The organism is Herbidospora sp. RD11066 (assembly GCF_054661255.1).
Map to the genome: position 1 here is coordinate 54162 of NZ_BAAGDO010000003.1, position 111229 is coordinate 165390.

Annotated in this window: 114 protein-coding genes, 1 tRNA gene and 1 pseudogene (2 of these 116 only partly in view); 45 read left to right on the forward strand and 71 right to left on the reverse strand. The window is 69.2% G+C overall.

Annotated features, from left to right (window positions below; all coding sequences use genetic code 11):
• The 8 genes from ACYQ78_RS11680 to ACYQ78_RS11715 all read right to left on the reverse strand — a co-directional run.
• On the reverse strand, nt 1–437 hold the 5' portion of the coding sequence (locus ACYQ78_RS11680) for a LysR family transcriptional regulator (protein WP_459800810.1). It extends 484 nt beyond the left edge of the window; only the first 437 of its 921 coding nucleotides appear in the window; its start codon is at nt 435–437; its stop codon lies off the left edge, out of view.
• A gap of 185 nt (nt 438–622) precedes the next feature.
• Nucleotides 623–1915 (reverse strand): glutamate-1-semialdehyde 2,1-aminomutase, encoded by a 1293-nt coding sequence (gene hemL, locus ACYQ78_RS11685; protein ID WP_459800811.1) that lies wholly within the window; start codon nt 1913–1915, stop codon nt 623–625.
• An 11-nt stretch (nt 1916–1926) separates the two neighbouring features.
• Nucleotides 1927–2550 carry a bifunctional DNA primase/polymerase gene (locus ACYQ78_RS11690; protein WP_459800812.1) on the reverse strand — a complete coding sequence of 208 codons (624 nt, stop codon included), beginning with the start codon at nt 2548–2550 and terminating at the stop codon, nt 1927–1929.
• A 91-nt stretch (nt 2551–2641) separates the two neighbouring features.
• Nucleotides 2642–3628 (reverse strand): porphobilinogen synthase, encoded by a 987-nt coding sequence (gene hemB / locus ACYQ78_RS11695; RefSeq protein WP_459800813.1) that lies wholly within the window; start codon nt 3626–3628, stop codon nt 2642–2644.
• 22 nt (nt 3629–3650) lie between these two features.
• Entirely contained in the window at nt 3651–5231 is a 1581-nt protein-coding gene (locus ACYQ78_RS11700) for a bifunctional uroporphyrinogen-III C-methyltransferase/uroporphyrinogen-III synthase (protein ID WP_459800814.1), read from the reverse strand.
• Nucleotides 5228–6133 (reverse strand): hydroxymethylbilane synthase, encoded by a 906-nt coding sequence (hemC, locus tag ACYQ78_RS11705; protein ID WP_459800815.1) that lies wholly within the window; start codon nt 6131–6133, stop codon nt 5228–5230. The genes ACYQ78_RS11700 and hemC overlap by 4 nt, the downstream gene beginning before the upstream one ends.
• A complete protein-coding gene (locus tag ACYQ78_RS11710) occupies nt 6130–7410 on the reverse strand; it encodes a glutamyl-tRNA reductase (RefSeq protein ID WP_459800816.1) in 1281 nt (426 codons plus the stop codon). Before ACYQ78_RS11710 ends, hemC begins: the two co-directional genes overlap by 4 nt.
• On the reverse strand, nt 7407–8105 hold the full coding sequence (locus ACYQ78_RS11715; RefSeq protein WP_030456151.1) for a redox-sensing transcriptional repressor Rex: 699 nt from the start codon (nt 8103–8105) through the stop codon (nt 7407–7409). The genes ACYQ78_RS11710 and ACYQ78_RS11715 overlap by 4 nt, the downstream gene beginning before the upstream one ends.
• Nucleotides 8106–8262: 157 nt before the next feature.
• Here ACYQ78_RS11715 and ACYQ78_RS11720 point away from each other — a divergent pair, with 157 nt between their 5' ends.
• Nucleotides 8263–8502 carry a glutaredoxin family protein gene (locus tag ACYQ78_RS11720; protein ID WP_459800817.1) on the forward strand — a complete coding sequence of 80 codons (240 nt, stop codon included), beginning with the start codon at nt 8263–8265 and terminating at the stop codon, nt 8500–8502.
• Here ACYQ78_RS11720 and ACYQ78_RS11725 read toward each other — a convergent pair.
• A complete protein-coding gene (locus tag ACYQ78_RS11725) occupies nt 8492–10120 on the reverse strand; it encodes a putative quinol monooxygenase (protein ID WP_459800818.1) in 1629 nt (542 codons plus the stop codon). The genes ACYQ78_RS11720 and ACYQ78_RS11725 overlap by 11 nt on opposite strands.
• Before the next feature lie 166 nt (nt 10121–10286).
• Between ACYQ78_RS11725 and ACYQ78_RS11730 the strand changes: the two genes are divergently transcribed.
• The 3 genes from ACYQ78_RS11730 (at nt 10287) to ACYQ78_RS11740 (ending at nt 12618) form a co-directional block, all read left to right on the forward strand.
• On the forward strand, nt 10287–10922 hold the full coding sequence (locus tag ACYQ78_RS11730) for a sigma-70 family RNA polymerase sigma factor (RefSeq protein ID WP_459800819.1): 636 nt from the start codon (nt 10287–10289) through the stop codon (nt 10920–10922).
• Between the two features lie 81 nt (nt 10923–11003).
• On the forward strand, nt 11004–11693 hold the full coding sequence (locus ACYQ78_RS11735) for a DUF5667 domain-containing protein (protein WP_459800820.1): 690 nt from the start codon (nt 11004–11006) through the stop codon (nt 11691–11693).
• Nucleotides 11694–11751: 58 nt separating this feature from the next.
• Nucleotides 11752–12618, forward strand: a complete 867-nt coding sequence (locus tag ACYQ78_RS11740; protein WP_459800821.1) for an HAD family hydrolase — start codon at nt 11752–11754, stop codon at nt 12616–12618.
• Nucleotides 12619–12711: 93 nt separating this feature from the next.
• On the opposite strand, the gene ACYQ78_RS11745 is transcribed toward ACYQ78_RS11740, so the two are convergent.
• The 13 genes from ACYQ78_RS11745 to ACYQ78_RS11805 all read right to left on the reverse strand — a co-directional run bounded on the left by ACYQ78_RS11745 (nt 12712) and on the right by ACYQ78_RS11805 (nt 24089).
• Nucleotides 12712–13533, reverse strand: coding sequence for a lysophospholipid acyltransferase family protein (locus tag ACYQ78_RS11745; RefSeq protein ID WP_459800822.1), 822 nt, complete (start codon nt 13531–13533; stop codon nt 12712–12714).
• A 37-nt stretch (nt 13534–13570) separates the two neighbouring features.
• Nucleotides 13571–14557, reverse strand: coding sequence for an NAD-dependent epimerase/dehydratase family protein (locus ACYQ78_RS11750; protein WP_459801764.1), 987 nt, complete (start codon nt 14555–14557; stop codon nt 13571–13573).
• Nucleotides 14558–14596: 39 nt separating this feature from the next.
• On the reverse strand, nt 14597–14695 hold the full coding sequence (locus ACYQ78_RS11755; RefSeq protein WP_018654693.1) for a 30S ribosomal protein bS22: 99 nt from the start codon (nt 14693–14695) through the stop codon (nt 14597–14599).
• 139 nt (nt 14696–14834) lie between these two features.
• Complete coding sequence (locus ACYQ78_RS11760) at nt 14835–15038, reverse strand: helix-turn-helix domain-containing protein (protein ID WP_030456159.1); 204 nt, start codon at nt 15036–15038, stop codon at nt 14835–14837.
• A 303-nt stretch (nt 15039–15341) separates the two neighbouring features.
• Nucleotides 15342–16112: a phosphatase gene (locus ACYQ78_RS11765; protein ID WP_459800823.1), complete on the reverse strand. Its 771-nt coding sequence runs from the start codon at nt 16110–16112 to the stop codon at nt 15342–15344.
• Entirely contained in the window at nt 16109–17293 is a 1185-nt protein-coding gene (locus ACYQ78_RS11770; protein WP_459800824.1) for an acetoin utilization protein AcuC, read from the reverse strand. The genes ACYQ78_RS11765 and ACYQ78_RS11770 overlap by 4 nt, the downstream gene beginning before the upstream one ends.
• Nucleotides 17294–17383: 90 nt before the next feature.
• Nucleotides 17384–18568 carry an ABC transporter permease gene (locus tag ACYQ78_RS11775; RefSeq protein ID WP_459800825.1) on the reverse strand — a complete coding sequence of 395 codons (1185 nt, stop codon included), beginning with the start codon at nt 18566–18568 and terminating at the stop codon, nt 17384–17386.
• Nucleotides 18565–19245: an ABC transporter ATP-binding protein gene (locus tag ACYQ78_RS11780; protein WP_459800826.1), complete on the reverse strand. Its 681-nt coding sequence runs from the start codon at nt 19243–19245 to the stop codon at nt 18565–18567. The genes ACYQ78_RS11775 and ACYQ78_RS11780 overlap by 4 nt, the downstream gene beginning before the upstream one ends.
• Nucleotides 19242–20507 (reverse strand): efflux RND transporter periplasmic adaptor subunit, encoded by a 1266-nt coding sequence (locus ACYQ78_RS11785; RefSeq protein WP_459800827.1) that lies wholly within the window; start codon nt 20505–20507, stop codon nt 19242–19244. The genes ACYQ78_RS11780 and ACYQ78_RS11785 overlap by 4 nt, the downstream gene beginning before the upstream one ends.
• 86 nt (nt 20508–20593) lie before the next feature.
• On the reverse strand, nt 20594–21787 hold the full coding sequence (locus ACYQ78_RS11790; RefSeq protein WP_459800828.1) for an MFS transporter: 1194 nt from the start codon (nt 21785–21787) through the stop codon (nt 20594–20596).
• A 40-nt stretch (nt 21788–21827) separates the two neighbouring features.
• Nucleotides 21828–22628, reverse strand: coding sequence for a pyrroline-5-carboxylate reductase (gene proC, locus ACYQ78_RS11795; RefSeq protein WP_459800829.1), 801 nt, complete (start codon nt 22626–22628; stop codon nt 21828–21830).
• Between the two features lie 10 nt (nt 22629–22638).
• Nucleotides 22639–23364: an ABC transporter permease gene (locus ACYQ78_RS11800; protein ID WP_459800830.1), complete on the reverse strand. Its 726-nt coding sequence runs from the start codon at nt 23362–23364 to the stop codon at nt 22639–22641.
• Nucleotides 23361–24089: an ABC transporter ATP-binding protein gene (locus ACYQ78_RS11805; RefSeq protein ID WP_459800831.1), complete on the reverse strand. Its 729-nt coding sequence runs from the start codon at nt 24087–24089 to the stop codon at nt 23361–23363. The genes ACYQ78_RS11800 and ACYQ78_RS11805 overlap by 4 nt, the downstream gene beginning before the upstream one ends.
• Before the next feature lie 78 nt (nt 24090–24167).
• Here ACYQ78_RS11805 and ACYQ78_RS11810 point away from each other — a divergent pair, with 78 nt between their 5' ends.
• The 8 genes and pseudogenes from ACYQ78_RS11810 (at nt 24168) to ACYQ78_RS11845 (ending at nt 32580) form a co-directional block, all read left to right on the forward strand.
• Nucleotides 24168–24608 (forward strand): hypothetical protein, encoded by a 441-nt coding sequence (locus tag ACYQ78_RS11810; RefSeq protein ID WP_459800832.1) that lies wholly within the window; start codon nt 24168–24170, stop codon nt 24606–24608.
• Nucleotides 24605–24985, forward strand: a complete 381-nt coding sequence (locus ACYQ78_RS11815; RefSeq protein WP_459800833.1) for a hypothetical protein — start codon at nt 24605–24607, stop codon at nt 24983–24985. The genes ACYQ78_RS11810 and ACYQ78_RS11815 overlap by 4 nt, the downstream gene beginning before the upstream one ends.
• Nucleotides 24986–25147: 162 nt before the next feature.
• Nucleotides 25148–27019 (forward strand): molecular chaperone DnaK, encoded by a 1872-nt coding sequence (gene dnaK, locus ACYQ78_RS11820; RefSeq protein WP_459800834.1) that lies wholly within the window; start codon nt 25148–25150, stop codon nt 27017–27019.
• Complete coding sequence (gene grpE, locus ACYQ78_RS11825) at nt 27016–27615, forward strand: nucleotide exchange factor GrpE (RefSeq protein ID WP_459800835.1); 600 nt, start codon at nt 27016–27018, stop codon at nt 27613–27615. The genes dnaK and grpE overlap by 4 nt, the downstream gene beginning before the upstream one ends.
• 79 nt (nt 27616–27694) lie before the next feature.
• Entirely contained in the window at nt 27695–28864 is a 1170-nt protein-coding gene (dnaJ, locus tag ACYQ78_RS11830; RefSeq protein ID WP_459800836.1) for a molecular chaperone DnaJ, read from the forward strand.
• Nucleotides 28865–28867: 3 nt separating this feature from the next.
• A pseudogene (locus tag ACYQ78_RS11835) lies at nt 28868–29126 on the forward strand (heat shock protein transcriptional repressor HspR); the annotation flags it as partial.
• A 106-nt stretch (nt 29127–29232) separates the two neighbouring features.
• Nucleotides 29233–31812 carry an ATP-dependent chaperone ClpB gene (gene clpB / locus ACYQ78_RS11840; RefSeq protein ID WP_459800837.1) on the forward strand — a complete coding sequence of 860 codons (2580 nt, stop codon included), beginning with the start codon at nt 29233–29235 and terminating at the stop codon, nt 31810–31812.
• 105 nt (nt 31813–31917) lie between these two features.
• On the forward strand, nt 31918–32580 hold the full coding sequence (locus tag ACYQ78_RS11845; protein WP_459800838.1) for a hypothetical protein: 663 nt from the start codon (nt 31918–31920) through the stop codon (nt 32578–32580).
• A 177-nt stretch (nt 32581–32757) separates the two neighbouring features.
• Here ACYQ78_RS11845 and ACYQ78_RS11850 read toward each other — a convergent pair whose 3' ends face one another.
• Nucleotides 32758–33288: a tetratricopeptide repeat protein gene (locus ACYQ78_RS11850; RefSeq protein ID WP_459800839.1), complete on the reverse strand. Its 531-nt coding sequence runs from the start codon at nt 33286–33288 to the stop codon at nt 32758–32760.
• Nucleotides 33289–33446: 158 nt separating this feature from the next.
• On the opposite strand from ACYQ78_RS11850, the gene ACYQ78_RS11855 reads away from it, so the two are divergent.
• Nucleotides 33447–33827 carry a hypothetical protein gene (locus ACYQ78_RS11855; RefSeq protein ID WP_459800840.1) on the forward strand — a complete coding sequence of 127 codons (381 nt, stop codon included), beginning with the start codon at nt 33447–33449 and terminating at the stop codon, nt 33825–33827.
• On the opposite strand, the gene ACYQ78_RS11860 is transcribed toward ACYQ78_RS11855, so the two are convergent.
• The 3 genes from ACYQ78_RS11860 to ACYQ78_RS11870 are packed head-to-tail and all read right to left on the reverse strand — an operon-like array spanning nt 33778 to nt 36824.
• Nucleotides 33778–34473: a TetR family transcriptional regulator gene (locus ACYQ78_RS11860; protein ID WP_459800841.1), complete on the reverse strand. Its 696-nt coding sequence runs from the start codon at nt 34471–34473 to the stop codon at nt 33778–33780. The genes ACYQ78_RS11855 and ACYQ78_RS11860 overlap by 50 nt on opposite strands.
• Before the next feature lie 22 nt (nt 34474–34495).
• The gene (locus tag ACYQ78_RS11865) at nt 34496–35791 is read right to left on the reverse strand and encodes a DUF2252 domain-containing protein (RefSeq protein WP_459800842.1); all 1296 of its coding nucleotides are present in this window, start codon (nt 35789–35791) and stop codon (nt 34496–34498) included.
• Between the two features lie 37 nt (nt 35792–35828).
• Nucleotides 35829–36824 carry a CapA family protein gene (locus tag ACYQ78_RS11870; protein ID WP_459800843.1) on the reverse strand — a complete coding sequence of 332 codons (996 nt, stop codon included), beginning with the start codon at nt 36822–36824 and terminating at the stop codon, nt 35829–35831.
• A 224-nt stretch (nt 36825–37048) separates the two neighbouring features.
• Between ACYQ78_RS11870 and ACYQ78_RS11875 the strand changes: the two genes are divergently transcribed.
• Entirely contained in the window at nt 37049–38497 is a 1449-nt protein-coding gene (locus ACYQ78_RS11875; protein ID WP_459800844.1) for a catalase, read from the forward strand.
• 66 nt (nt 38498–38563) lie between these two features.
• Here the strand turns inward: ACYQ78_RS11875 and ACYQ78_RS11880 are convergent, their stop codons facing one another.
• The 3 genes from ACYQ78_RS11880 to ACYQ78_RS11890 are packed head-to-tail and all read right to left on the reverse strand — an operon-like array spanning nt 38564 to nt 39994.
• Nucleotides 38564–38875: a DUF397 domain-containing protein gene (locus ACYQ78_RS11880; RefSeq protein WP_459800845.1), complete on the reverse strand. Its 312-nt coding sequence runs from the start codon at nt 38873–38875 to the stop codon at nt 38564–38566.
• Between the two features lie 27 nt (nt 38876–38902).
• On the reverse strand, nt 38903–39085 hold the full coding sequence (locus ACYQ78_RS11885) for a DUF397 domain-containing protein (protein ID WP_459800846.1): 183 nt from the start codon (nt 39083–39085) through the stop codon (nt 38903–38905).
• Nucleotides 39086–39112: 27 nt separating this feature from the next.
• Nucleotides 39113–39994 (reverse strand): helix-turn-helix domain-containing protein, encoded by an 882-nt coding sequence (locus ACYQ78_RS11890; protein WP_459800847.1) that lies wholly within the window; start codon nt 39992–39994, stop codon nt 39113–39115.
• A gap of 673 nt (nt 39995–40667) precedes the next feature.
• Here ACYQ78_RS11890 and ACYQ78_RS11895 point away from each other — a divergent pair.
• Genes ACYQ78_RS11895 through ACYQ78_RS11905 form a run of 3 tightly spaced genes read left to right on the forward strand, consistent with a single transcriptional unit; the run spans nt 40668 to nt 44359 of the window.
• Nucleotides 40668–42776, forward strand: a complete 2109-nt coding sequence (locus ACYQ78_RS11895) for a molybdopterin oxidoreductase family protein (RefSeq protein WP_459800848.1) — start codon at nt 40668–40670, stop codon at nt 42774–42776.
• Between the two features lie 23 nt (nt 42777–42799).
• A complete protein-coding gene (locus ACYQ78_RS11900) occupies nt 42800–43402 on the forward strand; it encodes an HD domain-containing protein (RefSeq protein ID WP_459800849.1) in 603 nt (200 codons plus the stop codon).
• Between the two features lie 48 nt (nt 43403–43450).
• On the forward strand, nt 43451–44359 hold the full coding sequence (locus tag ACYQ78_RS11905) for a Rieske (2Fe-2S) protein (protein WP_459800850.1): 909 nt from the start codon (nt 43451–43453) through the stop codon (nt 44357–44359).
• Here ACYQ78_RS11905 and ACYQ78_RS11910 read toward each other — a convergent pair.
• The 4 genes from ACYQ78_RS11910 to ACYQ78_RS11925 all read right to left on the reverse strand — a co-directional run bounded on the left by ACYQ78_RS11910 (nt 44343) and on the right by ACYQ78_RS11925 (nt 47276).
• Complete coding sequence (locus ACYQ78_RS11910; protein WP_030456190.1) at nt 44343–44570, reverse strand: hypothetical protein; 228 nt, start codon at nt 44568–44570, stop codon at nt 44343–44345. The two genes, ACYQ78_RS11905 and ACYQ78_RS11910, sit on opposite strands and share 17 nt — an antisense overlap.
• A 41-nt stretch (nt 44571–44611) precedes the next feature.
• On the reverse strand, nt 44612–45358 hold the full coding sequence (locus tag ACYQ78_RS11915) for a sulfite exporter TauE/SafE family protein (RefSeq protein WP_459800851.1): 747 nt from the start codon (nt 45356–45358) through the stop codon (nt 44612–44614).
• A 114-nt stretch (nt 45359–45472) separates the two neighbouring features.
• Nucleotides 45473–46414 carry an SPFH domain-containing protein gene (locus tag ACYQ78_RS11920; protein ID WP_459800852.1) on the reverse strand — a complete coding sequence of 314 codons (942 nt, stop codon included), beginning with the start codon at nt 46412–46414 and terminating at the stop codon, nt 45473–45475.
• A gap of 73 nt (nt 46415–46487) precedes the next feature.
• Complete coding sequence (locus tag ACYQ78_RS11925; protein ID WP_459801765.1) at nt 46488–47276, reverse strand: ABC transporter ATP-binding protein; 789 nt, start codon at nt 47274–47276, stop codon at nt 46488–46490.
• 60 nt (nt 47277–47336) lie between these two features.
• Here ACYQ78_RS11925 and ACYQ78_RS11930 point away from each other — a divergent pair, with 60 nt between their 5' ends.
• A complete protein-coding gene (locus ACYQ78_RS11930) occupies nt 47337–48062 on the forward strand; it encodes a hypothetical protein (protein WP_459800853.1) in 726 nt (241 codons plus the stop codon).
• Here ACYQ78_RS11930 and ACYQ78_RS11935 read toward each other — a convergent pair.
• Nucleotides 48059–50686: a WD40 repeat domain-containing serine/threonine protein kinase gene (locus tag ACYQ78_RS11935; protein WP_459800854.1), complete on the reverse strand. Its 2628-nt coding sequence runs from the start codon at nt 50684–50686 to the stop codon at nt 48059–48061. The two genes, ACYQ78_RS11930 and ACYQ78_RS11935, sit on opposite strands and share 4 nt — an antisense overlap.
• A 121-nt stretch (nt 50687–50807) precedes the next feature.
• On the opposite strand from ACYQ78_RS11935, the gene ACYQ78_RS11940 reads away from it, so the two are divergent.
• On the forward strand, nt 50808–51455 hold the full coding sequence (locus ACYQ78_RS11940) for a hypothetical protein (RefSeq protein WP_459800855.1): 648 nt from the start codon (nt 50808–50810) through the stop codon (nt 51453–51455).
• A 1-nt stretch (nt 51456) separates the two neighbouring features.
• Here the strand turns inward: ACYQ78_RS11940 and ACYQ78_RS11945 are convergent, their stop codons facing one another.
• Both ACYQ78_RS11945 and ACYQ78_RS11950 read right to left on the reverse strand, forming a co-directional pair.
• Nucleotides 51457–52059 (reverse strand): response regulator, encoded by a 603-nt coding sequence (locus ACYQ78_RS11945; protein ID WP_459800856.1) that lies wholly within the window; start codon nt 52057–52059, stop codon nt 51457–51459.
• Nucleotides 52056–53168 (reverse strand): GAF domain-containing sensor histidine kinase, encoded by a 1113-nt coding sequence (locus tag ACYQ78_RS11950; RefSeq protein ID WP_459800857.1) that lies wholly within the window; start codon nt 53166–53168, stop codon nt 52056–52058. The genes ACYQ78_RS11945 and ACYQ78_RS11950 overlap by 4 nt, the downstream gene beginning before the upstream one ends.
• Nucleotides 53169–53259: 91 nt before the next feature.
• On the opposite strand from ACYQ78_RS11950, the gene ACYQ78_RS11955 reads away from it, so the two are divergent.
• The 3 genes from ACYQ78_RS11955 (at nt 53260) to ACYQ78_RS11965 (ending at nt 55573) form a co-directional block, all read left to right on the forward strand.
• Entirely contained in the window at nt 53260–53922 is a 663-nt protein-coding gene (locus tag ACYQ78_RS11955) for an SDR family NAD(P)-dependent oxidoreductase (protein WP_459800858.1), read from the forward strand.
• Nucleotides 53919–54884, forward strand: coding sequence for an S-adenosylmethionine:tRNA ribosyltransferase-isomerase (locus ACYQ78_RS11960; RefSeq protein ID WP_459800859.1), 966 nt, complete (start codon nt 53919–53921; stop codon nt 54882–54884). The genes ACYQ78_RS11955 and ACYQ78_RS11960 overlap by 4 nt, the downstream gene beginning before the upstream one ends.
• Before the next feature lie 113 nt (nt 54885–54997).
• Entirely contained in the window at nt 54998–55573 is a 576-nt protein-coding gene (locus ACYQ78_RS11965) for a hypothetical protein (RefSeq protein ID WP_459800860.1), read from the forward strand.
• A gap of 51 nt (nt 55574–55624) precedes the next feature.
• Here the strand turns inward: ACYQ78_RS11965 and ACYQ78_RS11970 are convergent, their stop codons facing one another.
• From ACYQ78_RS11970 to ACYQ78_RS11985, 4 genes are read right to left on the reverse strand one after another with little or no spacing between them, the layout of a single operon-like run.
• On the reverse strand, nt 55625–56671 hold the full coding sequence (locus ACYQ78_RS11970) for an ABC transporter permease (RefSeq protein ID WP_459800861.1): 1047 nt from the start codon (nt 56669–56671) through the stop codon (nt 55625–55627).
• Nucleotides 56668–57573: an ABC transporter ATP-binding protein gene (locus ACYQ78_RS11975; RefSeq protein WP_459800862.1), complete on the reverse strand. Its 906-nt coding sequence runs from the start codon at nt 57571–57573 to the stop codon at nt 56668–56670. The genes ACYQ78_RS11970 and ACYQ78_RS11975 overlap by 4 nt, the downstream gene beginning before the upstream one ends.
• 14 nt (nt 57574–57587) lie before the next feature.
• Entirely contained in the window at nt 57588–58469 is an 882-nt protein-coding gene (locus ACYQ78_RS11980) for a lysophospholipid acyltransferase family protein (RefSeq protein ID WP_459800863.1), read from the reverse strand.
• On the reverse strand, nt 58466–59194 hold the full coding sequence (locus ACYQ78_RS11985) for a GNAT family N-acetyltransferase (RefSeq protein ID WP_459800864.1): 729 nt from the start codon (nt 59192–59194) through the stop codon (nt 58466–58468). Before ACYQ78_RS11985 ends, ACYQ78_RS11980 begins: the two co-directional genes overlap by 4 nt.
• A 144-nt stretch (nt 59195–59338) precedes the next feature.
• Between ACYQ78_RS11985 and serB the strand changes: the two genes are divergently transcribed.
• The gene (serB, locus tag ACYQ78_RS11990; protein ID WP_459800865.1) at nt 59339–60559 is read left to right on the forward strand and encodes a phosphoserine phosphatase SerB; all 1221 of its coding nucleotides are present in this window, start codon (nt 59339–59341) and stop codon (nt 60557–60559) included.
• Here the strand turns inward: serB and ACYQ78_RS11995 are convergent.
• From ACYQ78_RS11995 to ACYQ78_RS12015, 5 genes are all read right to left on the reverse strand, one after another.
• Nucleotides 60543–62618, reverse strand: coding sequence for an FUSC family protein (locus ACYQ78_RS11995; RefSeq protein ID WP_459800866.1), 2076 nt, complete (start codon nt 62616–62618; stop codon nt 60543–60545). The genes serB and ACYQ78_RS11995 overlap by 17 nt on opposite strands.
• Entirely contained in the window at nt 62602–63060 is a 459-nt protein-coding gene (locus tag ACYQ78_RS12000; protein ID WP_459800867.1) for a SixA phosphatase family protein, read from the reverse strand. Before ACYQ78_RS12000 ends, ACYQ78_RS11995 begins: the two co-directional genes overlap by 17 nt.
• A 193-nt stretch (nt 63061–63253) precedes the next feature.
• Entirely contained in the window at nt 63254–65554 is a 2301-nt protein-coding gene (locus ACYQ78_RS12005; protein WP_459800868.1) for a sodium-translocating pyrophosphatase, read from the reverse strand.
• A 449-nt stretch (nt 65555–66003) separates the two neighbouring features.
• Nucleotides 66004–66459 (reverse strand): ATP-binding protein, encoded by a 456-nt coding sequence (locus ACYQ78_RS12010; protein ID WP_062340505.1) that lies wholly within the window; start codon nt 66457–66459, stop codon nt 66004–66006.
• A 2-nt stretch (nt 66460–66461) separates the two neighbouring features.
• On the reverse strand, nt 66462–66812 hold the full coding sequence (locus tag ACYQ78_RS12015; protein WP_030456213.1) for an STAS domain-containing protein: 351 nt from the start codon (nt 66810–66812) through the stop codon (nt 66462–66464).
• A gap of 158 nt (nt 66813–66970) precedes the next feature.
• On the opposite strand from ACYQ78_RS12015, the gene ACYQ78_RS12020 reads away from it, so the two are divergent.
• Nucleotides 66971–69295 carry a DEAD/DEAH box helicase gene (locus ACYQ78_RS12020; RefSeq protein ID WP_459800869.1) on the forward strand — a complete coding sequence of 775 codons (2325 nt, stop codon included), beginning with the start codon at nt 66971–66973 and terminating at the stop codon, nt 69293–69295.
• Nucleotides 69296–69361: 66 nt separating this feature from the next.
• On the opposite strand, the gene ACYQ78_RS12025 is transcribed toward ACYQ78_RS12020, so the two are convergent.
• From ACYQ78_RS12025 to ACYQ78_RS12060, 8 genes are all read right to left on the reverse strand, one after another.
• Complete coding sequence (locus ACYQ78_RS12025) at nt 69362–69739, reverse strand: Rv3654c family TadE-like protein (protein WP_459800870.1); 378 nt, start codon at nt 69737–69739, stop codon at nt 69362–69364.
• A 33-nt stretch (nt 69740–69772) separates the two neighbouring features.
• Nucleotides 69773–70129, reverse strand: coding sequence for a TadE family type IV pilus minor pilin (locus tag ACYQ78_RS12030; RefSeq protein WP_459800871.1), 357 nt, complete (start codon nt 70127–70129; stop codon nt 69773–69775).
• Nucleotides 70126–70428, reverse strand: a complete 303-nt coding sequence (locus ACYQ78_RS12035) for a DUF4244 domain-containing protein (protein ID WP_459800872.1) — start codon at nt 70426–70428, stop codon at nt 70126–70128. The genes ACYQ78_RS12030 and ACYQ78_RS12035 overlap by 4 nt, the downstream gene beginning before the upstream one ends.
• 804 nt (nt 70429–71232) lie before the next feature.
• The gene (locus ACYQ78_RS12040; RefSeq protein WP_459800873.1) at nt 71233–71787 is read right to left on the reverse strand and encodes a type II secretion system F family protein; all 555 of its coding nucleotides are present in this window, start codon (nt 71785–71787) and stop codon (nt 71233–71235) included.
• A 428-nt stretch (nt 71788–72215) separates the two neighbouring features.
• Nucleotides 72216–72782, reverse strand: coding sequence for a type II secretion system F family protein (locus tag ACYQ78_RS12045; RefSeq protein ID WP_459800874.1), 567 nt, complete (start codon nt 72780–72782; stop codon nt 72216–72218).
• Nucleotides 72783–73191: 409 nt separating this feature from the next.
• Entirely contained in the window at nt 73192–74343 is a 1152-nt protein-coding gene (locus ACYQ78_RS12050) for a TadA family conjugal transfer-associated ATPase (RefSeq protein WP_459800875.1), read from the reverse strand.
• A gap of 798 nt (nt 74344–75141) precedes the next feature.
• On the reverse strand, nt 75142–76173 hold the full coding sequence (ssd, locus tag ACYQ78_RS12055; protein WP_459800876.1) for a septum site-determining protein Ssd: 1032 nt from the start codon (nt 76171–76173) through the stop codon (nt 75142–75144).
• Nucleotides 76174–76889: 716 nt separating this feature from the next.
• Nucleotides 76890–77654, reverse strand: coding sequence for a Fic family protein (locus ACYQ78_RS12060; protein ID WP_459800877.1), 765 nt, complete (start codon nt 77652–77654; stop codon nt 76890–76892).
• Between the two features lie 270 nt (nt 77655–77924).
• Between ACYQ78_RS12060 and acs the strand changes: the two genes are divergently transcribed.
• From acs to ACYQ78_RS12085, 5 genes are all read left to right on the forward strand, one after another.
• Nucleotides 77925–79883 (forward strand): acetate--CoA ligase, encoded by a 1959-nt coding sequence (gene acs, locus ACYQ78_RS12065; RefSeq protein ID WP_459800878.1) that lies wholly within the window; start codon nt 77925–77927, stop codon nt 79881–79883.
• Between the two features lie 163 nt (nt 79884–80046).
• Nucleotides 80047–81207 carry a Na+/H+ antiporter NhaA gene (gene nhaA, locus ACYQ78_RS12070; RefSeq protein ID WP_459800879.1) on the forward strand — a complete coding sequence of 387 codons (1161 nt, stop codon included), beginning with the start codon at nt 80047–80049 and terminating at the stop codon, nt 81205–81207.
• A 25-nt stretch (nt 81208–81232) separates the two neighbouring features.
• On the forward strand, nt 81233–81670 hold the full coding sequence (locus ACYQ78_RS12075) for a phage holin family protein (protein ID WP_459800880.1): 438 nt from the start codon (nt 81233–81235) through the stop codon (nt 81668–81670).
• Nucleotides 81667–82593 carry an alpha/beta fold hydrolase gene (locus ACYQ78_RS12080; protein WP_459800881.1) on the forward strand — a complete coding sequence of 309 codons (927 nt, stop codon included), beginning with the start codon at nt 81667–81669 and terminating at the stop codon, nt 82591–82593. The genes ACYQ78_RS12075 and ACYQ78_RS12080 overlap by 4 nt, the downstream gene beginning before the upstream one ends.
• A complete protein-coding gene (locus tag ACYQ78_RS12085; protein WP_459800882.1) occupies nt 82590–83033 on the forward strand; it encodes a DUF309 domain-containing protein in 444 nt (147 codons plus the stop codon). Before ACYQ78_RS12080 ends, ACYQ78_RS12085 begins: the two co-directional genes overlap by 4 nt.
• Before the next feature lie 177 nt (nt 83034–83210).
• Here ACYQ78_RS12085 and ACYQ78_RS12090 read toward each other — a convergent pair whose 3' ends face one another.
• The gene (locus ACYQ78_RS12090; RefSeq protein ID WP_459800883.1) at nt 83211–84323 is read right to left on the reverse strand and encodes an MFS transporter; all 1113 of its coding nucleotides are present in this window, start codon (nt 84321–84323) and stop codon (nt 83211–83213) included.
• Nucleotides 84324–84618: 295 nt separating this feature from the next.
• Here ACYQ78_RS12090 and ACYQ78_RS12095 point away from each other — a divergent pair, with 295 nt between their 5' ends.
• Complete coding sequence (locus ACYQ78_RS12095; protein WP_459800884.1) at nt 84619–85620, forward strand: ArsR family transcriptional regulator; 1002 nt, start codon at nt 84619–84621, stop codon at nt 85618–85620.
• On the opposite strand, the gene ACYQ78_RS12100 is transcribed toward ACYQ78_RS12095, so the two are convergent.
• On the reverse strand, nt 85617–86807 hold the full coding sequence (locus tag ACYQ78_RS12100; RefSeq protein WP_459800885.1) for a MarP family serine protease: 1191 nt from the start codon (nt 86805–86807) through the stop codon (nt 85617–85619). The two genes, ACYQ78_RS12095 and ACYQ78_RS12100, sit on opposite strands and share 4 nt — an antisense overlap.
• A gap of 111 nt (nt 86808–86918) precedes the next feature.
• Here ACYQ78_RS12100 and ACYQ78_RS12105 point away from each other — a divergent pair, with 111 nt between their 5' ends.
• Complete coding sequence (locus tag ACYQ78_RS12105; RefSeq protein ID WP_459800886.1) at nt 86919–87464, forward strand: HEAT repeat domain-containing protein; 546 nt, start codon at nt 86919–86921, stop codon at nt 87462–87464.
• On the opposite strand, the gene ACYQ78_RS12110 is transcribed toward ACYQ78_RS12105, so the two are convergent.
• Together ACYQ78_RS12110 and nth are read right to left on the reverse strand one after the other, a co-directional pair.
• Complete coding sequence (locus ACYQ78_RS12110; RefSeq protein ID WP_459800887.1) at nt 87414–88058, reverse strand: NUDIX hydrolase; 645 nt, start codon at nt 88056–88058, stop codon at nt 87414–87416. The two genes, ACYQ78_RS12105 and ACYQ78_RS12110, sit on opposite strands and share 51 nt — an antisense overlap.
• A gap of 37 nt (nt 88059–88095) precedes the next feature.
• A complete protein-coding gene (nth, locus tag ACYQ78_RS12115; protein ID WP_459800888.1) occupies nt 88096–88800 on the reverse strand; it encodes an endonuclease III in 705 nt (234 codons plus the stop codon).
• Between the two features lie 129 nt (nt 88801–88929).
• Between nth and ACYQ78_RS12120 the strand changes: the two genes are divergently transcribed.
• From ACYQ78_RS12120 to ACYQ78_RS12130, 3 genes are all read left to right on the forward strand, one after another.
• Entirely contained in the window at nt 88930–89532 is a 603-nt protein-coding gene (locus ACYQ78_RS12120; protein ID WP_459800889.1) for a hypothetical protein, read from the forward strand.
• 147 nt (nt 89533–89679) lie between these two features.
• Entirely contained in the window at nt 89680–90171 is a 492-nt protein-coding gene (locus ACYQ78_RS12125; RefSeq protein ID WP_459800890.1) for an RNA polymerase sigma factor, read from the forward strand.
• Nucleotides 90168–91070: a hypothetical protein gene (locus ACYQ78_RS12130; protein WP_459800891.1), complete on the forward strand. Its 903-nt coding sequence runs from the start codon at nt 90168–90170 to the stop codon at nt 91068–91070. Before ACYQ78_RS12125 ends, ACYQ78_RS12130 begins: the two co-directional genes overlap by 4 nt.
• On the opposite strand, the gene ACYQ78_RS12135 is transcribed toward ACYQ78_RS12130, so the two are convergent.
• Nucleotides 91067–92257, reverse strand: a complete 1191-nt coding sequence (locus ACYQ78_RS12135) for an NAD(P)-binding domain-containing protein (protein ID WP_459800892.1) — start codon at nt 92255–92257, stop codon at nt 91067–91069. The two genes, ACYQ78_RS12130 and ACYQ78_RS12135, sit on opposite strands and share 4 nt — an antisense overlap.
• Before the next feature lie 2 nt (nt 92258–92259).
• The gene (locus tag ACYQ78_RS12140; protein WP_459800893.1) at nt 92260–92796 is read right to left on the reverse strand and encodes an OsmC family protein; all 537 of its coding nucleotides are present in this window, start codon (nt 92794–92796) and stop codon (nt 92260–92262) included.
• A gap of 46 nt (nt 92797–92842) precedes the next feature.
• On the opposite strand from ACYQ78_RS12140, the gene metX reads away from it, so the two are divergent.
• Genes metX through ACYQ78_RS12155 form a run of 3 tightly spaced genes read left to right on the forward strand, consistent with a single transcriptional unit; the run spans nt 92843 to nt 95804 of the window.
• Nucleotides 92843–94027, forward strand: a complete 1185-nt coding sequence (metX, locus tag ACYQ78_RS12145) for a homoserine O-acetyltransferase MetX (protein WP_459800894.1) — start codon at nt 92843–92845, stop codon at nt 94025–94027.
• Complete coding sequence (locus tag ACYQ78_RS12150; protein WP_459800895.1) at nt 94024–95337, forward strand: O-acetylhomoserine aminocarboxypropyltransferase/cysteine synthase family protein; 1314 nt, start codon at nt 94024–94026, stop codon at nt 95335–95337. Before metX ends, ACYQ78_RS12150 begins: the two co-directional genes overlap by 4 nt.
• Entirely contained in the window at nt 95334–95804 is a 471-nt protein-coding gene (locus ACYQ78_RS12155) for a CoA-binding protein (RefSeq protein WP_459800896.1), read from the forward strand. Before ACYQ78_RS12150 ends, ACYQ78_RS12155 begins: the two co-directional genes overlap by 4 nt.
• A gap of 3 nt (nt 95805–95807) precedes the next feature.
• On the opposite strand, the gene ACYQ78_RS12160 is transcribed toward ACYQ78_RS12155, so the two are convergent.
• Together ACYQ78_RS12160 and ACYQ78_RS12165 are read right to left on the reverse strand one after the other, a co-directional pair.
• Nucleotides 95808–96740 carry a polyprenyl synthetase family protein gene (locus tag ACYQ78_RS12160; protein ID WP_459800897.1) on the reverse strand — a complete coding sequence of 311 codons (933 nt, stop codon included), beginning with the start codon at nt 96738–96740 and terminating at the stop codon, nt 95808–95810.
• Nucleotides 96741–96764: 24 nt separating this feature from the next.
• Nucleotides 96765–97655: an SDR family NAD(P)-dependent oxidoreductase gene (locus ACYQ78_RS12165; RefSeq protein WP_459800898.1), complete on the reverse strand. Its 891-nt coding sequence runs from the start codon at nt 97653–97655 to the stop codon at nt 96765–96767.
• Nucleotides 97656–97746: 91 nt separating this feature from the next.
• Here ACYQ78_RS12165 and ACYQ78_RS12170 point away from each other — a divergent pair, with 91 nt between their 5' ends.
• From ACYQ78_RS12170 to ACYQ78_RS12180, 3 genes are read left to right on the forward strand one after another with little or no spacing between them, the layout of a single operon-like run.
• Nucleotides 97747–98337 carry a TetR family transcriptional regulator gene (locus ACYQ78_RS12170; protein ID WP_459800899.1) on the forward strand — a complete coding sequence of 197 codons (591 nt, stop codon included), beginning with the start codon at nt 97747–97749 and terminating at the stop codon, nt 98335–98337.
• A gap of 41 nt (nt 98338–98378) precedes the next feature.
• The gene (locus ACYQ78_RS12175; protein ID WP_066360764.1) at nt 98379–99059 is read left to right on the forward strand and encodes a Crp/Fnr family transcriptional regulator; all 681 of its coding nucleotides are present in this window, start codon (nt 98379–98381) and stop codon (nt 99057–99059) included.
• A complete protein-coding gene (locus ACYQ78_RS12180; RefSeq protein ID WP_459800900.1) occupies nt 99059–99856 on the forward strand; it encodes a class I SAM-dependent methyltransferase in 798 nt (265 codons plus the stop codon). Before ACYQ78_RS12175 ends, ACYQ78_RS12180 begins: the two co-directional genes overlap by 1 nt.
• Here the strand turns inward: ACYQ78_RS12180 and ACYQ78_RS12185 are convergent.
• Genes ACYQ78_RS12185 through ACYQ78_RS12200 form a run of 4 tightly spaced genes read right to left on the reverse strand, consistent with a single transcriptional unit; the run spans nt 99834 to nt 102021 of the window.
• Nucleotides 99834–100616, reverse strand: a complete 783-nt coding sequence (locus tag ACYQ78_RS12185; RefSeq protein WP_459800901.1) for an MBL fold metallo-hydrolase — start codon at nt 100614–100616, stop codon at nt 99834–99836. The two genes, ACYQ78_RS12180 and ACYQ78_RS12185, sit on opposite strands and share 23 nt — an antisense overlap.
• Nucleotides 100616–101398, reverse strand: a complete 783-nt coding sequence (locus ACYQ78_RS12190) for an NUDIX hydrolase (protein WP_459800902.1) — start codon at nt 101396–101398, stop codon at nt 100616–100618. The genes ACYQ78_RS12185 and ACYQ78_RS12190 overlap by 1 nt, the downstream gene beginning before the upstream one ends.
• A 15-nt stretch (nt 101399–101413) precedes the next feature.
• On the reverse strand, nt 101414–101869 hold the full coding sequence (locus ACYQ78_RS12195; protein ID WP_459800903.1) for a RidA family protein: 456 nt from the start codon (nt 101867–101869) through the stop codon (nt 101414–101416).
• Entirely contained in the window at nt 101866–102021 is a 156-nt protein-coding gene (locus ACYQ78_RS12200) for a DUF4177 domain-containing protein (RefSeq protein WP_459800904.1), read from the reverse strand. Before ACYQ78_RS12200 ends, ACYQ78_RS12195 begins: the two co-directional genes overlap by 4 nt.
• Nucleotides 102022–102090: 69 nt before the next feature.
• Here ACYQ78_RS12200 and ACYQ78_RS12205 point away from each other — a divergent pair, with 69 nt between their 5' ends.
• Together ACYQ78_RS12205 and ACYQ78_RS12210 are read left to right on the forward strand one after the other, a co-directional pair.
• Nucleotides 102091–103071 carry an ArsA-related P-loop ATPase gene (locus ACYQ78_RS12205; RefSeq protein WP_459800905.1) on the forward strand — a complete coding sequence of 327 codons (981 nt, stop codon included), beginning with the start codon at nt 102091–102093 and terminating at the stop codon, nt 103069–103071.
• Nucleotides 103068–104186, forward strand: a complete 1119-nt coding sequence (locus ACYQ78_RS12210; RefSeq protein WP_459800906.1) for an ArsA family ATPase — start codon at nt 103068–103070, stop codon at nt 104184–104186. The genes ACYQ78_RS12205 and ACYQ78_RS12210 overlap by 4 nt, the downstream gene beginning before the upstream one ends.
• A 3-nt stretch (nt 104187–104189) precedes the next feature.
• Here ACYQ78_RS12210 and ACYQ78_RS12215 read toward each other — a convergent pair whose 3' ends face one another.
• Nucleotides 104190–104486 carry a WhiB family transcriptional regulator gene (locus tag ACYQ78_RS12215; RefSeq protein WP_061296783.1) on the reverse strand — a complete coding sequence of 99 codons (297 nt, stop codon included), beginning with the start codon at nt 104484–104486 and terminating at the stop codon, nt 104190–104192.
• Between the two features lie 287 nt (nt 104487–104773).
• Between ACYQ78_RS12215 and ACYQ78_RS12220 the strand changes: the two genes are divergently transcribed.
• The gene (locus tag ACYQ78_RS12220; RefSeq protein ID WP_459800907.1) at nt 104774–106993 is read left to right on the forward strand and encodes a transglycosylase domain-containing protein; all 2220 of its coding nucleotides are present in this window, start codon (nt 104774–104776) and stop codon (nt 106991–106993) included.
• A gap of 64 nt (nt 106994–107057) precedes the next feature.
• Here the strand turns inward: ACYQ78_RS12220 and ACYQ78_RS12225 are convergent, their stop codons facing one another.
• On the reverse strand, nt 107058–107513 hold the full coding sequence (locus ACYQ78_RS12225) for a GatB/YqeY domain-containing protein (RefSeq protein WP_459800908.1): 456 nt from the start codon (nt 107511–107513) through the stop codon (nt 107058–107060).
• A gap of 81 nt (nt 107514–107594) precedes the next feature.
• On the opposite strand from ACYQ78_RS12225, the gene ACYQ78_RS12230 reads away from it, so the two are divergent.
• Nucleotides 107595–108497, forward strand: coding sequence for a metallophosphoesterase (locus ACYQ78_RS12230; RefSeq protein ID WP_459800909.1), 903 nt, complete (start codon nt 107595–107597; stop codon nt 108495–108497).
• A gap of 46 nt (nt 108498–108543) precedes the next feature.
• Nucleotides 108544–108617 (forward strand) — tRNA-Pro (locus ACYQ78_RS12235).
• Nucleotides 108618–108719: 102 nt separating this feature from the next.
• On the opposite strand, the gene ACYQ78_RS12240 is transcribed toward ACYQ78_RS12235, so the two are convergent.
• The 4 genes from ACYQ78_RS12240 to ACYQ78_RS12255 form a co-directional block, all read right to left on the reverse strand.
• The gene (locus tag ACYQ78_RS12240; RefSeq protein ID WP_459800910.1) at nt 108720–109901 is read right to left on the reverse strand and encodes a tyrosine-type recombinase/integrase; all 1182 of its coding nucleotides are present in this window, start codon (nt 109899–109901) and stop codon (nt 108720–108722) included.
• Nucleotides 109902–109905: 4 nt separating this feature from the next.
• The gene (locus ACYQ78_RS12245; RefSeq protein WP_083957866.1) at nt 109906–110058 is read right to left on the reverse strand and encodes a CopG family ribbon-helix-helix protein; all 153 of its coding nucleotides are present in this window, start codon (nt 110056–110058) and stop codon (nt 109906–109908) included.
• Nucleotides 110059–110124: 66 nt separating this feature from the next.
• Nucleotides 110125–110301, reverse strand: coding sequence for a helix-turn-helix domain-containing protein (locus ACYQ78_RS12250; RefSeq protein WP_083957864.1), 177 nt, complete (start codon nt 110299–110301; stop codon nt 110125–110127).
• A 126-nt stretch (nt 110302–110427) separates the two neighbouring features.
• Nucleotides 110428–111229: the final stretch of an FtsK/SpoIIIE domain-containing protein gene (locus ACYQ78_RS12255; protein WP_459800911.1), read on the reverse strand. The gene runs 947 nt beyond the window's last position; 802 of the gene's 1749 nt are visible here — the last part of the coding sequence; the start codon falls outside the window, past its right edge; its stop codon occupies nt 110428–110430.

Below are 111229 nucleotides of genomic sequence, written 5' to 3' on the forward strand. Positions count from 1 at the left end.
ACGGCCAGGTCGATCTCGCCGCGCGTGACCTCGCGGATCTGACGCTCGGGCTCGCGCTCGGAGAACATCAGCCCGAGGTCGGGGTGCTGCTCGTTGAGCATCTTCAGCGCCTTGGGGAAGATGCCGCGCGCGGCCGTCGGGAAGGCCGCGATCGACAGGCGGCCGACCACCGCGCCGCGCAGCGCCTCGAAGTCGGCCTCGGCCGTCTCGACCAGGGCGAGGATCCGCTCGGCGTGCTCGGCGAGCAGGCCGGCCGCGTCGGTCAGCTTGACGCCGCGGCCGTTGCGCTCGACCAGCACCGCGCCGGTCTCCTTCTCCAGCTTCGCGAGCTGCTGGGAGATCGCCGACGGGGTGACCATCAACGCTTCGGCCGCCGCGCCGACGGAGCCGTAGGTGGCGACGGCGTGCAGGGCCTTGAGCCGGTGCAAGTCCAACATGTAGTCAGTCTAAAGCGTCCACCCAAGAAAATCTCGCTTGTCCTCAACTATTAAGCGTTGCAAGATGAAGACATGCGAATCATCAACAACCTCTTCACGAAGCAGTCGCCCGCCGCCCGCATCTCGTACCTGGAGACGCTGGCCACCAACGCTCGTCAGTCGCGCGCCAAGAACCGCGCCCAGGGCTAAGAGAACGCCTGGGCCGCGGCCTTGGCCGCGATCGGGAGAGCATCGACGACCTTCGACAGCGCCTCGTCGTCATGGGATGACGACAGGAACCAGGCCTCGAAGGCCGACGGGGGAAGATAGACACCCTGGTCGAGCATCGCGTGGAAGAACGCGGTGAACGCGGCCGTGTTCTGAGCCTTCGCCGACGCGAAATCGGTCACCGGACCGTCGGCGAAGAAGACGGAGAACAGGTTTCCGGCCCGCTGCAGCCGATGGGGGACACCGGCGGCGGCCAGCGCGCCGGAAACGGCGTCACCCACGGCGAGAGCGGCGGCGTCGACCCGAGCGTAGACCTCGGCGTCGGCGGCCCGCAGCGTCGCCAGCCCGGCGGCGCACGCCAGCGGGTTACCCGAGAGGGTGCCCGCCTGGTAGACCGGGCCCTCCGGGGCCAGCCGGGCCATCACGTCGGCCCGGCCGCCGAACGCGGCGGCCGGCAGACCACCACCCATGACCTTGCCGAACGTCATCAGGTCGGCGTCGACCGGATCGAGGCCGTACCAACCGGCGGCCGAGACCCGGAAGCCGGTCAGCACCTCGTCGACGATGAGCAGCGCGCCGTTGGCGGCGCACAGTTCCTTGAGCCGGCGGTTGAACCCCTCGGCGGGCGGCACCACGCCCATGTTCGACGGGCACGCCTCGGTGATCACCGCGGCGATTTCGTGGAGCGCGAACGCCTCTTCGACCGCCGTCAGGTCGTTGTAGGACAGCACGATCGTGTCGGCCGCGGACGCCCCGGTCACTCCCGGGGTGTCGGGCAGGCCGAAGGTCACCACGCCGGAACCGGCCGAGGCCAGCAGCGCGTCGACGTGGCCGTGGTAGCACCCGGCGAACTTGACGATCTTCGAGCGGCCGGTGAAGCCGCGCGCCAGGCGTACCGCGGTCATGGTCGCCTCGGTGCCCGAGCTGACCAGGCGCAGCTTCTCGACCGGCGCCACCCGGGAGACGATCTCCTCGGCCAGCAGCACCTCGCCCTCGGTCGCGGTGCCGTAGGAGAACCCGCCGGACATCGCCCTGGTGACCGCCTCCACCACCGCCGGGTGACGGTGGCCGAGGATCATCGGCCCCCACGAGCAGACCAGGTCGACGTAGGTGTTGCCGTCGACGTCGGTGATGTAGGGCCCCTGCCCGGACGTCATGAACCTGGGCGTGCCGCCCACGGCGCCGAACGCCCGGACCGGCGAGTTGACCCCGCCAGGGACGATCTCCTTGGCCCGCGCGAACAGGGCCGCTGAATTGTCGGTACGACTCACGCCGACCGAGCCTAGTCGGCGAGCACGTCCAGCACGCGCAGCGGATCGGGCAGCGGACGCCCGTCGGGCGGCCGGACCCAGCTCACCGAACCCCCGCCGACCAGCGACGACGGCGGCGCCAGGACGTAGGAGTCACGGCAGTGCCAGCGCAGCCCCGGGTTCGACTCGATCGTCTCGGGAGCGTGGTCGATCGACGACGTCCACCATTCGTCCTCGTCCTCCGGGTTGCCGCGGGTGGCGACGAAAAAAAGAACCCGGTCGCCATTGGCGGCGACCGGGCCTGAGGACTCCAGAGCGGTGAGGGCGGACATTCCGAGCTCCGCCGGCACGTCGAACACGTCGAATACGCGTCCGGTGGGCAGGACCACGTTGGCCTCGGGCTCCTGCTCCCACCACCGGGTCAGCTGGGCCGTGTCGGTCGTGGCCTGCATGCGCCAGGCAGGCGACAGGGGGTGGGCGCCCGGGTCGGGACAGCCCACACGATCACATGAACACGCCCGCTGCCCCTCGCGCAGCGGATGTGCCCCCAAGCAGCTCGCCCAGCCCAGCCGGGCGTAGTCGACCACCGCCTCTAGCCGGTGCGGTATTCGGTGCGCGCGGCGTTTCGAACGGCGAGCGAGCGGGACCCCGACCATCTGATGCTGTTCCTCCCCCACAGAGAAAAAACGGGCTGTTGCCCCCGATAATGCCCGGACTCACCGGATCTTCGCAGCGCGACCCCCGGTTTCAGGCCAATCGCCGGGCTACTTCGGTGGCCCAGTAGGTGAGGATCATGTCGGCCCCGGCACGCTTGATCGCGACCAGCGACTCCATGATCACGCGCTCGCGGTCGATCCAGCCGTTGGCGGCGGCGGCCTCGACCATGGAGTACTCCCCCGACACCTGGTAGGCCGCGACCGGGACGTCCACCAGCTCTCTGATCTGGTGGATCACGTCGAGGTAGGCCAGCGCGGGCTTGACCATGACGGCGTCGGCGCCCTCGGCCAGGTCGAGCCTGACCTCGCGCAGGGCCTCGCCGATCGGGCCCGCCGGATCCTGCTGGTAGGCGCTGCGGTCGCCGAACTGGGGGGCGCACTCGGCGGCGTCGCGGAACGGGCCGTAGAACGCGGAGGCGTACTTGACCGAGTAGCCCAGGATCGGGATCTCGGCGTGGCCGTCGGCGTCGAGGGCCGCGCGGATCGCGCCGACCTGGCCGTCCATCATGCCGCTGGGCGCGATCACCTGGGCGCCGGCGCGGGCTTGGGCGACCGCGGCGGCGGCGTAACGTTCCAGGGTCAGGTCGTTGTCGACCTCGCCAGTCTCGGTCAGGATGCCGCAGTGGCCGTGGTCGGTGTATTCGTCGAGGCAGGTGTCGGCCATCACGACCAGGGCGTCGCCGACCTCGCTCTGAAGGTCCTTGAGCGCGAGCTGGACGATCCCGGAAGGGTCGTCGGCGCCGGAGCCCCGGCCGTCTTTGAACGCCGGGATGCCGAACAGGATGACCCCGCCCACACCCGCCTCGGCGGCCTCGTGGGCCGCCTTCCGCAGGCTCTCACGCGTGTGCTGGACGACCCCCGGCATCGACCCCACCGGAGCGGGCTCGCCGATGCCCTCTTTGACGAACATCGGCAGGATCAGCTCGGCCGGGTGGAGCCGGGTCCCGGCCACCATCCGGCGCAACGGAGAGGTCCGGCGCAGCCGTCGTGGGCGGGCGACCGGGAACTCGGCACTCATGCGAAAACCACCTTCGTGGGGGTCACTTGGGACGTCGTCGCGCACCCCTGCGAGTCTGCGAGGGGCGGCGCGGGATCTCGCCGGCGGAGACGGCCGCCTGGCGCTGCTTGGCACCATACTCCGCCAGTGCGGCGGCCAGTGCGGAAGCCGACGGCTTGTCGGCCATCACGTCGACCCGCAGGTTGAACTCTTCGGCCGTCTTGGCGGTCTGCGGCCCGATGACCGCGATCACCGTGACGTTGTGGGGCTTGCCGGCGATGCCGACGAGGTTGCGCACCGTCGAGGACGAGGTGAACAGGACCGCGTCGAACCCACCGGTCTTGATCGCGTTGCGGATCTCCTCGTGGGGCGGCGCGGCGCGGACGGTCCGGTAGGCCGTCACGTCGTCGCACTCCCAGCCGAGCTCGGTCAGGCCCGCCACCAGCGTGTCGGTGGCGATGTCGGCCCTCGGGAGCAGCACCCGGTTGATCGGGTCGAGCATCGAGTCGTAGGGCGGCCACTCGTCGAGCAGGCCCTCGGACGACTGCTCGCCCGTCGGCATGAGATCGGGCTTGACCCCGAACTCGACCAGCGCCCTGGCCGTGGCGTCGCCGACGGCGGCCACCTTCAGCCCGGCGAAGGCACGGGCGTCGAGGCCGTATTCGTCGAACTTCTCCTTGACCGCCTTCACCGCGTTGGCGCTGGTGAAGGCCACCCACTCGTAGCGTCCGGTGACCAGGCCCTTGATGGCGCGGTCCATCTGCTGGGGTGTGCGCGGCGGCTCGACGGAGATCGTCGGCACCTCTTCTGGCACCGCGCCGTAGCTGCGCAGCTGCTCGGACAGGCCCGCGGCCTGCTCTTTGGTACGGGGCACGAGAACGCGCCAGCCGAACAGCGGCTTGGTCTCGAACCACGAGTGCTTCTCACGCTGGCCCACGGCGTCGCCGACCACGATGAGCGCCGGTTCGGTCATCCCGGCGTGCTTCAGGTCGGGCCCGAGACGGCCCAGCGAGGAGACCACGGTGTACTGCTCGGTGGTGGTGCCGTCGCTGGTCACCGCCACCGGCGTGTAGTCGGGCAGCCCGGCGGCGATCAGCGCCTTGCCGATCGCGGGCGCCTCGGAGACCCCGTTGTAGATCACCAGGGTGCCGTCGACCGAGGCGTGCCTCGACCAGTCGTCGATCTGGGCGGCGTCGACGATCCGGAACTCCGGCCCCGACGACGCCGGCGGGATGCCCGCGTAGGTCAGCACGGCGGTCGCCGGCGGCACCCCGGGCACGATCTCGAAGTCGACCTCGCCCTGGGAACAGGCCGCGACCTCGTCGGACACCGAGGAGAAGAACGACGGGTCACCCGGGCACACCCGGACGACCAGCTTGCCGTTCTTCGCCTCGGACACGCTTCCGGCCAGGGCGTCGGGGTCGGCCACGACGTCGCGCACGTCGACCGCCGGACGGCAGTGCCGCAGCAACGGGCCGTACGACTCCCGGTCGACCACCACGACGTCGGCCTTGGACAGAAGGTCGGCGCCCCGGAGTGTCAGCAGGTTCTCGTCACCGGGACCGGCGCCCACGAAGGCGACGAAGCCCCCGATGCCGGACTCGTGATGCTGTGATGCGGTCAATGGGCCTGCTCTCCCATCAATTGCCCGGCCCCCTCCGCGATCATGGTGGCCGCGAGCTCATGCCCGAGTTCCATGGCCGCTGAGCGGGGTCCGGTGGTGGACTTGCGCACCGCCGCGGTGCCGTCGAGGGACACCACGGTGGCGGTCAGGGTGAGCACATGGCCGTCATCGACGGCATAGGCGCCGACGGGGGCGGAACAACCCGCCTCCAGCGCGGCGAGCACGGCACGCTCGGCGGTCACGGCGTCGCGGGTGCGCACGTCGTCGAGCGTGCTCAGAAGTTCGATCAGCTCGGGCCGGTCGGCCCGGCACTCCACCGCGAGCGCGCCCTGGCCGGGGGCGGGCAGCATCTCGTCGGTGTCGAAGAAGTTGGCGATCTCGTCGTCGCGCCGCAGGCGGGTCAGCCCGGCGGCGGCCAGCACGACGCCGTCGAGCTCACCGGAGGTCACCTTGCCGATCCGGGTGTCGGCGTTGCCGCGGATCGGGACGTACTCGAGATCGGGGCGGAGCTGCCGCAGCTGCGCGATGCGGCGCGGCGAACCGGTGCCGACGCGGGCACCCCGGGCGAGATCGGCGAGCTTCAGCGAGCCGACCAGGGCGTCGCGGGGGTCGTCGCGCCGCAGGATCGCGGCCAGCGTGAGCCGCGAGTCGGGCGCGGTCGGAAGATCCTTCAGCGAGTGGACGGCGAAGTCGATCTCGTCGGCGGCCAGCTTCTCGCGCAGCTCGCTGACGAAGACCCCGGTGCCGCCGAGCTGGGAGAGCTGGGCCTTGGTGATGTCGCCGAAGGTGGTGATCCCGACGAGTTCGACGCCACGGCCGGTGAGCTCGGTCAGCCGGTCCGCCACCTGCTGCGACTGCGTGGTCGCCATCAGGCTCTTGCGGGTGCCCAGCCTCAGGTTCACTGCTCGATCTCCATCCGGGAAACGGCGTCTGGCGCCTTCGGGTCCAGGTTGAACAGCTCGCGCAGCGCCTCGGCATAATGATCGCCTGCCGGGGACGCCGCGAGCTGCTTGACACGCACAGTCGGCTCGTGGAGCAGTTTGTCTACCACCCGGCGGACCGCCTGCGCCACTTCGTCTCGCTGACGGCCGTCGAGCTCGGGCATACGTGCGTGAAGACGGCCGAGTTCGGCCTCGACCACCTGGGCCGCGCGACTGCGCAGCGCCACCACGGTAGGGGTCACCTTGGCCGCGCGGGCGGAATTCAGATAGGCCGCGACCTCGTCGGTCACGATGCGGCGCACGGCCGCGATGTCGGCGGCCCGGCCGCCGTCGGATCCGGCGCCCGACTGCTGCATGTCCTCAAGATCGACCAGCGTGACCTGGGGCAGCGCGCGGACGGCGGTGTCGACGTCGTGGGGCAGCGCGAGGTCGAGCAGGAACAGCGGCACGCGCCGGGCCGGGATCATCTCGGGCGTGATCACGCGGGTGCCCGCGCCGACGCAGGAGACCACGAGGTCGGCGCCTTCGAGCTCGGCGGCGATCTCCGAGAGGGGCACGGCCCGCCCGCCGACGGTGTCGGCGAGGCGCTCGGCGCGTTCGAAGGTGCGGTTGGCGATGACGATGTCGGTCACCCCGGCCCGCGCGAGGGTCGCGGCGGTCAGCGCGCTCATCGAGCCCGCCCCGACGACCAGCGCCCGGCAGCCCTCGATGGGCCCGAGCACGGTCTCGGCCATCGTGATGCCGACGCCGATGAGGGAGGCGCCCGCGCGGTCGATGCCGGTCTCGCTGTGGGAGCGCTTGCCGACCCGCAGGGCGTGCTGCACGAGCTCGTTGAGGATCGAGCCGACCGCGTCCTCCTGCTGGGCCAGCCGCAGCGCGGCCCTGATCTGCCCGAGGATCTGACCCTCGCCGACCACCATCGAGTCGAGCCCGGAGGCCACCGACATCAGGTGGTGTACGGCCTGGTCTTCATAGTGGACGTAAAGGTGCGGGGCGAGATCGGCCCCCGCGTGCCGGTCGAGCAGCGTGGTGATCGCCGACACCCCGCCGTGGAACCTGTCGACCTCGGCGTAGACCTCGACCCGGTTGCACGTGGAGACCACCATCGCCTCGGCGACGTGGGCGTCCTGCCGCACGTCGTGGAGGAGTTTCACCAGGGCGTCGCCGGAGATCGTCACCCGTTCGAGCACCGAGACGGGTGCGCTCCGGTGGCTCAGCCCCACGATCAGCAGACTCATGAGACCTCCCCCGCCCATTCCTCGCCCATCACGGGCCCCCCATTCACCTTGCGCTGCTCATGGAACGCGAGGATCTGCAGTTCGATGGACAGATCGACCTTGCGGACGTCGACGCCTGCAGGGACGGTGAGCACGACGGGGGCGAAGTTCAAGATACTCGTCACACCGGACGCGATGACCCGGTCGCAGACCGCCTGCGCGGCGGTCGCCGGAGTCGCGATGACCACGATCGACACCCCCCGCTTGGCGATCACGGATTCCAGTTCGTCGCTGTGTTCCACGACGAGCCCGGCGATGTGGTCGCCCACGACCTCCGGGTCGGCGTCGAGCAGCCCGGCCACCCGGAACCCCCGGGAGACGAACCCCCCGTAGTTGGCGAGGGCGCGGCCGAGGTTTCCGACCCCGACGATCGCGACCGCCCAGTCTTGGGTCAGGCCGAGTTCGCGGGATATCTGGTAGATGAGGTACTGAACGTCGTAGCCGACGCCCCGTGTTCCATAAGATCCCAGATGAGACAGATCTTTGCGGAGTTTGGCGGAATTGACCCCCGCCGCCACCGCGAGATCCTCGGAACTGACTGTGGCTACGGCCCGCTCGGCCAAACCGTTCAACGCGCGCAGGTAGAGCGGCAGCCGGGCGACGGTCGCGTCGGGGATGCCACGTTCACGCGGTTGTTGCGGGGTTCGGCGGATCACAGGCCGGCACTCCTGAGGGGGAATCGGTTTCGGGGCCGTCTTCCAGGTTAGTGCCTTTGTGAAGTGATGCACAAAGTCGGACGACCCCGTTGTCGTGCTCACTCCCAGGGTGTCAGGGATGTCCGCCGGTCCCGAATCCGGCCCGTACGGTAGGCGCATGGCTCACCGCATCACCCTGCTCGGCAAACCCGGCTGCCACCTGTGTGACGACGCCCGCGCGGTCATCGAACGCGTCGCGGCCGACCTCGGCGTCGAATGGACCGAGCGCGACATCACACAGGACCCCGCTGACCTGGAGAAATACTGGGAGATGATCCCGGTCACCCTGGTCGACGGAGTCCAGCACGACTATTGGCGGGTCGACGAGAACCGGCTGCGCGCGGCCCTCACAGCGTGAACGTCGTCGGCAGCGGCACGACCTTGGCCGCGTTGACCGTGAGTTCGATCACATTCGTGGCCAGCACCAGCGGCTGACGCTCGGTGGCGAACCGCTCCATGTGGGCCTGCCGCTGGTGGTCGTGGAAGGCGGTCTGGTCGCGGTAGAGCTCGTAGACGAGCCGCTGGAGCGGGGCCGACTTCACGCCGTGGCAGACGAACAGGAGCGTGTCGGGCTCGTTGCGGAGCACCTGCTCGACCGTGTCCTCCGCGAGTTTGTCGAAGGCGTCGCCGGCGCCGTCCATCAGCGTGAAGACGGTCAGCATGCCGTAGATGGTCGGTGAGGGCCTGACCGAGCCGGTCGCCCCGGCGGGGGCCGGGACCTGGGGTGCCGGGGGCATCGGGGCGGGCGGCATCTGGGCGGCGGCCTGCACCTGGCCCGGGTAGAGCACACCGGTGTTCGGCATCGCGAACTCGGTGGAGGCCGTCGGCGGCGGCACCGGCATGCCGTATTCGGGGACCTGCTGGTTGTAGGCGTCGGCGGCCATCAGAGTGCCGGTCGCCGGGCCGCCGAAGTCGCGCGGCGGCGGCTGCTGCGGTGGCTGCTGGGACGGCGGCTGCATGCGGGCGCCGTAGTCGAACCCGCCCTGCTGCTCGCCCGCGCGGTATTCGGCGACGAGATCGCCGAGCCCGGAACGGGTGGCGCCGGGCGGGATCGCCGGCTGCGGCCCGGTCGTGGGCATCGGGGGGCTGCCCATCGGGCTCCCCATGGGACCGGCCATCGGACTGGCCATCGGCCCGCTCATGGGATTCGGGTTGCCCATCGGGCTCGGGCCGCCCATGGGCTGCTGCATCCCGGCCACGCGGCGGCCGAGGCTCTGCTCCTGCCACATCGGCTGCTGCGGCTGCACCGGCATCGGACCGCTGGGCGGCCCCTGCTGCTGCTGGGCCGCCGCCGGTTCCCCGTCGTCGTCATAAGGAGCGAGTGGACGGTTCACGGCGTACCAGATGCCTCCGGGGATGGCGGCCAGCAGGGTCGCGACGAACACGCCCTGGACCGTGAAGAGCTGGGAACCGACCACGGCCATGCCGATCGGGGCCAGCACGACGGTGGCGTTCATGTTGTCGGCGTCGTAGTCGTCGCCCGACCGCATCCGCACCAGCGCCACGATCAGCGCGACGAACAGGATCACCAGATCGAGGCCGTGGACGCCGCGCAGCAGCCACTCGGGCCAGATGTCCCAGTGGGTGGAGCCGATCGGGAGCGTCTTGGTGAAGCCGCTCAGCACCGGGTCGAGGGTCATGATGACCGAGCCGACGAAGCTGAGACCGCCGACCAGGAGCCAGCCGCCCAGCCGGGCGGACCGCGACTCGGCGAGCAGCTGGATCAGTCCACTGGCCAGCCACAGTGGCGCCAGCAGCGCACCGCCGACCTGGAACACGCGGAAGGTCAGGGGGCCGAACCCGAGAAGGGTGCCGATGGCGATCGCACCGAGCCCGAGGCACACCGCGACCGTGGTGATCGCCCACGCGACGAGCCAGCCGGAGGACTCCTCACGGATCCGCCCGACCAGGACGCCTGTGGTGACCGCGGCGAGGATCGCCCCCGCGAACGCGATGACTGCGACAACGAGTTCCATGACGGACCAACTCTATGGCCTGTCCCTGTCCCCACGCCCAGCCAGCGAAGGTCGTCGGAAGCGTCCGTTACGGAAGGGATTACAGAGACAGCCCTCATTGTGTAATTTATGGGAGATTTCTAGAGTGGCGAGCACGCCGACTTCCCCTCTCCCATGGGATATCCGGATGCTGAACAGTTGGTCGTTAGCCGGGCTGGCCCCTGCGGTCACCGCTGGAGCGTTGCAGCCCGCACCCGAGGCGGTCTCGCCTGAGTTCGACGAGATGCGCACCCTCGTGCTGCGCGCCAAGACGGGCGACACAGAGGCGTTCGGGCAGCTTTACGACCGGTACGTCGACCTCGTCTACCGGTACGTCTACTTCCGCGTGGGCTCCCACCCCCTCGCCGAAGACCTGACGAGCGACACCTTCCTGCGCGCGCTGCGCAACATCTCCGACTTCACCTGGCAGGGCCGCGACTTCGGCGCCTGGCTCGTGACGATCGCGCGCAACCTCATCACCGACCACTTCAAGTCGGGCCGCAGCCGTCTTGAGGTGACCACCGCCGAGATCCTCGACACCCCGCTCGACGGCCCCCACATCCCCGAGAACGCCGCGATCACCAACATGGTGAACGAGCACGTCATGCGGGCCGTCCAGCAGCTCGGCCCGGAACAGCAGGAGTGCGTGATCATGCGTTTCCTGTACGGGATGTCGCTCGCCGAGACCGCCGCGGCGATGGGCAAGAAGAGTGGAGCGATCAAAGCCCTCCAGTTCCGCGCCATCAAGGCGCTGGCCAGGAGCCTGCCGAAAGATCTCAGTTGAGACACGCCCCGTAACCCCTCCGACGCATCGTCGTTGGTCCATTCGCAGGGGTGGGTGGATCTTCGAGCGGGAGCTCTGGCGATGGGGTGGTGGCGTCTTTCGCGTGCCCGGCGTGCCGCGCGTGTCGCCGCCAGGCTGGAAGAGCTCGCCCGTCGCGGGGACGACCAGGCCGGAAACGGCCCCAGGGCCGAGTTCCGTGAGGGCCTGCGGGCCGAGTTGCTCCGTACACACCAGGAAGAACGCGCGGCCGCCCCGAGGCGGCCCGGACCGGCCCACGCCAAGCCGCGCATCCGGCGGATCCCGCTGCTGGTGCGCATCCGCCCGTGGCTGGCGCTCGGCGGGATGGTCACGGCGACCGTGTCGATGGCCCTGCTGACCTACTCCACCGTGCCCGGTGAGCTGCTCTATCCGCTGAAGCGGGCGGCCGAGTCGACGCTGCTGACGCTCACCACGAGCGACGCCGAGCGCACCGACCGGCAGCTGATCGTGGCCCGTTCGCGCGCCTCGGAGGCGGCCGAGTTACTGAAGGCCGCCACGCCCGACAACGAGGAACTGCTCGAACAGACCCTGGAGGACATGGAGACCACCACGCGGGCCGCGCTGGAGAAGGTGAAACAGCCCACCAAGCCGCCCGCGAAGGTCCGCAGGTTCGCCCGCGACCAGAAGAAGGTCGTCGAGAAGATGGTCCCGAAGCTCGACGCCGAGAACCGCGAGATCGCCACCCAGTACCTCTCGCTCATCTCCGGCTACGCCGGAGCGGCGGGCAACTAGCGGGTGTTCACGCGCGGGCAACCGGTCGAGGGAGGCCCAGCGGTTAAGCTCGGAGGCTATGAAGCGGCTACTGAAAAGGCGGGAAGCGGCGGAACTCGCGGGTGAGGTGGCGGCCGCGGCGGCGCTTCCGGCCCCGAGCGCCGAACCCGATCCGACCGCCGCCGCATTCTTCGACGTCGACAACACGATGGTCCGCGGGGCCTCGATCTACCACTTCGCCCGGGGCCTGGCCGCGCGCGGCCTGTTCACCACCGGCGACCTGGTCAAGTTCGCGGTCGGCCAGGCGATGTTCCGCGTGCGCGGCAACGAGAACCCCGACCACGTCGCCAAGGCCAAGGAGATGGCGCTGGCGTTCGTCGCCGGGCTGAAGGTCGACGAGGTCGTCCTGCTCGGCGAGGAGATCTACGACGAGGTGATGGCCGACCGCATCTGGTCGGGCACCCGCGCGCTGGCCCAGGCCCACCTCGACGCAGGTCAGCGGGTGTGGCTGGTCACCGCGACCCCGGTGGAGCTCGCCCACGTCATCGCCCGCCGCCTTGGCCTGACCGGCGCCCTCGGCACGGTCTCGGAGACCAAAGACGGCGCCTACACCGGCCGTCTGGTGGGCGATTTACTGCACGGCCCGGCCAAGGCGGAGGCCGTGCGGGCACTGGCCCGGCGCGAGGGTCTCGACCTCACCCGCTGCTCGGCCTACAGCGACTCGGCCAACGACCTGCCCATGCTGTCGCTGGTCGGCCACCCTTACGCCATCAACCCCGACACGGAGCTGCGCGAACACGCGCGGCAACGCGGCTGGCAGGTCCGCGACTTCCGCACCGGCCGCAAGGCCACCATGGTCGGCCTCCCGATCGCCGCCACAGCGGGCGCGCTCGCGGGCGGCGTGGCAGCGGGCCTGGCCCTGCGCCGCCTGTACAAAAAAGGCTGACCCGCACAAGCGGGCCGTCGCCGATTCGGCGCCGGTGCGGCGAGGTGCGTCACCTGCGTGGGCGGCGCATCGCAACGGCGATCTGCCTGGCGTCTAGAGGAAGAACGCCGGGCCGCGTCGCAGTCGCAGGGCGTTGAGGGAGCGCTGGATCGTCTCGCGGACCTGGTCGGTGAGCTCGAAGACGACCATCGGGTCGTCTGCCTCTTCGGGGTCGACCTCGTCGGCCCTGATCGGCTCGCCGAACTCGATCAGCCATTTCGACGGCAGCGGCACCAGCCCGAGCGGCCCGAACCAGGGGAAAAGCGGCGTGATCGGCAGATAGGGCAGGCCGAGCAGGCGGGCCAGCAGCGGCAACTCGCCGATCTTCGGATAGATCTCCTCGGCCCCGACGATCGAACACGGCACGATCGGCACCCCGGCCCTGATCGCCGAGGCGACGAACCCGCCCCGCCCGAACCGCTGGAGCTTGTAGCGCTCGGACCAGGGCTTGCCGATGCCCTTGAACCCCTCGGGGAAGACCCCGACGAGCTCGCCCTTGCGCAGCAGCCGGTCGGCGTCGTCTTTGCAGGCCAGGGTGTGGCCGGTCTTGCGGGACAGGTGGCCCAGCATCGGTAGCCGGTAGACCAGGTCGGCGCCGAGCAGCCGGACCGCCCGCCCGGCCTCGTCGTGGAGGGCGACCTGGAGCATCAGGGCGTCGATCGGGAGGGTGCCCGAGTGGTTGGCGACCACGAGGGCGCCGTCGGGCGGAAGATTGTGGAGACCGATGGTCTCGACCCGGAACCAGTGCCGGTAGAGCGGCCGCAGCAGTTCGAGCAGGACCTTGTCGTTGAGCTCGGCGTCGTAGCCGAATTCGTCGACCTCGTAGCGGCCCGACATCCGGCGGGCGGCGAAGGTGAGGATCTCCTCGGCGGTCACGACGCGCTCCCGATCGGTATTGCGGCAGACAGGTGGATCACCGGACCGGCCGGCCGCGTCGGGCCTGAAGGAAGTCGTCGAACGCCGACGCCGTGGTGAATTTCGGGGCCCAGCCGAGCTCGTGGGCCAGCTTGGAGGAGTCGACCACCCGCCCGTGGCTCATCAGCGCGAGCTGCTCGGGCGTGAAGTCCATGCGGCCGAGGGCGCGGGCGCCCTCACCGAGGAAGCGGAAGGCCGGAGCCGGCACCGGCAGCCAGAACCGCCCGGCCCGCCGAAGGCACTGCGACAGCAGGAGCACCCCATCGCCGGCGACGTTGAAGACGCCGGGATGGTCGTCGAGTGCGACCCGCCGGAGCAGTTCGACCCCGTCGTCCTCGTGGATGAACTGGAGCCGGGGGTCGAAGCCGAGCACGGTCGGCAGGATCGGCGCCTGGAAGTAGCGCGTCAGCGGGGAGTCGACCCTGGGCCCGATGAAGTTGGCGAACCGCAGCGTCGTCGTCACCACATCGGGCCTTCGCCGGGCGTAGCCGCGGACGTAGCCCTCGACCTCGGACGCGTCCTTGCCGTAACCGGTGTGGGGGACCTCTACCGGCTCGCTGTCTTCGGTGAAGACGGCGGGGTCGGTGGGCGAGGAGCCGTAGACGGCCGTGGTGGAACGCACGACGACCCTGCGGACGGTCTCGGAGCGCTGGCAGGCGGCGAGCAGTTGCATCGTGCCGATGACGTTGTGCTCTTTCATCGCCGGACGACTGCCGGCCGGCCCGCTCATCAGGCTCATGTGGACGACCGTGTCGATGTCGGCCGCCGCGATGACCTGGGCGATGTCGGGACTGCGCAGGTCGACGCGGACGAACTCCACCCGGTCGAGGGGACCGAGTTGGGCGCCGCCATCTCGCGTGAGCGACGTCGGCGGCACCGTGTCCACTCCGATGACCCGGCTGACCGCCGGGTCGGCTGCGAGGACGCTCGCCAGCCGAGCGCCGATGTGCCGGGATATCCCGGTGACCAGGACTGTCCGGGTCACGGGACTCATAGACTCTTCCTCGCAGGGACCGCGGGTGGGCTACTTCTTGTTACGCCGCTGGATGCGGGTCTTCTTGAGCAGCTTGCGGTGCTTCTTCTTGGCCATGCGCTTGCGGCGCTTCTTGATCACAGAGCCCACGGGACCCCCAGGTGAAGGTTGCAGTCGTACCGGTGCGCGAGCGCACACCGGCACAACAGCCTACCGGCGATCCATGGTCGATCGTTCCCCCTGGGGGGCCCGCGTGGCCCTTGGTGTTGCTAATCGCTAGTGGTCAACTTCATCCAGCCTCGATGAAAGCGTCCCTCAGATAGTCGTGCACCGCCTGTTCGGGCACTCTGAAGGACCGGCCTACCCTGATGGCCGGCAACTCGCCCGAGTGCACGAGCCGGTACACCGTCATCTTGGACACCCGCATGACGGTGGCCACTTCTGCCACCGTCAGGAACTTCACCTCGCTGAGAGGTCTTTCGCCTGCACCCATCGGACGCCTCTTCCGCACGTGTATCCGGGTTATCCCCACTGGTGCCATTGCTCACGCACGTGTACTGCTGTCAGCGTAAGTCGGGACTTCTCAGAGGCAAACCCCCCATTTCATCAGCCTTCCGGGAAGCTTGCCCACGAAACCACGAAAAACGCTGGCCAGCAGCCGGACCGTGCCCCTCGCCTTGATCTTGGAACGGACCAACTTCTCTCACATTAGAGTCGCCCAGGATCAGGAAAAAGTTGTCAACCGGTCGACACACTGGTTCAAATGTGGGCGCGTAACCCCACAAAAGGGATGACCTTAAAGGCCCGCAGCCACCCGGCGGAGCAAGTGGTCGGTCAACGGTCCGTAATACCTGGGGAGCACATTGTCATCCAAGGGGACCGTCACCGCGATCTTTCCCTCGGCTTCTCCCACGAAAAGGGCCGGATCGTTGCAGTCGGCGAACCCGACCGTCTCGACGCCGGCCTCCCCGGCCGCGCCCGCCCACCCGTGGTCGGCGATGACGAAATCCGGTCTCTGCTCATCGAGCATGGCGCGCATCGGAGCGGAGTCGTGCGTGTGCACAAGGGCACCGCCGTCGTCGAGCAGCGCGACGTCGTCGATGTAGCGGATCTTGCGGCGGCGGCCGAACGAAGCGGGAAGGTACGTCCATCCTTCCGCCGGAGTAAGGAGAGTAGCCCCCTGAGTCACGACGAAACGAGCGATAGCCATGTGAACGACCATCAGGCCCGTCGGGTGGCCGGTGGCGATGATCATCGTGGGGTTCGGGCGGCGCAGCGCCGCCGCGATCCGGTCGGCCATCGCGTCGAGGGCGGCCACCGTCCGCACGGGGTCGATCGTGTCCTGCCCCGCGCGGTGCTCGGGGTCGGCCACCACGCCCGCCGATTTGGCCATCAGGTCGAGCACGTCGCGGTAGGCCCAGGCGCCCTCGAAGCTCAGCCCGAACATGTAGTGGGGGTCGCGCACCGCGAGCGACCGGTAGTGGTCGAGGTTGTTCTCGCGGCTCGTGGCGACGTCACCGGCGATGCGGGTGCGGACGAGGTGGTCGATGAGCTCTTCGCGCGTCATGGCAGGGGATCCAGACCGTGGTAGGGGAAGACCGCGTTCCGGGTGGCCATAATCGCGCGGTCGATCGGATCGGCCGGGTCGTAACCCTCCGAGATGGGCCGGAACTCGGGGGTGCGGCCGTCGGTCATCGTGAGCGGCGGCAGGTCGCCGGTCCGCTCGCGGACGTAGTCGCGCCAGGCCTCGGGCGTCGCGGTCTCCGGCGCCACGGGCGCTCCCGCGGCCTCGGCGATCAGGTGGGTCCAGGCCCTCGGCACGACCTGGACGAGCTCATATCCCCCGCCGCCGGTGGCGAGCCACCGCCCACCGGCCGTCTCGTGGGCCAGTTTGTGCAGTTCTCTGTACGCCGTCCGCTGCCCGTCCAGAGACAGCATGAGGTGGGCCAGCGGGTCGAGAGCATGGGAGTCGCACCCGTGCTGGGTGACCAGGAAGTCGGGCGCGAACTCGCGCAGCAGCGGCGGCACCACCGCGTGGAAGGCCCGCAGCCAGCCCGAGTCGCCACACCCGGCCGGAAGCGGCACGTTCACCGCCGTACCCTCGGCCCCCGTCTCCTCGGCGAACCCGGTGCCCGGGAAGAGCGTGCGCGGCGACTCGTGGAGGCTGATCGTCAGCACCCGGGGGTCGTCGAAGAACATGGCCTGCACGCCGTCGCCATGGTGGACGTCGACGTCGACGTAGGCGACCTTCTCCACCCCCTGGGCGAGCAGCCAGGCGATGGCGATCGCCGGGTCGTTGTAGACACAGAACCCGCTGGCCGTCGCGGGCATGGCGTGGTGCAGCCCCCCGGCGACGTTGAGGGCGTGCATCGCCCCGCCGAGGTGAACCTGCTTCACCGCCTCCAGCGTCGCCCCCGCGATCAGCGCGGACGCCTCGTGGACCCCGGCGAAGGCGGGATTGTCGCTGGTCCCGAGCCCCGCCCGCAGATCGGGCCGCCCGTTCTCCGACACCCGCTTGACGGCCTCGACGTAGTCCCGCTTGTGGACGAGCGCGAGGTCGTCGTCCCCCGCAGGCGCGCACGGCACGATCTCGACGGTGTCGAGCACCCCGAGCTCCCGCGCCAGCACCATGGTCAGCTCGACCCGCACCGGCGCGAGGGGATGATGTGGACCGAAGTCGTACGACGTCAGGGCGTCGTCCCAGACGACCCGCACGGGTCCGCAGGCGCCACGCGCGATGTCGCTCATAGCCAGCAAATTATCACCAGGTCACGAAGCGCCGACCCCCCGAACCCCCCGCTGCGAAGGGGCTGACGCCCCCTCGCCCTGACCTAAGGGTCATTCGGATCGGAGGGCCACCACCGGGTCGAGGCGGCCGGCGCGGCGGGCCGGGGCGACGCCGAAGAAGACGCCGACGACGGCCGAGACGCCGAAGGCCAGCAGGATCGACCACAACGTGATCGAGGCGGGGACCGGGGAGAGGGCCTCGATCAGCAACGAGCCGCCGACGCCCAGGGCGATGCCGATCAGGCCGCCGATCGTGGTGAGCAGCACCGCCTCGATGAGGAACTGGCCGAGGACGTCGCGCTGGCGGGCGCCCAGCGCCTTGCGCAGGCCGATCTCCTTGGTTCGCTCCCGCACGCTGACCAGCATGATGTTCGAGACGCCCACCCCGCCGACCAGTAGAGAGATACCCGCGATGGCGGCCAGGACGCCGGTCAGCATGCTCAGGACGGTGCCGATCGTGCCGAGGAGCTGGGTCTGGGTGACGGCGGAGAACTTCTCGTCGGGGTAGCGGGCCAGCAGGGCGTCGACGACCTTCTGACCCAGGGCGTCGATCGCGTCGGGGCCGGGGGCGCCGATCGCGATGCCGTTGACGCGCTGGACTCCCAAGAGTCGCTGGGCCGTGGTGACCGGGATGTGGACCTCACGGTCGCGCGCGACTCCGAAGGTGGCGCCGACCTTTTCGTACACGCCGACGACCCGGAAGCGGACCCCGGCGATCGTGGCCTGTCTGCCCACCGGGTCGAGGTCGCCGAAGAGCTGTCCGGCGACCTCCGAGCCCAGGACCGCGACGCGGCGCCTCGTGTCGATGTCGGTCTCGGTGAGGTAGCGGCCTCGCTTCAGCGGGCGTTCGAAGACGTGGGGGATGTTCTCGTCGGTGCCGACGATGGTGACGAACGCCTCGTTGCGGCCGACCCGCATGTTCTCGCCCGACTGGACCGAGACGGTGACCCTGCTGGGGTCGCCGACGACCCGGCGGACGTAGGCGACGTCGGCCAGGTCGAGGCGGCTCTGGGTGGGGGCGGCCTGGAAGTTGAGCTGGCCGGGGACGACCAGGATGATGTTGGAGCCGAGGCCGGAGATCTCGTCTTCGATGGCGTCCTTGGCGCCGGTGCCGATGGCGACCAGGATCACCACGGCCGACACTCCGATGATCACGCCGAGCATGGTGAGGGCGCTGCGCAGCCGGTTGACCCGCAGGGCTTCGAGGGCCATCCGGAACGCCTCGGCGGTCCTCACGCGACGTCCCGTTCGATCAGGCCGTCGCGCACGTGGATCTGCCTGCGGGCCCGGCCCGCGACCTCGGGTTCGTGGGTGACCAGCACGATCGCCACGCCCTGGTCGGCGTTGAGGCGTTCGAGCAGGCTCATCACCTCGTCGCCGTTGCGGGTGTCGAGGTTGCCGGTCGGTTCGTCGGCCAGGACCACCTGGGGGTCGCCGACGAGCGCGCGGGCGATCGCGACCCGCTGCTGCTCGCCGCCGGACATCTGCGAGGGACGGTGGTCGAGCCGGTGGGCCAGGCCGACGGCGGTCAGCGCCTCGCGGGCCCGCGCGCGCCGCTCGGCCTTCCCGACGCCCCGGTAGACGAGCGGGAGCGCCACGTTGTCGAGCGCCGAGGTGCGGGCGAGCAGGTGGAACGACTGGAAGACGAAGCCGATCATCCGGTTGCGGAGTTCGGCCAGGTGAGTGTCGTCGAGGGTGGCGATGTCGACGCCGCCGACCTTCAGCACGCCGGAGGTCGGCCGGTCGAGGCAGCCGAGCAGGTGCATCAGGGTCGACTTCCCCGACCCGCTCGGGCCGATGATCGCGGCGAACTCGCCGTCGCCGATGGTCAGGTCGACGCCGCGCAGGGCGTCGACGGTCACGCCTTCGAGGTGGTACGACCTCGTCAGCCCGGCCGCCTCGAAGGCGGTCACGGGATCTCCTGCCCTTCGCGCACCTGGTCGGCCCCTCGCGTGATGACCCGGTCGCCCACGTTGACCCCGTCGACGACCTCGACGAACGCGTCTCCTTCCGCGCCGAGCCGGACGGTCCGGCGTTCGGCCTTCCCGCCGACGACGGCCCACACGACGGTGTCGCGCCCGCTGGTCACCACGGCGGCGGCCGGCACGGCGACGGCCTCGGGCGACTCTTTGACGATCATGCGGACCACGGCGCTCATGCCGGGCTTGGGGTCGGGGGCATCGGAGCCGTCGTCGAATCGGCCGGGGGCGAGCTGGAGACGTACCGGATAACTGACGCCGCCCGTCGCGCCCTCCTGGGGCGTGACCCCCACACCGGTGACCTCGGCGTCGTAGACCGCGCCCGGGACGGCGTCGAACTCGACCTCGGCCCGGGTGCCCTTCTCCACGAGCAGCACGTCGGTCTCGTCGACGTCGGCGCGCAGGGTGAGCTCCGAGACGTCGGTGACGGTCAGCAGCGCCTCCCCCTGGGAGACCGGGACGCCCTCGGCGATCGTCCCCGCCGAACTGCCGGTCGACTGGGCCGGGACGCCGCCGCCCGAGACCAGATCGGACAGATCGGGCAGGGACGGCGTGGCCGCGCCACCGCCGCCGAGCGTGACGACCCCGCTGAACGGCGCCTTGACGGTGAGCCCGTCGACCGTGTCCTCGGCCGCCTTCACCGCCGCCCGGGTCTGACTGCGCGAGGCCGCCTGGAGCGAGGTCATCGACGACGACAGCCCGCTCATGCCCGCCCCGAGCTGCCCGGTGAACGAGCTCAGGCTCCGGTTGAGCCCGCCCACGATCCCGCTCAGCGCCTTCTGCTGCGACCGGTGCTGCTCCTCGGCCAGCTCGATCGCCGCCAGCAGCTGCTTGCGGATCGCCTTGTCCGCGACCTCGCGGGCCGCCGCACGGGCTTTGGAGAAGGATTTCCGTACGTGTACGTCGAGCCCCGAAGGCAGGGACAGCGACGGCACCTGAGGCGCTCCCCCGAACGAGACGGGCTTGGCGGCCTGCTTGTCGGCCTTCCTGGCCTCTTTCAGCCGGTCCTTGGCCTGCGGCGCACTGATGCGGACGAGGATCTCGCCCTTCTTCACGGTGTCGCCGTCGGAGACGTAGAGCTTGGCGACCGTCCCGGCCGCCGGGGAGGTCAGGCTCGCGGTGGCCCGTGCCCCGACGGTCGCCGGGGCCTCCACCACCTCGCTGACGGGCGCCCGCGCCACGGCCGCGGTCTGCACAACGGGGGCCTCCTCAGCCGTGCACGCGGCTAAGAGGAGAAGCGCCAACAGGGGGATACCACGCCGGATCACCACAAGTGACCATGCTAGATCCGCCGCAGGTTCCGGACGGGGCGGATGGCCAGCAGGGCTCCGATTCCGGCGATTCCCACGAAGAAGCCCGCCAGGAGCACGTTCCTGGCCCCGACCGCCTCGCCGACGATCGGGCCGAGCGCCTGCCCGATCGGGATGCTCAGCACCGACCCCGCCACCTCGTAGGCGGTCACCCGGTTGAGCACCTCCCCCGGCACCTGCGTCTGGACGCTGGTCGCCCACATCACCGACCAGAAGGCCCAAGCGGCGCCGGCGAGGGTGAACCCGAAGACGATCACCGGCACGGGGGCGGCGAGCGCCACCACCAGCGGCATCGCCATGAACGCGATCATGGCCAGCGCCCCGGAGAACAGCGGCCTGGACGGCCGGTAACGCATGGCCACCAGCCCGCCGAGGATGCTCCCGAGCCCCTCGCCGGTGATGGCCACGACATAGGCCGTCGAGTCGTGCGACTCGGAGATCACCTGCGCCCCGACCGGCCACATCGGGCCGAACAGGACGATCCCGTAGACCGACCAGACGAGGATCACCGACCACATCCACGTGCGCGACCGGAACTCGGCCCAGCCCTCCCGCAGATCGCTGACCAGCGAGGTCGGCTCGGTCCTGGTCAGCCTGACCCGCATGGCCACCAGGCACAGGGCGCTGATCAGGAACGTTCCCGCGTTGATGGCGTACACGACCCCCGGACCGCCGAGCAGGACGATGGCCCCCGCGATGCCGGGCCCGATCAGCCTGGCCACGGCGTCGGCGACCCGCAGGGTGGCGTTGGCGCGCTGGGGGTCGGCGGCGATCTGCGGGATCATGCTGTTGACGCCGGGCTGGAACAGCGCGGCCCCGAGCCCGCTCAGGAACGACATGGTGACCAGCAGCCAGAGCGCGGGCTGCCCGACGAAGAAGGTCACCGCGATGACCGACTGGGTGCCGACGCGCAGGACGTCCGCGAAGATCATCATCTTCCGCGCGGTGAACCAGTCGGCCAGCACCCCGCCGAACAGCACGAGGCCGCCGAAGGCCGCCATCCAGGCGGCGAGGACGATGCCGACCCCGACCGGGCCGTAGATACCGAGGACGCCGAGCGTCACCGCCACCGGCAGCATCGCGTCGCCCATGAGGGCGACAGCCCGGCCGACGAAGTAGAGGGAGAAGTCACGCGTCCACAGACGCGCCGGGGAGAGTACGACCACTCACCCCAGCCTATAAGGAAAGCTTCCTAACAATTAATGGTTATTTGTGCCCGCCGCCCAGCTCACGGCTGCGGTCGCGGGCCGCCTCGATCGCGTCGAGGAAGGCGGCGCGCACGCGATTGCGCTCCAGCTCGGCGATGGCGGCGATGGTGGTGCCGCCGGGCGAGGTGACCGCCTCGCGGAGGATCACGGGGTGTTCGCCCGAGTCGCGGAGCATGATGGCCGCGCCCACGATCGACTGCTTGACCATGTCGAGCGCCGCCGCCCTCGGCATGCCGAGCAGGATTCCGGCGTCGACCATGGCCTCGACCAGGTAGAAGAAGTAGGCCGGGCCCGAGCCGCTCAGCGCGGTCGCGCCGTCTTGCTGCGATTCGGGGATGCGCAGCACCTTGCCGACCGGCTTGAGCAGGTCTTCGGTGAGCCTGAGGTGCTCCTCGGTGGCGTGGGCGCCGGCCGAGATGACGCTCATCGCCTCGTCGACCAGCACCGGCGTGTTCGACATGACCCGAACGACCGGGATCGGGCCGCCCAGCCGGGCCTGCACGAAGTCGGTGGTGATGCCCGCCGCGACCGAGATGACCAGCCGGTCGGACGGGACGACCGGCGCGATCTCCTTCAGCAGAGTGCCCATGTCCTGGGGCTTGACCGCCAGGATCAGCGCGTCGGCCTGCTCGGCCGCCTCGACGTTGGTCACGACCCTGACGCCGTAGGTGTCGGTGAGCGCCTTGGCCCGGTCGGGCCGGCGGGTGGTGACCATGATCTGGTCAGCCGCCCGCCCTGCCCTGACCAGGCCGGAGAGCAGTGCCTCACCCATCTTGCCGGTGCCCAGGATCGCGATCATGGGTGGCAGTTTACGGCGTGCGCCTCTTCAGCGTCGCGGCGCCCAGAACCAGAGCCAGCAGCACGCACCCGGCCACCACCGCGACGTCGCGCCAGAAGTCGCCGCCCAGGTCGCCGCCGATCACGGCCAGCTTCATGGCCTCCAGGGCGTAGGACATCGGCAGCACGTTGGAGATCCACTCCAGCACGGTCGCCATCTGCTCGCGCGGCACGATGACCCCGCCGAGGAGGATCTGGGGCACCATCACCAGCGGCATGAACTGCACCGCCTGGAACTCCGACCGCGCGAACGCGCTGCACAGCAGCCCGAGGGCGGTGCCCAGCAGGGCGTTGAGCAGGGCGACCAGGACCAGCGCCCAGAGCTCCCCCCTCGGGTCGTAGCCAAGCCAGGTCAGCGAGACGGCCAGGGCCACCGTCACCTGGAGGACGGCGGCGACGCCGAAGGCCAGGCCGTAGCCGAGCAGGAGGTCGATCTGGCGCAGCGGGGAGGCCATCAGCCGCTCCAGCGTGCCCGACGTGCGCTCGCGAAGAGTCGAGATGGACGTGACCAGGAACATCACCAGGAAAGGGAAGATCGACAGCAGCACGGGGGCCCACTGCGCGAACGCCTGCTCGTTGTCGATCACGTAGTAGAGCAGGATCATGATCAGCGTCGGCACCAGGACCATCAGGGCGATGGTGCGGGGGTCGTTGCGGAGCTGGCCGCCGATCCTTCTGGCGGTGGCAAGGGTGATCATGCCGCTTGCCTCTCTTCGATGAGGCGCAGGAAGGCCTGCTCCAGGTCTGCGGTGTCGGTGCGGGCGCGCAGGCCCGAGGGGCTGTCGTCGGCGAGGATGTCGCCGTCGCGCAGCATGATCAGGCGCTGGCAGCGGGCGGCCTCGTCCATGACGTGGCTGGAGACCAGGATCGTGACGCCCCGGGCGGCCAGGCCGTCGAAGAGTTCCCACAGTTCCTTGCGGAGCACCGGGTCGAGGCCGACCGTGGGCTCGTCAAGCACCAGCAACTGCGGCGACCCGAGCAGCGAGACCGCGAGGCTGGCCCGGCTGAGCTGGCCGCCCGACAGGGTGCCGCCGAGCTGGCGGGCGTATTTCTCCATGCCGACCTCTTCGAGCACCCGGGCCGGGTCGGTCTTCGGGGCGCCGAGCACGGCGGCGAAGTAGCGCAGGTTCTCCAGCACCGACAGATCGCGGTAGATCGCCGGATTCTGGGTGGAGTAGCCGATCAGCCGGCGCAGCTCGGGCGACCCGGCCGGACGCCCCAGCACGGTCACCTCGCCCCCGGCGACCACCTGCACGCCCACGATCGACCGGATCAGCGTGGTCTTGCCGCAGCCGCTCGGCCCGAGCAGACCGGTGATCTGCCCCTTCGGCACCTCGAACGACAGCCCGTGGAGCACCTCGCGGGCCCCCCGGACGACCCGCAGCCCGGTGACGGCTATCGCGGGTTCTTCAGAACTCATCATGTGATGAATTTAAACCGAGGGTCATACCGGAGTCAACGGGTCGATGAACCCCTTCGAAGTGACACCCGTCATAGGGGCATGAGAAGGATCTGGCTCGTCACCGCGGCCATGATCACGACCGTGATCATGGCCGCAGCCTGCGGAAAGGGAGAAGCCGTGGACAGCGGTTCGCCGATCGGCCCCGACCAGCCCGCCACCCCGCCGGCCTCGGCCATGCCGAGTCCCGGGCCGACGCTGGTGCAGCCCAAGGGCGGCACGGTGGAACCCCGGAAGGTGCCCTGGACCCGCGCCACCCCCGCGGGCGACGGCGTGATGATTTCCTGGAGTTCGGGGGTGGAGCCCTGCTACACCCTCGATCGCGTCGAGGTGAAGGAGACCGCCGCCGAGGTCACGGTGACCCTCTGGGAGGGCACCACCGACCCCGAGGCGGCCTGCATCCAGATCGCGATCGAGAAGGAGACGTTCGTCAAACTGGCCGAGCCGCTGGCCGGCCGCGAAGTCGTGGATGGTGCACTGTGACATTCAGAAGCGCGAAGCTCTTAGTGATCGGCGCGGCCGTCGCCGCCCTGCTGGCGCCCGCCACCCCCGCCCAAGCCGCTCCCGGGCCGAAGGTCGTCAAGGTCCAGAAGGGCGCGCTCAACCCCAAGAAGGTCAGGTGGCTGAGCGCCAAGCCCCACATGCGCGGCGTGCGCGTCGTGTGGTGGTCGGGCGTCGAACCGTGCACCGTGCTCACCAAGGTCGTGGTCAAGGAGACGAAGAAGACCGTCCGGATCACCCTGTACGACGGCTCGGTCAAGGACGCCGGGATGTGCGTGGCCATGGCGATCCAGAAGGCCACGTATGTGAGGCTCAAGAACCCGGTCGGGAAGCGGGTGATCCTCGACGGATCCAGGTAACCCCTAAGGGTCGAATCAGGGATATCTGGGGAACATTCCGCTCGCGCCGAGAGTTGAGCCCACTAGACTCAAGACCGTTGACAGGACAGCGTTTGACAAGCGCTTCCGTACTCACCGAGTATTGAGTTCCATCGACTCAACTTTGACTACAAGGACGTACTCATGGCACGTGCGGTAGGTATCGACCTGGGGACGACCAACTCCGTCGTCTCGATCCTCGAAGGTGGTGAGCCCACCGTCATCGCCAACGCGCAGGGCTCCCGCACCACCCCGTCGGTGGTGGCCTTCGCGAAGAACGGAGAGGTCCTCGTCGGCGAGGTCGCCAAGCGTCAGGCCGTGACCAACGTCGACCGGACCATCCGCTCCGTCAAGCGTGAGATCGGCACCAACTGGTCGGTCGAGATCGACGGCAAGAAGTTCACCCCGCAGCAGATCAGCGCCTTCGTCCTGCAGAAGCTCAAGCAGGACGCCGAGGCCTACCTGGGCGAGAAGATCACCGACGCGGTGATCACCGTCCCGGCCTACTTCAACGACGCGCAGCGCCAGGCCACCAAGGAGGCCGGCACGATCGCGGGCCTCAACGTGCTCCGCATCATCAACGAGCCGACCTCCGCGGCGCTGGCCTACGGCCTCGACAAGGACAAAGACCAGACCATCCTGGTCTTCGACCTCGGCGGCGGCACCTTCGACGTGTCCCTGCTCGACGTCGGCCAGGAAGACGGCCACAGCTTCGTCGAGGTCAAGGCCACCTCCGGTGACAACCACCTGGGCGGCGACGACTGGGACCAGCGCGTCGTCGACGAGCTCGTCACCCGGTTCAAGAACGCCCACGGGGTCGACCTGTCGAAAGACAAGATGGCCCTCCAGCGTCTGCGCGAGGCGGCCGAGAAGGCCAAGATCGAGCTCTCGGCCCAGACCGAGACCACGATCAACCTCCCCTACATCACCGCCTCCGCCGAGGGTCCCCTCCACCTTGAGGAGAAGCTGACCCGCTCGGAGTTCCAGCGCATCACGGCCGACCTGCTCGACCGCTGCAAGGGCCCGTTCCACCAGGTCATCAAAGACGCCGGCATCAAGGTCTCCGACATCGCCCACGTGGTGCTCGTCGGCGGCTCGACCCGCATGCCCGCGGTGACCGAGCTGGTCAAGGAGCTCACCGGCGGCCAGGAGCCCAACAAGGGCGTCAACCCCGACGAGGTCGTGGCCATCGGCGCCGCGCTCCAGGCCGGTGTGCTCAAGGGTGAGGTCAAGGACGTCCTGCTGCTCGACGTGACCCCGCTGTCGCTGGGCATCGAGACCAAGGGCGGCATCTTCACCAAGATCATCGAGCGCAACACCACGATCCCGACCAAGCGCTCCGAGGTCTTCACCACGGCGGAGGACAACCAGCCGTCGGTGCAGATCCAGGTCTACCAGGGCGAGCGCGAGATCGCCGCGCGCAACAAGAAGCTGGCGACCTTCGAGCTCACCGGCATCGCCCCGGCCCCGCGCGGCATCCCGCAGATCGAGGTCACCTTCGACATCGACGCCAACGGCATCGTCAACGTCGGCGCGAAGGACCTGGGCACCGGGAAGGAGCAGTCGATGACCATCACCGGCGGTTCCTCCCTGGGCAAGGACGACATCGACCGCATGGTCCGCGAGGCGGAGTCCTACGCCGAGGAAGACAAGCAGCGTCGCGACGAGGCCGAGGTCCGCAACAACGCCGACTCGCTGGCCTACCAGACCGACAAGTTCCTGCGTGAGAACGACGACAAGGTCCCGGCCGACATCAAGGCCGAGGTCTCCGAGGCGCTCGCCGAGCTGAAGAAGGAGCTCGAGGGCACCGACGTCGCCGCGATCCGGGCCTCCGCCGACAAGCTCGCGACCGTCAGCCAGAAGATGGGCTCGGCGATCTACGCCAACTCCCAGGGCCAGGCCGGCGAAGGCGCTCCCGCCGCCGATCAGGACGACGCGGCCAAGGCCGCCGACGACGACGTCGTCGAGGCCGAGATCGTCGACGACGAGCCGAAGCGGGAGGGCGGCGCCAAGTGACCGCGCGCGAGAACGGCTCCGAGCAGGAGCCGGTGATCCGCGACAACCGCAAGATCGACCCCGAGACGCTGGCGGCCCGTGAGACCGCGCCGGCGCCCGACGAGACCGCGGCCGACGCCTCGCCCCTGGGCGGGGCGGCCGCGGAGCTCCTCGCCGAGCGGACGGCCGACCTCCAGCGCCTCCAGGCGGAGTACTCCAACTACCGCAAGCGGGTCGAGCGCGACCGGATCACCGTCCGTGAACAGGCCGTCGCCGGAGTGATCAACGAGCTCCTGCCGGTGCTCGACGACATCGGCCGGGCGCGTGACCACGGGGAGCTGACCGGTGGTTTCGCCAAGGTGAGCGAGTCGCTCGAATCGGCTGTCGGCAAGCTGGGCCTGACGACCTACGGCACGAAGGGCGACCCCTTCGACCCGACCGTCCACGAGGCCCTGATGCACAGCTACTCGGCCGAGGTCACCGAAGCGACCTGCGTCGAGATCCTGCAGCCCGGCTACCGTCTCGGCGAGCGCATCCTGCGTCCCGCGCGGGTCGCGGTGGCCGAGCCGGAAATCGGTGGTGGCGACGTCCTCGACGACGAGCCCACCGGCGCCTGATTCTCTGAGGGAGCCCCCTCCCGCGACAGCGGGAGGGGCCCCCATCACATATGTGTATTTCACGCGGAGGAAGCGTTAGATGAGCACCAAGGACTACCTGGAGAAGGACTACTACGGCGTCCTCGGTGTGCCCAAGACCGCGACTCCCGACGAGATCAAGAAGGCCTACCGCAAGCTGGCCAGGCAGTACCACCCTGATGCGAACAAGGGCAACAAGGAGACCGAGGAGAAGTTCAAGGCGGTCTCCGAGGCCTACGACACCCTCAGCGACGCCAAGCGCCGCAAGGAATACGACGAGGCCAGAAGCCTGTTCGGCGGCGGCCTCGGCGGTTACAACCGCGCCGGGCGTCCCGGCGCGGGCCAGCAGGGCTTCGACTTCGGCGACCTGTTCGGCGGCACCAACCAGGCGGGCGACCGCATCGGCGACCTGTTCGGCGGCCTGTTCAACCGGGGTGGCGGCCCGAAGGCCAACACCACCGGCCGGGCCCGCCGCGGCCAGGACATCGAGTCCGAGGTCACCCTGTCGTTCGCCGAGTCGATCGACGGCGCGACCGTCTCGCTGCGGCTGACCAGTTCCTCCGCGTGCCCGGCCTGCTCCGGCACCGGCGCCAAGGCCGGCACCACGCCCCGGGTCTGCCCGACCTGTGACGGCACCGGCGCGGCCAGCCGCAACCTGGGCAACTTCGCCTTCTCCGAGCCCTGCCGCGACTGCCGGGGCCGGGGCCTGCTGGTCGACGACCCGTGCCCCGTGTGTGAGGGCAGCGGCCGTGGCCGCAGCACCCGCACCATCCAGGCCCGCATCCCGGCGGGCGTCAGCGACGGCGGCCGGGTCAAGCTGAAGGCCAAGGGCGCCCCCGGCGAGAACGGCGGCCCCGCGGGCGACCTCTACGTCCTGGTGCACGTCCAGCCGCACCCCGTGTTCGGGCGCAGCGGCGAGAACCTGACGGTCACCGTGCCCGTGACGTTCCCCGAGGCCGCGCTGGGCGCGGAGATCAAGGTGCCGGTGCTGCGCGGCATGCCGGTCACGCTCCGCATCCCCGAGGGCACGCCGAACGGCCGCACCTTCCGGGTGCGCGGCCGCGGCGCCCCGCGCAAAGACGGCACCAAGGGCGACATGCTCGCGACCGTGCAGGTCGTGGTGCCCGAACACCTCGACGACAAGGCGAGGGCGGCGCTGGAGCAGTTCCGCGACGTGACCGACGGACCCGACCTTCGCGAGGAACTGATCAAGCAGGCCAGAAGCGAGTAGCGCATGGACGCCAATTTCTTCGACCTGTCCGACGAGACGCCCGTCTATGTGATCTCCGTGGCGGCCCAGCTTTCCGGCCTCCACCCCCAGACCCTGCGGCAGTATGACCGCCTCGGCCTGGTCAGCCCCGGCCGCACCGCCGGCCGGGGCCGCCTCTACTCGACCCGCGACATCGTGCTCCTGCGCGAGGTCCAGCGGTTGTCGCAGGAAGAGGGCATCAACCTGGCGGGCATCAAACGCATCCTCGAACTCGAGACCGAGAATCTCCGGCTTCGCGACGAACTGTCCCGCATCGCCACGGAACTCAAGTTGATCCGGGCCCTGGTCCGCTACGAACTACCGCCTTCTTAGCTCGGGGGTATGCACCAATGGACTACAAACTCACTCAGAAAAGCCAGGAGGCGCTCGCGGGGGCGGTGCGCCGGGCTGCGGCCGAAGGCCACCCCGAAGTGGCGCCGGCCCACCTGCTGACCACCCTGCTGGCCCAGACCGGCGGCACGGCCGTGCCGCTGCTGGAGGCCGTCGGGGCCGACTGGAAGAGCCTGCGCACCCGCGCGGAGGAGATGCTCGCGGCGCTGCCGAAGGCGCAGGGCGCCACGGTGAGCGCGCCGTCGACCTCGCGCCAGCTGCTGACCGTGCTGCACACCGCCGCCCAGCGCGCCGCGCAGCTCGAAGACGACTACGTTTCCACGGAACACCTGCTGGTCGGGCTGGCCACCGACGGCGGCCCGGTCGCCGACCTGCTGAAGGGCCAGGGCGCGAGCCCGCAGGCGCTGCTCGACGCCTTCGAGAAGGTACGCGGCCACACCCGCATCACCAGCGAGAACCCCGAAGACACCTACCGGTCGCTGGAGAAGTACGGCGTCGACCTCACCGAGCGGGCCCGTCACGGCAAGCTCGACCCGGTCATCGGCCGCGACTCCGAGATCCGCCGTGTGGTGCAGGTGCTCTCGCGCCGGACCAAGAACAACCCGGTCCTCATCGGTGAGCCCGGCGTCGGCAAGACCGCCGTGGTCGAGGGCCTGGCCCAGCGGGTGGTCGCGGGAGACGTACCGGAGAGCTTGCGGAACAAGCGGCTCGTGGCGCTGGACCTCGGCGCGATGGTCGCGGGGGCCAAATACCGGGGCGAGTTCGAAGAGCGCCTGAAGGCCGTGCTCAACGAGATCAAGGAGAGCGACGGCCAGGTCATCACGTTCATCGACGAGCTCCACACGATGGTCGGCGCGGGCGCCGCCGAGGGCGCGATGGACGCCGGCAACATGCTCAAGCCCATGCTGGCCCGCGGCGAGCTGCGCATGATCGGCGCCACCACCCTCGACGAGTACCGCGAGCGCATCGAGAAGGACCCGGCGCTGGAGCGCCGTTTCCAGCAGGTGTACGTCGGTGAGCCCACCGTCGAGGACACGATCGCGATCCTGCGCGGTCTGAAGGGCCGCTACGAGGCCCACCACCAGGTCCAGATCGCCGACGGCGCCCTCGTGGCGGCCGCGACCCTGTCCGACCGCTACATCACCGCCCGGTTCCTGCCCGACAAGGCCATCGACCTGGTCGACGAGGCCGCCTCGCGCCTGCGCATGGAGATCGACTCGCGCCCGGTGCAGATCGACGAGCTCCAGCGCATCGTCGACCGGCTCAAGATGGAGGAGCTGGCCCTGGCCAAGGAGACCGACGAGGCGAGCGTCGCCCGCCTCGGACGCCTCCGCGAAGAACTGGCCAACCGCCAAGAAGAGCTCAACGGCCTGGTCGGCCGCTGGGAGGCCGAGAAGGCCGGCCTCAACCGGGTCGGCGACCTGAAGATGCGCCTCGACGAGACCCGCAGCCAGGCCGAGCGGGCCCAGCGCGACGGCAACTTCGAAGAGGCCGCCAAGCTGATGTACGGCGAGGTCCCGCGCCTGGAGAAGGAGCTCGCCGACGCCATCCAGGCCAGCCAGCGCGAGCAGACCATGGTCAAAGAGGAGGTCGGCCCCGACGACATCGCCGAGGTCATCTCCGCCTGGACGGGCATCCCGTCGGGCCGCCTGCTCGAAGGCGAGACGGCCAAGCTGCTGCGCATGGAAGACGAGCTCGGCAGGCGCCTGATCGGCCAGAAGGCCGCCGTCCAGGCGGTCAGCGACGCCGTGCGGCGGGCGCGGGCGGGGGTGGCCGACCCCGATCGGCCGACCGGCTCGTTCCTGTTCCTCGGCCCGACCGGCGTCGGCAAGACCGAGCTGGCCAAGGCGCTGGCCGACTTCCTGTTCGACGACGAGCGGGCGATGACCCGCATCGACATGAGCGAATACGGCGAGAAGCACAGCGTGGCCCGCCTGGTCGGCGCCCCGCCCGGCTACGTCGGCTACGAGGAGGGCGGCCAGCTCACCGAGGCCGTGCGGCGCCGTCCCTACACCGTCGTTCTCCTCGACGAGGTCGAGAAGGCCCATCCCGAGGTCTTCGACGTCCTGCTCCAGGTCCTCGACGACGGGCGGCTGACCGACGGACAGGGCCGCACGGTCGACTTCAGGAACACGATCCTGATCCTGACGTCCAACATCGGTTCGCAGTTCCTCGTCGACCCGAACCTCGAATCCTCCGCCAAGCGCGACGCGGTGCTGGCGGCGGTGCGGAAGTCGTTCAAGCCCGAGTTCCTCAACCGGCTCGACGACGTGATCCTGTTCGACGCGCTCGGTTCCGAGGAGCTCGCGCAGATCGTCGACCTCCAGGTCGAACACCTGGCCAAGCGGCTGTCCGACCGGCGGCTGACGCTGACGGTCACCCCGGCGGCGCGCGAGTGGCTGACCCTGACCGGCTACGACCCGCTCTACGGCGCCCGGCCGCTGCGCCGCCTGGTGCAGTCGGCCATCGGCGACAAACTGGCCCGCGCGCTGCTGTCCGGGGAGATCCGCGACGGCGACGAGGTGGTCGTCGACCTCGACGAGGCCGGCGACACGCTGAGCGTCCGGCCCGGCGTGTAATCAGTTCTCCACGACTGGGACAAGCGGCTCCCGGCTGCGAAAACCCCGCTGCTACGTTCGGCACTCACCGAACCACCGCAAGCGAACAGGGGGACGTCGATGTCGATGACATCACGTAGCATCCGGGGGCGGCTCGTCGCTCTGGCGGTCGTCACCGCCGGAGTGAGCTGGTTGTCCGCCGCCGGCCACCAGGCGCATGCCGACGACGGTCTGTGCGTTGCCGGTTACCGGGCCGCCGCCAAGACCGGCGCGGTCGCCGCCTCGGTCGTCAAGGGCGCCGCCGACGTCGCCAGGTCCGCGGGGGCGGCCCAGCGTACGGTCCGCGACCTGACCCGCACCGGCGGTTCCGCCGCGATCACCATGGCCCAGGCCGGCCGTCTGGCCGGGGCGCCCTGCGGGCGGGTGGCGCCCGGTGACGAGGTGTCCCGCACGGTCCAGCGGGCCGCGGCCATGCTCGGGCTGGGGGGCCTGGCACGGGCCGACGGGGTGCTGGGCATCGCGTCGGGGTCGGCGCTGCCGGGCGTGCCCAACGTGATTCCCGATCTTTCCGTCCTGCCCGACCTGCCGGGGGTGCCGCCGGTTCCCCAGGTGTCGCGGATGCTGCCGAAGGTGCCGAAGGTCGGTGTCGTCCCCGGCGGCATCACCGACTCGGTGGGCGGCGTCGTGGAGGGCGTACAGCCCCGGAGGACCCCCGCCAAGAGCGGCCCCGACCTGAGCATCCTCACCGGGCTCACCGGCAATCTCCTCGGCGGCGCGCTCCTCAACTGAGACGGCGCCCGCCCCTACTGATCTTCTTCCCCGCAGTTCCCTTCGCCTCCGGCCAGCGCTCCCACGCGTGCGGGCCGTCGACATAGAGAGAACGGACCGCGAGTGCTTTTCTCGCGGGTCCTTCTTTGAAAACGGAAGGCCGCGAGTGTGCGTACACTCGCGGCCTTTTCTACGTTGTCAGGAGGCCAATGCGTCGAGGTCGTCTTCGGGGAGGCCCAGGTCGATGCGGATGCGGTAGCGGGTGCGCAGCAGCGACTCGCGGAGGGAGTTGCCCGGGGGGCAGGCGGTGACGCCCTCGGTGGCCCACTCGTGGGCACCCGTCAGGTCGCCGTAGGCCGCCAGGGTCTCGGCGACGTTGAGCACGGTCGCCGGGGAGCAGGGGGCGGCGCGGAGGGTCTCGATCATCTCGCGCGCTTCGTCGGGGCGGTCGAGTTCGAAGAGGGTGTCGGCGATGCCGGCCCTCGGGTCGACGTTGACGTCTCCCCCGTCGCCGTCGGCCGCCTGCTGGTAGCGGTCGAGGGCCGTGTCGGGGTGACCCGCCTGCCGCCACTCTTCGGCCGCCAGCGCCAGGATGTAGGCCCGGGAGACTTCACCTGTTTCATACCCTTTTGCCAGTTCGTCAAGGCGCCGGGCCAGGGCACCGTGGTCGTCGGACAGCAGGGTCTGTTCGAGCAGACGATCAAGCTGCTCCCGCGTCACATGTGCCACAGGGATGAGGCTATCGAGAGCGGCGGGTCTTTGCCCGGACAACCGCAGGCATTCCTCTGGCAACGATTCGCACCGATTCACCTACAGAGCGTGTGTCGCTCCAGCTCAAGGGCATATTTGACGGGACCTGAGCTCCATATGGAGGTGACGGGACTGCGATGGGCGTTGGAAAGCAGACGACCTTCACAGTGGCCTGCGCGCTCACGGCAGCGGCGGTACTGCCCGGTTTGGCGGGTTATGTCGCAGCGCGTTTCGAGGCCCACGACCAAGCCGTCAGAGAAGTGCTCCGGCTGAGGGCGCAGTTGCACGACATCCGATCGGCCCGGGGCGACGACATGCGCACCCTCGAACTGCGCGACGCCGAGTTGCGCGCCGCGCAGGTTCGCTACCAACAGGCGCAGCGCGAGCCGTGCCGGCCCGAACTCCAGCACATCACCCTCGTGGTGCCGCGCGAGCCGATGCCCGACCCCGCGGCGGTCGAGGCGATCATCAGGAGCCAGATCGAGCGGCAGGCGCCGCCCGGGTGGCCGACGCGTTGAACTCGCGCAGCTGACGCGACAGATAGCTACGCACCAGGGTCTTGGCCTCCGCGATGATCTCGCGGTCGCCGTCGGGATCGCGGCGGAAGGCCAGTTTCATCACCGCGTCGCCGGCCTCCACGGCCACGATCATCGCGGTGTCGAGCCGTTCGCTGTCGGCCATGCCGAACTCCTTCAGCAGGAGCCCGCGCAGGCGGCCGGCGATCACGGTGTTGTTGTCGGTGGCGGCGTCGAGCAGGTTGAGGTCGACCGCGTCGCCGAACCTGAGCGACCTGAAGCCGGGGACGGTGCGGTGCATCTCGACGTATTCGTCGATGATGGCGTCGACGGCGTCCCACCATCCGGCGTATTCCTCGCGGATGAAGCGGCGGCCCACCCTGGCCACGAACAGCTCGACGTTGCGCCTGGTCAGCGCCTGGCTGATGGCCCGTTTGTCGGGGAAGAACTGGTAGACGGAGCCGATCGCCACGTCGGCGCGCTCGGCGATCCTGGTGGTCGAGAGGCCGTCGTAGCCGAGTTCGTCCAGCAGTTCCGCGCAGGCGTCGAGCATCCGCTCGACGCGGCGCGCGCTGCGGCGCTGCGTCGGCTGGCGGCGAAGGGAGGAGTTTCCGGCGTCGTCACAGTAGTCAAGGGGCTGGCTGGACACTCTCCCTATCTTGCCCGCAGAACTACAGACCGCGGAATCGGCCGTTTCGGAACAGATCGACGAAGAGCTGGTGGTCCTGGCGGGCGCGGGCGCCGTAGTGGTGGGCGAAGTCGACCAGCAGGCCGGTGAACTCGGCCTCCTTGCCGCCGATCACCGCGACGATCGCCTCTTCGGTGGAGAAGTCGACCAGGTCGTGGCTCGACTCGTCGTCGGCCACCGAGTGCATGCGGGCGACCGCGCGGCCCAGGTCGGTGATCACCGAGGCGATCTCGGCGGGCTCGTTGACGTCGCTCCAGTCGAGGTCGGCCGAGTAGGGCGAGACCTCGGCGACGAGCTGGCCGACGCCGTTGAGGCTGGCGTAGCCGAGCCAGGAGTCGGCGTAGGCCTGGAGGGCGCGCTGCGACTCGGCGGTGCGGTGGCCCTGGTGCTTGAAGTAGCCGTGCACCTTCTCGTCGGTGATGTAGCGGGCGACGGCGGGGACCTGGGCCTGCTTCATGTAGAGGATGACGTCGTTCTCCAGCGCCTGCGTGTGCCCTTCGAGCAGCAGGTTGTACGACGGCAGCCCCGCCGACCCGATGCCGATGCCGTGGCGGAGCACGACGTCCTTGACGTGGTGTTCGACCGGGTTGAGCGGCAGCGGCAGCGTGGCCAGGTACTCCTCGTAGGCGGCGAGCACGGCGTCGCGGGTGGCGTCGTCGACCGGGTTGCGGTTGTCGGCGACGGCGAAGCGGCGCTCGAAGTTCTCGATCGTGGTCTCCTCGTCGAGCAGCGAGACCCGCGTGTTCAGCCGCGCGGTCTGCAGCACCCGGTGGAGCACCCCGGTGGTCGTCTCGAGCGTGAGCGACCCTATGGCGTCGTCGCCGCCGTGGGCGATGGCGGTGAGCTCGTGGAGGTAGGACTCGGCGAACTCGCGGACGAGCTCGGAGATCACCTCGTCGGACAGCGCCTTGGCGTAACCGATGAGGGCGACACTGGCCACGAACCGCTTCAGGTCCCAGATGTACGGCCCCACATAGGCCTCGTCGAAGTCGTTGACGTTGAAGACCAGGCGGCCGGAGGAGTTCATGTAGGTGCCGAAGTTCTCGGCGTGCAGGTCGCCGTGGATCCAGACGCGGCGGGTCAGGTCGTCGAGGAACGCGTCTTCGGCCAGTTCACCTGACAGGTCGGCGTAGAACAGGCAGGCGCTGCCCCGGTAGAAGGCGAACGGCGAGGCCGCCATCTTGCGGAACTTCGCCCGGAACGCTCCCGGCTCACGGCCGATGGAGTCACCGAATTCGCCCATCAGGACGTCAAGAATGAACTGGGACCGCTGTGTCATGAGGCGACGCTAGTACCGCCGGGGTGGTGGGCGCCATTTAGGGTTTGGCCGAAAGCCCGCTGCACCCGCGCAGCGACTTCCAGTAGGCGGTCTCCTGCCGACCGGCCGACCCGGTGACGGGGATCGGGATGCCGCCGTTGATGCGGGCGGGCGTCCAGGTGTCCTTCATGACCTTGCGGCCGTTGATGGTGAGGGTCAGCACTCCGGTACGGCCGGTGTCGGGACCCCAGTTGTAGAAGACGAAGTTGCCCAGGCCGTAGCTGACGTAGGCGTTGTCGAGGTAGCCGGCGCCGAGCAGGATGTGGGCGTGCCCGCCGACCACGACGTCGGCGCCCGCCTCGACCAGCTTGGGGGCCAGCGAGAGCTGCGCCTCGTTGGGGCACTTCTGGAGCTCGGTCCCCCAGTGCAGGTGGACGATCACGGTGTCGTTGTTCTTCCGGGCGTTCCGCACGGCCTGGAGGAGTCTGGCCTCCTCCTTGGCGGAGGCGAGGCCGCCCTGGGAGCCGGTGGCCGTCCAGGCGGAGATGAACTCGGCGTCGAGGACCTGGGTCGCGCCGATGATCGCGACCTTGTTGCCGTTGACGACCGTGCGCCAGGGCCGGTAGGCCTCGGTGGCGTTCTTACCGATGCCGACCACGGGGAACTTCGACTTCCTGATGGCGGCGAGGGAGTCGTCCAGGCCGCTTTGCATGTAGTCCATGCCGTGGTTGTTGGCCATCGACACGACGTCGACCCCGGCGGCCTTCAGCGCGGTGAACGCGGTGGCCGGGGCGCGGAAGGTGTACTGCTTGCCCGGCGCGGGGGTGCCCGCCTCGGTGATGGCGGTCTCCAGGTTGACCATCGCGAGGTCGGCCTTCGACAGCACTTTGGCGATCGGCCCGAGCGCGCTCCTGGGGTTGGCGTTCAGCCGCGTGCGCAGCATGCCCTCGAAGTGCACGTCACCGCCGAACGCGATGGTGAACGGCTTCTTGACCGGTTTGGGAGACGCGCTCGCCCGAGCGGGCGCCTGCTCGGGAGCTTTGACACGCTCCACGCCGGGATCGTCCTCGGCGGCGGCACATCCGACACTTAGGACAGCAGCGGCGAACATCGCAATTGCACGTCTCACGGTGCAGAGCATGCCATCTCATGAAGGTTCGCGCCTTATGGAGACTCCTGACGGTCAAACTGGGACAACTCCTTTACTTGAGTCTTTCAAGTTAAGAGTCGTACGGTGGGGAAAGTGGTGGTAGACCAGACCGTTCTGGAGGACACCCGATGACTGACAGGCCACGTACGACGACGGATTCCGGCACACCGGCCCCGAGCGACGAGTTCTCGCTCTCCGTCGGCCCGAACGGCCCGCTTCTGCTGCAGGACCACTATCTGATCCAGAAGATGGCCCAGTTCAACCGGGAGCGCGTGCCCGAGCGCGTCGTCCACGCGAAGGGCGGCGGCGCCCACGGGTTCATGGAGATCACCGAGGACGTCAGCCAGTTCACCAAGGCCGGGCTGTTCCAGAAGGGCGCCCGCACCGACCTGTTCCTGCGCTTCTCGACCGTCGCCGGCGAACTCGGCAGCGCCGACACCCAGCGCGACCCGCGCGGGTTCGCGATCAAGTTCTACACGGACGAGGGCAACTACGACCTCGTCGGCAACAACACCCCGATCTTCTTCGTCCGGGACCCGTCGAAGTTCCAGGACTTCATCCACAGCCAGAAGCGCCGCGCCGACAACCACATGCGCGACCACAACATGCAGTGGGACTTCTGGACGCTGTCACCCGAGTCGGCCCACCAGGTGACGTTCCTGATGAGCGACCGCGGGACTCCCGCGTCGTGGCGGCACATGCACGGCTTCGGCTCGCACACGTTCCTCTGGTACAACGAGGCCGGCGAGAAGTTCTGGATCAAATACCACCTGCGCACCGAGCAGGGCATCAAGAACTTCACCGACGCCGAGGCCACCGCGATGATCGGCGAGGACGCCGACTTCCACATCCGTGATCTGTACGACGCCATCAAGCGTGGCGACCACCCGTCGTGGACGGTGAACGTGCAGGTCATGCCGTTCGAAGAGGCGGCCGATTATCGGTTCAACCCGTTCGACCTGACGAAGGTCTGGCCGCACGGCGACTACCCGGAGATCACCATCGGGCGCTTCACCCTGAACCGGAACCCGGAGAACTACTTCGCGGAGGTCGAGCAGGCGGGGTTCGAGCCGTCGAACTTCGTCCCGGGGATCGGGCCGTCGCCGGACAAGATGCTGCAGGGGCGGTTGTTCTCGTACCCGGACACGCACCGCTACCGGATCGGGCCGAACTACCAGCAGCTGCCGATCAACGCGCCTCGGGTGCCCGTCCACAGCTACAACAAGGACGGCGCGATGCGGTACGCGAACATGCCCGATCCCGTGTACGCGCCCAACAGCATGAACGGGCCGGTGGCGGCGACCGATCCCTACGCGGACGACTCTTACGGCGTCACCGGGGAGATCATGCGCAGCGCCTATCGGCCGCACGCGGAGGACGACGACTTCGTGCAGCCTCGGGCGCTGTGGGAGAACGTCCTGAGCGACGAGGACCGGGCGAACCTGAAGGACAACATCGTCGGGCACGCGTCGGCGCCGGAGATGACACCCGAGGTGCAGAAGCGCGTGGTGGAGTACTGGACCAACGTCCACAAGGACCTGGGCCAGGGGGTGGCCCGGGGTCTGGGCATCGACTAGACCCATGACATGCGTACGGCCCGCCTCCTCCCCACCGAGGAGTGCGGGCCGATGCCACGTCAGGCCTCAGTCGAACTCTCCAACCGCCAAACCCTGGAGGAAGGCGTTCCACTCGGCTTCAGTGAACACCAGTACGGGCCCATCGGGGTCCCGGCTGTTACGTAGTGCGGTGTAGCTTCCTGCCAATCGAGCGACCTCAACACAGTTCCCGTTCGTGCTGAAGCTGCTCCTGTGCCAGACGGCATCAGGCATGTCGACATTCGACACGGCCCACCCCTTTTCGTCTTGGTCATCATAAGAATGACCAAAACGGGTGATCCTGCCCAATATCGTGAAGGTGACGGTGAGGTCCGGCCATGCCAACCAGTTGCGACTCATGACCGGACCTGCTGGGCGACCTGCAGATCAGAGGTCGAATTCCCCGTTCTTCACACCGCCGATGAAGGCTTGCCACTCTCCGGCGGTGAAGACCAGCGTCGAGCCGTTGCGGTCTTTGCTGTCGCGAACGCCGAGGTTGCCATCATCGAACTGCGCCACTTCGACACAGTTCGACTGGCCGCTCAGCGAACTCTTCTTCCAGACCGCCACAGTCGTTTCCATTTAGCCGGTTTTTTCCTATTCCACTTTCGACGTTCGCTCGCGCCAGAACGCCGCTGCATCCTTGATCGCCAATCGCGACTCAGTCGTATCGAGCGCCACTCCAGTCAAGACAGTAAAAGCTCTCTCATAGTGGAAGACCTCTTTTGCATCTTCCACAAAACGGGCACCAGTGAGATCTTCCAGGTACACGGTCTCTGGGAAGTCGGAGAAGCTGAAATGCACGAAAGGCCCGGTGATCACCGGGAGTAAGGTGGATGCGGTGATGAGCCTGATTTCGACATGATCGAGCTCGGAGAGCCTGACCAGGTGTTGGAGCTGATCCTTCATCAACGCCGTTCCGCCAACGTTCCGGCGGAGCACCGACTCTTCGAACACGACTTGCAGTCTCAGCGGATTTGGCCCGAGCAGGCGCTCCGCCTGACGACGCAACCGCACTTCAACTCGATCACGCAGCCACGCTTTTGGAATCTGCGCGATCGGCTGCATGTGGTTGCAGATCAGAGCGGAGGCGTAGTCCTCGGTCTGCAGGAGCCCTGGAAGCACTGTCGGCTCCCAGTTCCGCATGACCTCGGCTTCCGCCTCTAGGCCCAAGAACGCGACGAACCCCTGCGGGAGAGACTCGTCATACTGCTCCCACCAGCCCTTTTGGGTGGCATCCTGGCGAAGCTTCAACACCTGCCCCAGCGCGGGCTCATCGGCACCATACGCAGTGATGAGTGCGGTGATGTCGTCCTCGCTTGGCAGGGTCTGGGCGGTCTCAATACGGCTGACCTTCGCGGCGGACCAGCCCAGAGGTTCTGCCACTTGGGCACCGGTCTTGCCGGAGGCCTCGCGGAGCCTGCGAAGTTGCTGACCGAGCCGTCGGCGGTGAGGCGCGACAGTGTCCTTCTCTGCCATGCCCGTCCCCTCCGTCTCACAGACGCTGGACTGGTGCCCTCATCTGGAGGGCCACCCTGCATCGTATGCAATTTGCATCGACAGTTGCATGCATTCCAGAGAAATTTTTTCGTGACGTCTTGCCGACAATTCTCATCTGATGGAACATCAGAGACAGAAAGGTCCACAGAAGATCGCAACGGGACACTCCACGCACTGCGACCTTCCGGCAAGGAAAAAAGGCCGGGCCGAAGGCTGCCACCTACGACCCGACCCGAGAGCTCCACTCGAAGCCACCGATAAGGAGTCTCCTATGCCCTTCCACCGTACCAACGCACTCTTGCTATGCAAGGCCCGACTCATACTGCTCCGAGATGGAGCGGATCGGCATCTGTGCTCCGCGCAGGACCGATGGGCCTATGAGCTGGAGTGGACCACCACACGTAAAGGCTTCGGGAGTCGCGTCTACCGCGACCCCCGCTTCGACGTCGTCCGTGTCATAGAGGAGGCGGGCAGGCTCGTCCTGGCGGGAGCGAGCTAGCCGCAGAGCTGGGCCGTGCCCACCGGGCGCCGGGCGCGGCCCAGGAGGAGGCCCGGACGGTCCGCGGGGGCGTCTGGGCGAGGCGGAAGCCCTAGAATTTTGTTCCGTTCTAGGGCTTCCGCCCCCTCCCGTTCACGGCGCACGATGAGATTCATGACGACCGTCCACCGCACCTGCCCGCTCTGCGAGGCCGTCTGCGGTCTCACGATCACCCTCGACGGAGACCACGTCACCAGGGTGACCGGGGACCGGGACGATCCCTTCTCCAAGGGCTACATCTGCCCCAAGGGGGCCTCGCTGGGGCGGCTCGACGAGGACCCCGACCGGCTCTCCGCTCCATTGGTTCGCGAGGGTGACCAGTGGCGCGAGGTGAGCTGGGAAGAGGCCTTCGCGGCCGTCTCGCAGGGCCTGAAGGACATCTCGGGACCCGAGCGGGCGGTCTACCTGGGCAATCCGAGCGCCCACAGCATGGCGGGGGCGCTCTACGGCTCGGCGCTCATCCGGGCGCTGGGGACCCGCAACGTCTTCTCGGCGAGCACGGCCGACCAGATGCCCAAGCACGTCGCCTCGGGGCTGATGTTCGGGCATCCGATGACGATCGCCGTCCCCGATCTCGACCGGACCGACTTCCTGCTCATGCTCGGGGCCAATCCGCTGGAGTCGAACGGCTCGCTCTGCACGGCGCCCGACTTCCCGGGCCGTCTCAAGGCCCTCCGGAAACGCGGGGGCCGGTTGACGGTGGTGGATCCGCGCCGGACGCGGACCGCCGACCTGGCCGACGAGCACGTCTTCATCAGGCCGGGGACCGACGCGTTCCTGCTGGCCGGCATCGCGCACACGCTCTTCGCCGAGGATCTGGTGAAGGTCGCGCTGCCGGTCGAGGGGCTCGCGGAGGTCGAGGCGGTCGTGAAGGACTTCCCGCCGCACGTGGTGGAGGCCGCCTGCGGCGTCCCTGCCGAGGTCTGTGTACGACTTGCGCGCGACCTCGCCACCGCCCCCACCGCCGCCGTGTACGGCCGCATCGGGACCTGCACCGCCGAATTCGGCACGGTGACCCAGTGGCTGGTCGACGTGCTGAACGTGCTCACCGGCAACCTCGACCGCCCCGGTGGGGCCATGTTCGCCACTCCTGCCACCGAGGGGCCGCGCAGGCGCAGGCCGTACAGGACCGGGAGATGGACGAGCCGGGTGCGCGGACTGAAAGAGACCAACGGCGAGTTCCCCGTCGCGACCCTGGCCGACGAGATCGAGGCCCCGGGCGAAGGCCGGGTGAGAGCGCTGATCACCGTGGCCGGCAATCCGGCCAGCTCCGCGCCCAACGCGACCCGCCTGGCCAAGGCGCTGGAGAAGCTCGACTTCATGGTCAGCGTCGACATCTACCTCAACGAGACGACGCGGCATGCCAACGTCATCCTGCCGCCGCCCCGGCTCCTGGCCACCGGCCACTACGACTTCGCCCTGCTCAACTTCGCGGTGCGCAACTACGCCCGCTACTCCCCGCCGATCCTGGCGGCCGACGGGCCCTCCGAGGCGGAGATCCTCTCCAGACTCGTCACGATCGCCTCGGGCATCTCCGGCATCGACGATCTGATCATCGACCAGATGATCGGCGACCAGATGATCGGCGACCACGACAAGAGCGAGCTCGACGGGACAGAGCCCCGGCTCGATGCCATGCTCCGGTTGGGGCCGTACGGGAAATGGAACGGCGGCGACCTCACGCTGCGCAAGCTCCGCGACGAGCACCCGCACGGCCTCGACCTGGGCCCGCTCCAGCCCAGGCTCCCGGAGATCCTCACCACCGCCTCGGGCAGGGTCGAACTCGCCCCGCCGGAGATCATCGAGGACGTCTCCCGGCTGCGGGCCCGCCTCGACGAGGTCCATCCCGAGTTCGTGCTCATCGGGCGCCGCCACCTGAGGTCCAACAACTCGTGGCTGCACAACATCGGCCCGCTCGTCGGCGGCACGAACCGGTGCACGCTCCAGATCAACCCCGAGGACGTCGCCCGGCTCGGGCTGGGCGACCATGCCGTGGTCAGATCGAGCGCGGGCGAACTCACGGTCCCCCTCGAACCGACCGACAAGATCATGCCGGGGGTGGTCAGCCTGCCGCACGGCTGGGGACACGACGGAGTGAGACAACAGGTGGCGTCCGAGAACGCCGGAGTGAACGTCAACGTGCTGACGGATGAAAAAATCATCGACCCGCTGTCCGGGAATGCCGTGTTCAACGGTGTTCCGGTGATCCTGTGCCGCGTTTGATCACCAGAGAATAGGGTGGCGCGGTGACCATCGCGCAGCACCGGGATCGCCTCGACGCTCAGCTCGCCTTCGTGGTGGAGATCGACAAGCTCAAGCGCGTCATCCGCCGCAACACCCTCATCGACGGATCCCGCCGCGAGAACTCCGGCGAGCACTCGTGGCAGCTCGGGGTCTGGGCGCTCGTGATGGCCGAGCACGCCCCGGCGGGCACCGACATCGACCGGGTGGTGCGCATGCTGCTCGTCCACGACATCGTCGAGATCGACGCCGGTGACACGTTCATCTACGACCGGGTGGCGGTCGAGGAGCAGGAGGCGGCCGAACGGGCCGCCGCCGACCGGATCTTCGGGTTACTCCCCGCCGACCAGGCCGGGCCCCTGCGGGAGCTGTGGGACGAGTTCGAGGCCCGGCTGACCCCCGAGTCGCGCTACGCCAAGGCCCTCGACCGGCTCGCGCCGATCATGGCCAACCACCACAACGACGGCGGCACCTGGGCGCTCTACAAGGTCACCGCCTCGCAGGTGCTCGCCAACGTCGCGATCATCGAAGAAGGCTCGGCCACGCTGGGCGCCTACGCCCATGACCTCGTGGAGACCTCCGTGCTCCGAGGTCACCTCGCGCGATGATGTTCGGCTCCTGACAAGCCGGGTACGTCGTGTCAGGGGGTGACATCGATGGACAGATCCACCGAGAAGTCCGCGAAGCCACGCAAAAATGGCAATGGCGGCGGTGACCTGCTCGACCGGCTCGAACATGCGACGACGCTCGACAAGCCGATCAGAGGGCTCGCCAAGGCCGTCAGGTCGCGCATCGGGCCCGGCTGGGTGCGCGACGCGCTGCACGGCGTGCCGATCGGCCATCCGGTGCACCCGCCGCTGGCGACCGTGGCCGTGGGCTGTTTCGTGGCCACCGCGATCCTCGACGCCGCCAAGGCCGACCCCATGGCCGCACGCACCGTCCTCGCCGCCGGGGTGGCGACCGCGCTGCCGACCGCCGCGGCCGGCATCACCGACTGGTCGACCCTCCACCGTGAGCAGCAGCGCGTCGGGTTCGTGCACGCCCTCACCAACGCCGCCGCCGTCGGCCTCTACGCCGGATCACTGGCCTTCCGCATGGCGGGCAAGGAGCGGGCGGGCCGGGCCTTCGCGACGGCCGGGCTGATGGCCGCGAGCGTGGGCGCCTATCTGGGCGGTCATCTGGCCTACCGGCTCGCCGCCGGGGCCAACCACGCCGAGCAGGTCAGCCATCTGGTGCCGACCGGCTGGCACGACCTCGGCCCGATCAGCGACCTGCCCAACGGGCGCCCGGTGGCGCGCAGGCTGGGCTACATCGACCTGTTCGTGCTGCGCCTGGGCGAGGGCGTGACGGTCTTGGCCGACGGGTGTTCCCATCTGGCCGGGCCGCTGCACCAGGGCCGTGTGACGGTCGAGAACGGCGAGCCGTGCGTGGTGTGCCCGTGGCACGGCAGCGTGTTCAGGATCGCCGACGGCGCGGTGATCCACGGCCCGGCGACGGCGAAGCAGCCCTCGTTCGAGACGAGGGTGCGCCGCGACGGCGTGGTTCAGGTCAGGCCGGCTCATTAGCGTCGATCGGGTGCTCCACGAGAGCGAGCACCCGGCTCTGCATGAACCGGGCGGTGCGGACCGGAGTTCCGTTCCGAGTGACCTCGGAGACCTCCACGACGCCCCGGCCGGTGGTCACCTCGACCCGGCGGCCGGCCTTCGTCGCGATGACTTCGTAGGTTCGGGGGGTTCCTCCGGCGTCGATGACGATTTCTACGCGATCGCCTTTCACGTGGGTTTTCATACCCGTTTTCGATAATTTGTACGCATAAATCAAGCCAGCAACTTCACGATCGCCACGATCCCCACCACGACGATCACCCCCCGCAGGATCGGCGAGGGAATGCGCCGCCCGACCCGGGCCCCGACCCACCCGCCGAGCGCCGAACCGACCGCGATCAGCGCCACCACGAGCCAGTCGACCTCGGCGATCGCGATGAACAGCAGGGCAGCGGTGAAGTTGACCAGCAGCGCCAGCAGGTTCTTGGCCGCGTTGAGACGCTGGAGCTCCTCGTTGAGGAACAGGCCCATCAGCCCGATGAGCACGACCCCCTGGGCGGCCCCGAAATAGCCGCCGTACATGCCGCCGCCGAAGACCCCGAGCCACAGCCACGGCCCGCCGTGGCCCGTGTGGGGGCGGGTGGAGATCCATCCGGCCATCTTGGGCTGGATGACGACCAGCACCAGCGCGACGGCGATCAGCACCGGCACGATCACCTGGAAGGCCTCGGCCGGGAGCCGCAGCAGCAGGAACGCCCCGACCAGCGACCCGAGCACCGAGGCGACGCCGAGCCGCGTCAGCCGCGACCGCTGGCCCTTGAGCTCCTCGCGGTAGCCGAGCACCCCGGTGACCCCGCCGGGCACCAGCCCGATGTTGTTGGAGACGTTGGCGACGATCGGCGGATAGCCCAGCGCGAGCAGCGTCGGGAAGGTGATCAGCGAACCGGAGCCGACGACGGCGTTGATGCCGCCCGCCCCGACACCGGCCGCGAACACCGCGACCGCTTCCCACGGTGTCACAGACCCTCATCTCGTACCGGCTGACCGAATCCTAGGCGGCGGCGATACGAGATCATGACGCGGGTCGGAACTTCCGGTCAGAACGCGGTGGCTTGACGCGCGGGCCGATATCCGTCAGGACGCTGGCGGCTTGGCCGGGAGATCAGGGGTCTTGTTCGCGGGCGGCTGGAACAGGCCGCCCAGGTTCTCCAGTGCTCGGCCCATTTCGGACGGCACGATCCACAGTTTGTTCGCGTCGCCCTTGGCGATCTCGGGCAGCGTCTGGAGGTACTGGTAGGCCAGCAGCTTCTCGTCGGGGTCGCCGTCGTGGATGGCCTTGAAGACCATGCCGATCGCGTCGGCCTCGCCCTTCGCGCGCATCGCGCGGGCCTCGGCGTCGGCCTGGGCCCGGAGTACCACGGCCTCGGCCTCGCCTCGCGCCTTCAGGACGGCGGCCTCGCGCTCGCCCTGGGCGGTGAGGATGGCCGCCTGCTTGCTGCCCTCGGCGGTGAGGATGGCGGCGCGCTTGTCGCGGTCGGCGCGCATCTGCTTCTCCATCGAGTCCTGGATGGAGGCGGGCGGGTCGATGGCCTTCAGCTCGACCCGGTTGACCCGGATGCCCCAGCGGCCGGTCGCGTCGTCGAGCACCCCGCGCAGCTCGGTGTTGATCTCCTCGCGGGAGGTCAGGGTGCGTTCGAGGTCCATGCCGCCGACCACGTTGCGCAGGGTCGTCACGGTCAGCTGCTCGACCGCGACGATGAAACTCGCGATCTCGTACGTCGCCGCCTTCGGATCGGTCACCTGGAAATAGATCACCGTGTCGATGGAGACGACCAGGTTGTCGGAGGTGATGACCGGCTGCGGAGGGAACGTCACGACCTGTTCGCGCAGGTCGACCTCGACCTTGATGCGGTCGATGAAGGGGACGACGATGTTCAGCCCCGCGTTGAGCGTGCGGTGATATCGACCGAAACGTTCAACGATTCTCGCGGTCGCCTGCGGCACGATCCGAATCGTCCGGGCCAGCGCGAAAGCGGCGACGAAGACGACGACGAGGGTGATGACGAGCTGAGTCATGCGTCCACTCCAGTCTGTAACTGGAGTTAATGATATTTGGGCGCCGCTTTACAAGAGGAAAAAGAACGAAATATCAGAATGGCCGGGCGTACCAGCGTCCCGTCGAGTTCCGCTCCAGATTCAGCGGCACCCCGAACGTCTTCGACAGGTTGTCGCCCGTCATGACGTAGTCGATCGGCCCCTGGGCGACGATCGAACCATGGCGCAGCATGATCGCGTGGGTGAACCCGACGGGAATCTCCTCGACGTGGTGGGTGACGAGCACCATCGTGGGCGCCTTCGGGTCTTGCGCGAGCTGGGAGAGGCGGCGGACGAGGTCTTCGCGGGCGGCGACGTCGAGCCCGGCGGCCGGTTCGTCGAGCAGCAGCAGCTCGGGGTCGGGCATGAGGGCACGGGCGATCTGGACGCGCTTGCGCTCGCCCTCGGACAGGGTGCCGAAGCGGCGGCGGATCAGGTGGGCGCAGCCGAGCTGGTCGATCAGCTCGACGGCGCGGGTGACGTCGTGGGAGTCGTACTCCTCGGTCCAGCGGCCGAGGATGGCGTAGGAGGCGGTCAGGACGAGGTCGATGACCTTCTCCTCCGGCGGGACCTTCTCGGCCAGCGCGGAGCTGGCCAGGCCGATGCGGGGACGCAGCTCGAACACGTCGGTCTGGCCCAGGCGCTCGCCCAGGATGTCGACGAAGCCGTCGGTGGGGAACAGCAGCGCGGCGGCGATCTGGAGCAGCGTGGTCTTGCCGGCGCCGTTGGGACCGATCACCACCCAGCGTTCGTCTTCCGCCACCGCCCAGTCGATGTCGCGCACCAGGACCGCGCCGTCGCGCCGGATGGCGACGCCACGCATGTTGAGCACCTGACCGCCCACAGCGATCCCCCTCACGTCCGAATCCGTCCGCGTAAAATCTATTGCCTTATCGTGGTTGGGGTGCGCACCGATTCACCGATCTCCGCGGCCCTGGTCTCCTGGGGGAACGCCTGGCTGACCGGCCACACCGGTCTCGACGACGCCGTCGACGCGCTTGAGCGGGCCTCCGGCCCCCAGATCGTGACGGATATCACTGGCGAGTCGCCTTTGCGGGTCTTTCTCGCGCAGCTGCGGGCGACCGGGCTGACGTCCTTCAGGCTCGCGCTTCCCATTCCGGGAGATCTTTTGGGGCTGACCGGTCCGCCGGTCTTCAACGGCGCCGCGCTGGAGGCCGGGCAGGCCGTCATCGCGGTGCTCGGCACCCGCCGGTTCGGGCTGGTGCCCTCGCCCGACCGGCGCGGCTCGTCGTATTCGGGCATCCGCTGGACCGTCCACGACGCCCACGCCGCCGACGCCGACGTGCCACAGCTCGCCGACGCCGAGCGGGCGCTGTCGGCCGCGATGCGGTCGGCGACCGACGCGCTGACCTCGGTCGACGGGCCGATGCAGGGCTTCCCCGCGCTCGACCACGTCGACGGCGCGCTGGCGCCCGGCTATCCCGGGCGCGCCCACCGCGTGGGCCACCTCGCGGCCCGCCTCGCGCTCGCGCTGCGGCTGGCCGAGGAGCGCGGGCTGACCTCCGGTCAGGTCAACGCGCGCCGCGAGGCGCTCAAGGCGCTCGACCACGCCGTCCGGCGCGCGCGGGTCGCCGCCCACCACGCGATCCTCGAACAGCTCAGCGCCTAGCCGGCCAGGTCCTCCAGCTTCCAGAACCTGATGCGCTTGTCCTCACCGGCCGAGACGACCTGCGTCTCGCCGTCGATCTCGGCGAAGGCGACCGAGTAGACGTTCTTGCCGTCGTGGGCCTTCACCGCGTCGCCGACCTGCTTCTCCTGCTCCAGGTCCCACATGCGGAGCGTGTTGTCGGTGGAGCCCGAGACGGCCATCGGGTGGCCGTCGATCTCGCGGAAGGCGATCGAGTAGACGTTGTCCTTGTGGCCGGTCAGCGATTTGCCGATCTGTTCGCCGGTCTTCAGGTCCCAGACGCGCAGCTTCTCGTCCTTGCCGCCCGAGATGGCCACGGCCGTGCCGTCGAGCTCGCCGGTGGCAACCGAGTAGACGGGCTGCTTGTGGCCCTTGAAGGTCTTGCCGTACTGCTTCCTGGACGAGGCGTCCCAGACCTTGAGCGTCTCGTCGTCGCTGGCCGAGACGATGATCGTCCTGTCGCCGGCCTGACCGAAGGCGAGCCAGTTGATGCCCTTGCCGTGGGCTCTGATGGCGCCGCCGATGGGCTGGCGGGTCTTCAGGTCCCACAGGCGGATGTTGCCGTCGGCGCCGCCGGAGGCGGCCACCCACTTGCTGCCGACCTTGCCGATGGCGACCGTGTAGACGGAGTCTCCGTGGCCCCACAGGCCGCCGCCGATGGCTTTGCGCTTCTCGACGTCCCAGACGCGCACCGAGCCGTCCCGGCTGCCGGTGACGGCCAGCGGGCGGCCGTTGACCTCGGCGGTGGCGACGGCGTACACCCAGTCGCCGTGGGCGTAGATCGGCTTGCCGAGCGCCTTGTGCGACTCGGCGTTCCACATCCGCACCGACCGGTCGACGCTCGCGGAGACGACGACCGGCTTGTCCTTGTCGCCGCCGACGGCGATGGAGTAGACCGAGCTCTGGTGACCGGCCAGGGAACTGCCGTCCTGCTCGCCCAGCACCGGCACCGGGGCGACCGTCGGAGTCGGTGAGGGCGACGGAGACGGGCTCGGGGTGGGCGCCGGGGACAGCGACGCCGCAGCCGGTGACGGGGCCGAGGCGGCGGGCGTGGTGGTCGGGAGGTCGACCACCGGCTGCTGGGTGATCCCGCCCTGGGCGGCCGCGGGGACCGGTGCCGGTTCGTCCTCGCTCTTGAAGAGGTTCGGTACGAGGAACAGCGCGGTCGCCGCCACCGCGAGCACGCCGACGAGGACTCCGGTGACCAGGCCCGCCCTGCTCTTCGTGGGGGGCGCCTCACCCAGCCAGCCGCCGGTGGGATCGGGGCGGGGGTGGAAGGTGGTCGCGTCGGAGTCGGCGAGCGGCGGCGCCTCCTCGGGCTTCGCCTTGGGTTTCGCCTTCGGCTTGCCCTTGACGGGCGCGGTCGGCGGGAGGCTCTGGTTCGGACCGGGCTGCGGCTGGTAGCCGGGAGGCGGAAAGCTCTGGCCGGGCTGAGAGGGGTAGCCGGGAGGCGGAAAACTCTGGCCCGGCTGAGGGAGGTAGCCGGGCGGGGGCACGCTCTGGCCGGGCCCCTGCGGATAGCCCTGCGGCGGCGGATAGTTCTGGTATCCGGGCGGCGGGTAGCCCTGGTATCCCGGCGGTGGATAACTCTGGCCCGGGGGCCGGAGGTGGGGCGCCTGGGGATCGGGGGGCGCGAAGCCGGGGGGCGGGGGTGGTGGCGTACCGGAGTCTGCGGGTTTTTCCGGGGCCGGCGGCGGGACGGGGACGAACGGGCGCGCGGGTGGCGCGGCGTCCTTCTTGCCGTTTTTGCCGTTGCGGGAGGCGGCGTTCAGGCCGGCCAGGAGGGACTTGTCGAGGTCGTCGTCGACCTGGTGGTCGAGGAGGGCGAACAGGGCCTCACTCGCGGTCGGGCGGTTGTCGGCCTGCTTGTCGAGGCTGGCCTCGACGATGGGGCGGATCAGGTCGGGCAGGGTCGAGATGTCGGGGGTCTCGTTCATGACCCGGTAGAGCACGGCGGGCAGGCTGTCGTGGCCGAACGCGGGCCGCCCCGTCGACGCGTAGAACATCGTCACGGCCCAGCTGAACATGTCCGACGGCGGCCCCACCCGCTTGGCCTCGATCTGCTCGGGCGACATGTAGGCGGGCGTCCCCACGACCCCGCTCGACAGGGTCGACGACGAGTCGAGCGCCCGCGCGATGCCGAAGTCGATCACGCGCGGCCCGTCTTGGGCCAGCAGCACGTTCGAGGGCTTGAAGTCGCGGTGCACGATGCCGGCCCGGTGGATCGCGGCCAGCGCGGTGATGGTGCCGACCGCGAGGCGGTGGAGGTTGCCGCCGGTGCGGGGGCCCTCCTGCTGGACGACCTTCTGGAGCGAGATCCCGTCGACGAGCTCGGACACGATGTAGGGGCGGTCGCCGTCCATGTGGGCGCCGAGGACCTGGGCGGTGCAGAACTGGGCGACACGTCGGGCCGCGGACACTTCACGGAGGAACGAATCTGCGTCGATTGCGTCCGTAACTCGCAACAGTTTGATGGCGACCGGGGTACCGTCCGGTGCCGTGGCGGCGTACACGACACCCTGGGCGCCTTCCCCAAGGCGCCCGGTGATGCGGTAAACCCCCAGCTCAGTCGGCTCGCCAGGCCGTAATGGCGATGTAGGCGGCACTGCGGTTCTCCCCCGTACAAAATGATCAAGTCTACGCGAAGTCTAGTAGTGCTTTACCGTTCCAAAGTGATATTGGTCTAGACATACGGGGATTGCCATGTCTTGTCCAACGGAGATTTTCATGCGCAGAACTTCCGGCATCGCCGCCGGACTCATGCTCTTAGCGCCGCTCGTGGTGGGCGTTCCCGCGAACGCCGCCGCCGCGAAGGACCCCTTCGCGAACTTCCGGATTCACGACGTCGTCTATCCGAAGTCGGTGAAGGCCGGGGCCAAGATCACCTACTACTTCGAGGCCACCAACACCGGTCCGCACAGCGCCGACTACTTCTGGGTCGGGGGCTACCTGCCCAAGGGCATCGTCAGCACCCTGAAGTGGAACGGCCCGAAGGGCACCTCCTGCACGTGGGAGGGCAACGAGTTCTGGTGCTGGACGCCGGACATCCTCTACCCCAACCCGGAAGAGGACTGGCAGACCGACTCGACCTGGCTGACCATCCAGGTCACGCTCAACAAGAAGACCCGCGGCACCGCCACCGCCAAGCTCGGCGCCATGACCTTCGACGTGCCCTCGGGCGCCGGCGACCTCGACGAGCGGCGCCTGCGCGAACTCGGCATCAAGGGCTGGATCTTCTCCAAGACCGTGAAGACGAAGATCGTCGCCCCCACGGTGAAGAAAAAGAAGAGCACCAAGCCGGTCTACGTGCCGCCGCCCCCGCCCCCGCCGAAGCCCGAGCGCGCCCCGACGCGCAACCGCAAGAAGGGCACGTGACCTAAGCGAGCCCGTGCCTGACGGCGTACAGGGCGGCCTGAGTGCGGTCCTGTACGCCCAGCTTCATCAGCACGTTGGACACGTGGGTCTTGACGGTCTTCTCGGCGACGTCGAGCGCGCGGGCGATCTCCCGGTTCGACCGGCCACCGGCGATCAGCGCCAGCACCTCACGCTCCCGGTCGGTCAGCGCCACCGTCTCGGCCGACGGCTTCAGCATCGCCTCGGCCGCCTCGGGCGCCAGCGCGACCTGCCCACCGTGGACGGCCCGGATGGCCGACACCAGCGCCGACGGGTCGACGTCCTTGTAGAGGAACCCGGCCGCCCCGGCCCGCATCGCGGGCGCGACGTCACCGCGATCGGTCATCGAGGTCAGCACGATCGTCTTCGCGACCCCGCCGAGCTCGGCCAGCGCCCCCAGCCCGTCGAGGACCGGCATCTTCAGGTCGAGCAGCACCACATCGGGTGAGAGCGCGCGGGCCAGCTTGACGGCCTCGGCGCCGTCACCGGCCTCCCCCACGACCTCGATGTCGCCCTGCACCTCAAGGAACGTGCGCAAGCCCTGGCGCACGATCGGATGGTCGTCGGCGATCAGTACCCGGATCATGTCGGCACCACCATCCTCACCGTCGTCCCGGCCCCCGGCCGGGAGATCACCTCCAGCCTGCCACCCACCCCGGCCGCCCGATCCCGCATCGACTCCAGCCCGAGCCCCCGCGTGGGCTCGCCGTCGAAGCCGCAGCCGTCGTCGGCGACCTCCAGCAGCAGCCCCTCACGGTCGGGGGCGAGCCGTATGCGCAGCTCGGAGCAGCCCGAGTGACGCAGCGCGTTGTGCCCGGCCTCCTGGGCGACCCGCAGCACCGCCACCTCGACGGCGGCCGGAAGTTCGCCCTCGAAGTGGCCGTCGAAGGTGATCGAGGCGCTGTGCAGCCGGTCGAGCAGCCGGACGTTCTTGCGCAGCGTCTCGACGAGCCCGTGACTGTCGAGCTCGGCCGGACGCAGCTCGACGATGATCTCCCTGAGCTCGGCCAGCGCCTCTCCGGCCATCCGCTGCACGCTGTCGAGCTCCCGCGCGGCCCGCTCGGGATCGGTGGCCAGCAGGGCCGACGCGGCCTGCGCGGTGAGCCGCAGCGAGAAGAGCTTCTGGGTCACGGCGTCGTGGAGCTCGCGCGCCATCCGCTGCCGCTCCTCGATGACGGTGAGCTCCCGGCCGCGCTCGTAGAGGCGCGAGTTGGTCAGCGCGATTGCGGCATGGGCCGCGAAGAGGGTGAGCACGTCCTGGTCTTCGGCGGTGAAAGGACCGCACGCCTTGTTGGCCAGGAAGATGATGCCGAGCACCTGGTCGCCGTCGTGGATCGGGACCCCGAGGAAGTCCTTCAGCACGGGGTGGGCCTTCGGCCAGCCGTCGAACCTGGGGTCGCGCCGCACGTCGCCGAGCCGGACCGGGGTGCCCTCCCTGAGCATCGCGCCCAGCAGACCGTGTTGACGGGGGGTCGGGCCGATGGCCGTCCACTGCTCGGGGGTGATGCCGTCGGCGACGAACTCGGCGAAACTGCCGTCGTCGTCGGGCACGCCCAGCGCGGCGTAGCGGGCGTCGAGCAGTTCCCTGGCCGAGCGCACGATGACCTGGAGCACCTCCCTCGGGGAGAGGTGCCGGGTGACCGCGAGGACGGCGGAGCTGACGGCGTGGAGCAGGGCGTCCTGACTAACTCCCATCCGGCCACCATAAGTCCTAGCCCGGAAGGCCTAGGACCGGCCCGCCTCGGGCCCGATGTGCGGAAACGCGCCGGTTTCTAGCGTTGAGCCCATGAAGAACGCACTGATCACCGGCGCCTCCCGGGGACTCGGCCTGGCGCTGGCCACCGAACTCGCCAAGGACGGCTGGAACCTCACTCTCACCGCCAGGGGCGCCGATGACCTGGCCGAGGTGGCCCACCGGCTGGGCGCCGCCGCGATTCCGGGGGACGTGGCCGACGCCGCGCACCGCCAGAGGCTGGCGGAGGCCGTACAGGACCTGGATCTGCTGGTGAACAACGCCAGCGGGCTGGGCGCGGTGCCGCTGCCGGCGCTGGCCGACTATCCCGTGCCCGTGCTGCGGGAGCTGCTGGAGACCAATGTGCTGGCGCCGCTGGCGCTGACCCAGGCGGTGCTGCCCGCGCTGCGCAGGAGCGGGGGCGCGGTGCTCAACGTCTCCTCCGACGCCGCCGTCGAGGCGTATGAGGGGTGGGGCGGGTACGGCGCCACCAAGGCCGCGCTGGAGCAGATCTCCCACGTGCTCGCCGCCGAGGAGAAGGACCTGGCCGTCTGGTGGCTCGACCCCGGCGAGATGCGCACCCGGATGCTGGCCGACGCGATCGGGCCGCAGGAGGCGGGCGAGGCGCCGCTGCCCGAAGAGGTCGCGCCGCTGGTCGTCAAGCTGATCACCGAGCGCCGCGCGAGCGGCCGGTACACCCGCGGGAGCCTGGCATGAGCATCGACTTCGCGCTGACCTCGGTCAACGAGGCGCACCAGCCGCCCGAGGCCCGGGACTCGGTCAAACTCATGGTCTCCCGGCGCGACTCCGGTGAGATCACCCACCACGCCTTCACCGATCTGCCGGAGTTGCTCGATCCCGGTGACCTCGTCGTGGTCAACAACTCGCGCACCCTTCCGGCCGCGGTGAAGCTCGACCGGCTCTGGGTGCACTTCTCGACCGAGCTGCCCTGGGGCGAGTGGCTGGTCGAGCTCCGGTGTCCCGGCGGCACCACGTACAAGGGCGGGGCCCCGGGTGAGTGGCTGCCGCTGCCCGGCGGGGCCACGCTGCGGCTGGTCGAGCGCTTCACGCCGCGCCTGTGGAAGGCGCGGCTCGACACCGACGTGATCGGCTATCTCCAGCGGTACGGCACCCCGATCCGCTACTCCTACGTCGACCGCGACTGGCCGATCGACGACTACCAGACCGTCTTCGGCCAGGTGCCGGGCAGCGCCGAGATGCCCAGCGCCGGACGGCCGTTCACCACCCGCCTGGTCACCGACCTGGTCGCCCGGGGGATCACGATCGCGCCGATCACGCTGCACACGGGGGTGGCCTCACCGGAGAAGGACGAGCCGCCGTACGCGGAAAGGTTCACCGTCCCGGCCTCCACCCGGCGGCTGGTCACGATGACCAAGGAGAACGGCGGACGCGTCATCGCCGTCGGCACGACGGTGGTGCGGGCGCTGGAGACCGGCCACGACGAGGGCTGGACGTCGCGGATCATCTCGCCGGAGGCCCCGGCCGAGGTCGTCGACGGCCTGCTGACCGGGCTGCACGAACCCCGCTCGACCCACCTCATGATGCTGTCGGCCATCGGGGGCGCCGACCTCGTCATGCGGTCGTACGAGGCCGCGCTCGACCACGGCTACCTGTGGCACGAGTTCGGGGACGTCCACCTCATCCTGGGCGTGCACTGAATCTATACATAAAAGATCTATGGAAGTTTGCTCCAGGAATGGTAAAAACTCCCATCGAGTATCACGGGGGTTCTTTCTCTCTCCCCGTCTGTTCCCTGGGAGACATCCAACTCATGCGCACTGTCACGCGCGCGATCGCGGGGGTCGCCGTACTCGCGGCGGCGGCGTTAATCGCCCCGGCCTCCGCTTCGGCCACCACCGCTTCCACCTCCGCCACCGCGACGAAGGCCGCCGACCCCTGGTCGGTGTTCAAGATCTCGTCGCTGTCGTACACCAAGAAGGCGAAGCCGGGTGGCTACGTCACCTACCGCTTCAGGGTCACCAACACCGGCCCGTACAAGGCCGACATCTTCGAGCTCGGCGGTGTGCTGCCCAAGGACACCGACCTGAAGAAGAAGATCGGTTACTCCACCGACAACCGGGACATGCGCTGCTACATCGACGGACGGCAGTTCTTCTGCCCGAACGTCAGCATCCTGGAGGTCGGCGACGAGGCGTACATGACCCTCCGCTTCCAGCTGAAGAAGACCGCCAAGGGCACCCAGGCGGGCAAGGTCGGCGCGTGGGTGTACGACATCCCCGCCGGTGCGGAGAACCTCGACCGGGCCCGGCTGCGCGAGCAGAACCTCAAGGGCTGGGAAATGATGCGCCCGACCAAGACCACGGTCGTCAAGCCCAAGAAGAAGTAGTCCCGCATCGATGACCCGCCGTCGTGGCCGCGACGGCGGGTTCTTCGTTTCTCAGATGGAGTCCCACCGGAAGATCTTGACCGCGATCGCGCCGATGACCAGCCCGAACGCCAGCACGATGCCCAGCTCGGGCAGCACCGACACCGCGCTCTGACCGCGCACCATCACGTCGATCATGCCCTGGTTGAGGTGCTTGAGCGGGAAGACGTTCGAGATCGTCTGGAGCCAGCCGGGCGCCGAGTCGAGCGGGATGAACGACCCCGACAGGAACGCCATCGGCAGCACGATCAGGTTGGAGATGCCCGCCGCGGCCTCCGCCGACTTGGCCAGCCCGCCCGCCACCATGCCGATCGCCATGAACGTCAGCGTCCCGGCGATGATCAGCGGGATCGCCATCCACCACGCGTCCGACAGCTGCAGGCCGAAGAACGGCAGCGAGGCGACCGTGAGGAAGATCGCCATCTGGATGAGCGCGATCACGACGCTCACCAGGACGCGCGCGCCGACGACCGAGGCGGTGCTGACCGGCGCCAGCCGCAGCCGCCGCAGGATGCGCTTCTCCCGCCACGTCACCAGGGTGGCCGCCGCCCCGAAGGCGGCGCCCATCGCGATCGCCCAGCTCAGCAGGCCGGGGGTGACGTACTGGATGGCCGCGAGGGAGTCGTCCTCCGCCTGTTGGGTGGCCAGCGTGTACTTCTGCGGCACGCCCACGCTGTTGGCCTGCGTGACGATCTGCCGGAACACGCCCTGGACGGTCCCGGCGCGCACCTGGTCGGCGGCCGAGAAGTAGAGGTTCAGCGCGTCGCCCTGCTGGGTGACGACCGCGACCGAGTCGCCCTTCTTCACCTCGTCCTGCGCGGCGGCCAGGTCGGTGCTCTTCTTGATCTCCAGTACGGAACCGAGCTCGCCCGCCGCCTGATCGAGGATCGGCACCGGGCCGACCTGGATGATCTGCGACTTGGAGACCCCGTTGCCGGTGAAGATGCCGCCGAACAGGACCAGGAACATCAGCGGGAACAGGATCGAGAAGAACAGCGCCGACTTGTCGCGCAGGTAGCCGAACAGCATGGCCCGGGAGAGGGAACGGAAGGCGGTCACGCGCGGTACTCCCGGCCGGTGAGGTTGAGGAAGACGTCTTCGAGGGTCGCGCCCCTGACCTGGAGGCCGGTCAGGAGCTGCCGCTCGGCCAGGGCGGTCAGCACGGTCGCCGGGCTCCTGGTCGCGATGGTGAGCGAGACGCCGTCGTCGTCGACCACGTCGTCGGGCCCGGCCAGCTCCACGGCCCCGGCCACGCTGAGCGTGCCGGTCTCCAGGCTGATGCGGGTGACGGCGTCGAGGTTGCGGACCAGCGAGGCCGGGGGCCCGAGTTCGAGGATGCGACCCTGGTCCATGATGGCGACCCGGTCGCAGAGCGACTCGGCCTCGTCCATGTAGTGGGTGGTGAGCACGACCGTCCGGCCGCCCTCGTTGAGGCTCCGGAGCAGGTCCCAGAGGTTGCGGCGGGCCTGGGGGTCGAGGGCGGCGCTGGGTTCGTCCAGGAAGACGATGTCGGGGTCGTGGACGAGCGCGCAGGCGATCGACAGGCGCTGGGCCTGGCCGCCCGACAGCTTCTCGGCGGGGGTGTCGGCCTTGTCCTCCAGCCCGACCGTGGCCAGCATGGCGTCGGCCTTCTTGGCGTCGGTGCCGTACAGGGACGCGAAGGTCCTGATCTGCTCGCGGGCGGTGAGCCGCTCGAAGAACGACGTCGCCTGCAGCTGCACCCCGATGCGGGTCAGCAGCTTGTGGTTGCGGGGCCAGGGGCGTTCGCCGAGAACCTCGACGGTGCCGGAGTCGGCCTCCCGGAGACCTTCGATGATCTCCAGGGTGGTCGTTTTTCCGGCGCCGTTCGGGCCGAGGATCCCGAAGAACTCACCCTGTTCGACGGAGAACGAGACGCCGTCGACGGCGTGTACCTGACCGTAGTGTTTGCGCAGATCACTGACGATGATCGTCTGCCCCATGGGGCGAAGACTACCTACGAATGAAGACCGATGGGCGTTTTGCCCAGACCGGTCCTGACTTGTGCCTCGGCCACCCCGGCGAGCGACCGACGCGTCTGCCCGGTGCCCGCGACCGGCGGGAACATGACGACCTCGACCGTCATGTGCTTGGTCGAGGCCACCCGGGTGATCGAGCCCACCAGGGAGTCGCCGCCGACGTAACTGGGCCTGGCGGAGGTGGCATCGTCCTCCAGGTAGCGGATCGTCGCCGGGCGCACGGCCGCGCCCGCGTCGATGGCGGCCTGGAACATCGCCGGGCGGAACCCGCCCATGCCCTGCCCGCACCAGGTCGTGCCCTCGGGGAAGGCGACGACGGTGTCGCCCGCGCGCAGGGCCCCGGTGACCTCGCCGACCGTGCCCGGCAGGAGGCTGAGCCGTTCGCGGTCGATGAAGATGGCGCCCGAGCCCGCGACGAGGGTGCTGATGACGGGCCAGTGGGCGATCTCGCTCTTGGCCAGCAGGCGCGAGGGCATCACCGCCGCCATCACGAGCGGGTCGAGCCAGGAGATGTGGTTGGCCACCATCAGGACGCCCGACCGCTCGGAGACCGCCCCGGCCGGGACGGCCGCGCCACCGACGAAGGAGAACCCGCGCGACACCGAGACCTTGACCCCGAGGGCCCGCAGCAGCAGCCGCGACCAGGCCATGGTCACCTTGGCCAGGGTGTCCGGCCGCAGGTACCGGACGACGAGGGCCAGGACCACCCCGGCCAGCAGCACGAGAACCGCACCGGTCAGCCGGGCCGCCTGCCGGACGACCCCCGCCGGCAGGTGGGCGGGCGCCACACACGTGATCGGCTCACAGGGAGCCAGCGGCAGCCAGGGCGTGAGCGCCCTGACCGGTGCCGTGATGGTCATGCCGCTTCTCCCAGGAAGTGCCGCAGGTAGCGGGTGTCGACGTTGGCCAGCGACAGCAGCACGAAGAAGTCGGCCGTGCCGAAGTCGGTGTCGTGCGAGGGCGCGCCGCAGATCCACGAGCCGAGGCGCAGGTAGCCGCGCAGCAGCGGAGGGATCACGAACCGCTCGGGCGGGGTGCCGCCCTTCCAGAGCTTGCGCGGGGTGACCCGGTACTCCTCGGGCCCGAGGTCGATGTTGGCGACCACACCGGCGGCGGCCGTGCCGTTGTCGTCGAGGGGAACCGAGCAGCACCCGGCGAGCCAGGCGTGGCCGCCGCCGACCATGTAGTGGGCGATGCCCGCCCACATCAGGCCCATGACCGCGCCGCTGCGGTGGTCGGCGCGCACGCAGGTGCGGCCCACCTCCACCAGACCGCTCCGGATGCCCGACAGCCTGCTGGTGTCGAAGTAGCCGTCGCTGTACATGCGGTCGGTCCGGCCCGGAGGCAGCATCCGGTACGTGCCGACGACCTCGGTGCCCGCGCGCACGATGAGGTGGTCGCAGTAGGCGTCGAACCGGTCGGCGTCGAGCCCGGAGACCGGGGAGTCGAGCCGCGCGCCCATCTCACCGGCGAACACCTCGTAGCGCAGCCGCTGGGCCGCCTGCACGTCGGCCGCGCTGGTCGCGAGGCTGACGGAGTAACGCCCGCGGGCGTCTGTGAGGTGAAGTTCCCTTTCAGTCTTCATGCCTGAAATGACGACATGAGGAAGTGACGAAGATCTCTCACTTTTCGGGCGTGTCGGCGTCCGCATGGTGAACCTGGTGTACGGCCTCCCGATCAGGCCCAGTAGCGTTGAGACGACGGAATCGTCTACGCCCAGAGATCCGGGATGAAACAGCGCACTCTTCTGATCACGCTCACCGGTCCTGACCGCCCTGGGGTCACCTCCCGACTGTTCTCCGTACTCTCCGGTTTCCCCGTGACGGTCGCCGACGTCGAGCAGGTGGTCATCCGTGGCCGCCTGACCCTGGGCGTCCTGGTGGCCTACGCGGGAGGCAAACCGAAGGGCACCGGTGAGACCATCGGCGGCCTGTGGACCGCCATCGAGCAGGTCGCCGCCGACCTGGACATGGACCTCGAACTCACCACCGGGACGGCCTCCAAGGAGGCCCGCAGGCGAGGACGCCTGCACATCTCGGTGCTCGGCAACCCGCTCACCCCGGCCGCCATGGCCGGGATCACCGGCCGCATCGCGGCCAGCGGCGCCAACATCGACCGCATCGAACGCCTGTCGGCCTACCCGGTGACGTGCATCGAGATGGCCGTCTCCGGCGCCGACTCCAAGATGCTCCGCTCCGAACTGGCCATCGAGGCCAGCCACCAGCAGGTCGACGTGGCCGTCCAGCGCACCGGCATCCTCCGCCGGGCCAAGCGCATGGTGGTCATGGACGTCGACTCGACCCTCATCCAGGGCGAGGTCATCGAACTGCTGGCCCGCCACGCGGGCAACCTCGACGAGGTGGCCCGGGTGACCGAAGAGGCGATGCGCGGCGAACTCGACTTCGCCGAATCGCTGATCCGCCGGGTGGCCCTCCTGGAGGGTCTGCCGGAGGAGGTCTTCGAGAAGGTCGCCAAGGAGGTCGTGCTCACTCCCGGCGCCCGCACCCTCGTCCGCACGCTGAAGCGGCTCGACTACAAGTTCGCCATCGTCAGCGGCGGGTTCACCCAGATCACCGACTCACTGGTCGCCGATCTGGGCATCGACTACTCGGCCGCCAACACCCTTGAGGTGGTCAACGGGCGGCTCACCGGCCGCGTGGTCGGCGAGATCGTCGACCGGCCCGGCAAGGCGCGCGCACTGGAGCGTTTCGCCGAGCAGGCCGGGATCGCGGTCACCCAGACGGTCGCGGTCGGCGACGGCGCCAACGACCTCGACATGCTGGAGGTCGCCGGGCTCGGCATCGCCTTCAACGCCAAGCCGGTGGTCCGGGCCAAGGCCGACACCGCGCTCAACGTGCCCTATCTCGACTCGATCCTCTACCTGCTCGGGATCTCCCGGGAAGAAGTGGAAGCGGCGGACGCCGAAGACGGCCTCACCGGTCCCCGGTAGCCAGGGTCACCACCCGCGCCGAGTCGTCGGCGAGGGCCTTGAGCGCGTGGTCGGCGGCGGCCGCGTGCAGAAGGGCCCTCCTGACCTCGGTGCGGGAGTCGGCCGGGTCGCCGTCGAGCTCGCCGAGCCTCTTCACGGCCAGCTTCCCGAGCCACATCCGCAGGTCCGACAGCTTCTCGTCGACCTGCCCCTGGCCCTGATAAGGCTCACTTTCCTGTACGGCCTCCGCCCCCCGCTCCAGCCGATCGGCCACCGCGTGGAGCACCGCCGGAGCCGGGCCGACGTCGTTGCCCGGGTCCTCGCGCAGCACCGAGGTCAGCGTGATCAGCCCGTCGCGGACCCGGGTGACCTCTTCCAGCAGTTCGGCGATGTGGCCGGTCTCGCCCGCGCCGGGTTCGTGGGCCATCGCGGCGATGGCCGACTCGACCGTCTCGGCCTCGTCGGCGGCCTTCCTGATCGCCAGTTCGGCCGCGCCCTCGGGCCGCCTGCCCCGGGTCGTCTCGGCCAGCGTCCGGGCCGCGACCGCGTGGGCCTTCAGCAGCCCCGCCAGCCGCCCGCGCAACCTGACCGCCTCACCCCGCGGCCACAGCAGCCGCACGCAGGCCAGCGCGATCGCCCCGCCGAGCACGTTCAGCCCGATCCGGAACCCGGCGATCTCCCAGGTCTGGACGGCCTGGATGTCGATCAGCAGCAGCACGCACATGGTCATGAACGTGGCCCAGTAGGCGTAGTGGACGGCGTACAGCCCGAACCCCAGACCGGCGCTGACGGCGATGAGGGCGGCGAGCCAGCCGTACCCGGGGGCGATGAGCAGCACCACGGCGGCGACCAGCGCGCCTGCGATGCTGCCGCCGACGCGGGCCCCCGCCTTGTCGAGCGTCTCGCCGAAGGTCGGCTGGATGGTCAGCAGCACGCCCAGCGCCAGCCACTGCGCGTGCTCCGGCGTGAAGATCGCGATGATCACGCAGGCCATGGCGGTGCCGAGCGTCGCCCGGAGCAGGTGCCGGAACCTGGGGTCGTCGCGGGTCATCCGCATCGACGGGGACCTCGGAACGATCATGATGGCGTCGGTGACCGGGCTCCCGGCGGGCAGCCGGGGAATCGGGATCAGCACCGACTTCAGCTTCATCGCGGGGAGCCTGACGTGGTCGAGGGTCTCCCTGATCCGGGCGGCGGCGTGGTCGATCTGCCGCAGCAGCACCAGTCGCAGCAGCTCCCGCTCGTCGTCGGGCCGGTCGCCCCTGAGGGCGTCGATGCGGGCGGCGAAGTCGACCTCGGCGACCTCGACGTCGTCGTGGAACAGGCTCCTGGTGCGCGCGGCCAGTTCGGCGGTCAGCGGCTCGATCTCCGCGCGGACCCCCGCCGCCTCGGCCAGTTCGCGCAGCGTGATCGCCTCGTAGAAGACCCTCCGCAGGGCCGTGGTGATCCGCTCGGCGTCGCGGGACCTGCGTTCCCACCGGTGGCGGGCGCAGGCGGTGCGGGCCTTCTGGAGGGCGTCGGCGACCTCGTCGCGCAGCTCCTCCCAGCGGTCTTCGTCGAAGGTCGCCTCGAACAGGTCGGCCAGCAGCCCGGCGGCCTCCGACAGGGTCGCCGCGAGCGGGCGGGTGCGCCGCCAGGCCCACGGCAGCGTCAGCAGGAAGGCCGCCAGCAGCCCGCCCGACACCTGGAGGACCAGGTGCGGGATCGGGTCGACCGGCAGCGGGTTGGCGGCCGTCAGCAGCAGCGCCAGCGGCGCGGTGAAGCCCACGACCGGGAACCGGATCGCCAGCGCGGCGGCCACCGTCGCCACGGGGATCAGCAGCAGGTCGTGCCCGACCAGTAAGACACCGCCGACCGAACCCGCGGCCAGCACGAGGACACCGGCGAGCATGAAGTCGAGGCGTACACCCGGCGGATCGGGGTTGGCCCTGATGGTCACCAGGAAGGCGCCGAGCGCCACCACGCCGCCCTGAGCGGGGCGGCCGGTCGCGAGGCCGATGATGAGCGGGATGAGCAGGCCGGCCGCGCCGACGAGGCCGTAGCCTACGGCGAGGCCGCGGTCTCTAAGGCTGGTGGCCATCGACCAGGGTGCCGGTGCCCGGGTCGAGCTCCTCCCACGGCCCCGGCAGCTCGATCACGGCGAACGCCCCCGGCTTGAACGCCTCGGTCTGCGGCCCGGACAGCTGCACGACCAGGTCGTGGACCGACGGGTTGTGCCCCACCAGCACCAGCGTGCCGACCTCGGGATCGGTGCGCCGGATGATCGCGACCAGATCGTCGGTGTACGCCTCGTACACATCCCGTTCGAACTCGATGGGCACGTCGGCGAGACCGAGCAGTTCGGCGGTCAGCCGGGTGCGGGCCGAGGGCGACGACACGATCAGGTCGGGCGCCAGCTTCGCGATCAGCTCACCGGCCTCGCGGGAGTTGCGCTCACCCCGGGGCGTCAGCACCCGGTCGTAGTCGAGGACCCCGGGCGTGTGCTCGGCCTTGGCGTGCCGCAGCACGATCAGCTTCTTCATCCGGTCTGCTCCGTTTACGGCATTGCCCACACTGCGAGGGACACGATCACGGCGAACATCAGAGCCATGCCCAGCAGGATGCCCACCAGGCTACGGCCGCTCGACGACGGCTTCTCTTCCATGGACCACGAGTCTATGAACGTGCGGCGGCCCCCCGGCACACGGGTGCCGGAGGGCCGCCGGGGCCGGTCGGCTACTTGGCCGCCGGCTCCAGCTTCTTCTCGTTGTCGGTGTTCGGCTTGTCGATCGTGACCGAACGCCGCTTCGACATGACGATCGCGCCGATGACGACCGCCACCGCGACGACCGTGACACCGATCCGCAGCGCGGCGTTGTCGAAGTTGATCACCACGGCCGGCGCGATCAGCAGCGCGACCAGGTTCATCACCTTGATCAGCGGGTTGATGGCCGGACCGGCGGTGTCCTTGAACGGGTCACCCACGGTGTCGCCGATGACGGTGGCGGCGTGGGCCTCGGAGCCCTTGCCGCCGTGGTGGCCGTCTTCGACGAGCTTCTTGGCGTTGTCCCAGGCGCCGCCCGAGTTCGACAGGAAGACCGCCATCAGCGTGCCGGCCGCGATGGCCCCGGCCAGGAAGGCGCCCAGCGGGGCGTAACCCAGCGCGAAACCGACCGCGATCGGCGTCATGACGGCCAGCAGACCCGGCGTCGCGAGCTCGCGCAGCGAGTCCTTGGTGCAGATGTCGACCACGCGGGAGTAGTCGGGCAGTTCCGTGCCCGCCATGATCCCGGGCTTGCTGCGGAACTGGTCGCGTACCTCGAAGACCACCCGCATCGCGGCGCGCCCGACGGCCATGATCGCCAGACCGGAGAACAGGAACACCACGGCGGCGCCGATGATCAGGCCGACGAGCACGTTGGGCGCGTCGACGCTCAGCGAGAAGTTCGCGAAGCTGCCCAGCATGTCTCTCACCGCGGGTGAGGCGTCGGCCAGCGCTCCCTCCACGGCGGTCCGGAACGATCCGAACAGCGCCGTCGCCGCGAGTACGGCGGTCGCGATCGCGATGCCCTTGGTGATCGCCTTCGTCGTGTTGCCCACGGCGTCGAGCGAGGTCAGCACCGCGGCGCCCTCGCCGGTGACGTCGCCGGACATCTCGGCGATGCCCTGCGCGTTGTCGGAGACCGGGCCGAAGGTGTCCATCGACACGATCACGCCGACCGTGGTCAGCAGACCGGTGCCCGCCAGCGCGACCGCGAACAGCGCCACGGTGACGTTGCCGAAGCCGAGCAGGAAGGCGCCGTACACGGCACCACCGATGAGCAGCGCCGAGTAGACGGCCGACTCGAGACCGACCGCGATACCCGAGAGGATCACGGTCGCCGCGCCGGTCAGCGAGCTCTCGCCGATCTCCTTCACCGGACGGCGGTTCGTCTCGGTGAAGTAGCCGGTGAGGATCTGGATCGCGCTGGCCAGCACCAGGCCGACCAGCACGGCGCCGATGGCGATCCAGCGCGGGTCGGCGTCGAGCGTCTGCACGCCGCCGTTCAGCTCGGAGAAGCTGCCCGGCAGGTAGAGGAACGCGGCGATGGCGACGAAGATCGCCGAGATGACCGCCGAGATGAAGAAGCCGCGGTTGATGGCGGCCATCGCGTTGCGGTCGCCCGCGCGGGGCGCGGTGATGAAGATGCCGATGATCGCGGTGATGACACCGATCATCGGGACGATCAGCGGGAACACCAGACCCTCGGTGCCGAACGCCGCCTTGCCCAGGATCAGCGAGGCGACCAGCATGACCGCGTAGGACTCGAACAGGTCGGCGGCCATACCGGCGCAGTCACCGACGTTGTCGCCCACGTTGTCGGCGATGGTCGCCGGGTTGCGCGGGTCATCTTCCGGAATGCCCTGCTCGACCTTGCCGACCAGGTCGGCGCCGACGTCGGCCGCCTTGGTGAAGATGCCGCCGCCCACTCGCATGAACATCGCGAGCAGCGCGGCGCCGAACCCGAACCCCTCAAGGACGCTCGGCGCGTCCCCCTTGTAGACGAACACCACGATCGCGGCGCCCAGCAGGCCCAGGCCGACCGTGAACATGCCCGCCACACCACCGGTGCGGAAGGCGATGCGCATCGCCACCTTCTCACCGGACTCACGTGCCGCCGCGGCGACGCGGACGTTGCCGCGCACCGCCAGCCACATGCCGATGAATCCGGTCAGCGCGGAGAAGACCGCGCCGACCACGAAGAAGACGCTGCGCCCGATACGCACCCCCGTCGTCTCCGCCGGCAGCAAAAGGAGCACCAGAGGGATCAACACGACAAAGATGGCGAGCGTCTTGAACTGCCGGGTGAGATAGGCGGAGGCGCCTTGCTGAACCGCTTTCGCGATGTTCTGCATGCGCTCGGTGCCCTGGCCCGCCGCGAGAACCTCGCGTACGAGCCCGCCCGCTACGGCGAGAGCGAGCAGGGCCACGGCCGCCACCACCACGACGAGAGTGAGGTGACCACCGCTCAGGGAAACCGCCGCACTATCGTCCACGGCTAGAAAATGTGCAGGAGCAGACAATCCGTCCTCCTCGGCCAGACGGGTAGGTCCTGCCCGGGAGTGGCTGCCCCAAAATGTTACGGCTGCCCCGTAGGAGGAGAGCTCCGGCGGCGCACTTCCGGGTCATTGGCAGTGCCGCTTCCGGTTGCGTTCCGCAATACCTTGGCCGGTGCCGGGTACTCTACGCAGCGGTCAGCCATATATGAACCCCCTGCGCCCCGCAAATTGGTGAACAGATCGGCTGCGGAATTGGCATCGCCGTATGTCCAGGGGATTGCGCACAGGTAAAAAAGAGCTCCCGATGACCGGGCCTCTGACTCTGAGGCAAGCTCAGAGTGCGGGATGCGGCCGACCGTCGGCCGACCGCATCTCGTGTCTATGTCTCGTGTCTGTGTCTCGCGTCTGTGGGACACGGCCGACCTCGGGTCAGCCGTGGCTCCAGCTCAGACGGCCGCCAGCCCGTTGGGGGTCGGGGCGGCCGGCCAGCTCATCCTGATCTTCACCCCGTTCGGTCCGGGTGAGACCTCGACGTCGTCGGCCAGGCCCGCGATCACCGCGATCCCGAGGCCGGGCATCTCGGGCACTATCCCGAGCATCGCGTCGACCAGCCGATAGCCGTCGGATGAGTCGACGGCTTTGAGATCGTCGCTGGGGGCGGCGTCGGTCACCGTGACCTCGAACCGCCCCGAGTCGTCTTTGAGCTCGATCCGGATCGGCTCCCCCGGGCAGTGGAGACGGTGAGCCTCAACTGCCCGGGAGCACGCCTCTCCGACGGCGAGCCGCACTTCGTCCAGCAGCGCCTCGGCGACGCCCGTGCGGCGGGCGATGGCCGTCGCGACCAACCGAGCGGTTCGCACGTGGGCCGGAAGCGCGCTGAATGTCAGCTCGACGGTGGCCATGACTACTTGTCTCGGCCGTGGGCTTCCTTGGCCTCCTCCACCGAGGCGTAGATCCCGAAGACCTTGGTCAATCCGGTGATCCGGAAGATCTTCAGAATCCGCTCCTGAGTGCAGACGAGTTCCAGGGAGCCATCATGCGCCCGCACCCGCTTGAGCCCGCCGACCAGCACACCGAGGCCGGTCGAGTCGAGGAAGTCGACCTTCTCCATGTTGACGAGAAGGTGGAAGTTCCCCTTGTTCACCAAATCGATGAGCAGCTCACGCAATCTGGGCGCGGTGTAGACGTCGATCTCACCCTCAACCTCGACGATGGTGAGTCGGTCCTCGGTACGGTGGTCCAACTTCAGATCCACAGATCCTCCAGCGCCTTGCCTGCGTAGGTCCCGATGAGGGTCGTGCATCATGTGAAAGCACGACCCCGACGCGCGGCATTCAACCACGCCACGCCTCTGTGTCTATACGAAATCACGGTTCCGGGCGACTCTCCCCCGAGATGCCATGATGGAAACCCATGACTTCGCAGACTTCCCCAGCTCCCTCCCGAGAGCCCTGGCCAGACCGGGGCGGGCACCTTCTCGACCGTCTGGTCACGGTCCCGGGCCGCCACGGGCGGGTCACTCATGTGGAGCATGTTCCGGCACGTCAGGCAGGTCAAGCCCAGTGGCCGCCGTGGGTCCCCGCCGAGGTGAGGGAGAGGCTGGAGGGGCTCGGGATACAGGGGTTGTGGAGTCACCAGTCAGAGGCCGCCGACCTGGTCAGGCGTGGCCAAAACGTGATCATCGCCACAGGCACCGCGTCGGGGAAATCGCTGGCCTATCTGGTGCCCGCCCTCACCGAGGTGCTGTCGGGCGGGACCGTCCTCTACCTGACCCCGACCAAGGCCCTGGCGGCCGACCAGCTCCGTTCCGTGAGCGCTCTGGGCCTCGACGGCGTCCGCCCCGCGACCTTCGACGGCGACACCCCCCACGAGGAGCGGGCGTGGGTCCGCCGCAACGCCAACTACGTGCTGACCAACCCCGACATGCTGCACCGCTCGATGCTGCCCAGACACTCGGCCTGGACGTCGTTCTGGCGCCGCCTGCGCCTGGTGATCGTCGACGAGTGCCACGGCTACCGCGGCGTCTTCGGTTCTCATGTGGCCCAGATCCTGCGCCGCCTGCGTCGCGTCTCGGGTAAGTACGGCTCCGATCCGGTGTTCTTCCTGGCCTCCGCGACGGCGAGCGACCCGGCCACGACGGGCATGCGCCTGACGGGCCTCCAGATGGCCGAGGTGACCCGCGACGCCTCCCCGAGAGGCAGGACGACGATCGCGCTGTGGGAACCGCCCCTGACCGATCTCCGAGGCGAAGGTGGAGCTCCCATTCGCCGGGCCGCCACGGCGGAGGTCGCCGACCTGCTGGCCGACCTCGTGGTCGACGGCGTGCGCACCCTGGCGTTCGTCCGGTCGAGGCGCGCGGCCGAGAACGTGGCCCTGACGGCGCGGGGTCACCTCGCCGAGGCCGGTGTGCCGCTCACCGACAAGATCGCCGCCTACCGGGCGGGCTACCTGGCCGAGGACCGGCGCCTGCTGGAGAAGTCGCTGCGGTCGGGTGACCTGCTGGGGGTCGCGACGACCAACGCCCTGGAACTCGGCGTCGACGTGTCGGGCCTCGACGCGGTCCTGATCGCCGGCTGGCCCGGGACCCGGGCGTCGCTGTGGCAGCAGGCCGGGCGGGCGGGCCGAGACGGCCAAGATGCTTTGGCGGTGTTGATCGCACGGGACGATCCGCTCGACACGTATGTCGTCCACCACCCTGAGGCGCTGTTCGGCCGCCCGGTGGAAGCCACCGTCCTCGACCCGGACAACCCGTATGTGCTGGCCCCGCACCTGTGCGCGGCCGCCGCCGAGGTGCCCCTGACCGAGGCCGACCTGGAGATCTTCGGCCCCGCGACGCTGTCGGTGCTGGCCGAGCTGGTCGCCGACGGGTTACTGCGGCGGCGTCCGACAGGATGGTTCTGGACGCGCCGCGACCAAGCCGCCGACCTGGCCGACATTCGCGGGTCCGGGGGGTCGCCGGTGCAGATCGTGGAGACCGACACGGGGCGGCTCCTGGGGACCTGTGACGAGGCATCCTCCCATACCTCGGTGCACACCGGGGCGGTCCACCTCCACCAGGGGCAGACGTTCGTGGTCGACGAGCTCGACCTGGAGATGGGGGTCGCCCTGGTGACCGCCGGGACCCCTGACTATTCGACCTTCGCCCGGGACGTGACCGACATCGCGGTCGTCGAGTCTCTGCGGTCCCATGCTCTGGGGCCCGGCGAGCTGCATTTCGGGGCGGTCGAGGTGACGCGGCAGGTGGTCTCCTACCTGAAGCGGCGGGTGTCGACCGGGGAGATGCTCGGGGACGAGCCGCTGGATCTGCCGCCTCGGAGCCTTTCGACCAAAGCCGTGTGGTGGACGTTGCCTCCCGAGTCGCTGCCCTCGAGCATCGGAGACCTGGGTGGGGCGGCGCATGCGGCTGAGCATGCGGCGATCGGGCTGCTGCCGCTGTTCGCCACGTGTGATCGGTGGGACATCGGGGGGGTGTCCACCGAGCTGCACCCCGACACGGGGCGGTTGACGGTTTTCGTGTACGACGGGCACGCGGGTGGGGCCGGGTTCGCGGAGCGGGGGTTCGGGAACGCGGTGGCGTGGTTGGGGGCCACGCGGGATGCGATCGCGTCGTGTGAGTGTGGGCATGGGTGCCCTAGTTGCATCCAGTCACCGAAGTGCGGCAACGGGAACGAGCCTCTGAGCAAGCGGGGGGCCTTGGAACTGCTGGACGTCCTTCTGGGGCAGCGACCTCAGATGTGAGGACGTGGGCCGCGCCCCTTGAGCTGCGTAGCCCGACCGTGTCTGGCCGCGATCTCCGGGCGGTCTTCAGCGCTCCGCATCCAGATAGACCGGCCCGGCTCGGGACTCGGCCGAGGCCTCCCGTTGGTTCAGTCCCGGAAAGCGGAGCAGCACCGTCGCCGTCACCTCGGACACCCCGCCGACGACCTCACACGAGGTGAGCCGCGCGTCGTTGGCGGCGACCACCTCCGCCGCGTGTTCACAGGCCTCCTGCGGTGCCGCGATCGCCAGTTCGGCGGCGGCCAGAGCGCCCAGGTCGGCGGCGGTCCGGGCCGCGTGGGCGGCCACTCTCGCCGTTCCGACCTGGACGAACACATAGGCCAGCCCCCACACCACGGCCATGGCCGCGACGACCCAGACGGTCGCCGACCCCCGATCACATCGACTTCTCTCACGTTCACTCACCATCAACACCCCCTGCGATTCACCACGTGCATGTCAGGGCAGCACGCCCTTCTCGGTCGCCGAAGCCGCAGAAGCGGACACCACCACGCCGGGCAACATCACCGCCCACGACGGACGAACACGGGCCCGCACCGTCACCTCCGTGAGCGACGCACCCACCGTCACCTCGACTGAAGCCCCGGGCGGCGCCACCGCCAGCGCCCCCTCACGAACGGCCGTGACCGCGTCTCCCCGCGCCGCGGCCCGCGCACCGGCCCGCGCGGCATCGACACACTCCAGCCGCGCTCCGACCACGGCCACCGCCCACAGGGCGGCACCGAGCACGACCACCAGCGCCGGCAAGGCCGCGGCCATCTCGGCCGTGACCGAACCACGATCGCGCCGGATCATCCGGTCAGCGCCAACGCCTTCTGGACGAGCGAGACGAGCATCTGCTGCACATCCGGCGAGGTCACCACCTTGAACAGCAGCCCCGCGAACCCACATGCGGCGATGGTCCCGACGGCGTATTCGGCGGTCGACATCCCCGCGTCCGGACGCCGGCCTCCGCCTCGCTCGGCCAGCACCCGCGCCGCCCGAGCGGCCGCCTCCCGCAGTCGCTCGGCGGCACGGTCCCGCTTGGCCTCCGCGGTCAGGGTGGGAGTGGCGGCCGCTCGGGTCCACGAGATGCCTTTGGTCTTGACGTTCACGCGTCCTCCTGTCACCGGACCGGACCCTCCGCCCCGGCGACACTCAGCCTGCCGACCCGACCCTGCTTTCCACCGACCTCAACCTCTGGCTGTGGATAACCGAAGCCCTGTGGATAACCTAAAAGTCCGTCGTGTACGGGGGTTTTACCGCCAGAGCCGCTATCAAGGCTGTGCGTTATCCACACCTGTGGACAACCTTCGTCCACAGGCTGTGCAGAAACAGGAGGGCGCTGTGCACAGGCTGCCGACATCCCGCGCCGAGATCATGACAGGCCCCTGACCGACCCACCACACGCACCCCACGTCCAGAAGACGGGGACCTCAACCACTCGGCGGCGTTGAACGCAGACCAATGCACTGCAGAAAGGAGGCCCGGCCATTCGGCACGATCGCTCGTTTCGGACCACGCCGGTGGTGTCGTTGCAGCGCTCCCACGAGGCGTGCCGACACGAAGATGGGCAATTCAACGCCACACGATCCAGGCGACTGGAGGCAGGTGCCGAGGCGGAGTCGCCCACATGCGGCCATGGCCAATCCGAGGGCTATGCGCGGCCAGGGGTGCCCGGTGTCACCCAGCGGGTCGCCGTGAATCACCCACCACGCAGCGCCAAGGTCTGAGCCATGTCCAGCCTTCGGCCGCAGCGCCAGCCCTCTGATGACATGCGCCAGGGGGCCGTACAGGGGCGAAGTGCCTTGCCTGGCAGTACACGAGTTCAGAGTACGCAGACGCGGTGAGACAGCCCGGCCAGCAGCCGGCGTGTAGCCGAACAGACCACCGTTCCGCGGACCACATCCGGCGCGGGGTCAGGGTGCGAGGACCTGGGTGGCCAGCCCGGCGACAACCGGGATGATGCCGAGGAAGCAGAACGCCGGCAGGAAACACAACCCCAACGGCGCCACAGCCTGCACCCCGACCCGCCGTGCAGCCGCCGACGAAGCGGCCCGGCCGGCCTGGCGGGCGTCCTCAGCGACCCGCATCAGTACATCGGCGACAGGCGCTCCCGACTCGACCGCCCGAGCGATGGCCCTGGCCAGCAACGCCAAGCCGTCCTCGGAAGCGAGACCCCGCCACACCTCGACCGGGTCGGCTCCCAGCCGCATCTGCCCGCCGGCCCACCGCAACCGCTCGCCCAACGGACCGTCCACAACCCGCGCGACGATCTCGATCGCCCCGACGAGAGGCTGCCCCGCCCGCAGACACTCGGCGATGAGATCCGCAGCGAACGGCAGATCAGCCCGCACGAGCTCCTTACGCCGCCGATCCTGAGGCGACTCCCTACGCCTGACGTAGACCACAACGAGCCCAGCCAGCAGAACGCCCAGCACAACGCCGACGACACCGCCGACCAGCAGAACCATCAACACAAGCACCGGCCCAGCAACCAGGGCCATCCGCCCGGCCGGGCTCTCAGCCACACGACCCCGAGGCTCAGGCGGGGCGATAACCGCCCGAAGCCGATCAGCAGCAGTACGCCGAACCGGCCAACACATGACGCCAAGCGTCACGCACAGCCCGGTAAGCACCCCAACCACCACAACCCCCACTTCGAACCGGTTCCAACCACGTCAAGCCACCACGAGCTAGACCCGACCTCGACGACCATCAAGTGGCGATGTCGGAGGGAAGACCGCAATCGGCAAAGAGGATGCGGACACCGCGCTCCTCCGGCCACGACGTTCACCGCTCTGGAAGGGCATCGACGCAGACGCCGACATACGGCCGCTGCCAAAGGCGCCGCAGCCACGCGATTCATGTGGAAGCCAATGGACAGAGAGCCGAGACACCATCAACGGACACTGTCCTCAGCCTTCCTGACCATCCGATCCGTCCACCGCAGCCCCGTCACGTTGAGCAGCAACCCCACGACCAGACACCCGATCCCCGGCAACGTCGTGAACAGAAACGGCAGCGGCTCCATCCCCAACCCGGCGGCCATCAACAACCCCAGGACCGGCAACCCCGCGAGCATCCGAGCAGTAGCCCGAGGCCCGGCCAGCTGCGCCGAGATCTCCTGCCGATGGTTCTCCATGTCCCGCAGAGCCCCACCCACCCGCTCCACGAGAGGCGCGAGCCCACCGCCAACACTCACCCCGACCTCCCAGCAGGAGGCCAACCGCCGCAACCCCTCACCACCGGATTCAGGCGCCGCATCCACCAGCGCCGCCGCGACATCGCCCCCGTCACGCGCCACCCGAGCCACCGGCCGAAGCGCCTGTACGAACTCCGGCGGCCCCTCAACAGACCCGATGGCCCTGGAGAGCGCCTCACCAGGCGTACGCCCGGCCGACAGCTCCGCCACGATCGCCTGACACAACTCGACGGTCCCACCCCGCCAGGCCCGAACCAGCGCCATACGCGACCGCCGAGCCTTCACGACCCCGGGCAACGAAAACCCCGGACCCGCCACCCGCGTCAACCGCGCCAACCGCACAACCGGAACCGAAGGCCCGAACCACACCCAGACCGCCAGGCCGGCGCACAACCCCACCAGCACAGTGATCACCCGAACCCCGCTTCCCCGACGCCGCAAGCGCTCCAGACCATCAACGTCTTCGCCAAGAACCTTCTAGCCAGCTCAACAGCAGGACCCGACTCAATTCGCCCCGCTTCTGAGGGCATTTGGAACCGACTCACCCTGCTTCCCCTCATCGATGCGAGCCGATCTCTCTAGGAGTTTTGAGTCACTGCTCCGCCACGTCCCAATGACCGATGACGACCCACCTGAAGTCCCGCACCCAGCTCCATCACAAGGACATCGCGCATCACGTCCCAAGACAGCGCTCCCGCAGCGCCCCGAACGCAGCCCCCTCCCGCACCCCACCACGCCCGTCAAAGGACACCGCCGGCACCGCCTCCACGAACCCACCCACCCCACGCCGCAGTAGACAGATCTCAGCCACCCGCCGCACCCCGGTCCCGGTGTCCCGCACGACATGAATCACCGCATCCAGCGCAGCCGCGAGCTGACTGTGCACCGCCTCCCGGCTCAACCCGGCCGCACACGCCAGCGCCTCAAGCCGAGGCGGCACATCCGCCGCAGTGTTCGCGTGCAAGGTCCCGCACCCGCCCTCATGCCCCGTGTTCAAAGCGGCCAGGAGGTCGACAACCTCAGAGCCCCGAACCTCCCCGACCACAACCCGATCAGGCCGCATCCGCAACGCCTGCCGAACCAGATCCCGAAGCGTCACCCCACCGACCCCCTCCAGGTTCGGCGGCCGCGTCTCCAGCCGCACCACATGCGGATGCGCCGGACGCAACTCGGCCGAGTCCTCGACCAGCAGCAACCGCTCCCCAGGATCAGCCAGCGACAACAACGCGGACAGAAGGGTCGTCTTCCCCGTCCCCGTCCCACCCGACACGACGAACGCCAGCCGGGCCCGCATCACCGACCGCAGCACCTGCGCCCCCACCCCGGTCACCAGGTCATCGAGCCCGTACGTATGCCGAGGCGGCAGCCGCAACGACAAACAGGTCCCCTCAGCGGAAACCGGCGGCAGAACAGCGTGCAGCCGCACCCCACCGGCCAGCCGCGCATCGACGTAGGGGCAGGCGTCATCCAGCCGCCTCCCAGCGGCAGCCGCCAACCGTTGCGCCAACCGCCGCACGTCATCGTCGGATCGGAAGACGACCGACGTCTTCCGCAGCCCACCCCCGTCATCCACCCACACATCACGAGGCCCGTTGACCAGCACATCGGTCACCCCCGGCTCGGCGAGCAACCCCTCAAGCGGCCCCGCCCCGATGAGCTCCGCCCTGAGCACCCGCGCGATAGCCAGTACTTCGGCATCCCCCAGAACCGCCCGCTCGGCCCGCAACGCACCGGCCACCTGCGCAGGTGAAGGATCAAGCCCTTCCCGCGCCAGCCGAACGCGAACCGCCTCCAGCAACTCCCCCGAAACCGCGCTCACAGCCACCGCACGCCCACCCCGCGAAAGCCGCCAACCGCCGCCGCCAGCCCCATCTCAAAAGAACCCGGCGATCGATGGCCACACCTCCCGGCCAAGGCATGGCTCTCACGGCCCTCGATGCCGTTCACGCTCCTGGCCGAGGCAAGACTCCCCTGTCTTCCCTTGAGATCGTCCAAGCCCCTGGCGACCAGCGCGCCACATTCGGACATCCGAGGCCCTCTCACGCGAGCCCCGCCGACAACTCGCCGCAGAACCGCCCCACGGCGCCCACTTCAACGGTGACGCACCGCCTGGGTCGAGCGCCCTCGCCGATCCCTGCTCCTCCAGCAGAAACCCCGACAGGCAGCCCGCCACGTCCGAATAACCCTGGTTCTCCTGCGCCAGCCTCGTCAGAAGTTCGCCGTAGTGCCGCGCCAACAGCGTCCCTCCCAGCGGTGGCGCATCCCATCGACCGAGCGTCTCCGCCAACCCCCACTGCTTCAGCAGAAACCCCGATGATCAGCCCGTCACGTTCGAATGACCCGGACCCTCTCATGCCAACCGCGCCAACGGCTTTCGCACCAGCGGCAGCGCGTCCTCTCGACCGAGCGCCCCCGCCAGCCCCCGCTGCTCCGACAGAACCCGCAGCAATCAGCCCGCCACGTTCCAACGCCCCGAGCCCTCTCACGCGAGCCCCGTCGGCCACTCGCCGCAGAACCGCCCCAGCGTCGCCACATCGTCCCGATCGAGCGCCTCCGCAAGCCCCGGCTGCTCCAGCAGAACCCTCAGCCATCGCGACGCAACAGTCGAACAGCCCAGAACGTCTCACGCCAACCCCGCCAGCAGTTCCCCGCAGAACCGCCCCAACGGCGTCCGTTTCAACGGCGGCGCGTCCCCCCGGTCAAGCGCCTCCGCCAACCCCCGTTGCTCCGGCAGCACCCCCGCCAACGCCACCCCCAACGACTGGGCGACCACCCCAGGCTCCAAACTCCCGCCCCGGACAACCACCCGTACATCCCCCGCCTGCTCCCGCACCCCCGCCAGCGTCTGCCCCGCGGCAAGCACCCCGCGCACATCAGCGGACACCACCAGCAAAGCCACCCCAGACCGGCAAAGCGCCTCTTCAGCCCCGGCGTCAACAAACCGTGGCAGATCAACCACCACGAGATCGCACCCCCGCCGCGCCGCCTCCAGCACCGCGCGCATGGCCTCGCGGGGAATCCGCATCGGCTCCCCCCGGTGCCATGACAGGACAGTCAACTCGCCAAAGGTTGGGAGCGCTCCCTGCAGCGCCGCGTAGCTCACCCGTCCCTCCCGGCCCACGATGTCGGGCCACCGCGCCCCGGTCGCCTCCTCCTGGCCCAGCACCACATCGATCCCCCCACCCAGCGGATCGGCGTCCACGAGAAGGGTCCGAGACCCCGAGCGAGCTGCGGTGAGAGCCAGCGAAGCCGCCAGCACGGTGGCGCCGACGCCGCCGCGCCCTCCGGCCACGCACACCACCGAACCGGCCCGGGAAGACGGTTCGGCCGCCTCCGCGAACTCGTCGACGAGCAGGCGTTCGGCGTCGGGTAACTCCAGAACGGCCGACGCTCCGACGGCCACACACCGCCTCCACATAGCGGGATCGGCCGGATCCGACGTCACCAGCAGCACCCCCTGCCGGGCCGGCGGGCCGGTCGCGGCGAGGGCGTCGGCGAGGTCGGCACCCACCACGACCAGCGGCGCCGTGCGCCATCGTGGTCGGGCCTGGGCGGCCTCGTGGGCGACGTCGAGTTCGACTCCGGCGGCCGCGGCCACGCGGAGCAGGTCGTCGAGCAGGTCGCGGTCGGCGGTGACGGCGAGAGGGCGGTGCATGGGCGGGGGTCTCCTCGGTCGGAACGATCGGAGACTTCACCGTTCCAACCAACCGAAGATCGAAAACGCCCGTACCGAACCCTGTGGATAAGGGCCGCCCCTGTGGAAAAAGGGGGCGACCCCCGCCGGGGGGGAGAGCGGGGGTCGCCGAGCGGTCCGGCTCCGGGGGGGTAGAGCCGGTCCCGTGTGATGAAAGCTTTCATCAGTGGGCCAGGGCATGGCAAGGGACTTGCAAAGGTGCCCTGTGCACAGTCACTCCCACATCGGGAGATAACACCGTATGCTGCCCGATCCGCCCGAGTTTCGTCGAGGAGCAATCTGCAATTTGCGGCAGTTTTTTTGAGCCTCGCTCCATCTGCGGGAATGCGTCCACGCGGTGACGGTCAGTGATCACTGTCAGAAGTGGACGTCATGTATCGATCCATTGCCCCACAAGGTCACAAACCCCACCAGACGCCATATCCGGCGGATTCCGGGCTCAGTAAAGGTCTTGCTCCGAGGGGTTCCCATGTGCGCAGATCCGACGTAGAAAGGGCTTACGGACCGAGTGTCCGGGTACGGCCGCCGGGTACCCACGCGCGACCAGCCGCGGGAGGCGTGTCGCTACGGGCTTGTCCCGTTTCGACAAAAATAGGTGCACGCTTGGTAACCCGGTTCGACGTACTGGCGACGGCGTCCCATTCCAGGGACGCCGTCCGCATGTGTCCGCAATTTGTTTAGCGGGACAACGCCTCGCAAATTGCCGTGGTCTCCCTGACCCCCAGAACGACCGCACGCGCGCAGTGGACGACCCAGGTCGCCACCCCGTCGGGCGTACCGGCGAGATAGGCCTTCAGAGCCTGCGGATAGGCCCCCAGCAGCTCCCGATGCCCCACTTCCACCGCCACGAGCGACTTCGGGTCGAGGCCGTGTTCGACCAGGCTGAGGCGCTCGGCCGCGCGGGCCACCAGGCCGTCGGCGACGCCGAACGGGCGCAGCACCGCGATCTCGGCGTGCATGATCGCACCCAGCACCAGCGCGGGGGCCTTCGTCGAGGTCAGCCCGGCCAAAGCGGCCATGCGGGCGGAGACGTCCACCGGAGCCGGCCCGATCCCCAGCGGGTCGGCCGTCGTGGCACCCGTACGGGGGCGGCCCGGATCGGCGAGCAGCCCCGCGGCCGCGACCGTGTGCAGCCGGGCCAGCACCTGGGGCGCGGCCGACCGCCACAGCGACCCGAGCCGCCCCACCTCGGCCGAGACCCGCAGGGCGCCCTGCGCCACCGGATCATCGGCCTCCCCGGCCCTCAGCGAGCCCAGGGGCACCTCGACGCCCTCCAACTCGGCGGAGGCCCTGGCCCCACGCAAAGCCGACTCGGCGGACACCTCAGGCTGCCGCCTGCGGAGAATCCGGTGCCGATAGAGGACGTCGACGGCCTCCCTGGCCTCGGAAACGGCCTCCGGCACCCCGGGCAGTTCAGCCACCACGACCAGCGGATCACTCATCCGCCCGACCCTACCGACACCACATACAGACACAGATCACAGCCCGCCGCTCCCGGAACCCGCCGTGACGACCCTCCTCAAAGCCCCGTTCAACACTTCCCCAAGCCCGCGTCAGATCGTGCCAAGCCCCCTCGGACCGTTCAACGACCCGCTGACACCGCTGAACGAAGTCACGTTTGACTCCCCAGGGCCCCGTCACGTGTCATTAACACCCGATACGGCACGATACGAAGAAGTAACGCATCAGGAAATTCGGGTTAGGAGTTCGCGGTGACGGAGTCCCAGGAAACGCTGTCGAACCTGCTGCAGGAGAACCGCCGGTTCGAGCCCCCGGCGGAGCTCGCTGCGGCGGCGAACGTCACGGCGAGTGCCTACACGGAGGCCGCGGCCGACCGCCTGGCCTTCTGGGAGGCCGCGGCGGACCGGCTGACCTGGGCGGAACGCTGGCACACCACCCTTGAGTGGGAGCCCCCGTTCGCGAAGTGGTTCGTCGGCGGCAAGCTGAACATCGCGTACAACTGCGTCGACCGGCACGTCGAGGCCGGGAACGGCGACAAGGTCGCTTTCTACTGGGAGGGTGAGCCCGAGGGCGACAGCCGGGTCATCACCTATGCCGACCTGCAGAAAGAGGTCTCCAAGGCGGCCAACGCGCTGACCGAGCTCGGGGTCGGCAAGGGTGACCGCGTGGCGATCTACATGCCGATGATCCCCGAATTGCCCGTTTCGCTGCTCGCCTGCGCGCGCATCGGGGCGATCCACTCGGTCGTGTTCGGCGGATTCTCCTCGGCCGCCCTCAAGAGCCGCATCGACGACGCCGACGCCAAGCTGGTCATCACCGCCGACGGCGGGTTCCGGCGCGGGGCGCCGAGCGCGCTCAAGCCCACGGTGGACGAGGCCGTCGCGCAGTGCCCGCAGATCGAGAAGGTCCTGGTCGTCCGCCGCACCGGGCAGGACGTGCAGGTCACCGACAAGGACGTCTGGTGGCACGACGTGGTCGAGCGCCAGAGCGACCAGCACACCCCCGAGGCCCACGACGCCGAGGACCCGCTCTACATCCTCTACACGAGCGGCACGACCGGTAAGCCGAAGGGCATCCTCCACACCACCGGCGGCTACCTCACCCAGACCGCCTGGACCCACAACGCGGTCTTCGACCTCAAGCCCGACACCGACATCTACTGGTGCACCGCCGACATCGGCTGGGTGACCGGGCACAGCTACATCGTCTACGGCCCCCTCGCCAACGGCGCGACCAGCGTGATCTACGAGGGCACCCCGGACACCCCGCACCGCGGCCGGTTCTGGGAGATCGTGCAGAAGTACAAGGTCACGATCCTCTACACGGCGCCGACCGCCATTCGTACCTTCATGAAGTGGGGTGACGACATCCCCGCCAAGTTCGACATGTCGTCGCTCCGGGTGCTCGGTTCCGTCGGTGAGCCGATCAACCCCGAGGCCTACGTCTGGTACCGCGAGCACATCGGGGCGAGCAAGACCCCGGTCGTGGACACCTGGTGGCAGACCGAGACCGGCGCGATCATGATCAGCCCGCTGCCCGGCGTCACCGCCGGAAAGCCGGGCGCGGCCATGCAGCCGCTGCCGGGCATCGTCGCCGACGTGGTCGACGACCAGGGCAAGTCGGTGCCGAACGGCGGCGGCGGGTTCCTGGTCGTACGCGAGCCATGGCCGTCGATGCTGCGCGGCATCTGGGGCGACCCCGAGCGCTACAAGGAGACCTACTGGTCCCGTTTCGACGGGTTCTACTTCCCGGGTGACGGCGCCAAGCGCGACGACGACGGCGACCTGTGGCTCCTGGGCCGCGTCGACGACGTCATGCTCGTCTCCGGCCACAACATCTCGACCACCGAAGTGGAAAGCGCCCTGGTCAGCCACCCGAAGGTGGCCGAGGCGGCCGTCGTCGGGGCGACCGACCCGGTGACCGGCCAGGCCATCGTGTCGTTCGTGATCCTGCGCGGCAGCGCCGAGGAGGGCGGGGACATCGCGACCGAGCTGCGGCAGCACGTCGCCAAGGTGCTCGGCCCGATCGCCAAGCCGCGCCAGATCATGGTCGTGCCCGAGCTGCCGAAGACCCGGTCCGGCAAGATCATGCGCCGTCTGCTCCGCGACGTGGCCGAGAACCGCTCGCTGGGTGACGTCACCACCCTCACCGACAGCTCGGTGATGAACCTCATCTCGGAGAAGCTGCCCACCGCGAAGAGCGAGGACTAAACGAGTTATCCACAGCCGGGGCGGTTATCCACAGGTATGCGACCGCCCCGGCTGTGATCGTTCGCCGCTGGGTACAGTGGCCATCAGGTGTGCCGGGAAGTCTGGTCGGCGATTTCTGGGGGGATCGTCCGGGCATCCTTCCCTGACCACCTGAGGGGGAGCAGTGCGCCGAGTCCGCTACGCCGCGCAGGTCGCAGAAGCGCTACGGACCGAGACCATCGGTGGCGTGATCATGCTGATCGCCACCGTCCTGGCACTGATCTGGGCGAATTCGCCCTGGTCGGGAGCCTATGAGGCGCTCCGGACGATCACCGTGCCGGGCCCGCTCCACCTCACGCTGTACGAATGGGCGGCCGACGGGCTGCTGGCGATCTTCTTCTTCGTCGCCGGAGTGGAGCTGAAGGAGGAGTTCGTCCACGGGGAACTGTCCCGGTTCCGCGACGCGATCCTGCCGGTCGTGGCCGCTCTGGCCGGGATGGCAGTGCCGGCGCTGATCTACGTGGGGGTGAGCTGGGGGGTGCCGAACGCCACACGGGGGTGGGCGATTCCGACGGCGACCGACATCGCGTTCGCGCTGGCCGTGCTGGCCGTGACCGCGTCGGCGCTGCCGGTGGCGCTGCGCGCGTTCCTGCTGACCCTGGCCGTGGTCGACGACCTCGGCGCGATCATCGTGATCGCCGTGTTCTACAGCGAGAAACTGTCCTTCCTGCCGCTCCTGGCCGCCGTCGTGGTGCTCGCCGTCTTCGGCCTGCTCCAGCGGCGCCGGGTCAGACCCGCTTTTCTGTACGTCCTTCTCGGCGTCGCGGCCTGGGTGCTGCTGCACGAGGCGGGCATCCATCCGACCGTCGCGGGGGTGGCCTGCGGGCTGCTCATGAGCGTCGACGGTGATCCTTCTCCCGCCGCCAGGGCCGACCATGTGGCCAGGCCCATCTCGGCGGGGTTCGCGGTGCCGGTCTTCGCCTTCCTCGCCGCCGGGGTTCCGCTCAGCTTGAGCGCCCTCGAAGGCGTTTTCACCGACAGAATCGCCCTTGGCGTGCTTCTCGGGCTCGTCGTCGGGAAGTTCGTCGGTGTGTTCGGCGGGGCGTGGCTCGCGGCACGACTGGGATTCGCCCGGATCAGCTCAGAGCTGGTCTGGCGTGACATCGCGGCCGTGTCGGTCCTCGCCGGGATCGGCTTCACCGTCTCGCTGCTCATCGGCGACCGCGCCTTCCGGGGCGACGCCGGTGTCACCACGGCGGTGCTGATGGCAAGCGTCATCGCATCGTTGCTGGCCGCGGTGCTGGTCAGAATCCGCGTACGGGTGAGAGCACGAGATGATATTTGATAGTCCGCAGAATAGGAGATCCCTGATGCGCGAGGACGAATCGCTCGGCGCTCTGGTCGCCGAGGCGAGCACCCATATTTCCAACCTCGTACGGGCGGAGATCGAACTCGCCAAGAGCGAGCTCAAGTTCGACGCGAAGCGCGTGGGCATGGCCACCGGCCTGTTCGCCGCCGCCGCGTTCACCCTCCACCTCGTCCTGATCCTGGCCTCGTTCACGATCGCCTACGTCCTGCACGACGCCGTCGGCCTGTCGACCTGGCTGTCGTTCCTGATCGTCACCGTGTTCTACCTGGTGACGGCCGGGGTGCTCGGCTTCGTCGGCTACCGGCGCCTGCAGGGGCTCAACGGTTTCAAACGCACCAAGCGTTCGCTCCAGAGCCTCAAGTCCACCGACGAGACGGTCCGTCCCACACCGGTCATCGAGAAGAGTGATGGCGCCGACCGCGTCACGATCGCGCCATGAAACAGGCCCCGGAGGAGAACCAGCTGGTCCGGGCCGACGGCCCGTGGGAACACCGCTGGATCCACGCCGGGGGCACCCGCTTCCACGTCGTGGAGGCCGGTGAGGGCCCGCTCGTCCTGCTGCTGCACGGTTTCCCGCAGTTCTGGTGGACCTGGCGGCACCAGCTCGAAGCGCTGCCCGCGGCCGGTTACCGTGCGGTCGCGGTCGATCTCCGGGGCTACGGCGCCAGCGACAAGCCGCCCCGGGGATACGACCTGCCGACCCTGGCCGGCGACGCCGCCGGCCTGATCAGGGCCATGGGCGAGACCGGCGCCATCGTCGTCGGCCACGGCTGGGGCGGCTGGACGGGCTGGACCATGGCCGCCCGCGACGCCAAGTTCGTGCGCCGCCTGGTCGCCGTGTCGGCCCCACACCCGCTGCGGCTGCGCACCGCGCTGCTGACCGACCCACGGCAGCTACGGGCCAGCGGTCACGCGTTCGGCTTCCAGGTCCCGCTCTGGCCCGAACACCGCCTGACCCGTAAGAACGCGGCCAAGGTCGGCCGCCTGCTCGACGAGTGGTCGGGCCCGTCGTGGCCCTCCGAAGAGCTCAACCCCGTCTATCAGGACGTCTTCCAGATCCCGGCGTCCGCGCACTGCGCCCTGGAATACCACCGCTGGTTCGCCCGGTCACAGCTGCGCCCCGACGGCCGCCGCTACGCCCGCCAGATGCGCACCGAGGTCGAGGCCCCGACCCTGCAACTGCACGGCGCCCTCGACACGTGCATGCTGCCCCGCACCGCCCAGGGATCGGGCAAGTTCGTCGCCGCCCCCTACCGCTGGCGCCTGATCGAGGGCACGGGCCACTTCCCCCACGAAGAGCGCCCCGACGTCTTCAACGCCGAACTGCTCTCCTGGCTGGCCGACCCCGAGCCCGACCGATGACCCGCGACCGCGACGACGCGGGCCGCGCCCGCAACGCCCGCCCCCGAGACGCCTACGGCCGCCCCCTGCCCCACGGAGCCGAAGGCGTCCCGCGGGTCCCCGACGACTACGCCCCGACGGCGGAGCAAGCCCTGACCGACGGCGTCGAGATGCTCCACCTCGACCGCCCGTTCCACGCCCACGAGATCTTCGAGGGCCGCTGGAAATGCTGCCCCGCGCCCGAACGGGAGCTATGGCAGGGCCTGGCCCAGATCTGCGTCGGCCTGACCCACCTGCAACGGGGAAACGCGAAGGGCGCGGAGACCCTACTCGAACGCGGAGCAGGGCGCCTGTCGGCAGTCGAGGGCCGCCCCTACGGAATCGACGCCGCCTCAGCCGCCCGAGCCCAATCGATCAACGACCTCCTGGAAGCCCTGAAGGCCACCTCCCACGGAACGTGATCCCGTTACCTGCCGGAGAAGGTCGACACCCCCAGTGGAGCCGCAAACCCAACGCCACCTGCTGACGCGTGGTCTTGGCCGTTCTTGCGGGATCGCGAACCCCGACCGCCGCGCCCGCGATCCGGCGATCACCGCCCGAAGCCGATCGCGAGCATGGGTCCACGGCAAGGGCCCGGTCTAGGCGGAGATCTCCGGTTCCAAGGCCGGGCCGGGGCGTAGGCCCGGGGCCAGGGCCAGGGTCACCGCTACCGAGGCGACGGCCATGACCGTCATCGCGGTCGCCGGGCTGGTGAACTGGGCGACCGAGCCCGCGACCGCCGCTCCGACGCCCTGCATGACCATCATCCCCGAGCCGTTCAGGCCGAGGGCGTGGCCGCTGAGGTCGTCGGGGGTCAGGGCCATCAGGCGTTCCTGGAGGAGGAGACTGGCGGCGTACCCGATCGAGGCCACCGTCACCGCGGCGATCGCCACCCCGACCGGTGGGTCGGTGAAGAAGACCAGATAAGGCGCGGCCAGGAGGAGGCGCATCGGGGCGCCCAGGCGCTGGCGCCACGCCGCCGGGACGAACCGGCCGACGAGGGTGTCGCCGATCAGCATGCCGAAGGCGGCGAAGGCGAAGAGGATTCCGGCGCCGCCGGGGTCGTACGAGACGAAGATCGATTCGCACCCCACGATCAGCCCGTTCGGGATCCAGAGGGCCAGGAAGACATACCTCCTCGGCCTGGACGCCCACAGCCGCGAGTTCCCCCGCCACGTCTGCGTCACCGTCGGCCGCCCCGAGGCGCGTGGTGGCCGCTTCGACAGGCCCAGCCGCCCGACCAGCGCGGCGGTGAGTTCCAGGGCCGCGCTGATGAGGAGCGTCTGGGTGGGCGTGAGCAGGGTGACCAGCAGTCCCCCGGTGGCGAACCCGGCGATCTGGGAGGCCCCGACGGTCATGTTGAGCACGGACCGGCCGAGGAGGAAGCCGTCCCGGGAGAGGATCTCGTTGAGCAGCCCGCCCCGCACCCCGCCACCGACCGAAGCGATCACGCCGATCACGATGAGGATGGCGAACCTGGCGGCGATGGGCAGATCGGGGATGGCCTGCGCCGCCGCACCGGCCGCGAAGACGACCGCCAGCCCCGTGAGCGCCATCCGGGGTGGCAGCCGGTCGGCCGCCGACATCAGCAGAGTCGCCCCGACGACCTGCGCGAGCGGCGGCCCGAACATCGCGAGCGCCGAGAGCAGCGGCGATCCGGTCGCCTCGAAGACGAGCGTCCCCAGCGCGAGGCTGCCGATCGTGGAGCCCACGACCTGCAGAGTGGACGTCGCGAACAGCGGCGCAAACTCCTTGGTGGCAAACAACTCCCGATATGTACGCATAGGGCTCACATTCCATCACCCCAGGTCAGAGCCGGTATTGTTTCGCCAGGACGCGAAACGACCCACGCCAGAAGGGCTGCCGCCGAGAGGGCCGGGCCGTTATGCGGCCAAGACCGGCATCTCACCACGAGAAATGAAATACAGGCTGATAGCGGGCTGCGCGTCACCCCCGCTCAGCCACCCCCGGCAACCGGCTCGACCGCCCGCATCCCGGGCGGCCCCGATGTCCACGACGCCGGACGCGAAAACAGAACAGGAGGCGGAAATGGGCTGGTGGCAGGTCAGCGCCGACACGTTGGCCGGGAGCAGGTTCGTGGTCTCACCGCTCGCCGAGACCACCGCGTGCATGTTCGCGCTCGGCCACGCCCTCCCCGCGCACCCCGGCGAAGCCCACTGGTGGAACGAACACGCCGACCGCTTCAGGACCCGCCTCACCCGCGACCCCCTCGACGAACTCCTGATCCGCGCCGCGAGCGGGGCCGAGTGGATCGCCGACTTCCTCGTCCCGGCCCCGGCCGGCGCGGGTGAGCCGACCTTCGCCGACGAGGTGGCGATCGTGCGGAACACCCCGGCAGAGGTGGTGTACGCCGACCTCGAGATCTCCCTGGGCAGGATGCTGCCCGGCCCGCTCCGCCGTTCCGACCTGGCCGAACGCGCCGCCGACCTGCTCGAATGGGTGTGGACGGAGGCCGTCGAGCCCACGTGGGACCGGCGCAGGCGGGTCCTCGAAGCCGACATCATCGGCCGCATCGGCAGGCTCAGCATGGGTGGCTGGGAGGCGGCGCTCAACGACATGCGGCCGGGCATGCGCTGGCTCGGCGAGAGCCGCCTCCAGATCAACACGACCAGCAACCCGCCCAAGGACCTGGCGGCGGCCCGCCTGATGTTCGTCCCGGTCACGCCCCGGCACCAGTGGGTGACCTGGGACCAGCCACACCGCTATGCGGTGATATATCCGGCCTCGGGGGTGCTGACCGACGTCCGCGAGGTCTCCGGCCCCCTCGGGCGGCTGCTGGGGAACGCGCGGGCGACGGTGCTCGTGCTGCTCGACACACCCAAGAGCACGACCCAGCTCGTCGCGCTGACCGGCCAGGGCCTCGGCTCGGTCGGCCGCCACCTGAAAGTGCTCCTGGACGCGGGGCTGGTCGAACGCAGGAGAGCGGGCAAGTCGGTGCTCTACTACCGCAGCCGAACGGGAGACGCGGTGGTCACCTCAGCCGACTAGTCGCACTCTTGCGTGTCGACCCGGGCGATGGCCGCGCTGCCGTCTTCCGCGTCGGTGCGGACCTCTTCGGCGGTGAGCGCGTAGCCCGTGTCCTTCTGGTCGGTGGCGGCGGCGAAGATCACGCCGAACACGCGGCCGTCAGGGGCCAGCAGCGGGCCGCCGGAGTTGCCGGGCTGCACTTCGCCGCGGATGGCGTAGACCTCGCGGTCGACGGTGTGGCGGTTGTAGATGTCGTAGGACTCGGCCGGCTGCTTCACCCGGATGCGGGCCGGCTTGATGGTGAAGCCGTGGCCCTTCGGGTAGCCCGCGATGATGGCGTCGTCTTTCGACTCGGCGTCCATGTCGAACTTCAGCGGGTTGAGGTCGAGCGACTCGACGTAGAGGACCGCGATGTCGCGGTCGGGGTTGTAGAGCACGACCCGGGCGTCGTGGCTGACGCCGTCGAGGTCGGTCACCCGGAGGTCCTGCGACACACCCGCCACGACGTGGGCGTTGGTCATGATGCGGTGGGGGGCGTAGACGAAACCGGTGCCCTCGATGCGCTTGCGGCACGTCGGGGCGGTGCCCTGCACCTTCACGATCGCGCTGCGCGCCCGCTTGAGCTTCGGGTCGTCGATGATGCTCTCGTCGGGGGCCGGGACGTCGACGAACTGGGCGCCGCCGATGTCGGCGAAGACCTCGGGCCAAGGTGAGGCGTCGACGAAATCGCGGAAGCCGCGCGTGAGGTCGCGGGCGGCCTCGGGCATCGCCTGGTCGACCGTCTTCAGCAGCAGCGAGTCGTTGACCTGCTGTTTCGGCATCGGGAAGTTCATCGAGATGACGAGCGACCCGATCAGCCAGGCGAACACCAGCACCGACAGTCCGCTGGCCAGGGAGCCGCCGAAGGCGTCGATGAGGCGGGCGGGTTCCCACGTTACGTGGGACCGGACCACCGCACCGATGGTCGACGACGCGAACTGGCCGACCGTCGCGGCCAGGAACACGATGACTATGGCGAGCAGGGCGCGTTCGGTCTCACCGTTGACGAGCGCTCCGGCGATGGGCGGGGCGATGAACATGCCGACCAGCGCGCCACCGGCGAACCCCACGAAACTGAACGCCCCGATGATGAAACCCTGGCGGTAACCGGACACCGCGAAGGCCAGGATCAGGCCGATCAGGATGAGGTCGAGCAGATCGCCTTGCACGCCTGTATTCCACCTCTATCGCCACCCGGCCCGGCCACCACCCTTAACCGTATCCAGCCACGCGCGGTCTCGTGCACGGGTTCTCCGCAGTCCACTCGATATCGTGACGCCATGGGGGACCCTGTTGAGGAACTGATCCAAACAGCACTGGCCGACGGAGACCCGGACGGCCCGACCCGCTGGGACGCCATCGCGGCCCTGCAGGAACGCGGTGACCTGGAGACCTTCACCGCCGCACGACGCCTGTGCGCCGCCGACACGGCGGCGGAGAGAGTTCTCGGAGTCGACATTCTGGGGGAGCTCGGGCGTGACCGCCCGTTCGCCGACAAGACCCTGCCGGTGCTCCGATTCCTGGCCGCGAGCGAGACCGAGACCCGCGTGCTCTACTCGGTGCTCATCGCTTTCGGCCATCTGCGCGACCCGCGGGCGCTGCCCTCGGTGATCGAGCTCGCGTCTCATCCGGAGACCACGGTCCGGTACGGCGCCGCCTACGCCCTGCCCAACGTCATCGGCCGCCCGGCCGACCCGGCGGGTGTCGCGGCCCTGCGGCGGTTGGCGGCCGACCGCGACGACGACGTGGCCGACTGGGCGACGCTGGGGCTGGCACTAACGGGAGGCGAGGTTCACGACGTCAGGGGGCAGGTCCTCGATCCGTGACCGGTCCCACGGGACCTCGAAGCCACAGGTGGAGAGCACGCCGTCGAGCACTCCGGCGGTGAAGCCCCAGACCAGCAGGCCGCGCACCCGGAACGCGGGGCCCAGGAAACCACTCGGATGACGCAGCTTGAACCGGTTGGCGGGGTCGACCAGTTCGGCGATCGGCACCCGCTCGACCGACTCGACCTCGTCGGGCGAGGCGGCGTGGACGGCACAGGGGGTGTGCCACCATCCGATGACGGGGGTGACGCGGTTGTCGCTGTACTGGAGATAGAGCTCGGGCATGGTGCCGACGACCGTGACGCCCTCGGGATCGACGCCGGTCTCCTCTGCCGCCTCGCGGAGGGCGGCGCCGATCGGGCCGTCGTCGTCGGGGTCGAGCCCGCCGCCGGGGAAGGCGGGCTGGCCGGCGTGGTTGCGTCCACGCGAACTGCGCTGGATGAGCAGGATGTCGGGACCGGCCGGGCCGTCGCCGAACAGCAGCAGCACGGCGGCCCGCCGGCCACCGTCAAGGGGCGGGCGCATCATGGGGGCGACCGGAACCCGCCCGGCCTTCTCGGCGACATCGAGGATCCAGGCGGGTGCGTCGGTCATAGGCAGTGCAACCTTCCGTGCCCCGCGAAGCTTCCCGTCACGAGAACGGCCCGGAACGCACCAGTGTGGCGGCGAGTTCGGGGTCGGTCGGGCCGGTGCCGTAAGAGGGGCAGAGTGCCGCCAGCGGGCAGGCGCCGCAGGCGGGTTTGCGGGCGATGCAGATCCGGCGGCCGTGCCAGATGATGCGGTGGGAGAAGACCGTCCACTCGTTCTTCGGGATGAGCTGGGCGATCTCCTGTTCGATCTTGACCGGGTCGAGTTCGCCCTCGATCCAGCCGAAGCGTTTCACGAGCCGCTGGAAGTGGGTGTCGACGGTCAGCCCCGGCACGCCGAACGCGTTGCCGAGCACGACGTTGGCGGTCTTGCGGCCGACGCCGGGCAGCGTCACGAGGTCGGCCATCTTGCGGGGCACCTCGCCGCCGAACCGGTCGCGGATGGCGATCGACAGGCCGATGACCGACTTGGTCTTGGCCCGGAAGAACCCGGTCGGCCGCAGGATGGCCTCCATGTCTTCGGGGTCGGCGACGGCCATGTCGTCGGGCGTCGGATATTTGGCGAACAGCGCCGGGGTGGTCAGGTTGACCCGCACGTCGGTCGTCTGCGCCGACAGCACCGTGGCCACGAGCAGCTGGAACGCGTTCGCGAAGTTGAGCTCGCAGTGGGCGTCGGGATAGGTCTCGGCCAGGATGCGATTCATCTTCCTGGCCCGCCGCACCAGCCCGAGCCGAGTCTCCTTCGCCATGGCCCAAGCGTAGGGGCGGCAGCCGAGCAAGCGGCCACTTACTTCAGTGCTCGAAAAGGGTTGAATTGTTATTTATTAGCCCGATTATGGGAGTTCCCTGAGAGACCTCTGATCCCTGAGAGCTGAACGATGTCCAAGTTACTGGGAGCGCTCGCGCTCACCGCGGGCCTCCTCACCGCCCCCACCGCGGCTCACGCGACCCCCTCTCCCTCTCCCTCCCCCACGACCTCCCCCGCGTCCAAGGGACCGTGCTGGGCCGGGTCGTGGACGGTGACCAAGGCGAGCGCCAAGGTCGTCGGCCCGAAGCACAACTACTACGCGGAGGGCGGCGCCGGCATCAAGGCGACCTTCACCCGCGAGGGCAAATACGTCAGCGCCTTCTACGACTTCCGCCACTCCGCACCCCTGACCGGCGGCGCCACCCTCGATCTCGACGGCCGTGAGATCTTCACGTACACCTTCGGCGGTCACGGCAAGCAGACCCGCGGGAAGATCGTCCTCAAGCCCCGCACCGGCAACTTCGGTGCCAGGTTGGAGCGCTCCGGAGGCGGCAAGGGCTACTCCGGCCTGCTCCGCAAGGCCGTCGCCCACAACGAGGACCTCGGGGCGATCCCCCGTAAGGGCAGCTACACCTGCGTCCCGGACAAGTCGCTGAGCATCTTCACGCACGGCAAGTCGGGCCGGACCGTCATCACGATCAAGTGGGAGCTCGTCCGCCCGCCCGTCGCCTAGAAACCACCTCACGCGGCCGATACCGCGTGAGGTGATCGAACCGATCTCCCCTGACCGCAGGTCGAGTCGCCGCCGTCCCGATGCGGGTGATAATCGCGCACCTCACGACATCTACCGAGTAAGTGGCAGCACTGAAGAGGAGATGGAGTGGGCGATGAGGCGAGCTTCACCCGCATGTTCCAGGAGCACTACGAGCCGGTCCTGCGCTACGCCTGGCGCCGGGCCGGCCCCGCGGACGCCGCCGACATCGCGGCGGAGACGTTCAAGATCGCCTGGGAGAAGTACGACCGGGTGCCCCGCGACCAGCCCCTCCCCTGGCTCTACGCGACCGCCCGGAACCTGACGATGAACCTGATCCGGCGGACCCACCGCCGCCACACGTGGACCGACGGGGAGACCGGAGTCGAGGCGGACCACGCCACCGAGGTCGCGGGCCGCCAGGCGGCACTGGCCGCGCTGAACGACCTGAGCGAGAGCGACCGCGAGCTGGTGCTGCTGATGTCGTGGGAGGGCCTCGACCTGGGCCAGGCCGCCAAGGTCGTGGGCTGCTCCAGGGCGACGGCGGCGATGCGCGTGCACCGATTACGCAGACGCCTCAGACACCTGTTCGTGGACGAACCCGAAAGGAGCGTCCGATGAACAGGCTGCGCGACCACGACCCGGCCCGCGACGTGCACGCCGACCCGGCGACGATGGCGATGGTCCTGGACGACATCATCACCACCCCCCGCCCGGAGAGAAGGCGCCGGCGGTGGAGAGCCGTGACACTGGTCGCGCTCACCGCGACGCTGCTGGCCCTGGCGATCGTGCTCCAGCCCGGCACGGGAGCGCCGCCCATCTTGGGACCGGCCAAGGCGCTGGCCTTCGCCAGGAACGGCGACCACATCGACGTCCGCATCGTCGATCCGGACGCCGACCCCGCGCGGTATCAGAAGGACTTCGCCGCGCACGGCCTGAACGTGAGCCTGGTCCTGGTGCCGACGTCGCCGAGCCTGGTCGGCACGGTGATCGACATCTCCTCCCCGACCGCGGGGGTGCACTACAGCCCTGACGCGTTCGAGATCAGGGGTGCCCGGGGCGGCGAGTGGATCACGGCCATCGAGGGCCGCGACTGCGGGAACACGTGGTGCAAGGCCGGAGTCAGCATCCCCCTCGATCTGCGCAGCCAGGTGGAACTGGTCGTGGGCCGGCCCGCCCGGCCCGGTGAACGCTATGAGACCGGCGGCGATCCGGCCGCTCGTGGCGAGGTCATGGAGGGAGAGGACCTCACGAACCTGACGGTCGCCGAGCTCAGGCTCCTGGCGCGGGAGCGGGATGCCGTCGTCGAGGCCTACTACGAGCTGGAGCCGAAGGGGGACCGCGGCAACTGGGTCTTCTCCGACCGTCCTCTCCAGCCGGAGAACATCCCCGAGGGCTGGTACGTCCACGCGGCGTGGGGCGGCGACTACGCGGGGACCGTGCGGGTGGTCGTCGCCTCGTGGCCGTCGGAGCAGCCGTTGTGGGACTTCCTGCGGTCGCTGATGTTCTGGCGCGACTAGCCCGCCAGGTGCAGGCGCAGGTGGTCGATGACCTCGCGGGCGTCGTCCTCGATGCCGCAGAGGAACGTCGACCGGCGGCGGCGCAGCACCGGCAGTCCGAGGGCGAACAGCCCGTCGCCGACCACGCCGCCCTCGTGGATCAGCGAACCCTTCGGGTCCACGACCGGTACGTCGAGCCACGAATAGTCGGGCCGGAACCCGGTCGCCCAGACGATCGAGCGGATCTCCCCCGAGCCCAGGTCCAGCTTCCAGCGCGTGGTGTCGGCGATGCGAGTGGGCGGGAACCGTTCCCCGGGAGCGGTCCCGGCCCACTCGTCGAACGTGGCCAGCAGGCGGTTCATCTTGAGGTCCGCCAGGGCCGCCACGTTGCGCAGCCCTCCTGAGAAAAGGGCCGCGCCGTCCCGGATCGCCGAGAGCCGGCCGACGAGCTCGACCCCCAGCGAGGTCAGCACGTTCAGGTCGAGAGTGGACGAACCGGCGAGCTGCGGGGACGGCAGCCGCCGGGCCCTCGTCAGGTCGTCGAGTTCGTCGTGGCGCTGGTCCCAGATCCCGGCGTGGTGCATCCACCACAGGACGTCGCGACCTTCGTACACGCGTGGCATCCGGACGTGCTCCCCCACCGAGAGCACGACCGGGCGGCCCGAGCGCTGGATCTCGGCCGCGAGCTGCACGCCGGTGGCGGAGGCGCCCACGACGAGCACGCCGCCGTCCGGCAACCGGGAGGGGTTCCGGTAGTCGAACGGCGTCACCTGCTCGATCGACGCGGGCACCGCCGCCGCGAGGGCGGGCACCGAGGCCACGTTGCAGGCGCCGGTCGCGAGCACGACCGTCCGGGCGCGGAGGACGCCCGAGTCGGTCGTCACGGCGTAGCCGTCGCCGGTCCGCCGCACCGACGTGACGGTCACGCCGGTGCGGATCGGGGCGTCTTTGGCGGCGCGGTCGAGCAGGTCGGCGACCTCGCCCATGTCGGCGTAGCCGTCGGGGTCGGGGCCGTCGTAGGACGCACCCGGGAGACGGCTCAGCCAGTTGGGGGTCAGCAGGCGCAGGGAGTCCCAGCGCTCACGCCGCCACGAGTTGGCGACCTCGCCGCGTTCGAGCACCACGTGGTCGATCGACGCGGACGCCAGGAAATGGCCGGCCGCCAGGCCCGCGTGACCCGCGCCGATGACGACTGTGGTGACGTCCACGATCAGGCGACCTCGACGGTCACGTTGGTCGGGTTGGTCAGGGCGTCGAAGACGGCCGAGCGCTTCTGCGACTGGGCGACGAGGGCCTCGATGTCGGCCTGCGAGGCGTCGGCGTCGATCGAGAAGGTCACCTTGATGTCGTTGAAGCCGTTGCGCACGTCGCTGTCGGCGCCGAGGATGCCGCGGATGTCGTGGCCGCCCTCGACGGAGGCCTCGACCGAGTTGAGCTTGATGCCGCGGTTCTGCGCGACCGAGGCGATGCCCGCGGTCAGGCACGAGGCCAGGCCGACGAGCAGGTATTCGATCGGCGTGATGCCGTTGTCCTCCGCGGCGAAGATCGCGGGGTGGTCGGCCTCGAAGACCGACTCGTTCTTGTGGCTCTGCTCCTCGCCGAGACCGAAGAACTTCTCGATCTTCGTGGTGCTGTGGACGCCGTGCTGCCACTTCGAGCGGGCCCGCCAGGTGAACTGGGCCGCTTCGGGCGCGCCCTTCAGCACCTCGCGGGCGCCGAGCAGGGCTTCGACGTTGACTCCGTTCATGATCCCCTCATTTCCTACATGTTAAATGAACAATACAATGAATCCCATGGGCTCCATAGGTTTCGTTGAAACTCAATACCTCGATCTTGCTGGTCCGATACGCCTCGACAGCGGGCGGGAACTGCGCGGCGTCCGCGTGGCCTACGAGACCTACGGCACGCTCTCCCCCGAGCGCGACAACGTGATACTCGTCTGCCACGCCCTGAGCGGCAACGCCCATGCGGCGGGTTCCGCGAAGACCGCTCCTGAATCGAGCGCCCGCGACGGCTTCGGCGCGGAAGACCGCGACGGCGCGCAGGGAAAAGGGCTGGGCTGGTGGGACGGGATGATCGGGCCCGGAAAGGCTTTCGACACCGACCAATATTTCGTTGTCTGTACGAATCTACTGGGCGGCTGCAGCGGCACGACCGGCCCGTCCACCATTGATCCCGCCACCGGGCGCCCCTATGGCTCCGACTTCCCGGTGGTCACCGTGGCCGATATGGTCCGCACCGAACGCGCCTTCCTCGACGCGCTCGGAATCGAGCGTCTCGCGGTGATCGCGGGGGGTTCACTGGGCGGGATGCAGGCCCTCGAATGGGCGGTCCAGTATCCGGGTCAGGTCGACTCCATAGTGGTCATCGCCTCCACCCACGCCCTCCACCCCCAGGGTCTGGCGTGGAACGCGATCGCCCGCGAGTCCATCATGCGCGACCCCGACTGGCAGGTCGGCCACTACTACGGCACCGGCCGCAAGCCCGACGCCGGCATGGGCGTGGCCCGCATGGTCGGCCACGTGACCTATCTGTCGGGCCCGGCCCTGACCGACAAGTTCGGGCGCCGCCTCCAGTTCGCCGACGACATCCGCCACACGATCACCGAGCCCGAGTTCGAGGTCGAGAGCTACCTGCGCCACCAGGCCGACTCGTTCGTGAAGAGGTTCGACGCCAACAGCTACCTCTACATCTCCCGCGCGCTGACCTACTTCGACCTGGCCCGCGAGCACGGCGGCGGCTCGCTGGAGAAGGCGCTGGAGAACATCCAGGCCCGGACACTGCTCATCTCGTTCAGCTCCGACTGGCTCTATCCGCCGGAGGCGTCGAACGAGATCGCGACGGCCCTGACTAATCTGGGCAAACCGGTGGAGAACCACCTCATCGACGCACCGTACGGGCATGACTGCTTCCTGCTGGAGGAAGCACGGCAGACCCCTCTCATTCGTGAGTTCTTGACGAGGAAGATGGCTTCGTGAGCGACAGACCATTTCGTACCGAAGAAGCCCGGGAGTTCGGGTTCGAGACCCGCCAGCTCCACGCGGGACAGCGGCCCGATCCGAACACCGGCGCCCGCGCGGTGCCCATCTTCCAGACCACCAGTTACGTCTTCGAAGACCCCGAGTCGGCGGCGGCCTACTTCAACCTCCAGGAGTACGGCAACACCTACTCCCGCATCATGAACCCGACCACGGCGGTGTTCGAGGAGCGGATGGCCAACCTCGAGGGCGGCAGCGGCGCGGTGGCCTTCGCCAGCGGCATCGCCGCCCAGGCCGCGGCGCTGTTCACGCTGCTGGAGCCGGGCGACCACGTGGTGTCCTCCTCCGCCCTCTACGGCGGCACGGTCAACCAGCTCAAGCACCTGTTCCGCAAGATGAACGTCGAGCTGACCTGGGTCGACCCCGACGACCCCGACGCCTGGCGCGCCGCGGTCCGGCCGAACACCAAGGCGTTCTACGGCGAGACGATCGGCAACCCGGCCGGCAACGTGCTCGACATCGAGACCGTCGCGGGCATCGCCCACGACAACGGCCTGCCGCTGATCGTCGACAACACGTTCGCGACGCCCTATCTGTGCCGCCCGATCGAGTGGGGCGCCGACATCGTCGTCCATTCGGCGACCAAGTTCATCGGCGGCCACGGCACCAGCATCGGCGGCGTGGTCGTCGAGGCCGGCACGTTCGACTACTCGAACGGCCGCTTCCCGGTGATCGCCGACCCGTCTCCGGCCTACCACGGCCTGAAGTTCCACGAGACGTTCGGCGAATACGGCTACCTGATGAAGCTGCGCGCCGAGACCCTGCGCGACCTGGGCGCGGCGATGTCGCCGTTCAACGCGTTCCTGTTCCTCCAGGGCCTCGAAACGCTGTCGCTGCGCATGGACCGCCACGTCGACAACGCGCTCGCGGTCGCCGAGTTCCTCCAGGCCCACGAGCTGGCCTCCAGCGTGTCCTACTCGGGGCTGGCCGACAGCAGGTACAAGGCGCTGGTGGAGAAGTACCTGCCGCGCGGCGCGGGCGCGGTGTTCTCCTTCGAGTGCGCCGGCGGCCGTGACGGCGGTCAGGCGTTCATCCGCGGCACCACGCTCTGGTCCCACCTGGCCAACGTCGGCGACGCCAAGAGCCTGATCATCCACCCCGCCAGCACCACCCACCGTCAGCTCGGCGACGCCGAACTGGCCGCAGCCGGGGTCGGGGCCGGCACCATCCGCCTGTCGGTCGGCGTCGAGTCGGTCGCCGACCTGATCTGGGACCTCGAGCAGGGCTTCGCCCACGTGGAGAAGGCATGACCTACCAAGAGCCGCAGGACATCCAGCGGGTGATCAACACCGCCAAGACCGTCGCGGTCGTGGGCCTGTCGGGCAACGAGCTGCGGGCCAGCAACTTCGTCGGCTTCTACCTCAAGCGCCACGGTTACCAGGTCTTCCCGGTCAACCCGCGCGAGAAGGAGATCCTTGGCGAGACCTCCTACCCGAGCCTGTCGGACATCCCCGTCCCCATCGACGTGGTCAACGTCTTCCGCGCGCCCGACGCCGTCCCCGGCATCGCCCGCGAGGCGGTCGCCATCGGCGCCAAGGCGCTGTGGCTCCAGTTCGGGGTCATCAGCGAGGAGGGCGCCAGGATCGCCGAAGAGGGCGGCCTGACGGTGATCATGGACCGCTGCATGAAGATCGAGCACGCCCGCTACATGGGCCGCATGCACTGGCTGGGCTTCAACACCGGACGGATCACCTCGGTCCGCACCGGCATCCACTAGCCCCTACCGGTCTCGGCCCACGCTGAGATCGGCCAGCAGCCGCAGCTCCGGGGTGGCCCCGTGGCCGAGCGCCGCGAAAGCGAGCTCGACCTGACGGTCGGCCTCCCGGAGCGCCCATTCCGGGGCGCCCGTCCGCTCCACCAGCTCGGCCTGGGTTTCGGGGTCGCCTTCGGCGTGGAGTGAGGCGGCCAGTTCGGTCGCGGCAGGCGTACCGGACTCGAGAGCGGCGACCACCGGCAGGGACTTCCGGCGGCAGCCCAGGTCGGCGACGAGGCGCCGCACGTCGTCGGTGAGCCGGAACGCCAGCCCGAGCCGGGTGCCGAACTCCCGGAAGATCCGCACGTCGCCCGCGCCCCCGGCCAGCGCGCCGAGTTCGCAGGCGGCGCCGAGCAGCGCGCCTGTCTTGTTCTCGGCCATGGTCATCGCCTCGGCCATGGTGACCTCGGGCCGCTCGACGAACGCCAGGTCGCTGGCCTGCCCGTGACACAGGTCGAGCAGCGCGTCGGCGAGGGTGCGCACCCCCGCCGGGCCGACCAGCGCCATCGCCACCGCCAGCAGCGCGTCGCCGGTCAGCAGGGCCTCGCTGAGCCCGAAGACGGCCCAGGCGGCCGGGCGCTCGCGCCGGATGTCGTCGCCGTCGATCACGTCGTCGTGCAGCAGGGAGAAGTCGTTGACCAACTCGGTCGCGACCGCCATCGGCACGGCGTCGGCCGCGTGTCCCCCGGCCGCCCGCGCGCACCCCAGCGCCAGCGCGGGCCGCACGAACCGCCCCTGACCGCCGATGAGCTCGCGGCCCTGGTCGTCCCACCAGCCGATGTGGTAGCCCGCGACGTGGCGCAGCTCGGGAGAGAGCCGGTCGATCGCGGCCCGGTGGGCGGGTTCGATCAGTTCGCGGGTCGCGTTGAGGACGTCGCGGATGGTCATCGAGTCGGTCACCCGGCTACCGATACACGACCGGCCTCACTCGGCGGCGCCGCCATCGGCGCTCGTGGAGAATGCTTGACCGAGGGGATCACGGTCCACGGCGGTGGCGTCGTCGCGGTCGGTCGAACGGCTCAGATCCCGGTACGCCACATCGCGTTCCGCGAGGATGCGCGCGGTCATCTCGGCGTAGGCGACGGCGTCGGAACCGAGCAGGAGCCTGACCGGCGGGGCCTCCATGTCGGCGATCTGGGTGATCACCTGCGCGACCTTCGCCGGGTCGCCGAGCGGTGTGTGCCCCGACCTCAGCATCGCCACGAAGGGCTCGATGACGGCCCGGTAGGGCTCCGAGATCGGCGGGACGGTCATCGACGAGCCACCCCAGTCGGTGACCATGCCGCCGGGCTCGACCGTGGTGACCCTGATCCCGAGCGGGGCGAGTTCCTGCGCGACGACCTCGGTGAAGCCGTTCACGGCCCATTTGGAGGCCTGGTAGGCGGACAGGCCGGGGTTGCCGATGCGCCCGCCGATGGACGAGACGTTGATCAGCGAGCCGCTCCCCTGCCCGCGCAGGATCGGCACGACCGACTTGGTCACGTTGACGACGCCGAAGAAGTTGGTCTCGACCTGCGCCCGGAAGTTGTCGATCGCGGTGTCCTCGAACGCCGAGAAGTCGGCCCACCCGGCGTTGTTGACCACGACGTCGAGCCGCCCGAACGCCTCCACCGCCGTCGCCACGGCGTCGTCGACCTCTTCGGGGTCGGTCACGTCGAGGGGGAGGGCGAGGAGGCGGTCGCCGTACTTCTGGGAGAGGTCGTCGAGCTGGGCGGGCTTGCGGGCGGTGGCGGCGACGCTGTCGCCGCGTTCGAGCGCGGCCAGGACGATCTCACGCCCGAGACCCCGCGAGCTGCCGGTGACGAACCAGATCATGTGAGGCTCCTTCTGACTAACTGGTTAGTTGAAACGCTAGGCAGCGGTCTCCGAAGTTGTCAACTAACCGGTTAGAAAATAGTCTTGGGGTATGCCTGGGAAAGCCGACGTCACCCGACAGCGACTCCTCGACGCCGCATTGGAGGAGTTCGCCGAATACGGCATCGCCGGGGCCCGGGTCGACCGCGTGGCGGCCGTGGCCGGCACCAACAAGGCGCAGATCTACCACTACTTCGGCAGCAAGGATCAGCTCTTCGACGCCGTCTTCGACTCCATCGTGGAGCGGGTCGTACGGGAGACGCCGATCGACGTCCACGACCTGCCCGGCTACGCCGCCGCGCTGGCCAGGGGCTATGAGACCCATCCGCAGATCGCCCGGCTGGCGACCTGGCAGCGGCTGGAACGCGCCGGAGACCCCCCGGTGCCGCTGGCGGTGGAGAGCATGCGGGCCAAGGTCGCGGCCGTGGCCAAGGCCCAGGCCGACGGGGTCATCCCTGCCGACTTCCCGCCCGGCATCCTGCTCGGGTTGGTGCTCCATCTCGCCTCGGTGTGGACCGCCGTCAACCCCGAATCGGCCGCGATGATCGAGACCGTGACGCCCGACGAGCGGGCCCGGTACGTCGCCGCGGCCGTCCGACGTCTGCTTTCTGGCAGTCCAGGTGATACAGAAGGCAGGGCATAGGCCACAATGGCTACGATCGCGAATGAAGTTGGGAGGCAGGCATGAGCACCGAAGAAGTCTTGAGCAGGGCCCCCCTCTTCTCCGCGCTAGACCGCGAGAGCGCCGCGGCCCTCCGCACGAGCATCACCGAAGTGACCCTCACCAAGGGTCAGACCTTGTTCAGCGAGAACGAGACCGGCGCCACCCTCTACGTGGTGCTGGAAGGCAAGATCAAGCTGGCCCGCACCGCGTCCGACGGCCGGGAGAACCTCCTGTCGGTCCTGGGGCCGTCCGAGATGTTCGGCGAGCTCTCGCTGTTCGACCCCCGCCCGCGCACGGCCTCGGCCATCGCGCTGACCGACGTGAAGCTGGCCGGTCTGTCCCACGACGACCTGCGGCCCTGGCTCACCGGCCGGCCCGAGGTGGCCCTCCACCTGCTCCGGGCCCTGGCCCAGCGGCTGCGGCGCACCAACGACGTGCTGGCCGACCTGGTCTTCACCGACGTGCCGGGCCGCGTGGCCAAGGCGCTGCTCGACCTGGCCGAGCGCTTCGGGCAGAAGGTCGAAGACGGCATCCGCGTCCACCACGACCTGACCCAGGAAGAACTGGCCCAGCTCGTGGGCGCCTCCCGCGAGACGGTGAACAAGGCCCTGGCCGACTTCGCCGGCCGCGGCTGGCTCCGCATCGAGGCCAAGGCCGTCGTCATCATGGACATGGAGCGTCTCTACAACCGCTCGCGCTGATGTCCCGCGACCGGCTGAGACGGACCTTCGACTCAGCGGCCGAGCTCTACCAGCGGGCCCGCCCCGACTACCCCGCGGAGCTCTACTCCGACCTGCTGGCGATCACCGGCGTCGGCGGGCACCTGCTCGAAGTGGGCTGCGGGCCGGGCAAGGCGACCCTGCCCCTGGCCCGCATGGGCTTCCCGATCACCGCGATCGAACTCGGCCCGGCCCTGGCCGACGAGGCCCGGCGCCACCTCGCCGACTTCCCCGACGTCTCGGTGATCACCTCCTCGTTCGAGGACTGGCGGCCGTCGGCGGGCGCCCGCTTCGATCTCGTGTACGCCGCCACGGCCTGGAAGTGGATCGACCCCGAGGTCAGGTACACCAAGGCGGCCTCCCTCCTGGCGCCCGGCGGCCACCTGGCCGTGTGGAGCGCGGGCCACGCCTTCCCCGAGGACGTCGACCCGTTCTTCCTCGACATCCAGCGCGTCTACGAGGACCTGGGTGAGGGCCACGACGGCCCGTGGCCACCACCGGAGATCCAGCCCGACCCCACCGCCGCGGAAATGGAGGCCTCGGGCCTCTTCACCGTGGCCGGGATCCGCCCCCACGTGTGGGCCCGGCGCTACACGGCGGAGGAGTACCTCGCGCTCCTCGGCACCTTCTCCGACCACATCGCCATGGATCCCGACCGGCGCCGCCATCTTTACGGGGAGGTCCGCCGCCGCCTCGCCGAACGGCCGGACGGCCGGCTCACCCGCCACTGGTCGGCCGTGCTCACCGTCGGCAGGGTCAGCGGGTCTTCAGGTAGTTGAGCTGCGCGGCGACCGACATCTCGGCCGCGGGCCACAGTTCCCTGGGGACCTCGGCGTAGACCATCTCCACGATCTCCCCGGCGTCCTTCGCGCCGTCCCTGATCGCCTGGCGGATCTGGTCGAGGCGCCGCCTGCGGTGGGTGATGTACTCGTCGAGCTTGCCGATCGGGTCGGGCAGCAGCGGGCCGTGGCCCGGGAGCAGGGTCTCGGCCTCGGCGAGTTCGGCCATGGCCCTGAGTCTGTCGAGGCTGCGCAGGTAGTCGGCCAGGTCGCCGTCGGGGGCGATCACCGACGAGCCCCGGCCCAGGATGGTGTCTCCCGTGAGGAGGGCGCCGTCTTCGGGGAGCCAGAAGCACAGGGAGTCGAACGAGTGGCCGGGGGTGCCGATCACCCGGATCTCCACGCCGCCGGCCGTCAGGGCGTCGCCGTCTTCCAGGCCCTCTTCTCCCAGGACGTGGGTGCGGTCGAGGGCTCGTACCGCAGAGTTCACCATCTCGGCGAACCGCCGGGCTCCGCCGCTGTGGTCCTCATGGCCGTGCGTGAGCAGGATGACTTCCACGCTCCGGCCGCCGAGCCGGGAGACCACCGTCTGGAGATGGGCCTCGTCGTCGGGGCCCGGGTCGACCACCGCGACCGACTCGCCCCGGCCGATGACCCAGGTGTTGGTGCCGTCGAGGGTCATCGGGGAGGCGTTGGGGGCCAGGACGTTGGTCGCGCTCGTGGTGCCGGAGCCGTCGATCGGTAGCGAGAGGCCGCTCATCAGATCTGTCCTTCGGTCGTCAGGACCATCCGGCCGTCCCTCTCCACCGGGACGGGCATGACCGTGGTGATGTGGGGATCGCCCGCGAACACGTCGGCGATCGTCTCGGAGGCCGCGAGCATGGTCAAGGTGTGCAGCGTCGGCGGCATCAGGAAGTATTCGGACGCCAGGGCGTCGGCCGGGCGGGTCCAGACGACGGTGTCGGCCTCGCCGCCCACGTCCCTGGTCCGCTGGCCCTTCGGCAGCGCCGCCACGAAGAAACGGGTGTCGAAGCGGCGGGTCTCGATCTCCGGGGTGATCCAGTGGGCCCACGGCTTCAGCAGGTCGGTGCGGAGCACCAGGCCGTTGGCGGCCAGGAACTCGGCGAACGAGAGCTCACGGCTGATCAGCGCCAGCCGCTCGGCCTCCCACATGGTCGTGTCGTCGACCGGATCACCGGCCAGCAGCACGCCGCTCTCCTCGAACGTCTCGCGCACGGCCGCGCAGACGAGGCCCCGCGCGGTGGTTTCGTCGGCGTTCAGGGTCACCGCCCACTCGGCGGGTGAGGGACCCGCCCAGCCGATGTCGGGGCCGGCGTCCCGGGGGTCGACGGAGCCCCCGGGAAAGACGTAGGCGCCGGCCGCGAAGGCCATGGTCGCCACCCGCCGCAGCAGGTAGACCTCCAGAGGGGGCTCCCGCAGCAGGGCGACCGTGGCTGCCGCCCTGGGCGTCACCGGGACGAGCCGCCCGGCCAGCAGGTCACGCGCCCGTTCACCCAGCTCGCCCGGCAGCGGAATGTCCACCGTGAAAGTGTAGATCTACCGGATCTCGGCGATCAGTTCGACTTCGACCGGGGCATCCCGGGGCAGCACGGCCACGCCGACCGCGCTGCGGGCGTGGGCGCCCTGGAAGACCTCGCCGAGCAGCTCGCTGGCGCCGTTCACGACCTGCGGCTGGCCCGTGAACGAGGGGTCGGAGGCGACGAAGCCGACGACCTTCACGATGCCGACCACCTGATCGAGGTCGCCGACGATCGACTTCAGCGCCGCGATCGCGTTGAGCGCGCAGACCTTCGCCAGCTCGTAGGCCTCCTCGGGGGTGACCTCGGCGCCGACCTTGCCCGTCTTCAGCAGCTCACCGGCGGCGATGGGGAGCTGACCCGAGGTGTAGACGTGGTTCCCCGACCGCACGGCCGGCACGTAGGCCGCCAGCGGCGGCGCGACCTCCGGCAGCGTCAGGCCCAGAGCCGACAGGCGGTCTTCGGGGGTGGTCACGCCTTGGCCCGCTTCATGTAGGCCACGAGCTGCTCGGGGTTCGGGCCGGGGATGACGGCCACGAGCTCCCAGCCGTCGTCGCCCCAGTTGTCGAGGATCTGCTTGGTCGCGTGCGTCAGCAGCGGCACGGTCACGTACTCCCACTTCGTCATGGCGGAAGGTTATCGATACCCAGCAGGCCTCGGCGTATCGGGAAATGGCCTTTGGGTAGCCTCACGGGTGTGAGATCTCGCGACACCGACTGGGACGGAGTGCGTCTCCATGTCGTGACCGGCAAGGGCGGCACGGGGAAGACGACCGTGGCCGCCGCCCTGGCCCTGGCCCTGGCGGCCGGAGGCCGCAAGGTGCTGCTCGTGGAGGTGGAGGGCCGCCAGGGCATCGCGCAGGTCTTCGACCTTCCACCGCTCCCCTACGAAGAACGCCGGATCGCGGTGGCGCCGGGAGGTGGCGACGTCCACGCCCTGGCCATCGACCCCGAAGAGGCGATGCTCGAATACCTCGAGATGTTCTACGGCCTCAAGCGCATGGGCAAGGCGCTGACCAAGATGGGCGTGGTCGACTTCGCCACCACCATCGCCCCGGGCCTGAGAGACGTCCTGGTCACCGGCAAGACCAGCGAGGCGGTCAGGCGCCGCGACAAGACCGGCAAGAGGGTGTACGACACCGTCGTCATGGACGCCCCGCCCACCGGCCGCGTCACCCGCTTCCTCAACGTCACCCAAGAGGTGGCCGGCCTGGCGAGAGTCGGTCCGGTACGCACCCACGCAGACATGGTCCGCGGGGTGGTGGCCTCCCCCGAGACGGCCGTCCATTTCGTGACCCTGCTGGAGGAGATGCCCGTCCAGGAGACCCTCGACGGCGTCACCGAGCTGCGGGCGGCCAAACTGCCCGTCGGCGGGATCTTCGTCAACATGGTCCGGACCGTCGACTCCGTCCTCGAAGGGCCCTTCGACCTGGCCGAACTCGCCATGGGCGTGAAGGCGGCCGGGCTGGGAGACGACGGCAACGCGGCGGTCATCGCCGAGGCCCTCGGCGGCGAGGTCGCCGAACAACAGCGGCGGGCCGAGCTCGAAAGAACCGAGCGTGACGCGCTGGAGACCGCCGGGGTGCCACGATATGAACTACCCCTGCTGGCGGACGGCGCCGACCTGGCGGGGCTCTACGAACTCGCCGAAGCGATCCGCACGCAGGGAGCCGCATGACCTCGCCTGAGCTCGATCTCGACGGCATCATCGACGACCCGGGCACCCGGATCGTGGTCTGCTGCGGATCGGGCGGCGTCGGCAAGACGACCACGGCGGCGGCCCTCGGGCTGCGCGCGGCCGAACGCGGCCGCAACGTCGTCGTCCTCACGGTCGACCCGGCCCGGCGGCTGGCCCAGTCGATGGGCCTGACCTCGCTCGACAACACCCCGCGCAAGGTCGCCGGGGCCGACGGCGAGCTGTTCGCCATGATGCTCGACATGAAGCGGACCTTCGACGAGATCATCGAGGCCCACGCCGACCCCGAGCGGGCCCGCCAGATCCTGACGAACCCCTTCTACCAGTCGCTCTCGTCGAGCTTCTCCGGCACCCAGGAATACATGGCCATGGAGAAGCTCGGCCAGCTGCGCCGGTCGGGCGAGTGGGATCTGATCATCGTCGACACGCCGCCGTCACGGTCGGCGCTCGACTTCCTCGACGCGCCCGAGCGGCTGGGGCGGTTCCTCGACGGGAAGTTGATCAGGTTGCTGATGGCCCCCGCCAAGGCGGGCGGGCGCAGCGCGTTCAAGATCCTGAACGCCGGGTTCGGCCTCGTCGCCGGGGTCTTGACCAAGGTGCTCGGCGCCCAGGTGCTGAAGGACATCCAGACGTTCGTCTCCGCGCTCGACGCCGTCTTCGGTGGATTCCGCCAGCGGGCGGAGCAGACCTACAAACTGCTGCAGGCCCCCGGCACCGCTTTCGTGGTGGTGGCCACGCCGGAGCGTGACGCGATGCGGGAGGCCTCCTATTTCGTGGAGCGACTGGCCGAGGAGCGGATGCCGCTGGCCGGTCTGGTGGTCAACCGGGTGCACCGCTCACCGGCCCCCGGTCTTTCCGCGGCGCGGAGCACCGCCGCCGCGGAAGACCTGGAGTCTCGTGGTGAACATGAGCTGACCGCCGCCGTGCTGAGACTGCACGCCGGGCGGATGCAACTCGCCGCTCGCGAGCACCGGGAGCAGGAAAGCTTCGCTTCGGCCCACCCCACCGTGCCGGTCACCCAAGTGCCCGCGATGTCACAGGATGTTCACGATCTCGACGGGTTGCGTGAGATCGGCGAACTCCTGGCCAAGCGCTGAGGGTCAGCCGGCGATCAGCTCATTGGTGCGTTCGTATTCTTCCTTCGCCAGCTCCAGCAGGTCGCGCCAGGAGTCGACGTCGGGCCGACGGCGCAGGAGGGCGCGCCTTTCCCGTTCGGTCATTCCGCCCCATACCCCGAACTCGATGCGATTGTCCAACGCATCGGCGAGGCATTCGGTACGGACAGGGCATCCTCGACAGATCAACTTCGCCCGGTTTTGTGCGGCGCCCTGAACGAACAGAGCGTCAGGATCCGCACCTCGACAGGCGGCACGGGAGGTCCAATCCGTGATCCACATTTTTCGACCCCACTCCCCTTAGGTGGTCAGTCGTGACTTCTGGGGCCGACGGGCGCGGTCGCCGAGCCTCCTTATTCAGTTGCCGCAGAGGAGAACGTACGAGACTCTGCGACCGAATGGACAGACCCGCAGGGACCAAATTTGGCGGGTGGCGGTGTCCGGAGATGACTAGTCATCCCACGCGCGGGTAATGCGCCGTGGTGCGTTTGGTACCGAATCTCCCCTTGCTTCGACGTACGCTTAGCCTCGTGCAAGCTTCAGGCAAAGCCCGTTTCGGGAACGCGATCTTGAGCCTCGTCAAGCTCATCGTGGCCGCTGCCATGGCCGGTGTTCTGGTTGCGGCGGTCGGGCTACCGGCCGTGGGCGGAGCCGGGTTCGGCGCGAAGTCGGGCGTCGAATCGCTACGCATCGAGGCGGAGGAGCTCAACGAGCCCCCGCTGCCCGAGAAGACCGTCCTGCTCGACTCCGACGGCAAGCAGATCGCGAACTTCTATTTCCAGAACCGCGAGTCCGTGCCGTTGAGCAAGATCGCGCCGGTCATGCAGCAGGCGATCATCGCGATCGAGGACTTCCGTTACTACGAGCACGGCGCTCTCGACATCGAGGGAACCGCCCGCGCGCTGATCAAGAACATCACCGGCGGCGGCGTCGTCCAGGGTGGTTCCTCGATCACGCAGCAATACGTGAAGCTGGTCATCTTCAACTCGGCCGAGACCGAGGAAGACCAGCTGAAAGCCATCGAGGCGACGTACACGCGGAAGCTCAACGAGATCCGCTACGCCATGGCGATCGAGCGGAAGTACTCGAAGGACGAGATCCTCAACCGCTACCTGAACATCTCCTACTTCGGTGATGGGGCCTACGGCATCGAGGCGGCGTCCAAGCGCTTCTTCGGCAAGCACGCCTCCGAGCTGGAGCTGCACGAGGCCGCGACGCTGGCCGGCGCGGTGCAGAACCCCAGCCAGACCGACCCGGGCCGGGGCAAGGAGTTCCGCGAGCGGCTGCTCGCGCGCCGCAACCTGGTGCTCGACCGGATGGCCGAACTGAAGAAGATCACCCCGGCCGCGGCGGCCGAGGCCAAGAAGGAGAAGCTGGGCTACAAGGGCCAGAAGATGCCGGGTGGCTGCGAGGACAGCGCCTACCCCTACTTCTGCCTGTACGTCCAGAACGACATCCTGAACAACTCCGACTTCGGCAAGACCCAGAAGGCCCGCCGCGACTTCCTGAACCGCGGTGGCCTCACGATCCGCACCACGCTCGACACGAAGATGCAGAAGGCCGCCGACGACGCGATCAAGAAGTACGTCTACGCGAGCGACGAGCAGGTCGCGGCCGAGGCGCTGGTCGAGCCGGGCACGGGCGCGATCAAGGCGCTGGCCGCCAGCCGCAAGTTCGGCGACAACAAGAAGAAGAACGAGATGAGCTACAACCTGGCCGCCAACCGCTCCCACGGCGGTGGTTCCGGCTTCCAGGCGGGCTCCACGTTCAAGGTGATCACCCTGCTGACCGCCCTCGACGAGGGCATGAAGCTCAACGACGGGTTCGCCACCGGCAAGACCTACGACATCCCGACCAACGCGCTGTCGCCCTTCCGCGACTGCGAGGGCAACCGCACCGGCGAGACCCACCAGGTGTTCAACTCCAGTGAGGGCGCGGGCGGGTTCAACACCCTCCAGACCGGCACCTGGGGCTCGGTCAACACGTTCTTCATGAAGCTCGAAGAGCACGTCGGCCTCTGCAAGGTCGTCAAGATGGCCCAGAAGCTGGGCATCCACCGGGCCGACGGCGCCGACCTGCGCCAGGTCCCGACCTTCACGCTCGGCGTCAACGAGATGGACCCGGTGACGGTCGCCAACGCCTACGCCACCATCGGCGCCCGCGGCAAGTACTGCGCGCCGATCGTCATCACCGAGATCGTCGACCGCGACGGCAAGGCCACCAACTACAAGCCCGACTGCGACCAGGTCCTCGACGAGGAGGTCGCCGACGCGGCCAGCTCGATCCTCAGCGGCGTCTTCACCAAGGGCACCATGACGGCGGTCGGCGGCATCGGCCGCGACGCGGCGGGCAAGACCGGCACGACCGACGGCTACACCGCCGCCTGGTTCGCCGGTTACACCCCCGACCTCGCGGCGGCGGTCAGCATCGGCGACCCGCGCGGCGCCTTCAAGTACGACCTGACCGGCGTCACCATCGGCGGCACCTCCTTCCCGTACGTCTACGGCGCCTCGATCTCGGGCCCGATCTGGAAGGCCACGATGCTGAAGGCGCTGAAGGACGTGCCCGCGACGTCGTTCACCAACGTCGACATGTCGAAGTTCGGCGGCTGCTCGCCGGGCTTCTGCCAGCCCAAGCCGAAGCCGAAGCCCGACCGCGGCGACGACCGCGGCGGCGACGGTCCCGACCGTGGCCCCGACCGCGGCCCCGACAACGACGGCGGCGACTTCAACCCGCCGCCCCCGGACGACAACGGCGGCGGCGTGATCATCCCGCCGGACAACGGCTGAGAAAACGGCTGAGGGCCCTTCCCCGAGCGGGGGGAGGGCCCTCAGCCGTTGGGTGTGGGGACGATCAGCCCGCCAGCCGCGCCCGCACGGCCGCCGCGACCCGGCCGCCCTCGGCCCGGCCCGCCACCTTCGGGTTGACGACCTTCATGACCTGGCCCATGGCCTGCGGCCCCGCGGCCCCGGTCTCGGCGATCGCCTCGTCGACCAGCGCGGCCAGCTCGTCGTCGGAGAGCTGGGCCGGAAGGTAGGCCTCCAGCACGGCCTGCTCCTCGAGCTCGGCCTGCGCCTGCTGCTCGCGGCCCGCCCCGGCGAACGCCTCGGCCGCCTCGCGCCGCTTCTTGGCCTCCTTGGTGAGGACCTTGACGATCTCGTCGTCGCTGAGCTCGCGGACCGCCTTGCCCGCGACCTCCTCGACGTTGATGGCGGCCAGCGCCATGCGGATGGTGCGCAGCCGGATGTCGTCACGGGCCTTCATGGAAGTCGTGAGGTCGGCCTTCAGCCTGTCTTTGAGAGCGCTCATGCCCCCTTATCTTGCCGTGTCCCGCAGTGGGATCTCTCCGGGTTATCCCGGGCTCACCCGGCGTTCGGGCATGATTGGGATGTGCGGAAAGTCGTTGCGGTACCTCTGGGAGTGGTCGGTCTCGGTCTCGCCGGCCTGGGCTACGCGTCGATCGTCGAGCGCAACTGGTTCAGGCTGCGCCGTTTCGACGTGCCGGTGCTGGAACCCGGCCGCCGTCCGGTCAAGATCCTCCAGTTCTCCGACCTGCACCTGACCCCCGGCCGCACCCGCCTGATCAACTGGGTGCGATCGCTGGAGAGGCTCGAACCCGACCTGGTGGTCAACACCGGCGACACGATCTCCCACCCCGACGCGATCCCCGCCTACCTGCGCGCCGTCGAACCGTTCCTGGGCCTCCCGGGCCTTTTCGTGTACGGCTCCAACGACATGTACTCGCCGCATTTCAAGAACCCGGCGAAATACCTGTGGCGGACGTCCAAGACCGAGAGTAAGAAGCGCAACATCCCCGACCTGCCGTGGCTCGAACTCGGCACGGCGATGACCTCGGCCGGGTGGCTCGACATGAACAACACGACCGCCCGCCTGAAGGTCGCCGACCTCGACGTGGCCATCGGCGGGATCAACGACTCCCACATCGACCTTGACCGCTACGACCGGATCGCGGGTCCCGCTCCTTCGGACGCCGATCTGCGCCTCGGCGTGATGCACTCGCCCGAGCCCCGGAACATGAGCCGGTTCGCCTCCGACGGCTACCAGCTCCTCCTGGCGGGGCACACGCATGGGGGGCAGCTCTGCATTCCCTTCTACGGGGCCCTGGTGACCAACTGTGGGATCGATCGGGCCCGGGTGAAGGGTCTGAGCCACCACGAGTCCGCGTGGCTCCACGTGTCCGCTGGGCTCGGCACGTCGCCGTATGCGCCTGCGCGGTTCGCGTGCCCGCCGGAGGCGACGCTGCTGACCTTGGTGCCCCGCGTGGCGCGATGACGCAAGCGGTGCGAAAGTCCGCTAGACTTTGCGAGGCAGAAACCACCGGGGTGTAGCGCAGCTTGGTAGCGCGCTTCGTTCGGGACGAAGAGGCCGTGGGTTCGAATCCCGCCACCCCGACGGTGGAGTAGCAGGTAAAGGGCTTGATCCGCTTTGCGGGTCAGGTCCTTTTCTGTGTCTGAGGGTCTTCGGGAGCCAATCGGGGAGCCATCTCACTCAGACTCAACGCGACGGCTTGCCACCAAAGATGATGTTCATCGTGTGAGCCCCCTTGGTGATCACCGGCTTGAGCTGGTGCCGGTAGACCTCCTCCGTGACGCTGGTGCCCGCGTGCCCGACAAGATCGGCAATGGTCTCGATGGGCACGCCCTGTTCACTCATGATCGAGACGAACGAGTGACGCAGCTCGCGGGGCGTCCAGTCAGTTCCGACCCCTGCGGCATCGGTGACCTTACGGAACGCTCGCCGTACGCTCCCGGCGTCCAGCGGTGTCCCGTCAGTCCGGCAGAACGCCAGGTTGTGTTCCTGCCAGGCTCCGCCTGCACTGAGCTTGCGGGTGGCCTGGCGTGCGTGGTGTTGCTTGAGACTCTGAGCGGCGAGCACGGGCAATTCCAGCGTGCGCCGCGATTTGCGGGTCTTGGTGTCACCTCCTACTCGATCGGCACGCCACACGTAGATGGCGAACCTCTTGTGCTTGAAACCCACCTCGGTAACCGGTTGCCACGTCTTGCTGGCCGGCAGCCAGGCGACGACGTGATCCCAGCGCAGCGCGCGAGCCTCTTCGGTCCGGACGCCCGTGGTGAGACTGATCACCACATAGGCATGGAGTTCGGACGACTCTGCGGCCTTGAGCACTGATTCCGCCTGTTGCCGGGTGAGTGCCTTGCTGGGACGCCCGTCCTTCCCGGTGGGTGTGGTGACCAACTCGGCGACGTTCCGGACCACCTTGTCGCGCACCTGAGCTTGCCGGATGGCCCGCTTCAAGACGCTGTGGACATCCCGTAGCGTCCGGGTGGCCAATCCACTTGAGAGCTCGTCCAGCCACTCGTCCACGTGATCGGCGCGTAGGTCCTGAAGCTTGGTCTTGCCCAGCTTCGAGATCACGTGCGTCTCGGCAAGGATGCGCTGCTTGGTGATCGTGGCCTCGGATCGACCCTTGAGGCCCTTGCTCAGCCAGTCGTTGACGGCATCGCGCACGGTGTAGATCTCCGATGCGGTCACCCCTGCTTCAAGGTCCTGGACAGCCTTGATGAGCTTGTCTTTGACCTGGGTCTTGGTCTTGCCCTTGCGCTTGAGTCGCCGGCGCTTGCCATCGGGGGCGAACCCGAGGGAGACGGCTCCGGTGAAGCCATCCCCCTCGGGATAGATGGTCGCTTCGTACTTACCGATCAGGATCTTGGCCAAGGGATCATCCCTTCTCGTGACGGTTGAGGTACTCCTCGATCGCTTTCCTGATCACCCACGACACATCCCGCTCCTGCGACTCGGCGTACCTGCGGAGCCGCGCTTTCAGCTCCGCATCCACCCGGACGGGTGGCAGGGTCGTTCGGTCGCTCGTCATTAGACGGCTTCCTTTCGGGTGTATGGAGTTATCAAAAGGCACTGTAGAACGTTGTATCACGGCGTTCTACGCCTCGTCGATGGTCTCCAGGGAAGAAACGAAGTCGGCAAGGTGCTGATCGGTGATTCGACGTAACTTGCCGATCTTGATGCTCTTGAGCTGACCCGTACGGAGCAGGTAGTAGATCTTGTCTCGCCCGACGCTGAGGATCTCGGCTATCTGCTCGACGGTGTATGCCTTCATGTGCGCACCTCCCCTCGTCACTCGCTGTGAATGTCTCCGTGTTTGTCTTTGTCTCCGTCTCAGCGCCTATGTGCAGACGCGTGCGAGACGGAGACGTAGACAAACGCCTGAGACGATTACGTTGAGTTAGTCGGCGGAGGAATCGGCGCGCCATCGTCCGCGCGCGATTTGGATCACTCGACCGGCGTCGGCGTACTCGCGGAGTCGCTTGTAGAGCCAGGGGCGGCTCATGCCGGTCGCGTCGATCAGTTCGCCGAGAGTCGCGCCTTGCTCGGGTGCCTCGCGTAGTGCCGTCCACAGCGCTTCTTCCGCGCCGTCGTGGTTGCCGTTGCGGTGGTGTCTGCCCTGGGGTTCTGGGGATGGTCGCGGTGACTGTTCCAGGGCGACCAGGGAGACCGGATCGAGTGACGGCCGTCGTTCGGCGTGCCTTTCGGCCGTGGCTTGGACGGTGGCGTCGTCGAGAAGGTACGTCCGCGCACGGCGTGGGGTGTCGTGCTCGGGTGCGCTGATGAGGAACTTGCCGGGGGCGTCGAGGCGGTCGGCGTGCCAGCCGGCTTTGTGCATGCCCTGGCCCAGAATCAGGTCTGCGTCACGGCGTTCCCTGACTCTGAACGAGACGCGTACGTCCATCTGAGAGCGCACGGCGCTGTTGCCCATGGCCTTCTGGGATGGGCGTTGGGTTGCGGCGACCAGGGTCACGGCGACGGCGCGACCTCGGCGAGCGATCGAATCGGCTGACAGGATCGCTTCGGGTGCGTCGTCGGCGAGTTCGGCGTACTCGTCGACGACGATGACTAGCGCTGGGGCTTCTGGGGTGGGTTCCCAGACCCGTACACCGTTCATGGCGAGCATCTCGGCGCGGCCGTCGAGGATGGCGACGGCATCGGCCAGCAGTTCGTCTGCTTCCTGGGGTGTGGTGGCGATGCGG

What these genes read in the sequence shown, in the direction of transcription:
- ACYQ78_RS12210 (WP_459800906.1), top strand. Translation starts at nt 103,068, where the DNA reads ATGACCTCGCCTGAGCTCGATCTCGACGGCATCATCGACGACCCGGGC.
- ACYQ78_RS11920 (WP_459800852.1), bottom strand. Translation starts at nt 46,414, where the DNA reads ATGACTCAGCTCGTCATCACCCTCGTCGTCGTCTTCGTCGCCGCTTTC.
- ACYQ78_RS11770 (WP_459800824.1), bottom strand. Translation starts at nt 17,293, where the DNA reads ATGAGCGACATCGCGCGTGGCGCCTGCGGACCCGTGCGGGTCGTCTGG.
- ACYQ78_RS12060 (WP_459800877.1), bottom strand. Translation starts at nt 77,654, where the DNA reads ATGAGTGATCCGCTGGTCGTGGTGGCTGAACTGCCCGGGGTGCCGGAG.
- dnaJ (WP_459800836.1), top strand. Translation starts at nt 27,695, where the DNA reads ATGAGCACCAAGGACTACCTGGAGAAGGACTACTACGGCGTCCTCGGT.
- ACYQ78_RS12245 (WP_083957866.1), bottom strand. Translation starts at nt 110,058, where the DNA reads ATGACGAGCGACCGAACGACCCTGCCACCCGTCCGGGTGGATGCGGAG.
- ACYQ78_RS11875 (WP_459800844.1), top strand. Translation starts at nt 37,049, where the DNA reads ATGACTGACAGGCCACGTACGACGACGGATTCCGGCACACCGGCCCCG.
- ACYQ78_RS12095 (WP_459800884.1), top strand. Translation starts at nt 84,619, where the DNA reads ATGTCCACGACGCCGGACGCGAAAACAGAACAGGAGGCGGAAATGGGC.
- ACYQ78_RS11980 (WP_459800863.1), bottom strand. Translation starts at nt 58,469, where the DNA reads ATGACCATCACGGCACCGGTCAGGGCGCTCACGCCCTGGCTGCCGCTG.
- serB (WP_459800865.1), top strand. Translation starts at nt 59,339, where the DNA reads ATGAAACAGCGCACTCTTCTGATCACGCTCACCGGTCCTGACCGCCCT.
- nth (WP_459800888.1), bottom strand. Translation starts at nt 88,800, where the DNA reads ATGGCGAAGGAGACTCGGCTCGGGCTGGTGCGGCGGGCCAGGAAGATG.
- ACYQ78_RS11955 (WP_459800858.1), top strand. Translation starts at nt 53,260, where the DNA reads ATGAAGAACGCACTGATCACCGGCGCCTCCCGGGGACTCGGCCTGGCG.
- ACYQ78_RS11975 (WP_459800862.1), bottom strand. Translation starts at nt 57,573, where the DNA reads ATGGGGCAGACGATCATCGTCAGTGATCTGCGCAAACACTACGGTCAG.
- ACYQ78_RS11730 (WP_459800819.1), top strand. Translation starts at nt 10,287, where the DNA reads ATGCTGAACAGTTGGTCGTTAGCCGGGCTGGCCCCTGCGGTCACCGCT.
- ACYQ78_RS12140 (WP_459800893.1), bottom strand. Translation starts at nt 92,796, where the DNA reads ATGAACGGAGTCAACGTCGAAGCCCTGCTCGGCGCCCGCGAGGTGCTG.
- ACYQ78_RS11985 (WP_459800864.1), bottom strand. Translation starts at nt 59,194, where the DNA reads ATGAAGACTGAAAGGGAACTTCACCTCACAGACGCCCGCGGGCGTTAC.
- ACYQ78_RS11945 (WP_459800856.1), bottom strand. Translation starts at nt 52,059, where the DNA reads ATGATCCGGGTACTGATCGCCGACGACCATCCGATCGTGCGCCAGGGC.
- hemB (WP_459800813.1), bottom strand. Translation starts at nt 3,628, where the DNA reads ATGAGTGCCGAGTTCCCGGTCGCCCGCCCACGACGGCTGCGCCGGACC.
- ACYQ78_RS12045 (WP_459800874.1), bottom strand. Translation starts at nt 72,782, where the DNA reads ATGGCGCTGGTTCGGGCCTGGCGGGGTGGGACCGTCGAGTTGTGTCAG.
- ACYQ78_RS12030 (WP_459800871.1), bottom strand. Translation starts at nt 70,129, where the DNA reads ATGATCCGGCGCGATCGTGGTTCGGTCACGGCCGAGATGGCCGCGGCC.
- ACYQ78_RS12185 (WP_459800901.1), bottom strand. Translation starts at nt 100,616, where the DNA reads ATGAGCGGCCTCTCGCTACCGATCGACGGCTCCGGCACCACGAGCGCG.
- proC (WP_459800829.1), bottom strand. Translation starts at nt 22,628, where the DNA reads ATGATCGCGATCCTGGGCACCGGCAAGATGGGTGAGGCACTGCTCTCC.
- ACYQ78_RS12120 (WP_459800889.1), top strand. Translation starts at nt 88,930, where the DNA reads ATGTCCAAGTTACTGGGAGCGCTCGCGCTCACCGCGGGCCTCCTCACC.
- ACYQ78_RS12175 (WP_066360764.1), top strand. Translation starts at nt 98,379, where the DNA reads ATGAGCACCGAAGAAGTCTTGAGCAGGGCCCCCCTCTTCTCCGCGCTA.
- metX (WP_459800894.1), top strand. Translation starts at nt 92,843, where the DNA reads ATGGGCTCCATAGGTTTCGTTGAAACTCAATACCTCGATCTTGCTGGT.
- ACYQ78_RS11710 (WP_459800816.1), bottom strand. Translation starts at nt 7,410, where the DNA reads ATGAGTCTGCTGATCGTGGGGCTGAGCCACCGGAGCGCACCCGTCTCG.
- ACYQ78_RS11735 (WP_459800820.1), top strand. Translation starts at nt 11,004, where the DNA reads ATGGGGTGGTGGCGTCTTTCGCGTGCCCGGCGTGCCGCGCGTGTCGCC.
- ssd (WP_459800876.1), bottom strand. Translation starts at nt 76,173, where the DNA reads ATGCACCGCCCTCTCGCCGTCACCGCCGACCGCGACCTGCTCGACGAC.
- ACYQ78_RS12130 (WP_459800891.1), top strand. Translation starts at nt 90,168, where the DNA reads ATGAACAGGCTGCGCGACCACGACCCGGCCCGCGACGTGCACGCCGAC.
- ACYQ78_RS12020 (WP_459800869.1), top strand. Translation starts at nt 66,971, where the DNA reads ATGACTTCGCAGACTTCCCCAGCTCCCTCCCGAGAGCCCTGGCCAGAC.
- ACYQ78_RS12180 (WP_459800900.1), top strand. Translation starts at nt 99,059, where the DNA reads ATGTCCCGCGACCGGCTGAGACGGACCTTCGACTCAGCGGCCGAGCTC.
- ACYQ78_RS11765 (WP_459800823.1), bottom strand. Translation starts at nt 16,112, where the DNA reads ATGACGCGCGAAGAGCTCATCGACCACCTCGTCCGCACCCGCATCGCC.
- ACYQ78_RS11845 (WP_459800838.1), top strand. Translation starts at nt 31,918, where the DNA reads ATGACATCACGTAGCATCCGGGGGCGGCTCGTCGCTCTGGCGGTCGTC.
- ACYQ78_RS11690 (WP_459800812.1), bottom strand. Translation starts at nt 2,550, where the DNA reads ATGGTCGGGGTCCCGCTCGCTCGCCGTTCGAAACGCCGCGCGCACCGA.
- ACYQ78_RS11965 (WP_459800860.1), top strand. Translation starts at nt 54,998, where the DNA reads ATGCGCACTGTCACGCGCGCGATCGCGGGGGTCGCCGTACTCGCGGCG.
- ACYQ78_RS12110 (WP_459800887.1), bottom strand. Translation starts at nt 88,058, where the DNA reads ATGACCGACGCACCCGCCTGGATCCTCGATGTCGCCGAGAAGGCCGGG.
- ACYQ78_RS11810 (WP_459800832.1), top strand. Translation starts at nt 24,168, where the DNA reads ATGAGAAGGATCTGGCTCGTCACCGCGGCCATGATCACGACCGTGATC.
- ACYQ78_RS12155 (WP_459800896.1), top strand. Translation starts at nt 95,334, where the DNA reads ATGACCTACCAAGAGCCGCAGGACATCCAGCGGGTGATCAACACCGCC.
- ACYQ78_RS11720 (WP_459800817.1), top strand. Translation starts at nt 8,263, where the DNA reads ATGGCTCACCGCATCACCCTGCTCGGCAAACCCGGCTGCCACCTGTGT.
- ACYQ78_RS11760 (WP_030456159.1), bottom strand. Translation starts at nt 15,038, where the DNA reads ATGGGTGCAGGCGAAAGACCTCTCAGCGAGGTGAAGTTCCTGACGGTG.
- ACYQ78_RS12040 (WP_459800873.1), bottom strand. Translation starts at nt 71,787, where the DNA reads ATGGTTCTGCTGGTCGGCGGTGTCGTCGGCGTTGTGCTGGGCGTTCTG.
- ACYQ78_RS11995 (WP_459800866.1), bottom strand. Translation starts at nt 62,618, where the DNA reads ATGGCCACCAGCCTTAGAGACCGCGGCCTCGCCGTAGGCTACGGCCTC.
- ACYQ78_RS11890 (WP_459800847.1), bottom strand. Translation starts at nt 39,994, where the DNA reads ATGGCAGAGAAGGACACTGTCGCGCCTCACCGCCGACGGCTCGGTCAG.
- ACYQ78_RS12075 (WP_459800880.1), top strand. Translation starts at nt 81,233, where the DNA reads ATGCGCGAGGACGAATCGCTCGGCGCTCTGGTCGCCGAGGCGAGCACC.
- ACYQ78_RS12165 (WP_459800898.1), bottom strand. Translation starts at nt 97,655, where the DNA reads ATGATCTGGTTCGTCACCGGCAGCTCGCGGGGTCTCGGGCGTGAGATC.
- ACYQ78_RS12225 (WP_459800908.1), bottom strand. Translation starts at nt 107,513, where the DNA reads ATGAGCGCTCTCAAAGACAGGCTGAAGGCCGACCTCACGACTTCCATG.
- ACYQ78_RS11905 (WP_459800850.1), top strand. Translation starts at nt 43,451, where the DNA reads ATGGACAGATCCACCGAGAAGTCCGCGAAGCCACGCAAAAATGGCAAT.
- ACYQ78_RS11950 (WP_459800857.1), bottom strand. Translation starts at nt 53,168, where the DNA reads ATGGGAGTTAGTCAGGACGCCCTGCTCCACGCCGTCAGCTCCGCCGTC.
- ACYQ78_RS11960 (WP_459800859.1), top strand. Translation starts at nt 53,919, where the DNA reads ATGAGCATCGACTTCGCGCTGACCTCGGTCAACGAGGCGCACCAGCCG.
- ACYQ78_RS12200 (WP_459800904.1), bottom strand. Translation starts at nt 102,021, where the DNA reads ATGACGAAGTGGGAGTACGTGACCGTGCCGCTGCTGACGCACGCGACC.
- ACYQ78_RS12250 (WP_083957864.1), bottom strand. Translation starts at nt 110,301, where the DNA reads ATGAAGGCATACACCGTCGAGCAGATAGCCGAGATCCTCAGCGTCGGG.
- ACYQ78_RS11865 (WP_459800842.1), bottom strand. Translation starts at nt 35,791, where the DNA reads ATGACACAGCGGTCCCAGTTCATTCTTGACGTCCTGATGGGCGAATTC.
- ACYQ78_RS12105 (WP_459800886.1), top strand. Translation starts at nt 86,919, where the DNA reads ATGGGGGACCCTGTTGAGGAACTGATCCAAACAGCACTGGCCGACGGA.
- ACYQ78_RS11880 (WP_459800845.1), bottom strand. Translation starts at nt 38,875, where the DNA reads ATGAGTCGCAACTGGTTGGCATGGCCGGACCTCACCGTCACCTTCACG.
- ACYQ78_RS11800 (WP_459800830.1), bottom strand. Translation starts at nt 23,364, where the DNA reads ATGATCACCCTTGCCACCGCCAGAAGGATCGGCGGCCAGCTCCGCAAC.
- ACYQ78_RS11855 (WP_459800840.1), top strand. Translation starts at nt 33,447, where the DNA reads ATGGGCGTTGGAAAGCAGACGACCTTCACAGTGGCCTGCGCGCTCACG.
- ACYQ78_RS11740 (WP_459800821.1), top strand. Translation starts at nt 11,752, where the DNA reads ATGAAGCGGCTACTGAAAAGGCGGGAAGCGGCGGAACTCGCGGGTGAG.
- ACYQ78_RS12010 (WP_062340505.1), bottom strand. Translation starts at nt 66,459, where the DNA reads ATGGCCACCGTCGAGCTGACATTCAGCGCGCTTCCGGCCCACGTGCGA.
- ACYQ78_RS12215 (WP_061296783.1), bottom strand. Translation starts at nt 104,486, where the DNA reads ATGTGGATCACGGATTGGACCTCCCGTGCCGCCTGTCGAGGTGCGGAT.
- ACYQ78_RS11725 (WP_459800818.1), bottom strand. Translation starts at nt 10,120, where the DNA reads ATGGAACTCGTTGTCGCAGTCATCGCGTTCGCGGGGGCGATCCTCGCC.
- clpB (WP_459800837.1), top strand. Translation starts at nt 29,233, where the DNA reads ATGGACTACAAACTCACTCAGAAAAGCCAGGAGGCGCTCGCGGGGGCG.
- ACYQ78_RS12080 (WP_459800881.1), top strand. Translation starts at nt 81,667, where the DNA reads ATGAAACAGGCCCCGGAGGAGAACCAGCTGGTCCGGGCCGACGGCCCG.
- ACYQ78_RS12170 (WP_459800899.1), top strand. Translation starts at nt 97,747, where the DNA reads ATGCCTGGGAAAGCCGACGTCACCCGACAGCGACTCCTCGACGCCGCA.
- ACYQ78_RS12085 (WP_459800882.1), top strand. Translation starts at nt 82,590, where the DNA reads ATGACCCGCGACCGCGACGACGCGGGCCGCGCCCGCAACGCCCGCCCC.
- ACYQ78_RS11805 (WP_459800831.1), bottom strand. Translation starts at nt 24,089, where the DNA reads ATGATGAGTTCTGAAGAACCCGCGATAGCCGTCACCGGGCTGCGGGTC.
- ACYQ78_RS12000 (WP_459800867.1), bottom strand. Translation starts at nt 63,060, where the DNA reads ATGAAGAAGCTGATCGTGCTGCGGCACGCCAAGGCCGAGCACACGCCC.
- ACYQ78_RS11940 (WP_459800855.1), top strand. Translation starts at nt 50,808, where the DNA reads ATGCGCAGAACTTCCGGCATCGCCGCCGGACTCATGCTCTTAGCGCCG.
- ACYQ78_RS11895 (WP_459800848.1), top strand. Translation starts at nt 40,668, where the DNA reads ATGACGACCGTCCACCGCACCTGCCCGCTCTGCGAGGCCGTCTGCGGT.
- dnaK (WP_459800834.1), top strand. Translation starts at nt 25,148, where the DNA reads ATGGCACGTGCGGTAGGTATCGACCTGGGGACGACCAACTCCGTCGTC.